General features: G+C 65.2%; 98 protein-coding genes and 1 pseudogene (1 of these 99 running past the window's edge). 37 read left to right on the top strand and 62 right to left on the bottom strand.

Features of this window, described 5'->3' with window-relative positions:
- The 5 genes and pseudogenes from M3330_RS23365 (at window position 1) to M3330_RS23385 (ending at window position 4,377) form a co-directional block, all read left to right on the top strand.
- Window positions 1-954: a Fic family protein gene (locus M3330_RS23365; protein ID WP_255029199.1), complete on the top strand. Its 954-nt coding sequence runs from the start codon at window positions 1-3 to the stop codon at window positions 952-954.
- Between the two features lie 234 nt (window positions 955-1,188).
- On the top strand, window positions 1,189-2,001 hold the full coding sequence (erm(46), locus tag M3330_RS23370) for a 23S rRNA (adenine(2058)-N(6))-methyltransferase Erm(46) (RefSeq protein WP_255029201.1): 813 nt from the start codon (window positions 1,189-1,191) through the stop codon (window positions 1,999-2,001).
- Window positions 1,998-3,001, top strand: a pseudogene (locus M3330_RS23375) (IS481 family transposase). Before erm(46) ends, M3330_RS23375 begins: the two are co-directional and overlap by 4 nt.
- A gap of 240 nt (window positions 3,002-3,241) precedes the next feature.
- The gene (locus M3330_RS23380) at window positions 3,242-3,592 is read left to right on the top strand and encodes a hypothetical protein (protein ID WP_064061714.1); all 351 of its coding nucleotides are present in this window, start codon (window positions 3,242-3,244) and stop codon (window positions 3,590-3,592) included.
- Window positions 3,589-4,377: a hypothetical protein gene (locus tag M3330_RS23385; RefSeq protein WP_064061713.1), complete on the top strand. Its 789-nt coding sequence runs from the start codon at window positions 3,589-3,591 to the stop codon at window positions 4,375-4,377. The genes M3330_RS23380 and M3330_RS23385 overlap by 4 nt, the downstream gene beginning before the upstream one ends.
- Window positions 4,378-4,465: 88 nt before the next feature.
- On the opposite strand, the gene M3330_RS23390 is transcribed toward M3330_RS23385, so the two are convergent.
- Together M3330_RS23390 and M3330_RS23395 are read right to left on the bottom strand one after the other, a co-directional pair.
- Entirely contained in the window at window positions 4,466-4,654 is a 189-nt protein-coding gene (locus M3330_RS23390) for a hypothetical protein (protein WP_064061711.1), read from the bottom strand.
- Between the two features lie 220 nt (window positions 4,655-4,874).
- On the bottom strand, window positions 4,875-5,066 hold the full coding sequence (locus M3330_RS23395) for a hypothetical protein (RefSeq protein ID WP_255029202.1): 192 nt from the start codon (window positions 5,064-5,066) through the stop codon (window positions 4,875-4,877).
- A gap of 773 nt (window positions 5,067-5,839) precedes the next feature.
- Here M3330_RS23395 and M3330_RS23400 point away from each other — a divergent pair.
- From M3330_RS23400 to M3330_RS23410, 3 genes are all read left to right on the top strand, one after another.
- Window positions 5,840-6,661, top strand: a complete 822-nt coding sequence (locus tag M3330_RS23400) for a hypothetical protein (RefSeq protein ID WP_255029204.1) — start codon at window positions 5,840-5,842, stop codon at window positions 6,659-6,661.
- 2,235 nt (window positions 6,662-8,896) lie between these two features.
- The gene (locus M3330_RS23405; protein WP_255029336.1) at window positions 8,897-9,196 is read left to right on the top strand and encodes a hypothetical protein; all 300 of its coding nucleotides are present in this window, start codon (window positions 8,897-8,899) and stop codon (window positions 9,194-9,196) included.
- Between the two features lie 238 nt (window positions 9,197-9,434).
- Window positions 9,435-10,706 (top strand): hypothetical protein, encoded by a 1,272-nt coding sequence (locus M3330_RS23410; protein WP_255029205.1) that lies wholly within the window; start codon window positions 9,435-9,437, stop codon window positions 10,704-10,706.
- A 141-nt stretch (window positions 10,707-10,847) separates the two neighbouring features.
- Here M3330_RS23410 and M3330_RS23415 read toward each other — a convergent pair whose 3' ends face one another.
- Window positions 10,848-11,126 (bottom strand): hypothetical protein, encoded by a 279-nt coding sequence (locus M3330_RS23415; RefSeq protein ID WP_255029207.1) that lies wholly within the window; start codon window positions 11,124-11,126, stop codon window positions 10,848-10,850.
- Between the two features lie 512 nt (window positions 11,127-11,638).
- On the opposite strand from M3330_RS23415, the gene M3330_RS23420 reads away from it, so the two are divergent.
- A complete protein-coding gene (locus M3330_RS23420; protein ID WP_255029208.1) occupies window positions 11,639-11,785 on the top strand; it encodes a hypothetical protein in 147 nt (48 codons plus the stop codon).
- Window positions 11,786-11,940: 155 nt separating this feature from the next.
- On the opposite strand, the gene M3330_RS23425 is transcribed toward M3330_RS23420, so the two are convergent.
- Both M3330_RS23425 and M3330_RS23430 read right to left on the bottom strand, forming a co-directional pair.
- On the bottom strand, window positions 11,941-13,833 hold the full coding sequence (locus M3330_RS23425; protein WP_255029209.1) for a hypothetical protein: 1,893 nt from the start codon (window positions 13,831-13,833) through the stop codon (window positions 11,941-11,943).
- Between the two features lie 987 nt (window positions 13,834-14,820).
- A complete protein-coding gene (locus M3330_RS23430; RefSeq protein WP_255029210.1) occupies window positions 14,821-15,003 on the bottom strand; it encodes a hypothetical protein in 183 nt (60 codons plus the stop codon).
- 631 nt (window positions 15,004-15,634) lie between these two features.
- Here M3330_RS23430 and M3330_RS23435 point away from each other — a divergent pair.
- Complete coding sequence (locus M3330_RS23435) at window positions 15,635-18,151, top strand: LuxR family transcriptional regulator (RefSeq protein WP_255029212.1); 2,517 nt, start codon at window positions 15,635-15,637, stop codon at window positions 18,149-18,151.
- An 88-nt stretch (window positions 18,152-18,239) separates the two neighbouring features.
- Here the strand turns inward: M3330_RS23435 and M3330_RS23440 are convergent, their stop codons facing one another.
- The 6 genes from M3330_RS23440 to M3330_RS23465 all read right to left on the bottom strand — a co-directional run bounded on the left by M3330_RS23440 (window position 18,240) and on the right by M3330_RS23465 (window position 29,020).
- Window positions 18,240-18,428: a hypothetical protein gene (locus tag M3330_RS23440; RefSeq protein WP_255029214.1), complete on the bottom strand. Its 189-nt coding sequence runs from the start codon at window positions 18,426-18,428 to the stop codon at window positions 18,240-18,242.
- 1,032 nt (window positions 18,429-19,460) lie between these two features.
- Window positions 19,461-21,134 carry a UvrD-helicase domain-containing protein gene (locus M3330_RS23445; protein WP_255029215.1) on the bottom strand — a complete coding sequence of 558 codons (1,674 nt, stop codon included), beginning with the start codon at window positions 21,132-21,134 and terminating at the stop codon, window positions 19,461-19,463.
- The gene (locus M3330_RS23450; protein ID WP_255029218.1) at window positions 21,131-22,750 is read right to left on the bottom strand and encodes an ATP-dependent endonuclease; all 1,620 of its coding nucleotides are present in this window, start codon (window positions 22,748-22,750) and stop codon (window positions 21,131-21,133) included. The genes M3330_RS23445 and M3330_RS23450 overlap by 4 nt, the downstream gene beginning before the upstream one ends.
- Window positions 22,751-22,845: 95 nt before the next feature.
- Window positions 22,846-25,983 carry a type I restriction endonuclease subunit R gene (locus M3330_RS23455; RefSeq protein WP_255029219.1) on the bottom strand — a complete coding sequence of 1,046 codons (3,138 nt, stop codon included), beginning with the start codon at window positions 25,981-25,983 and terminating at the stop codon, window positions 22,846-22,848.
- Complete coding sequence (locus M3330_RS23460) at window positions 25,983-27,194, bottom strand: restriction endonuclease subunit S (protein WP_255029235.1); 1,212 nt, start codon at window positions 27,192-27,194, stop codon at window positions 25,983-25,985. The genes M3330_RS23455 and M3330_RS23460 overlap by 1 nt, the downstream gene beginning before the upstream one ends.
- A gap of 80 nt (window positions 27,195-27,274) precedes the next feature.
- Window positions 27,275-29,020, bottom strand: coding sequence for a class I SAM-dependent DNA methyltransferase (locus M3330_RS23465; protein WP_255029236.1), 1,746 nt, complete (start codon window positions 29,018-29,020; stop codon window positions 27,275-27,277).
- A 279-nt stretch (window positions 29,021-29,299) separates the two neighbouring features.
- On the opposite strand from M3330_RS23465, the gene M3330_RS23470 reads away from it, so the two are divergent.
- Window positions 29,300-30,043 carry a hypothetical protein gene (locus M3330_RS23470; RefSeq protein WP_255029238.1) on the top strand — a complete coding sequence of 248 codons (744 nt, stop codon included), beginning with the start codon at window positions 29,300-29,302 and terminating at the stop codon, window positions 30,041-30,043.
- Window positions 30,044-30,239: 196 nt separating this feature from the next.
- On the opposite strand, the gene M3330_RS23475 is transcribed toward M3330_RS23470, so the two are convergent.
- Both M3330_RS23475 and M3330_RS23480 read right to left on the bottom strand, forming a co-directional pair.
- Complete coding sequence (locus M3330_RS23475; RefSeq protein WP_255029240.1) at window positions 30,240-30,791, bottom strand: PIN domain-containing protein; 552 nt, start codon at window positions 30,789-30,791, stop codon at window positions 30,240-30,242.
- Window position 30,792: 1 nt separating this feature from the next.
- Window positions 30,793-31,227, bottom strand: coding sequence for a helix-turn-helix domain-containing protein (locus M3330_RS23480; RefSeq protein ID WP_255029242.1), 435 nt, complete (start codon window positions 31,225-31,227; stop codon window positions 30,793-30,795).
- Window positions 31,228-31,518: 291 nt separating this feature from the next.
- On the opposite strand from M3330_RS23480, the gene M3330_RS23485 reads away from it, so the two are divergent.
- Both M3330_RS23485 and M3330_RS23490 read left to right on the top strand, forming a co-directional pair.
- The gene (locus M3330_RS23485; protein WP_255029243.1) at window positions 31,519-31,659 is read left to right on the top strand and encodes a hypothetical protein; all 141 of its coding nucleotides are present in this window, start codon (window positions 31,519-31,521) and stop codon (window positions 31,657-31,659) included.
- 875 nt (window positions 31,660-32,534) lie between these two features.
- A complete protein-coding gene (locus tag M3330_RS23490) occupies window positions 32,535-33,539 on the top strand; it encodes a DUF4192 domain-containing protein (protein WP_255029244.1) in 1,005 nt (334 codons plus the stop codon).
- 137 nt (window positions 33,540-33,676) lie between these two features.
- Here M3330_RS23490 and M3330_RS23495 read toward each other — a convergent pair whose 3' ends face one another.
- Together M3330_RS23495 and M3330_RS23500 are read right to left on the bottom strand one after the other, a co-directional pair.
- On the bottom strand, window positions 33,677-33,847 hold the full coding sequence (locus M3330_RS23495; protein WP_255029246.1) for a hypothetical protein: 171 nt from the start codon (window positions 33,845-33,847) through the stop codon (window positions 33,677-33,679).
- A gap of 36 nt (window positions 33,848-33,883) precedes the next feature.
- The gene (locus tag M3330_RS23500; protein ID WP_255029248.1) at window positions 33,884-34,936 is read right to left on the bottom strand and encodes a hypothetical protein; all 1,053 of its coding nucleotides are present in this window, start codon (window positions 34,934-34,936) and stop codon (window positions 33,884-33,886) included.
- Window positions 34,937-35,470: 534 nt separating this feature from the next.
- Here M3330_RS23500 and M3330_RS23505 point away from each other — a divergent pair.
- Window positions 35,471-36,067 carry a hypothetical protein gene (locus tag M3330_RS23505; RefSeq protein ID WP_255029250.1) on the top strand — a complete coding sequence of 199 codons (597 nt, stop codon included), beginning with the start codon at window positions 35,471-35,473 and terminating at the stop codon, window positions 36,065-36,067.
- A 98-nt stretch (window positions 36,068-36,165) separates the two neighbouring features.
- Here the strand turns inward: M3330_RS23505 and M3330_RS23510 are convergent, their stop codons facing one another.
- The 4 genes from M3330_RS23510 to M3330_RS23525 all read right to left on the bottom strand — a co-directional run bounded on the left by M3330_RS23510 (window position 36,166) and on the right by M3330_RS23525 (window position 38,975).
- On the bottom strand, window positions 36,166-36,798 hold the full coding sequence (locus M3330_RS23510) for an HNH endonuclease (RefSeq protein WP_255029337.1): 633 nt from the start codon (window positions 36,796-36,798) through the stop codon (window positions 36,166-36,168).
- 194 nt (window positions 36,799-36,992) lie between these two features.
- On the bottom strand, window positions 36,993-37,919 hold the full coding sequence (locus M3330_RS23515) for a restriction endonuclease (RefSeq protein WP_255029252.1): 927 nt from the start codon (window positions 37,917-37,919) through the stop codon (window positions 36,993-36,995).
- A 35-nt stretch (window positions 37,920-37,954) separates the two neighbouring features.
- Entirely contained in the window at window positions 37,955-38,524 is a 570-nt protein-coding gene (locus M3330_RS23520) for an HNH endonuclease (protein ID WP_255029254.1), read from the bottom strand.
- Window positions 38,525-38,534: 10 nt separating this feature from the next.
- Complete coding sequence (locus M3330_RS23525) at window positions 38,535-38,975, bottom strand: hypothetical protein (protein ID WP_255029256.1); 441 nt, start codon at window positions 38,973-38,975, stop codon at window positions 38,535-38,537.
- A 373-nt stretch (window positions 38,976-39,348) separates the two neighbouring features.
- Between M3330_RS23525 and mobF the strand changes: the two genes are divergently transcribed.
- Together mobF and M3330_RS23535 are read left to right on the top strand one after the other, a co-directional pair.
- A complete protein-coding gene (mobF, locus tag M3330_RS23530; protein ID WP_119699148.1) occupies window positions 39,349-43,635 on the top strand; it encodes a MobF family relaxase in 4,287 nt (1,428 codons plus the stop codon).
- Between the two features lie 48 nt (window positions 43,636-43,683).
- Complete coding sequence (locus M3330_RS23535; RefSeq protein ID WP_119699147.1) at window positions 43,684-44,835, top strand: hypothetical protein; 1,152 nt, start codon at window positions 43,684-43,686, stop codon at window positions 44,833-44,835.
- Window positions 44,836-45,291: 456 nt separating this feature from the next.
- Here M3330_RS23535 and M3330_RS23540 read toward each other — a convergent pair whose 3' ends face one another.
- From M3330_RS23540 to M3330_RS23570, 7 genes are read right to left on the bottom strand one after another with little or no spacing between them, the layout of a single operon-like run.
- Window positions 45,292-45,732: a MaoC/PaaZ C-terminal domain-containing protein gene (locus M3330_RS23540; RefSeq protein ID WP_341869821.1), complete on the bottom strand. Its 441-nt coding sequence runs from the start codon at window positions 45,730-45,732 to the stop codon at window positions 45,292-45,294.
- A gap of 32 nt (window positions 45,733-45,764) precedes the next feature.
- On the bottom strand, window positions 45,765-46,028 hold the full coding sequence (locus M3330_RS23545; protein ID WP_244213135.1) for an AMP-binding protein: 264 nt from the start codon (window positions 46,026-46,028) through the stop codon (window positions 45,765-45,767).
- Between the two features lie 36 nt (window positions 46,029-46,064).
- Entirely contained in the window at window positions 46,065-47,225 is a 1,161-nt protein-coding gene (locus tag M3330_RS23550; protein ID WP_119699145.1) for an acyl-CoA dehydrogenase family protein, read from the bottom strand.
- An 8-nt stretch (window positions 47,226-47,233) separates the two neighbouring features.
- Window positions 47,234-48,016: an enoyl-CoA hydratase/isomerase family protein gene (locus M3330_RS23555; protein WP_119699144.1), complete on the bottom strand. Its 783-nt coding sequence runs from the start codon at window positions 48,014-48,016 to the stop codon at window positions 47,234-47,236.
- Window positions 48,013-49,689, bottom strand: a complete 1,677-nt coding sequence (locus M3330_RS23560) for a long-chain-fatty-acid--CoA ligase (protein WP_119699143.1) — start codon at window positions 49,687-49,689, stop codon at window positions 48,013-48,015. The genes M3330_RS23555 and M3330_RS23560 overlap by 4 nt, the downstream gene beginning before the upstream one ends.
- An 11-nt stretch (window positions 49,690-49,700) precedes the next feature.
- Window positions 49,701-50,876, bottom strand: coding sequence for a thiolase family protein (locus tag M3330_RS23565; protein ID WP_119699142.1), 1,176 nt, complete (start codon window positions 50,874-50,876; stop codon window positions 49,701-49,703).
- A gap of 24 nt (window positions 50,877-50,900) precedes the next feature.
- Complete coding sequence (locus tag M3330_RS23570) at window positions 50,901-51,725, bottom strand: CoA transferase (RefSeq protein WP_119699141.1); 825 nt, start codon at window positions 51,723-51,725, stop codon at window positions 50,901-50,903.
- 84 nt (window positions 51,726-51,809) lie between these two features.
- On the opposite strand from M3330_RS23570, the gene M3330_RS23575 reads away from it, so the two are divergent.
- On the top strand, window positions 51,810-52,433 hold the full coding sequence (locus M3330_RS23575; RefSeq protein ID WP_119699168.1) for a TetR/AcrR family transcriptional regulator: 624 nt from the start codon (window positions 51,810-51,812) through the stop codon (window positions 52,431-52,433).
- 412 nt (window positions 52,434-52,845) lie between these two features.
- On the opposite strand, the gene M3330_RS23580 is transcribed toward M3330_RS23575, so the two are convergent.
- The 24 genes from M3330_RS23580 to M3330_RS23695 form a co-directional block, all read right to left on the bottom strand.
- Window positions 52,846-53,775, bottom strand: a complete 930-nt coding sequence (locus M3330_RS23580; RefSeq protein ID WP_369683131.1) for an IS110 family transposase — start codon at window positions 53,773-53,775, stop codon at window positions 52,846-52,848.
- Window positions 53,776-54,477: 702 nt separating this feature from the next.
- Entirely contained in the window at window positions 54,478-56,190 is a 1,713-nt protein-coding gene (locus tag M3330_RS23585; protein ID WP_119699137.1) for an IS1634 family transposase, read from the bottom strand.
- A gap of 311 nt (window positions 56,191-56,501) precedes the next feature.
- Window positions 56,502-57,314: an SDR family NAD(P)-dependent oxidoreductase gene (locus tag M3330_RS23590; protein ID WP_119699136.1), complete on the bottom strand. Its 813-nt coding sequence runs from the start codon at window positions 57,312-57,314 to the stop codon at window positions 56,502-56,504.
- A 22-nt stretch (window positions 57,315-57,336) separates the two neighbouring features.
- Complete coding sequence (locus M3330_RS23595) at window positions 57,337-58,896, bottom strand: class I adenylate-forming enzyme family protein (protein ID WP_119699135.1); 1,560 nt, start codon at window positions 58,894-58,896, stop codon at window positions 57,337-57,339.
- Between the two features lie 2 nt (window positions 58,897-58,898).
- Entirely contained in the window at window positions 58,899-60,128 is a 1,230-nt protein-coding gene (locus M3330_RS23600) for a thiolase family protein (RefSeq protein ID WP_119699134.1), read from the bottom strand.
- 60 nt (window positions 60,129-60,188) lie between these two features.
- Window positions 60,189-61,523: an MFS transporter gene (locus tag M3330_RS23605; protein ID WP_119699167.1), complete on the bottom strand. Its 1,335-nt coding sequence runs from the start codon at window positions 61,521-61,523 to the stop codon at window positions 60,189-60,191.
- A 152-nt stretch (window positions 61,524-61,675) separates the two neighbouring features.
- Window positions 61,676-62,809 (bottom strand): CdaR family transcriptional regulator, encoded by a 1,134-nt coding sequence (locus tag M3330_RS23610; protein ID WP_255029301.1) that lies wholly within the window; start codon window positions 62,807-62,809, stop codon window positions 61,676-61,678.
- A 487-nt stretch (window positions 62,810-63,296) separates the two neighbouring features.
- Window positions 63,297-63,803, bottom strand: coding sequence for a DUF4913 domain-containing protein (locus tag M3330_RS23615; protein WP_119699132.1), 507 nt, complete (start codon window positions 63,801-63,803; stop codon window positions 63,297-63,299).
- A 2-nt stretch (window positions 63,804-63,805) separates the two neighbouring features.
- A complete protein-coding gene (locus tag M3330_RS23620) occupies window positions 63,806-65,797 on the bottom strand; it encodes a type IV secretory system conjugative DNA transfer family protein (protein ID WP_255029304.1) in 1,992 nt (663 codons plus the stop codon).
- A 16-nt stretch (window positions 65,798-65,813) separates the two neighbouring features.
- Window positions 65,814-66,365 (bottom strand): hypothetical protein, encoded by a 552-nt coding sequence (locus M3330_RS23625; RefSeq protein ID WP_255029306.1) that lies wholly within the window; start codon window positions 66,363-66,365, stop codon window positions 65,814-65,816.
- Window positions 66,366-66,379: 14 nt separating this feature from the next.
- Entirely contained in the window at window positions 66,380-68,011 is a 1,632-nt protein-coding gene (locus M3330_RS23630; RefSeq protein ID WP_255029308.1) for a peptidoglycan DD-metalloendopeptidase family protein, read from the bottom strand.
- A complete protein-coding gene (locus M3330_RS23635) occupies window positions 68,008-68,322 on the bottom strand; it encodes a hypothetical protein (protein ID WP_255029309.1) in 315 nt (104 codons plus the stop codon). Before M3330_RS23635 ends, M3330_RS23630 begins: the two co-directional genes overlap by 4 nt.
- The gene (locus M3330_RS23640; RefSeq protein ID WP_255029311.1) at window positions 68,319-70,073 is read right to left on the bottom strand and encodes an ATP-binding protein; all 1,755 of its coding nucleotides are present in this window, start codon (window positions 70,071-70,073) and stop codon (window positions 68,319-68,321) included. The genes M3330_RS23635 and M3330_RS23640 overlap by 4 nt, the downstream gene beginning before the upstream one ends.
- A gap of 18 nt (window positions 70,074-70,091) precedes the next feature.
- Window positions 70,092-71,597, bottom strand: a complete 1,506-nt coding sequence (locus M3330_RS23645) for an SCO6880 family protein (protein WP_255029313.1) — start codon at window positions 71,595-71,597, stop codon at window positions 70,092-70,094.
- Window positions 71,594-73,165 carry a hypothetical protein gene (locus M3330_RS23650; protein WP_255029338.1) on the bottom strand — a complete coding sequence of 524 codons (1,572 nt, stop codon included), beginning with the start codon at window positions 73,163-73,165 and terminating at the stop codon, window positions 71,594-71,596. The genes M3330_RS23645 and M3330_RS23650 overlap by 4 nt, the downstream gene beginning before the upstream one ends.
- A complete protein-coding gene (locus tag M3330_RS23655; protein ID WP_220667235.1) occupies window positions 73,156-73,995 on the bottom strand; it encodes a hypothetical protein in 840 nt (279 codons plus the stop codon). Before M3330_RS23655 ends, M3330_RS23650 begins: the two co-directional genes overlap by 10 nt.
- Window positions 73,992-74,597, bottom strand: a complete 606-nt coding sequence (locus M3330_RS23660; protein WP_255029315.1) for a hypothetical protein — start codon at window positions 74,595-74,597, stop codon at window positions 73,992-73,994. The genes M3330_RS23655 and M3330_RS23660 overlap by 4 nt, the downstream gene beginning before the upstream one ends.
- Complete coding sequence (locus M3330_RS23665) at window positions 74,594-74,968, bottom strand: hypothetical protein (RefSeq protein WP_006553222.1); 375 nt, start codon at window positions 74,966-74,968, stop codon at window positions 74,594-74,596. The genes M3330_RS23660 and M3330_RS23665 overlap by 4 nt, the downstream gene beginning before the upstream one ends.
- 16 nt (window positions 74,969-74,984) lie before the next feature.
- The gene (locus M3330_RS23670; RefSeq protein ID WP_064257214.1) at window positions 74,985-75,278 is read right to left on the bottom strand and encodes a hypothetical protein; all 294 of its coding nucleotides are present in this window, start codon (window positions 75,276-75,278) and stop codon (window positions 74,985-74,987) included.
- An 18-nt stretch (window positions 75,279-75,296) separates the two neighbouring features.
- The gene (locus M3330_RS23675; RefSeq protein ID WP_255029323.1) at window positions 75,297-75,869 is read right to left on the bottom strand and encodes a hypothetical protein; all 573 of its coding nucleotides are present in this window, start codon (window positions 75,867-75,869) and stop codon (window positions 75,297-75,299) included.
- The gene (locus tag M3330_RS23680) at window positions 75,866-76,639 is read right to left on the bottom strand and encodes a hypothetical protein (RefSeq protein ID WP_255029326.1); all 774 of its coding nucleotides are present in this window, start codon (window positions 76,637-76,639) and stop codon (window positions 75,866-75,868) included. The genes M3330_RS23675 and M3330_RS23680 overlap by 4 nt, the downstream gene beginning before the upstream one ends.
- On the bottom strand, window positions 76,636-77,709 hold the full coding sequence (locus M3330_RS23685) for a hypothetical protein (protein WP_255029328.1): 1,074 nt from the start codon (window positions 77,707-77,709) through the stop codon (window positions 76,636-76,638). The genes M3330_RS23680 and M3330_RS23685 overlap by 4 nt, the downstream gene beginning before the upstream one ends.
- 67 nt (window positions 77,710-77,776) lie before the next feature.
- Window positions 77,777-78,889: an insoluble domain protein gene (locus tag M3330_RS23690; RefSeq protein WP_255029329.1), complete on the bottom strand. Its 1,113-nt coding sequence runs from the start codon at window positions 78,887-78,889 to the stop codon at window positions 77,777-77,779.
- Window positions 78,890-78,919: 30 nt separating this feature from the next.
- Window positions 78,920-80,560: a cutinase family protein gene (locus tag M3330_RS23695; RefSeq protein ID WP_255029330.1), complete on the bottom strand. Its 1,641-nt coding sequence runs from the start codon at window positions 80,558-80,560 to the stop codon at window positions 78,920-78,922.
- Between the two features lie 148 nt (window positions 80,561-80,708).
- Between M3330_RS23695 and M3330_RS23700 the strand changes: the two genes are divergently transcribed.
- Window positions 80,709-81,161: a helix-turn-helix transcriptional regulator gene (locus M3330_RS23700; protein ID WP_252174434.1), complete on the top strand. Its 453-nt coding sequence runs from the start codon at window positions 80,709-80,711 to the stop codon at window positions 81,159-81,161.
- 217 nt (window positions 81,162-81,378) lie between these two features.
- On the top strand, window positions 81,379-81,726 hold the full coding sequence (locus M3330_RS23705) for a helix-turn-helix transcriptional regulator (RefSeq protein WP_255029331.1): 348 nt from the start codon (window positions 81,379-81,381) through the stop codon (window positions 81,724-81,726).
- Here M3330_RS23705 and M3330_RS23710 read toward each other — a convergent pair.
- Together M3330_RS23710 and M3330_RS23715 are read right to left on the bottom strand one after the other, a co-directional pair.
- Entirely contained in the window at window positions 81,723-82,304 is a 582-nt protein-coding gene (locus M3330_RS23710; RefSeq protein WP_255029333.1) for a hypothetical protein, read from the bottom strand. The genes M3330_RS23705 and M3330_RS23710 overlap by 4 nt on opposite strands.
- The gene (locus M3330_RS23715) at window positions 82,301-83,383 is read right to left on the bottom strand and encodes a hypothetical protein (protein WP_255029335.1); all 1,083 of its coding nucleotides are present in this window, start codon (window positions 83,381-83,383) and stop codon (window positions 82,301-82,303) included. The genes M3330_RS23710 and M3330_RS23715 overlap by 4 nt, the downstream gene beginning before the upstream one ends.
- A 1,683-nt stretch (window positions 83,384-85,066) precedes the next feature.
- Here M3330_RS23715 and M3330_RS23720 point away from each other — a divergent pair.
- From M3330_RS23720 to M3330_RS23735, 4 genes are all read left to right on the top strand, one after another.
- Window positions 85,067-85,849: a ParA family protein gene (locus tag M3330_RS23720; protein ID WP_255029339.1), complete on the top strand. Its 783-nt coding sequence runs from the start codon at window positions 85,067-85,069 to the stop codon at window positions 85,847-85,849.
- Complete coding sequence (locus M3330_RS23725) at window positions 85,846-86,166, top strand: hypothetical protein (protein ID WP_006553234.1); 321 nt, start codon at window positions 85,846-85,848, stop codon at window positions 86,164-86,166. Before M3330_RS23720 ends, M3330_RS23725 begins: the two co-directional genes overlap by 4 nt.
- Window positions 86,167-86,300: 134 nt before the next feature.
- Entirely contained in the window at window positions 86,301-87,350 is a 1,050-nt protein-coding gene (locus M3330_RS23730) for a DUF2637 domain-containing protein (RefSeq protein WP_255029130.1), read from the top strand.
- A 119-nt stretch (window positions 87,351-87,469) separates the two neighbouring features.
- The gene (locus tag M3330_RS23735) at window positions 87,470-87,862 is read left to right on the top strand and encodes a barstar family protein (RefSeq protein WP_255029132.1); all 393 of its coding nucleotides are present in this window, start codon (window positions 87,470-87,472) and stop codon (window positions 87,860-87,862) included.
- Window positions 87,863-88,150: 288 nt separating this feature from the next.
- Here the strand turns inward: M3330_RS23735 and M3330_RS23740 are convergent, their stop codons facing one another.
- Together M3330_RS23740 and M3330_RS23745 are read right to left on the bottom strand one after the other, a co-directional pair.
- Window positions 88,151-88,405, bottom strand: coding sequence for a hypothetical protein (locus tag M3330_RS23740; protein WP_064257224.1), 255 nt, complete (start codon window positions 88,403-88,405; stop codon window positions 88,151-88,153).
- 29 nt (window positions 88,406-88,434) lie between these two features.
- Window positions 88,435-88,998 (bottom strand): hypothetical protein, encoded by a 564-nt coding sequence (locus M3330_RS23745; protein WP_255029134.1) that lies wholly within the window; start codon window positions 88,996-88,998, stop codon window positions 88,435-88,437.
- Between the two features lie 619 nt (window positions 88,999-89,617).
- Here M3330_RS23745 and M3330_RS23750 point away from each other — a divergent pair.
- From M3330_RS23750 to M3330_RS23810, 13 genes are all read left to right on the top strand, one after another.
- Window positions 89,618-90,781 (top strand): tyrosine-type recombinase/integrase, encoded by a 1,164-nt coding sequence (locus tag M3330_RS23750; protein ID WP_255029340.1) that lies wholly within the window; start codon window positions 89,618-89,620, stop codon window positions 90,779-90,781.
- 5 nt (window positions 90,782-90,786) lie between these two features.
- Window positions 90,787-91,800: a hypothetical protein gene (locus tag M3330_RS23755; RefSeq protein WP_121209507.1), complete on the top strand. Its 1,014-nt coding sequence runs from the start codon at window positions 90,787-90,789 to the stop codon at window positions 91,798-91,800.
- A gap of 177 nt (window positions 91,801-91,977) precedes the next feature.
- Window positions 91,978-94,410 (top strand): type I restriction-modification system subunit M, encoded by a 2,433-nt coding sequence (locus M3330_RS23760; protein ID WP_220700370.1) that lies wholly within the window; start codon window positions 91,978-91,980, stop codon window positions 94,408-94,410.
- Window positions 94,407-94,877, top strand: coding sequence for a restriction endonuclease subunit S (locus M3330_RS23765; protein ID WP_255029140.1), 471 nt, complete (start codon window positions 94,407-94,409; stop codon window positions 94,875-94,877). The genes M3330_RS23760 and M3330_RS23765 overlap by 4 nt, the downstream gene beginning before the upstream one ends.
- Window positions 94,878-94,946: 69 nt before the next feature.
- Window positions 94,947-95,750 carry an IS5 family transposase gene (locus M3330_RS23770; RefSeq protein ID WP_255029142.1) on the top strand — a complete coding sequence of 268 codons (804 nt, stop codon included), beginning with the start codon at window positions 94,947-94,949 and terminating at the stop codon, window positions 95,748-95,750.
- Between the two features lie 138 nt (window positions 95,751-95,888).
- Entirely contained in the window at window positions 95,889-96,587 is a 699-nt protein-coding gene (locus tag M3330_RS23775) for a hypothetical protein (RefSeq protein ID WP_255029143.1), read from the top strand.
- Between the two features lie 34 nt (window positions 96,588-96,621).
- A complete protein-coding gene (locus tag M3330_RS23780) occupies window positions 96,622-96,915 on the top strand; it encodes a transposase (RefSeq protein ID WP_006898371.1) in 294 nt (97 codons plus the stop codon).
- Entirely contained in the window at window positions 96,912-97,796 is an 885-nt protein-coding gene (locus M3330_RS23785) for an IS3 family transposase (protein WP_204650704.1), read from the top strand. Before M3330_RS23780 ends, M3330_RS23785 begins: the two co-directional genes overlap by 4 nt.
- Window positions 97,797-97,865: 69 nt before the next feature.
- The gene (locus M3330_RS23790) at window positions 97,866-98,783 is read left to right on the top strand and encodes a GIY-YIG nuclease family protein (protein WP_369683128.1); all 918 of its coding nucleotides are present in this window, start codon (window positions 97,866-97,868) and stop codon (window positions 98,781-98,783) included.
- Between the two features lie 3 nt (window positions 98,784-98,786).
- Window positions 98,787-101,882, top strand: a complete 3,096-nt coding sequence (locus M3330_RS23795) for a type I restriction endonuclease subunit R (RefSeq protein ID WP_255029147.1) — start codon at window positions 98,787-98,789, stop codon at window positions 101,880-101,882.
- Complete coding sequence (locus M3330_RS23800; RefSeq protein ID WP_121209503.1) at window positions 101,869-102,588, top strand: M48 family metallopeptidase; 720 nt, start codon at window positions 101,869-101,871, stop codon at window positions 102,586-102,588. Before M3330_RS23795 ends, M3330_RS23800 begins: the two co-directional genes overlap by 14 nt.
- A 421-nt stretch (window positions 102,589-103,009) precedes the next feature.
- The gene (locus tag M3330_RS23805) at window positions 103,010-103,303 is read left to right on the top strand and encodes a transposase (RefSeq protein ID WP_006898371.1); all 294 of its coding nucleotides are present in this window, start codon (window positions 103,010-103,012) and stop codon (window positions 103,301-103,303) included.
- Window positions 103,300-104,184, top strand: coding sequence for an IS3 family transposase (locus M3330_RS23810; protein WP_204650704.1), 885 nt, complete (start codon window positions 103,300-103,302; stop codon window positions 104,182-104,184). The genes M3330_RS23805 and M3330_RS23810 overlap by 4 nt, the downstream gene beginning before the upstream one ends.
- 561 nt (window positions 104,185-104,745) lie before the next feature.
- On the opposite strand, the gene M3330_RS23815 is transcribed toward M3330_RS23810, so the two are convergent.
- The 4 genes from M3330_RS23815 to M3330_RS23835 form a co-directional block, all read right to left on the bottom strand.
- Entirely contained in the window at window positions 104,746-105,903 is a 1,158-nt protein-coding gene (locus tag M3330_RS23815; RefSeq protein WP_255029150.1) for a DUF3089 domain-containing protein, read from the bottom strand.
- A 130-nt stretch (window positions 105,904-106,033) separates the two neighbouring features.
- Window positions 106,034-107,041, bottom strand: coding sequence for a TetR/AcrR family transcriptional regulator (locus M3330_RS24610; RefSeq protein WP_369683129.1), 1,008 nt, complete (start codon window positions 107,039-107,041; stop codon window positions 106,034-106,036).
- Window positions 107,042-107,427: 386 nt separating this feature from the next.
- Window positions 107,428-108,312: an IS3 family transposase gene (locus M3330_RS23830; RefSeq protein WP_204650704.1), complete on the bottom strand. Its 885-nt coding sequence runs from the start codon at window positions 108,310-108,312 to the stop codon at window positions 107,428-107,430.
- Entirely contained in the window at window positions 108,309-108,602 is a 294-nt protein-coding gene (locus M3330_RS23835) for a transposase (protein ID WP_006898371.1), read from the bottom strand. The genes M3330_RS23830 and M3330_RS23835 overlap by 4 nt, the downstream gene beginning before the upstream one ends.
- A 117-nt stretch (window positions 108,603-108,719) precedes the next feature.
- On the opposite strand from M3330_RS23835, the gene M3330_RS23840 reads away from it, so the two are divergent.
- Window positions 108,720-111,899 (top strand): type ISP restriction/modification enzyme, encoded by a 3,180-nt coding sequence (locus M3330_RS23840; RefSeq protein ID WP_255029151.1) that lies wholly within the window; start codon window positions 108,720-108,722, stop codon window positions 111,897-111,899.
- Between the two features lie 263 nt (window positions 111,900-112,162).
- On the opposite strand, the gene M3330_RS23845 is transcribed toward M3330_RS23840, so the two are convergent.
- From M3330_RS23845 to istA, 4 genes are all read right to left on the bottom strand, one after another.
- Window positions 112,163-113,047 (bottom strand): IS3 family transposase, encoded by an 885-nt coding sequence (locus M3330_RS23845; protein ID WP_204650704.1) that lies wholly within the window; start codon window positions 113,045-113,047, stop codon window positions 112,163-112,165.
- The gene (locus M3330_RS23850; RefSeq protein ID WP_006898371.1) at window positions 113,044-113,337 is read right to left on the bottom strand and encodes a transposase; all 294 of its coding nucleotides are present in this window, start codon (window positions 113,335-113,337) and stop codon (window positions 113,044-113,046) included. Before M3330_RS23850 ends, M3330_RS23845 begins: the two co-directional genes overlap by 4 nt.
- 277 nt (window positions 113,338-113,614) lie before the next feature.
- Window positions 113,615-114,373, bottom strand: coding sequence for an ATP-binding protein (locus M3330_RS23855; RefSeq protein WP_007633699.1), 759 nt, complete (start codon window positions 114,371-114,373; stop codon window positions 113,615-113,617).
- Window positions 114,370-115,343, bottom strand: partial view of an IS21 family transposase gene (istA, locus tag M3330_RS23860; RefSeq protein ID WP_247848311.1) — the 3' portion only. 682 nt of this gene lie beyond the right edge of the window; only the last 974 of its 1,656 coding nucleotides appear in the window; its start codon lies off the right edge, out of view; it ends in the stop codon at window positions 114,370-114,372. The genes M3330_RS23855 and istA overlap by 4 nt, the downstream gene beginning before the upstream one ends.

Here is a 115,343-nt window from a genome sequence, read left to right on the forward strand (position 1 = left end):
ATGACCCCGCGATATTCACCAGAGTGGCTGGACTACTTCATTCCCGAGACGATCGAATGGAACGCGGACGACATGCCCGACCCCAGCCGCGCCGTCCTGAAAAATTTGCTGCTGCGATCGGAAAAGTGGCCCCACGGCATCCCGGACGCCGAGGTCGTGCATCGCGTCGAAGGTGCCGTCAGCTACTCGCGGATGCAAGAACTCGCCGACCGTCCCCTTCCGGGCCGCTACGACCTGGCTCACTTCCAGCGCACCCACTACCAGCTGTTTCAGGACATCTACCCCTGGGCCGGGCAACTACGCACCGCCCCGCAGGACTGGCCGATGGTCAAGTGGGGGCCGGACGTCGCCGCCATCCGCAACGGGCAAAACCACGTCACCGAAATACCACACAAGTATTTCAAGGCCCGCGAAGTCCCCCAAGCCGCTAAAGTCGTTCTCGACCGCATCGCCGCCAAAGACAATCTGCGCGGACTCGACCGCAACGACTTCATCGGCGAACTGACCACAGTGTGGCTGCGGATAAACTTCGTCCATCCATTTCGTGAGGGCAACACCCGCACCCAATTCTCCTTTTTCCGGCAACTGTCCGCCGAGGCCGGCTACAGGCTCGACACCGATCGCTTCCAAGCAGTCAGCAAGACCGAACTGAAGCAGAACCCCCTGGTCGGGGACCTGCGTGAGCAGTTCGTCTGGGGACGCTTCGAGTACATGCAGACCGGCGACACCGGCCTGATGCGCGACGTGCTGGACATGGCGATCACCGACGCGGCCGATCCTGTTCCCATCGGCCCGATCATCGACCACGGCGTCGATCTGCGCGCCATCACCGCCGCCATGTCCGCGCACCCACGCTCTGTCCACGACTTCACCGCCAACACCTCCACACCGGACCCCGTGACTCCACCCGTGGACCCACCCCGCAGCCGACCCACCCTCGACCTCGACTTCTAAACGGATACGCAGTTGGCGGTTAGCTGTTGCTGGTCATGACGTTGTGCGCGGGATGGCACCGATGTTGTAGGGTGCGGCCGTGGGAAATACGAACATCGCAGTGACCGAGTTCCGCCGCTTCTAGCGGCGGAGAGCGAACTTTCAAACACGCTCCGTCGCTTTCAGCACGTCAGTTGCTGGGCGGCGTCTTTGTGCTGCCCGGGCCACCCCACTATTGCCCGGAGTGAATACTCTATGCCTACCTACGGTGCCGGCCGTCACGAGCTCGGCCAGAACTTCCTCACCGACCGCAAAGCAGTCGACACGATCGTCGACCTCGTTTCTCGAACAGACGGTCCGATCATCGAAATCGGCTCCGGTGGTGGGGCGTTGACGTTGCCCCTGCAGGCGCTGCGTCGGCCGATCACAGCTATCGAGATCGATCCGCGACATGCGCAACAGCTCCGACATCGCGTCGATCCGAGTACGACGGTCGTGCATGGTGACTTCCTGCGTTACCGACTGCCCCGAACACCGCACACCATCGTGGGGAACTTGCCGTTCCACCACACCACGGCGATGTTGCGGCGGATCCTCCACGCGGAACACTGGACAGCGTCGGTCCTGCTCGTGCAGTGGGAGGTTGCACGTCGTCGTGCGGCGGTCGGTGGTGCGACCATGATGACCGCGCAATGGTGGCCCTGGTACGACTTCGGCCTGGCCGGCCGTGTTCCCGCATCGGCGTTCACACCACGGCCGGGAGTCGATGCAGGGCTGATGACCATCACTCGGCGGATCGATCCACTCGTCGACCCCGCCCTACGAACCCGTTATAGCGCCTTCGTCCACACCGTCTTCACCAGCAAGGGCCACGGCCTGCATCAGATCTTGCCGCGGGTGGCTGGCGATCCTGCGAAGGCGGCGGTCAAGAAGTGGCTCGCCGAACAACGATTTCGGGGCACACCGCTGCCGCGCGACCTCTCACCCGGACAATGGTCCGAACTCTTCGCGATCATCGATCGACGCTCTCCGTCTACCGATCGGAAGCGGATCGAGTACCGGCGATGACGCACCCCAACGCCCCGTTGTCTGTGGAAGGCCGTCGACGGCTCGTCGAGAGATGTGTCAGACTCGTCCGATCTCCCACGTCGCTGCCGAGATGGGGATCTCCCGCGCCTGCGCCAGCAAATGGGTGCACCGGTACCGCGAGTTCGGTGAGAGCGGTCTGCTCGACCGCCCTAGCATCCCGCACCGCCAGCCCACTGCCACCGCAGCAGAGGTCGTCACCCGGATCGAGCATCTGCGCCACGAGAGGAAGTGGTCGGCCCGGCGCATCACCCTCGAACTCGCCAATGACGGCGTCGTCATCTCGGTGCGGACCGTCGGCCGGCACCTAGCACGCCTCGGGTTGAACCGGCGCAGCTTCCTCGACCCGTCCGGTGAGAGCAACCGCGCACCACGACGGATCGTTGCCCGCTGGCCCGGCCACATGGTCCACGTCGACGTCAAGAAGGTCGGCCGTATACCCGACGGCGGCGGTTGGCGCGCCCACGGCCGAGGCTCCGTCCAGGCCAAGGCGGTCAACCTAGCAAAGACCGCCGGCGCTCGCGCCGGTTATGTCTACCTGCACTCGGCGATCGATGGATACTCCCGACTTGCTTACACCGAAGCCCTGACCGACGAGAGATCCGTCACCGCGATCGCGTTCATGCACCGCGCCCGGGCGTTCTTCGCCGCGCACGGCATCGCCTACATTCACCGCGTAGTCACCGACAACGGCGCCTGCTACCGCGCGAAGGACTTCGTCAAGGCTCTCCACGGTGCCCGCCATCAGCGGATCACCCCGTACACCCCACGCCACAACGGCAAGGTCGAGCGCTACAACCGAATCCTGGCCGAGGAGTTTCTCTACGCGCGCACCTGGACCAGCGAACACCAGCGCTCCGAGGCCCTACAGGTGTGGAATATCCACTACAACTACCACCGGCCCCACACTGCCGTCAGCGATCGACCGCCTGCGGACAAGCTTCAGTCCGGTGTCACCAACGTCATGGCCTCGTACAGTTAGCGGTGCCGCAGCATCGCCACCGACGCTCGCACCTGCGCCGGGGCGCATCTACCCCGCGCGTCCGCCGGTCAGGGTCCTGCAGAGGAAAGCGGACCGCCACCCCTGGCCGCCGTGCATCACCGAGCACCACCCGAAAGTGTTGCAGCGAGCAACAACAGGGTGAAACTGCTGCATACACGCACTATCATGAGAGCGATCCGTGCAGAGGGCGCAGATGGTTCGAGCCGAGGAGGTGGACAGATGAGCGTGGTCACACCGAAGACTGTGCGTCAGCAGCTCGTGCAGTCCGCCGTGCTCGACAAGATCATCACCACCGGTCTGTCGGTCGACACCGAACCGGTGCGCCGCAGCCTGCAAACGATCCGCCGTCAGGTGAACCGGAGCCCACTGATGGAGCGCTACCTGGACCGATGGGACATGATCGTCCGCACCAACGACATCGACGACATCCGCCGGATCGTCGAGACGGACGACGACACCAGCCGGGAAATGCGCAACCTGTCCCCCCTGTCGGTTCTGCTCAGCGATGACGAACGTCGCCGCGTCCTCACCGAATTCAGAACCAGACTCAAAGCTACTGCGCAGCGGTGAACCGGGACGAACTCGGACGGGCGATCAAGGCCGCGTGCGCCAACCTCGACGAACCTCGCGTGATCGTGCTCGGTTCCCAATCGATCCTCGGCAGCTTCGACATCACCGCCCTGCCTCCGGCCGCCTTCCTCTCGCGAGAAGTCGACATCCTGCCCCTGAGTGGGATCACCGATCCACCTGCCGTCGAAGACAAGCTGCTGCTCCTCGATGCCCGACTCGGCGAGGGCTCGCCTTTCCACATGTCCTTCGGTTTCTACGTCGAAGGCATCCACAAAGACGTCGTAGTCCTGCCCCGACACTGGGAACACCGCCTCGTCCACTTCATCGTCGACGACGACACCTCCACCCTCTACGGCCGAACCGGATTGTGCCTGGACCCAGTGGATCTGTGCGTGTCGAAAACGATCGCCGGACGCGAGAAAGACTACGAATTCGTCGCCGCCCTGGTCGCAGAACAACTCGTGCGAGCCGCCGACATCCGCGCCCGCATCGACAGCGGAATCGAGTGGCCACCGACCTACACCGAGAACAAGGATCTCTGCCTCGATCGAGCGCGGAACTGGCTGAGCAGTCTTGCCGACCCCACCGCGACCTCGGCCAAGGAAGATCCTGCCTCTAATGCTCCGGCGTCGGTGGCCGCCGACATCGCCACCGCTCTCCTCGGCCATCCCCGCTCGGTCGAGCAGATGCTCAACAGCAAGAACCGAGGTGAGAACCCCTCGACGTCCGCTGCTCCTCCTGACACCGGACCGACTCGAGAAGCCGGACCCGACCTCTCTCAATGAGTGCTGTACGAATCTACCTCCACAGACCGGCGTGCGAATACCGAACCAGACGGAAATAATGGAAAAACAGAACTTGTGCGCCAGTCGGCTACCGCCGCCGACCTTCCAGCGTGGACAACAACACGAACTTCGTGCCCATCAGATCGAACGCTGCTTCGCTGTCTGCGGCGACGAGGAGTTCCCGCTCACGGGCGTGTAGCGCCGCAATCGCGGTCTCGAGTTCCTCGTCGGTCATCGCATCGGCGGCATCGCCGATGGCTCGCGTCCCCTCTTCCACGCGCCGAGGGTAGCCACCGTGTCGTCCGCTGCACGTACAACCCATCAGCGGAAAAGGCGATGGTCCCCGGCGGGGGCGCCGGGGACCATCCTTCGACCCGTCAGGGAATCACTCACCTGTCGGGGAACTCGGGTGATTGCAGCGGTCACCGTAGCGGAAGCACGGATCGGTACCAAACAGGTGAAGCGGAAGCGAACGTCAGGAGGAAGGACTCTCGGAGTCAGTCCTCGACGGGCACGAGATCGGTGATGCGCGCCGGCCACGGATACGTGAGCGGGCTGTCGGCGTTGACCTCGATCACGGCCATGCCGGCGTCCTCATCGATGTCTTCGACGGTGAACACGCACGTGTCGCGTGCGCTGGCCGTCATCTGATTGCCGGGCTTGATGGTGGTGTTGTCTCCGATCGACACGGGCAGAAGGGGGACGTGTCGTTGTCCCAGTTCACACCATAATTTCAGCGATGCTGATGTTCTGGATTCTGGCGGGTCGCCGCGTCTGCGATCCGGCCGGCTTACTCCTCTGCCGAGCCGGGCCGCGGCTGCTCGTGCGTCTGTCTCGGCGGCCACTGCACCCCGGAGAACGGTGGCCCGGTGTGCGGGGGAATGAGGATCTGCGCATCGCAGACGATGCACAGATAGGTGCGATGTCCGGTGGCTCCCGAGGAGCGCAGCGCTGTTGCGCAGGTACACGGTGTCCAGCCCACGACCACCCGGCGTGGTCCCAGCCGGTGCCCGTTCGGGCAGAACTTCGGAGGGCGCTCGTAGGACACCACACCACCGAGTTTCGCACACGTGTTCGACTCGGACGTTTATAGTCGGTGGGCGGCAGGTCGATGGAGGGACGCGAGGGCGGACTTCGGGAAGCATCGGCCTGCCGCCTCGTTTCCGCAGGAAACCAGGCACCGAGAGCGCAAGAACCTCCGAGACCGGGCATTGCCGCACCGGCCCGTACGTCCGCCTCGGTGCGGTCACTACCTCCACGGCCGGCGCGAACCGGGGGATGTGGGTTCCGCCGGCCCCCTGTCATGCCCCCTCGAACGATCCTGGGACCCGTCGCCGCGCCTCTCGCATCGATGGCAGGGCGTCGATCCCTACCATTCGTAACGTACGTATCACGATACGTACGTTACGAATGCTGTTACGATGCCGGATACGGAACGTCATCGGGTCGGGAGGGTGAGGTCATGGCCGAGGAAGCCAGAGGGGGACGGCGCCGCGAATACGCCACCGACGCCGACCGGGTGCGGGCCTGGCGGCAACGCCAGAAAGACAAGGCCCGCGCCCAGCAACACCAGGATGCGCTGCCGACCGATCCGACCTCGGCGATCGGCACCCTCGCCGAGGCGGTACCACTGCTGCGCCGCGAAACCCAGGCGATGCTCGAGACACTGACGACGATCTCGTCGTCGATCACCACCGCGACCGATCTGCTCGCCGATCCGGCGGCGATCGATGCACAGCTGCGGCGCGTGCAGGCCGAGGCCGACAAGGTCCGGGCCGACGCCGCCGCCGAGATCGCGGCCCTGCGGGACGAACTCGACACCGCGCGCACCGAACGCGCCGACGCCGATGCCGCCGCCACGGCCGCCGACGCCGAGGCCACCGAGGCCCTCGCCCAGCTCACCGCAGCCCGGGCTGAGCACGCCGCGGCACAGGACCGCTGGCAGCAGCAGCTCGATCAGGCCGCCTCGACCCATCGCGAGCAGATCGCCGGCCTCGAGCACCGGATCGAGCTGCTCACCGGGCAGCTCGACGAGCACCGCGAGCGGCTGACCCGAGCGATCGCCGAGAAAGACGCCGCGGCGGCCACCGCAGCCGAACACACCCGGCGACTCGACGCCGAACTCACCGCCGCCCGCACCGCGGCGGCAGCCGAACGTGACCGCGCCGAGGCCGCCCGCGCCGACGCCGCCGCCGCACACGCGCAAGCCGAAGCCGCCCGCGAACGTATCGCCGAACTGCGCGCCGAACTCCAGGACCTGCGCACGCCCCCGGCCCGCCCCTGAACCCCCAGCCGGGGACCCTGTGCTGCCGGGCTGCGAGAGCTGGTCGACCTCGAGGTGCGAAGGGGTCGACCTGGCATACTTCGATCCAGCCATCCCCGCCGTACCCCTTGCGGCGGGGATGCTTTCTGTAGTCAGGCACTCACTCCTCGCCGACCAGGGCCGCGACGTCGTAGACGACCTCGGTTTCGTCTACCCACCTGCGCCCCGGGGCCTGCGTGATCGCATCCGTCCAAAGTCCGGTGCGTGGTCGAGTCGTCTCGGGTGGCGTGCATGATCAGAGGCCACCGCAACGCCACTGAGGGGGCGATGTACACCGCATTACGCGGGGCGATTCCGCACACGTTCGACCACAGCCCACGCGCCGACCCCCGAATCGCACCGGAGCGGCACACCCGCGCAGACGACGGCCGATACGGCAGCGCACACCCGCGCCCAGGCGCGGATCGAGACATTGGAGAAGTACCTCGGCTCGCTCACCGAACAGGACCGCGCCGAGTACATCGCCGGCCACTCGCTCGCACCATCCGCACCTCGAGCCGGCCGGACCCGACAGAAATCCGTACTGCGACGAACGCAGGCACGTCCGCCGCGACTCCCCGCACCGATCCGGAAAGCAGCAACGACACCGACCCGGACCCGGCCGGGCAGCAGAAGCCATGAACCGAACCGGCGGCGAATCCGGGTCCACCAGGTTGGTGATCGCCAGCCGCCAGCATCGACATCGACGCCGCGGTCGCCACGGCCCCACGGCTATCCGGCAGTGACCGTCGCCCCGCTACGACCTGCCCGGACCCGGACCTCTCGAGTCGATCACCGCCGACGAGATCGCCCGCACCCGCAAGGTGCGCTCCCGGATCAGCCACGCCCAACGCGACTGGTTCATCCGTACAGCGTTTGCGATCACCTGTGAGGTCGTGCGTGGGGGCCAGGCTCGTCGCGGTCACCGGCCGCGTTCGGGTTCACCGCTGGCCACCGCACCAGCGTCCGCCCACTGCTGCAGCCGTTGTCGGCTGCGACGTAGAAGCGGTTTTCCGGGCTGGGTGCGTTGGTCTATTGCCCGGTGAAGGCGCGTGTGGTCCCGGTCCACGATCGAAGCAGTGTCCACTCTCATTACGAGTGAGCGGCGGCGATTGCGGTGGCCGGATCATGCTGTCCAACTCGCGATTATTGAGGGTAATGTGCATTTCGCTCGTATTGGGGTCGGGGATGGCACTTTCGGGAGATAATTTGAGAAAGCGTGCACTACGTCGCGTGGCTGCGGCCCTCGTCGGACTTGGGGTCACTGTGGGCATCGGAACGCTGTCGGCCCCCGTTGCCGTTGCGGACAGCGTTAGTCGGCCAATTGCTGCAGGATCAACCCCCACCGGAATTGGATCGGTTGACATTCAGACTGAACCAGACGGCTACATCAATGTATCAATTACAGGGCGTACCAACGGTATTCGTCAGGATGGTGCGCGGTTTTGTCGTGTCCATGTTGACAATAAGCAGCATACCAACGTACGCCTCGATGACGGAGGTAACGGAACAGCTCGATTCGGCCCTTTCCCCCACGGTGAGTATCAAGTAGGGGGCACATGTACAGATTGGGCACAGGGTGAGATACGGCTGCTGAGCAGTGGCGGGCGCGTCGTCATTGACGGCAACGGTCCGGCGGGCGAGCTTGGGGTGTGGATGCCTCCGCCTCCGGTCAAGGGGCCGGGGCCTAAGGCGCTTACGCTTAGCGAGCAGTGCGACGCATGGGCGTTCGATTTGGGCTTGGCGAGTACAGCAGCCACGGCGATCGCCGGGCCCGGGATCCTTCCCGTTGTCCTTTCTGCGACTGCGGGGCTGCGTGCCGGGTGTCTCGCGGTCGCAGCGCAGGTTGGCGAGGGAGCAGCGGCTGCGCAGCAGTTCTGCGATGGGGTGCAAGACGTGATCCTCGGTCTCATTCCTGGAGTCGAGGCTGGCATCGGGACGCTCTTCTTGCCTTCTGTGTGCAGCTTTGCCGATTAGCTCCCCCGGCCTCTTGAGCAATCGCGCCTGAGAAGACTTGTGGGTACAAGACACTGAATATTGCAACTACGGAGCCGACAACCTCTTGGTCGGTTCCGTAGTTGCGAGCGGGCACGCCGAACAATCAGCGTTTGATGAGCGCCTACGAGAAACGCTGAACAGAGCGTCACTGGCGATACGAACTGTCCGGCCTTGGCAGATCCGCACGGGGCTATCTCTGGCAGGATGCGCCCGGTGACGATGGACGAGCTTTTCGACGAGCCGCCGGCGCAGTGGGGACTGCGCGGCGACCCGTACGTATGGGAGGCCATCCGGGAGAAGTTGGCCGGTCGGCCCCTCCCCGACGACGCCGCAGCGTTGGAAGAGGCGCTTGTCACCGCCTTCACCTCGGTTATGGGTGTGGACGTGCGAACCGAGTCGGCGGATCGGGTGTATCGGGAAGAGTTCGCACACGGCGGCATGTCCAGCGGCCACGTCAGTCTCCCGACCTGGCGGGATCATCTGATTCCGCTGCTGGTGAGCCGAGGGCGAACGGCCTGACGCGGCCCTGCGCCGGATGGACAGAACACCGGACCACGAGCGTCCGCCGCACCGCTTCGCCCGTCCGGAGGCGCGGGCGTGGAAGGCTGCCCGCGCAGATGCTGTGGGTGCATCACCGGCCCACGAGGGCTGCACTCGCCGGGCGGGGGCGCCGGTGTGAGGTCGGCGCCATGCGGCACGATGCCCGTCGAGGGAAGTGCCCGCAGTGACCGGGCGCCGCGACGAAAGGTGTAGGTACGTGAGCACGGAGCAGCAGTGCGCCCCGGACGGGCCGGGGCATGACGAGGTGCCGGCCCTGTCGCCGGAGACGTATCTGATGGTCGTTGCCGACGAGTTCGGGACCGCTGTCGTCGGCAGCGACGACGCGATCGAGCAGTTCTGTCGGCAGTGGGACACCCCGCTCGCATCCGTGACGACCGCCCCGAACGACACCCTGGCCCGGATGAGCGCGGAACTGTTCTCGGCCAAGACCGTCTCGGTGGGGTATGCCATCGGCACACAGATGCAGCGCCATTTCGCCGCGCGGTCCACCGCGGGGACCACCGTCACCTTCCACCGGATGGTGCGCGATACCGCCACCGGCAAGATCGTCTCCCATGCCCGGATCGCTCCGCCGCCGGCCGCGGCGGCGTTGGGCCCGGCAACGGCAGCCTTGGCGGGCCTCGAGATGGCGATCTCGGCGCAGTTCGACCGGATCGACGAACACCTCGATCGCATCGAGGACTCGGTCGACGAAATCCTGTGGCTGGCGTCCGCGCAGCGACTCGGCGACGTCTACGGCCACCACCGCGTGCTTGCCCGCCGGGTCCAAGCACTGACCGACGGCGATGCGCTGACCGCCACCGACTGGTCGTCGATCGCCGCGCTCGGAGCGGACCTCGAGGTCGGCGTCGAACGCCTACGGTTCCACGCCCAGAAGCTGCTCGACTCGCTCGACGCCGACGCCTCCCCGGGCACGCGGGCCGATCAGCTCGCCGACGTACTGCGCAAGGGCCGGCTGCTTGAGACGTTGCAGCTGCTCATCGTGGCCCAGCAATCGCTGTTCCTGTGGCAGCGCCTGCGCCTGGTCCAGGTGCAGACCATCGAACCGCACCACCTGGAACAGACCGTCACCAGCGCCCGGGCGACCCTGGCCGACCAGCACACCGCCGACACCGACCTCGCCGCCCGGCTGCGGCAGGTCCTCGACGACCATGCGGTCCTGTCACCGAGCGAAGCGCATCACAAACTGGCCGGGCGCGCCTTGACCAAACACCGCGACGCGCTGGCGGCGATGGTTGAGGCGTTCATCGCCGCCCGCAACCTGCAGGTCGAACAGTGGACCGGGGCCCGCCACGCCACCCTGGGCGAGGCCTGGTCGGCAGCCCGCGTGCGCACCGGCGCCGCGGTCATCGCCGGTCGACGCCGCCTCGCCCGCGGTGCGACCACCGTGGCCACCTGGGTGGAACCGAAGCAACCCTCCGGCAGCGACGACGCCGACCCGGCCCCGGCCGAGCAGCACGAGTCGTGAACCGCGCCGGCGATGAGCCGGCGGCTGCTGTGTTGGTGCTCGCTGGCCGCAGCATCGGGTGTGGGCATCTGAATAGGCCCCAGTTCGGTCCGATCTCCTCGCGGGGCCTGCCTCATCACATCCGAGCCGTGTTCCGGGGCATCAGTCCCACATCACCCCTTCGTAGCGGTGCTCGATATGCCGTGGACGTTGCGGGTCGGGAAGTGCGGCGACCGGGCGCGGGATCCGCACTCGCCCGGTGCAGTTGCTGACAGCGAAGGTGCGTTCCCAGTGTTCGAGTGCCTGCTGGTCCACCTCGCATGCCGGGGTGTCCTCGTGGGCTGTGATCGAGAACATCACCGCGTATCGCCCATTGGGAACCATGACCAGATAGTAGGCACCGCCCGTCGCCGCGAACCGGCCGGGGGCGAGATCACCCACCTCACTGCCGGCATCCACATCACTGGTGGCGCCGAATACACCAGCGCATCGCTGCGGCGCAGGAAAGCAGTGATGCCTGGGCGAGAAACACCCGGCCGCGCCGGCGCCGCACCGACGACTCCAGCCGGCGCTGATGTCAGCGGCGAGGTGTGCCGTGCCCCGGGATACGGCGAGGTGATGAGTCGGTCTTGGTCGGTCGAGGATCGTCGACGTCGACGGTGCAGATCCGCACCGACCCGAGCTGGCCGAACCCTTCAACCTGGACAATTGCATGACCGCTGACAGCCGATGTGCGGGATCCCCGACGTGCTCTATGCCGATCATGGCAGCGACTTCATCAGCGATCACCTCCGGCAGGTCGACGCCGACCCGAGATCACCCTCATTCATTCGACCGTTGCCCGGCCCTAAGGCCGCGGCAAGATCGAACACTTCTTCGGCACCGTCACCAGCGAACTGCCGCCCGAGCTACCCGGCCACCTCGATCACGGCCGGCCGGTCCCCGAGCCGGTCTTGTCACTGACCGATCTCGACCACCGGCTGCGCGGTTTCATCGTCGAGCAGTATCACCAGCGACCCCACCGCGAGATCGGCCAGAGCCCGCACCCGCGCCGGCTCGCCGGTGGTTGGCTACCGCGGTTGTCGGAGAGCTCGACATGACGAATGCTCCCACAAGCGAGGGCATTGGTCATGTAATCGATTCGGTGCCCCCCAAAGGATGTCGAGCACAGATACCGACCGCCGCCGAGCTCCGAAACCTTGCCGACCTGCCGGCCGGCGACCGTCGCCGGGATCAGGTGACGACTCAGGCGGGGCTACCAGCGCAGGAACGACGGTAAGAGGCTTATAGCGACCTTGGCAACTGCTTTGGCGGTCTCTTCGGCCACCACGCGAGGATTCCTCAGCGCATACGAAACGGTAGAAGCCCCGTCCCTGGACCAATCGATTTGCTGGAATTGCCGAGCGTTGTAGCTCCACACGTCGAGTGCGGCAGAGCCGAGGTAAGCGGTAGGTCCGGGGATGAAGGAGATCGCGCCGGAGGTGACATCAGCTATCGCGTCCATGCGATCTCGCCAATTGGTGGCGTTCACCAGGTTCCCGATCCCCAGTCCCATACCGACCCCCTGGGAGAACCAGCCGGCTTGCCCGGGAATCGTTCCGGCGTAGTCCCAGAAATTCGGCTCCAATCCGCCCTCGCCGGGGCGTTGCCACCAGGGCTTGTCACCGGTACCGGTCCCTGGGGTCGGGGTGCCCGGGTTCGTCGGTGAAGGAGAAACCGGAGTGGTCGGTTCGGTGGGATCGGTCGGATTCCCTTCGTCCACGTGGGCCGATCCGTGTACCACCCTGATGCTGTGCAAGGTGGTGTGTGTTGCTGTCTCAGGGTCGACGGCCTGGATCTGATAGTGGCAGGTGTTGTCCGTACCGGCGCAGGTCGGGAAGACGACCGATTCGCCGGGACGCAGTGTCACCGCTTTGGCGGAGTTGTGGTGGGGATCCCAATACGAGGCGATGACCTCGCGGTCTTCGACGTTGGTGTAGGTCACGGTGTCGTTCTCACCGAGGGTGAAGCCCGGCCCGTAACCGCCGTCGAGTGTCCGGTAGGTCGTCTGTCCGGGGCTGATACCCAACTCCGCCACCAGAGCAGTCTGCGGTTGTCCGGTCCCGTCCCATGTTCCCTCGATGACGCTGTAGTGGCATCCGGCCGAGTTATCGCACTCGGGTACGGTGACGGTTTCCCCGGGCTGCACCTGTCGGGTTTCCCAGCCTCCGACCCCATCGGTGTAGGCGACCGTGCGCACACCGGCCGAACGATTGGTGTATTCGATGCCCTCGTCACTCGGGACGAACTCGGCGCCGTACCCATACCCCACGGACGTCACAGTGCGTGAATCGGGGACCGCGGATCTGTCGATCTCACCGACATTGATGAGCAGAGAACTTTCGGTAAAGCGCAAATCGCCGTTGTTCTCGTAGTGGTGTGCGGCGTCGTACCGGCAGCTTTCGAGCGCGTTCTCGCAGGTGGGTAGCGTCACTGTTTCCCCGGGCGCAACGATCTGCTCCGCCGAAGTACTGGCGTCGATCGAATATGTGACCACGATCGGCCGACCGGTGCGGTTGGTGTAGACCACTCCATCGTCGGTGGGAACGAAGCCGGGTGTTTGCTCCGACGCCGCGAGGGTGACCGCCTGCGGTTCAGCGTCGAAGGCCGCCCGCATCACGGTCTCGTCAGCGGCAGGTGCAGGGGACTGCGCCGGGTCTGCCGTGTCGATATTTGCATCGGTGTCGGCGTCCGTTTCGGCGAGGTCCGTCGCCGGCAGGGCGTCCTCGGCGCCGTCGGACGTTTCCTCAGGGGTAGCCCCCGCGGTGGCTGTCTGCGCAGGATCCGGTGTGATGTTCTCGCCCGCGTCAGGATCCGGATCGGTGTCTGCGCCTGCCCCGGCGCCGTCCTCGCTTACAGGTGCAGTGTCCTCGACCGCAGGCACGGCAGGCTCGTCGGTGGGGTTGTCGGCACCGTCGGCGCTATCGGTTTCGGTGTCGCTGTAATTCGTAGGGGTCTCGGTCCCCTCCGCGGTGGTGTCCGGGTCATGTTCGCCGCTGTCGTCCAGCGAGGTGGTGAGGGGGACCGAATTGGCCGGCTCCTCCTCCAAGGGCTGCGCCCCGGCCACTGCGGGCCCCATCAGAATCGTCGAGGCCACGGCCGCTGCCATCAGTGCCTTGGATCTCCGGGAACGTGCCCTTCGGGACATAGTCTTCTCCCCTGATGCCTTTGTTTCTATCCCCGACGATCATCCATTTACCGTTCGAACCGAATGTGGTGTTACACAGGTTTTTCTGCGTTGTTCACAAGTGGCCTCGACCCAACTCCTGACGTCGATCTTTCGTGCGGTCCGCGTGCCGGCCCAGCGGTTTCGGATTGGTCGTGGCGACCGTGGATCCGGTGTGCGTCCCCGCTCGACTGCCCGCCACGGTCGGGTGAGGCCGGGGTCCGCGGCCCCGAAGATCGTTCCTTTCGTCTCGATCGGACAGATACGTGCAGGTCTCGCAGGCGCAGGCAGCGCCTCGAGTCGGTTCAGGCCGGCGACGAGAAGGTCGACATCGGGAGCTGTGACGGCCAGACGCAGCCGAACACCGACGAGGACGCGGCGACATTGCGGGACGTCGCCGAGGTACTTGTGCACGACTATCCGCGCATCCGTCACCGCCTCGACGCCACCGGCGGACCACCGCCCGCCGAATATCACCGGGACAGGACCTCTGGGTCGTCCGGACTCCGGACGGGTCACGGTACCGACCTTGCTCCGCCGGCGGAGCAGATCCGTGGTACGGCGGTGACGATGACCCCTGACGGTGAGGGTGCCGGAGGTCATCGCTCGACCCGCGCAGGGAAACCGCGACCTGCCCGGGGAGCCGCGGGTGATTGTGTAGTGACACTATCGAACGGTGCTCCTGTCCGGGCAGGGGAGCGCTCCGGCAGCGACCGGCGTGTCCCGGCCGCTCGTCCGGGGTGGACCGCCGGACGCCGGGTGTGCGGCGGGCGACGAATGTCGGTGATCGCGCTGTGCCCGATCTCGGTCACGACGTGGCTGCGGGTGCGCCGCACCGGATCCGAACAGCCGCTCGAGTCCCGAACTGCCGTGTCGAGTCTTGGGGTGGCCGGGTGCCGCCGGCGGTGGTGGTGTTCGCGCCCCGTGCTGCTACAGCTCGAACAGCGGGAACTGCGCCGCGTGCGCGTCGCTGTCGAGATGCTGGCGGTAGCGGTCGGCCATCGCACGGGCGACGGTCGCGTCGCATCCGAGTTCCCGGCCGATATCGCTCCAACTGTGGCCGTCGTGGTGCATCTGCCATGCCGTGTGGTGGAACTGCTCGTCGAAATCCATCTGGTGTTCCCTTGCGCACGAAGCCGATCGGGACGCCCATGATCGGGACCGGGACGGGGGTAGATCGTGCCCGGCAGGCTACCGCCGTCCGGCGGGGATGCGGCGCAGGCGCGCCGACGACCCCGGGGGTAGAGGCGGGTGGCCGGTTGCGGAACAGGGGGGCGTTCGTGGCAGGTCGAATACGGTGGCGCTACTGCAGTACGCGTGCACCGCGATCGCCCCGGCATCTGTGCGGGTAGGTGGTGTCTTGGGGTAGAGGTGGCGGGCCGTGGTGCGCACCGCTTCCTCGATGCGCCAGGCGCACCGGGCTGCACCGTCTCGGGTACCGCCACCGCCGGGCGGGAGGCGCCGGTCGTGGTGTCGGATCAGCGCGCCGGGGTGACGGTGGGAGCCCTTCCGGCCCGTTCCTGGGTTCTCGCATCGTGCGTGTGCGGACACCTTCCTGGCAGATCGGCCGGCGCTGGGAGGCATTCGTCCGGGCTGGGAGAGTTGCGCCACTTTCCGGTCGTTGCCCCGGCCGGGTCCTGTACCGACGATAAAATATGTATCTGATTTTGTATTAGAACGATTGGTCTGTGCGGGTTGTCGGGGCCTGTGCTCAACCACCGAAAGAAAGCCGAGGTTCCCGACCGTGCCGGACGCTGGCCTGCCTCCTCGTGCCCGGTTGTTCGCATCCTTGTCGGGCCCGACGCCGCTGGTGGTCGTCCACGGTAACCGGTTCTCGGGCAAGACGTCCCTGACCCGATCGTGGCTGCTCAGCCGCACGGTGCCGGAGGCGAGCGTCGTGCCGGTCAGTGCCCCTGCCGGGCCGATCACCGCCGAGGCGTACTGGACCGATGTCCTGTCGGCGGTATACGCGCGAACCGGCACCCCACGATCGGACGACGGAGGTGCCTCGTTCGACGCACTGTCCGCCGTGCTTTCGGCGCTGCCGCAGCAGATCGTGCTGATCCTCGACGCGGTCGACCGCGTCGAGCGGATCGACGCGCAGATCGCCGCGCTGCTCGCTTTGTGCCCGCAGCTGCGGATCGTCGTCACCACCCGCACGCCCGGACCGTGGCAGCAGGGGGCCGCCGACCCCACGATCGTCTCCGCAGCCGAGCTGGCCTGCACCGAGCAGGACATCGCCGCGATCCTGGGCGCGGTGGCGGTGCCGCAGACGCCGCGCATCGTGCGGTGGATCGGCCGCCGCACCACAGGACTGCCGGCCCTGGTCGACGCCGTGCGCGAGCATCTGCAGCGCCGCACCGCAGGCTCGCTCGAGATGACCGTCGAGGGTCTCGACGACCTCATCGACCACGCGATCGACCATGCGGTGCTGGACGCGCTCGCCGATCCCGACCTCGCGCCGCTGCGCCGAGCGATCCTGGCATCCTCGGCCCTGGCCGCGCTTCCGGCAGAGCCGTCGAGCACCGTCCGCTCGGGCATCGTGCTGCCGGGGGTCGCCGACCTCGGCGCATTCACCCGCACCCTGATCGCCGCCGGATTCCTCGACCCCGGCCCGGGCCGAGCCGAGGACGCCGGTCCGCGGCGGTGGTGTTATCCCGAGCCGGTCCGGGCGTCCCTGCGCCGCCTCGCCCACCACCACCGCGCCGATCTGCACGCCACCGAGATCGCCACGATCGAGGCCCTGCTCGTCGCCGGAGATCCGCACACCGCGCTGGCCCACGCCATCGACGGCCGCCACTGGCAGCGGGCGCTCGACATCGTCGACGAGCACTGGACCACGCTGTACACCGGCGGATTCCTCGACAGCCTCGGCGCCGCACTGGTCGAACGCATCCCCGCCGAGATCGCCGGCACCCACCCGGCGGCCACCGCCCTGCGCCGACTGCACCGCCAGTTCGGTGCGCCCCGCGATGTCCCCGTGGTCACCGCCGCACCCGAACTCGCGACCGGGATCGGCCCCGAACCCGCCGAAGTCGTCACGCGTGCGGTGATGCTGCGGCTCGACGGCCAGTTCGTCGAGGCCGCCAAGGTCTGCGATACCGCCGCCGGCCACCCGCTGCCGGTCTTCGACGACCTCGACGCGCCCCTCCGCCAGGCCTACGCCTTCTACTACCTCCACGTCGGCATCACCTACCTGCTCGCCGACCGCACCGACGACGCGGTCCCGATGTTCCGCCGCGCACACGTCGCCGGAACCGGAACGTTCGTCGAACGCGACGCCGCCGGAAAACTCGCGCTGAGCTGCGCACTGGAAGGCACCCTGGTCGACGCCCGATCGTGGATCGACCAGGAACAACGCCACCCACCCCTGGCGGGCGAGAGCGAAACCATCGTTCGTACCGCCGGCTGTGTGGCCGCCGCACTCGTCGCACTCGATCACCTCGAACCCGACACCGCCCTCGACATCCTCACCGAACTCGGCACCCCCACCGACACCGAAGAATTCTGGGCTCACGTCCTCTACACCCACGGACAGCATGCCCTGCTGACCGGCATGCCCGCCGACGGTCTGCGGTTCATCGAATCCCACCTACAGCGCTACCCGACCTTGCGCACCGGCGGCTGCTGCGCCGTCCTGATCGACGCGGTGCTGGCGGATCTGCATCTCGCGTGCGGCCACGTCGAGCAGGCCGACGACCTGATCGCCGCGTCCACCCACCCCACGGCCGCGGCGGTGCGGGCGCGGGCGCGGTTGCTCGACGCCGACCCGGCCGAAGCCCGGCAGATCATCGACCGGTACCGCGCCGACGGGGCCGGTCCGGTCCGCACCTCGATGGAACTGGCCGTGCTCGGTGCCGCCGCCGCCGCGGCCCTCGACGACCCCGACGACGCCCGCAGACACCTCGAACGGGCCGTGGCCTTCTCCCGGCACACCGGCCTGCTGCGCCCGTTCGTGCTGCTGCCACCGCCGCTGCAGAGCGCCCTGGCCGGCCTCGGTGTCGAGCTGCCCCTCGACCTGGACCGGACCGCCACCCGCTTTCCCGCCTTCCCGCTCTACCGGCCCCTGCTGACACTGACCGCCCGGGAGCGCGCCGTGCTCGCCGCGCTGCTCTCCGGACGCACCATCGCGGCCATCGCCGCATCACAGTTCGTCAGCGTCAACACCGTCAAAACCCAACTGCGGTCGCTCTACCGCAAACTCGGCGTGCACAACCGCACCGACGCCGTCGCCGCGGCCCGCCGGCTACACCTCGACTGACAACCCGAGCGCCAAGACCGAGCGCCGCCGCGCTGACTTTCGGGGAGTTTCCCGACGTGGATGTGCCCGTGATCGGCGACCGGTGGTCTCAACCGTGGGACTCGGTGGGCCCAGGACCCGCCCCGGCTGCGGGCGCACCGAGCAGATCCCGCACCGCGACGAGATCGGCCTCCTCGGGGGCGTGCCCGGTCAACGACCACACCACTGCCGCGACATCACGTGCGGTCAGGGCAGCAGCCGGACGCCCGAGGACTGGGCGGCGCGACGAGGAAGTCATGGCGACACCTGGCACACATCCCCTACGACCGGCAGGCCGCAGGACGAGAAAACGGGGAGCGCGTCCGCCCCCGGGAACAGGGACGGACGCGACAGGCGGTCGGTCACGATCGGCTCACAGGACGATGCCCAATGCTGCGAGCAGGCCGCCGAGGGTCAGGGCGAGAGATCCGAGAAGCATGAACATTCCTCCTACAACTGGTCGACAACAGCCGGTGCGTCCCGGTGTCGGACGCTGATCCAGACATACCCGCCGAACGGCCGTCGACACCTGACCGAGACCGACCACCGCTGTTCGTTATCGACTCGTATCCTCGGCTCGGCTGGCAAAGGGGCAAAGGCCGACACACCTGCGCACCCGCGCTTCCCGCCCGGGACGGCGGCACCGGGAACCCTCGACAGCGACACCCTCATCACCGCCGGCCCACCCCGTGACCGCGAGGACGCCGAGCACCCCGAGGTGTGCATGATCTGCGCACCGTGCGGGTAGCCGAGGGGCGCGCCCGGCGTCGGATGTGCCGCCGGGTAGTGGATGGTGATCGAACCCGGATGCCCCTGCCCCGGGCGGTCACCCGGCAGGCCCCGCCCGGCCCACCTCCTCGTGGGGCCTGCCCATCCGCCCGGCCGCAACCGCAAGCCGGGCCGGCAGATGCCCCGACGATCTCCCGCTCCCCCGGGCTTTCGCCGTCGACGGCGATGCCTCGGATGCTCGCGGTCGACCACCGTCCCGACCCACCCGGCCACGTCTCGCACGTGCCGATAGCCGGCTCTTACGTCAAGCCAACCCCGGCATATTGCATCCGATACATCACGGGCCACGCAGGTGCGTTTCCTTCCACTGAATACTGAAGGAGGACTCCCTCCCACCAGAACGCAGTAGCGGCACCGGGCTGGACGCTTCGGGCGGTTGAAGGCAATCAGGTCAAGGAGTTTCTCGCGAGCTCCAGGAAATATTGGGAAGAGTTCGATCGGGTTACCCGGCAGGCGATCCGCAGCCACTCCAAGATTGATGGGCTGCCGATAGTGCGAAGTTCTACGACGGACTCGGCGGAGAGACCGGAAGATCCGCTTCGAGATGTGCTTCGATCTCCTCCGCCGTGGACCACTGGGCCTGGATTCCGGGGCACCATCGGCTCCGCGTGGCCGGGTACGGCCCGTACATGCCGTCCGTCATCCGTGTCCTCGTCACGACCAAGCCGTGACGAGCCCTGGAGAGCATGACAAGCAGGACGCGCTGCTCCTCGGCCAAAGCATCTCCCTGGCTGTTCCGCTTACCCGGCAGGTGCCCTTCCTCCAGTCCGATGACGAACACCCAGTCGAACTGCTGACCTTTGCCAGAATGCGCGTTGAGCAGATGGACGCCGGGCCCAATCGCCTGCATAGGGTCGGAGGTCCTGATCGACCTCACCGCCGCCTTCGCCGTAACGGCGGCGCTCTGCTCCAGGGTGTCGAACGCATCGTCGACCAGCTCTCGGGCGTCGACGTCGGCGGGGTCGACGGCATCGAGCACCGCCAGCCGCGAGTCCGCGATGCTCGCTCCATGCGGCAAGGCCGCGACGGTCGACTGGATGAGGGCGACGATCCCGGGGTCGTCGATCGCGAGGTCCCATCGGCGGACCAGGAAGGACTTCTCCTCCGCGAACGCCGCGTCGATGCGTTCCCTGCGCCACCCCGCACGAGCGATGATTCCGATGGATGCTTCGGGCAGCCGGTCCAGGATCGATCCCGCCAGACGCCTCAGCAATTCCGCCTCAGCCGCGCGGTCCTGGAGCACAAGCGCCGCGGAACAGCCCCCACCTGGCCACCGTTCCGGTTGCGCGGACACCAGGCCAGAGCCCGGATCGACCTGTTCGCTCACCGAGTTGACCGTCTCCAAAACCTTCGGCGAGGAGCGGTAGGACTCGTGCAGCCTGATTGGCTCGCCGCAGGTCTTCTTAATCTCCGCCTCGACCTCGACGGGTGCTGCCCCTGCCCACGAGTAGATGCCCTGGAGCGGATCGCCGGCGAACGTTCGCCTGGACGTGCAGCTCAGCAGGGCGAGGTCGAGCTGTTGCATCGAGAGGTCTTGGAACTCGTCGACCAGGACCGCGCCGAAATGCGCCTGGTAGAGACGCGCGACCGCGGGGATGCGGAGCAGTCGCTGTGCGTGCCGGAGGAGGTCTTCGTAGTGCAGCTGGTTCGCCCCCTGTCGCGACCGCTCCACCTTCTCCGCGAGCACGACCGCCTGCGCGGGACCTCGCTGCTGGATAGCCGTCAACACCTCGGCGTCCGAGAGCGGTCCCCGCTTGATCTCGCTCAGGATCTGCTCGGCGTCGTACATGGCGGGCCCGCCACCCGCTGTCTCCATCGCCCGCCGCATGGTGCTGGTCTTCGGTAGCTCCAGTCCTTCCATGTCGAGGCCGATGGTCCTGCCATGGGCAAGGACCACCTGGGTCGCGAAGCCGTGGAGATTGCGGACGACGATCTGCCGGCGCGCTCGTGCGTGGCCCAGCACGGAGCGGAGGCGCTGTTCGAGGTTCGAGCGCGCCCGCTTGGTGAAGGTCAAAGCGAGCACGCGCTGGTTCTGCTCGAGAAAACCGATCTGATGGGCGGCGCGGTGCGCCAGGACCTCGGTCTTGCCGCATCCCGGAGGCGCGATGATCAGGAGGTGCGCCTTTGTGGAGGTCGCTGCAGTGCGCTGCTCTTCGCTGAGCGAGAACCCGCTCACTGCTTGCTCAGCTCGTCAAGCGCGCGCACGAGACGCGACACGCTGCCGATCTTCTCCGCCAAATCCGGCGTCAGGACTTCAGCGATGCATGTCGCCGCCTCGACTTTACCCTTGTCCCTGCAGAACTTCGCTACCGCTTCCGGGCCGATCTTCGCGATCGACTCGACGCCTGTCGATTGCAACAGTCCCTGTTCCTTGCAGAACTTTCCATCTATGAGGGCTTTTGCCGCGACCGGGCCGCCGAGGGCGCGGGTGTACTCGTCCTCAAGGTCAATGTCGGAGATGAAGACCTTCTTGTCTACGACGGTGCGCCGCTTGCCTTTGAAGGCGTTGACCCACTTTCCGCTCTCCTGCTCGTCCACCAGGCCGAGTAGGGTCGGGCCGAAGCCGTCGGGTCCGAGGAGCGGGAAGACGTTACTGAACTTGTCCGCTCCGTCCAATTCGACGACCACAGCGCCGAGCCGGTCGAGGTCGATGCCCAGCTTCTGTGCCACCGCCTCGACGATCACCCGATCGGCGTCGCCCTCGACGAGAACGACGAAGCGCGCTGTCAGGGCCTCCAGGAGCCGCGGTGACCACCAGTGCGCGCGCACCTTCTCGACCTTCGACAGCTTCGCATCTCCGATCTGGTGACACTTGCCGTGTCGGTCCACCGCGATGACCTCCGAGGGTTCAAATCGGTGAAGGATGTACGGCGAATGGGTGACGATGATCTTCTGATTCCCGTCTCCGCTCAGGAGGTCCGCTGCCGTCCGCTGGCTGGTCGGGTGCAGATGGATCTCCGGCTCGTCGATCGCGAGGATGCTCGCCGTCCCCTCGGCCAGGTCGAAGAGTGTCATGGACATGAGCTGGCGGACCCCGTCCGATTGCTCCATCAGTGAGACCTGGTCGTCGCCACGGTTGAGGAAGATCGTCACGTCCTGGAGCACGTCGCTGGACGGATCGGTTACGCTCCGGACCGAGAAGTCATCCTTGGTGACGCTCCGCGGCATCGAACGACTGAGATGGCCAGCCACGCGGCCGAGAAGATCGCCGACCGACTCGTTGCCCGCAATCTCCTCGTTGAATTGTTTGAGGAGGGCCTTCAAACCGTCCTCGTTTGTACCGAGATCGGCGGCGTCCAGGAGCGTGCGGACCGGGCTGTGCGGGCCCTCCATCATCGCCGCGCCGCGGGTCGCCTTCAGATAGCGCCAGCCGAACGCCTCCAGCTGCTCGCGGCTGGGCGCTCGTTCATGACCGCTCTCCGGGAACCACCGGCGGATCGTCACGGCCTCGTCGTCCTCGGGGTTCAGTTCGACGATCATCTGGACCCAGAGGTACTCGCCGACCTGGTCGTGGTCGATGCTGATTTCCGAGGGGAAGGGCCGGCGGTTCTCGTCTGTGAATTCCGACCACCAGGCGTTGATCACGAGAGGCTGCTCCGGGTCGCGCAGGTCGCTGAGCTTGAGCGCCTGGTAGAGGCCGGCGGTGCTCGTCCCCAGGAGCAGGTTCAACATACGCAGAATCGACGACTTACCCACGTCGTTCGCGCCGACGATCACCGCGTGCCGCCGCACTTCGAGATCCAGGTCTTGGATCCGACTGTGGTTTGTGATCTCCACTCTGGACAGACGCATGTCCGCTTCGCCCTCTCATTGTCTGGAGCGAAGACCCTGCTCCGAATGTCCCTTTTTCCTGAGCTCAGTGAACCATCAGACTCCTCAGTGGAGGCTCAGAGGTCCGTTTGCTGATCGATCGCTGACTCGTAGAAGGCGTCCGCGAGTGCGATGATGACAGCGCCGATGGCGGGTCCGTCGCTGAAGAAGTAGTCGGCCATGGTGTTGTGGGCTTCCTGGTTGTCGACGACCGCCTCGGCGACCGCCGATTGGAAGTCCTGCGATTCCATGAACTGCTTCTTCGAGTTCACCTTGGTCTGGTTGACCAGGTCCGGATAGTCGAGCAGTCGCTGCACCAGTCCTTGCACGAACTCCCGGATTTGTGACTGGGTGAACGCGTCGGCGCCGAAGAGGTCGTTCATCTTGTCGATGACGACCTGTAGTGCAACGTACTTCGGATCCTTCCGGGTGCCGGTGCCCGCGGCGCTGATGCCCTTGAGCTGACCGTCACCGGTCAGCGAGATGTCGACCGCCGTCGCCTTGGTGTGCTTGACCCCGACCAGGACCACGTCGGACAGGTCGACCTCCGCCGCCCAGGAGGACTCGGCGATGACCCTGTCCAGCAGCCGCAGGAAGATCGACAGCATCTCCATGTACGGATCGCCGTAGTCGACGATCTGGCTCATGAAGTCGTAGAGCCGGACGTAGGTGGCCACGTCCTTGCGGAACAGGTCGAGGGTGTTGAGGGTGACCTTGTCGTCGGCCTCGAGCGCGGCGGCGTAGCGGCGGGCGAATTCGTGCTTGGGCTTGCTCATCGCCGATGACAGGGCGTTGTTGCCCTTGCGGGTGACCCACAGTTCTGCGACCTCACGCACCTGCTCGGGTGTGTAGATCCCGGCCTGGGCGAGCTTGGTGGCCAGGTGCACCACGACGTACGGGTCGGTCTCGGTCTCGAGGGTGGCGTTGGTGAAGTACGGCTCGAACGCGGCCCGGATGTCGTCGGGTTTGTTCACGAAGTCGATGACGAAGGTCTTGCGCTTCTGTTCCCCGGACGCGGTGCGGTGGGTGCGGTTGAGCCGGGACAGCGTCTGCACGGCGGTGACCCCGGAGAGCTTCTTGTCGACGTACATCGCCGAGAGCAGCGGCTGGTCGAAGCCGGTCTGGAACTTGTTGGCGACCAACATGATCTTGTACGTAGCGCCCTTGAAGGCGGCGGCCAGGTCCGTGCCAGCGCCGGGGTTAAGGTTGGCCTCGGTGAATTCGTCGCCGCGGCTCGGCGCCGGCCCCCAGTCCGAGGTCCACTGCTCGTCCTCGGCCATCGTCACCGAGCCGGAGAAGGCCACCAGGGTGCGGTAGTTGTACGAGGCGTCCTCGGCGGCCCGCTTGGCGATGTAGGCGTCGATCGCCTTCTTGTACTTCACCGCGGCCTTGCGCGAGTCGGTCACCACCATCGCCTTCGCCTTGCCGTCGAGCAGGTGGGCGACGTTGGTGTGGAAGTGCTCGACGATGATCTGCACCTTCTGGCTGATGTTGGTCGGGTGCAGCTTCACCCACCGCATCAAACCTTTGCGTGCCGCGGACTCCTCCACCTCGCCGCCGTCGCCGCTCTCGGCCTTGCCGGCGATCTTCAGCGCGGTGTCGTAGGTTTGGTAGCCCTTGAGCACGTCGAGGATGTAGCCCTCCTCGATCGCCTGGCGCATCGAGTAGAGGTGGAACTCGACCGGTTTCCCGTCGGGGCCTTTGCGGCCGAACAGCTCGAGGGTCTTGTTCTTCGGGGTCGCGGTGAACGCGAGGTAGGAGATGTTCTGAGACTCGGCACGTTCAGTCATCTCCGCGGCCAGGATCGCCTCGACGTCGATCTCACCGCTCTCCTCGACCTCCTTGATCTCCTCCGCGGTGAGCACGGCCTTGAGCTTGGAGGAGATCTGGCCGGACTGCGAGGAGTGCGCCTCGTCGGCGATCACCGCGAACCGCCGGCCCTTGAGCGAGGAGTCCTTGCGGATCTCGTCGAGGGCGTGGGGGAAGGTCTGCACCGTCACCGCGATGATCAGCTCCCCGTTTTTCAGCGCGGTCGCCAGCAGCCCGGATTTCGACTTCGCGCCGGCCTTGCGGACGTCCTCCGGGCTGATCGTGGCCACGATCTTCCCCGAGCCGTCGATCTGCCGGATCGCCTCTTGCAGTTGCCCGTCGAGCACGGTGCGGTCCACGACCACGATCACCGAGTCGAAGACCTTCTCGTCGTTCACGTGCAGCCGGGCGAGCCGGTGCGCGGTCCAGGCGATGGTGTTCGTCTTTCCTGACCCGGCCGAGTGCTCGATCAGGTAGCGGCGGCCCACCCCCTCCTCACGCACCGCGGCCACGATGTTCGTCACGGCCTCCCACTGGTGGAACCGCGGGAAGAGCATGCTCGTGCGCCGCACCGACGTGCCGGTCGCGACGTCCCACTCCTCCTTGGTCTCCACGATCATCAGCCGGCCGATGATCTGCAGCCAGGCGTCCTTGTCCCAGACCCGTTCCCACAGGTACGCCGTCGCCGACCGCCCGGCCTCACCCGGCGGGTTCCCCGCGCCGCCCTTGTGCCCCATGTTGAACGGCAGGAAGTGGGTTTTCTCGCCCTCGAGCCGGGTGGTCATCGCGGCCAGGTCGTTGGAGACCGCGAAGTGCACCAGCGCCCGGTGCCCGAACGACAGCAGCGGCTCGGGCCGGCCGTTGGTCAGCGGATTCCGGGCCTTGCGGTACTGGTTGATCGCCTCGTCGAGGGACTGGGTGAAATCGGTCTTGAGCTCCACGGTGGCGACCGGGAGCCCGTTGACGAAGAACACCAGGTCGATGCTGCGCTGGTCGGCGGTGGAGAAGTGCACCTGCCGCATCACGCGTACCCGCATCGCCGCGTACTGCTCGACGGTGGTGGCGTTCAGGCTGGTTTCGGGGCGGAACTGCGCCATCTTCAACCGGCCCCCGCCGATGTACTGCACCCCGTTGCGCAGGATGTTCAGCGTCCCGCCACCGTGTTCGAGCGGCTTGTCGAGCGCCGCCGTCAGCACGTCGAGGAACTTCGCCTGCGACCCCGCAGCCTTCGACGCCTTCTCGTACGCCGCCTGCTGGGTCTCCTGCAGCCAGGCGAACAGGTCCTCGGGGAACAGCGCCCGCTCCCGGTCGTAGCCGGCGTCGTTCGCCGAGTGCAGCCACCCGTGGTGGTCCTCCAGGTACGCGCAGATCTCGGACTCGAAAACGACCTCGTTATGATCGGCCATCACGCCGTCTCCCGTACGTCGATCTGCCCCGTCACCGCCGCCGTGATCAGCGCCGAACGACGCTCCTTCGAGAGCTCGATGAACCGCTCCGCCTCGGCGATCAGCGTGTCGATCTTCGCGGTCTGTTCATCGAGGTACGCCGCAATCTGGCGCTGCTCATCGATCGGCGGCAGTGCGACACGCATCTGAGCAAGATGCGTCGGGCCGAAGTGCTGGATCGTCGAGCCAGTCTTTAGCGAATCAACTTGGTCGATGAACTCTCCGGACACAACGAACCAGCGGATGAAGTCTTTGTGCATGCGACCAGGCTTGATCCGGATGATCCCTGTATACGGCACCGCTCCGGCCGTCTCCTCAGTCACCTCGGAGACGGTCCCCATGCTTGCGCTCGCACTAATGAGCAGATCCCCGAGATCAACCCGGAAGTGTGACCATCGACGGGCAACGTCGTCGGGATCGAGATAGTTGCATCCTTCAAGCGTCGATCGAGCCGCTCGCACGCAACTCACCCGCAGAAGCGGAACGCCTTCGTCACGGAAGTCCGCAGCCATAATGCCCGGGCCCTCTTGGAACGAGATAGTGTAACGGAGGGGCATGACTTCCCAGTGCGCCGGAACTGGCCCAGCACCGGGGAGGCCTGAATCCTTGAGGACAACGGTCTCGTCGAGGCCCCGCGCCACAGCACTTGAGATCGCCGCGCCTCTCCGCTCACGAAGCATCTCGATCAGGCGCTGCTGTTCCTCGATGAGCATGTCGATGCGGGCGGTCTCGCGGTCAAGGTAGTCGGAGATGGCGCGTTGTTGCTCCAGAGGTGGCAGCGGCATCGGAATTCTCGCGAGCTTCTCCGCGGTGAGGTGCGGCATCGACACAACGTTGGAATATGCGCGAATGAAGCCGCTAGCGCGCAGCGCAATTAGATAGAACGCAATGAACCGGCCGTCGAAGTCGCTAATCGGTCGAAGTCGGTTGATCGAGTTCTGGAATCCCCAGCCTGGGAGGTCCTCGTCGACATAGGCGGCACGTCCGAACCCCCCTTGGCCGCCTTCGACGACGACAACGTCGCCCGTTCGGATGCTCAACTGCTCCAGTTCGGCATCGCGGAACCACATCTCGTTCACGTCGTCGAGGGCCAGTACGCCGTCGGGCTGTACATTTGCAGCGCGTAGGTACGGGGCACGCACGTCACTGCCGGAATCCTTGCTCTGCAGCATCTTGCCGAGCGTGACGGTCGCAGCGTTCTTAACTTGGCCTGCCCTCCATCCATCGGGCAAGGCGACCCAAAGAGGGCCCGTCACTGTTCCACCTCCCGCAGCAAGTCGAGGATCTTTGCGACCTGCTTCTCCAAGTCGGCGTCGATCTCGGCGAGGGGACGGGGCGGGGCGTACGTGTAGAAATGGCGGGTGAAGGGGATCTCGAAGCCCATCTTTACCTTGGTCCAGTCGATCCAGGCGTCGGGGACGTGGGGCTTTACCTCGGCGTCGAAGTATGCCTGGATGACCTCGACCTTGCCGGCCGCGCCGGTGGTCGAGCTTCCATAGGTGAACGGGACGTTCTCCGTGTCGCGCTTCTTCGAGTCCGGCTTGGGCTTGCCCTTGCGATCTACGACCGGCTTCCCGTCCTCGTCCAACAGCGGACGCTCGACGGTGATGGTCCAGTAGCCGAACTCGTCATTGCGCAGCACCTTCGAGTAGTCCGGGTCGGCGTCGGTGAAGTCGGCATACAACTTCACGATCTTGGTGCGGTCCTCGTCGCTGAGCTCCCGGTTCTTGGCTCCGAGGTTCTTACGCATCTTGGTCCAGAAAGACGAACCGTCGATGAGCTGCACCAGGCCCTTGCGGTCGGGGTGCTTGGTGTTGTCGAGGATCCAGATGTAGGTGGCGATGCCGGTGTTGAAGAACATGTTGGTCGGCAGCGCGACGATCGCCTCGACCAGGTCGTTCTCCAGCAGCCACTTGCGGATGTTGGAGGGGCCGGACTCGGCGGCACCGTTGAATAGGGGCGAGCCGTTCATGACGATGCCGACTCGGCCGCCGCCGTCCTCGGGGGCGCGCATCTTGTGGGCCAGGTGGAGCAGGAAGAGCATTTGCCCGTCCGAGGTCGCCGGGAGGCCGGGGGCGAACCGACCGTAGGGGCCGGCTTCGTCGCGCTCTTTCGTGACCGCCTTGGCGTACTGCTTCCAGTCGACGCCGTACGGCGGGTTGGACATGCAGAAGTCGAAGTGGCGGCCCGTGAACGCATCATCGGTGAGGGTGTTACCGAAGGCAATGTTGGTCGCGTCGTGACCCTTGGCGAGCAGGTCGGACTTGCAGATCGCGTACGACTGCGGGTTGTACTCCTGGCCGTACAGGCTCAGCTTCGCGTCGGGGTTCTGTGCGAGCAGGTGCTCCTCGGCCAGAGCCAGCATGCCGCCGGTGCCCGCGGTCGGGTCGTACAGCGTGCGGACGATACCGGCCTCGGTCAGGTCGACGTCCTTCCCGGCGAAGAGCAGGTCGACCAGCAGCCGGATCGCGTCCCGCGGGGTGTAGTGGTCACCGGAGGTCTCGTTCGCGGCCTCGTTGAACTTGCGGATGATGTACTCGAACGCATCGCCCATGTCGGCATTGGAGACGACGTCCGGGTGCAGGTCGACGGACTTGAAGGACGTGATGACCTCGCGCAGGAGCTCCGCCTTCTCCAGGGCGAGGATCTCCTTCTTGAAGTCGAAGTACTCGAACACGTCGACATCGGGCGAGAACCGGTCGATGTAGTCGGCCAGGTTGTCCGCCAGCCCGTCCGCGTCTTGGAGGAGGTTGGCGAAGGAGTAGTTCGAGGTGTTGTAGAACGGCCGCCCGGTGGCCTTCTTGACCTCGACCTTGAGCCGGTTGGGGTTGTCGTACTTCGCCGCCAGCTCGCGCACCGTCTCCCGGTCGGGTTCGAGGATGCAGTCGAGGCGGCGCAGGATCGTCAGGGGGAGGATCACGTTGCCGTACTGGTTGGGGCGGTAGGGACCCCGAAGTTGGTCGGCGATCGACCAGATGAAGCTACCGAGGGTGCTCAAAACGCTCCTTCATGAGGCTCACTCGACGATGAATACCGAACGCCCAGCGCGAGCCCGTGCGCGCCGTCCGAACATGCGGCACACCGTCTGCAGCAGCCGGTACGTCGCACGAACATCATTCCGCATCACGACACACGCGTGCCACGCGGTAAGCAGCGACGACCGGATCAGCGAATCTGCCGCGGTCGACTTCCGCGCGTAGGGAGTTGCCGCGGCGCGCTCTCTCGGCCTGCAACCGCCACCTGGAAATGTCGGTGGGCGAATGTAATCTGCCCAACCGTGAGTGCCATATCTGACCTTCTCACTACGCCTGGCGTCTGGATCGCGACCCCGATCGGTGCCGTGCTCGGTGGGCTCGGCGGCGCGTTCATCAACTCGCGGACGAGCAAAGCTAGCGACGAACGCAAGTCCGCACAAGAAGACAAGACCAACAGAGACAAGCGTGAGTTCGAGGCGGCTCAGGCGGAAGCGAAGCGCAGGCACGAGGAGAAGGTTGAACGTGAGAAGGCGATCTTAGATGCCGCCAGCGACTTCGCTGGCGCATGCAACAGCATCCTCGTATCGGCGATCGACGTGAAGGGTGCCTTCAACTTCATGCGCGACGCCTTGAACAACTCGACCGGCCTCCCTGACCCGAAGGCCATCGAGAAGATGCTATTCGCCGAGAGTCAGGTCGATGAGTTCAAGAACCTGACGGGTCCGTACCAGCGACTCCAGTTGGTTGCGTCACCGGCACTCTTGTCTGCTGCAACGAAGCTCAATGCTGCAATCGGCGCGCTCAATCAGACGATCACCCAGCCATTGGCTCGACCGGTCGCGATGAAGGCAGCTGCCGACGAGCTGAACTGTTTCATTGCGACCTTCCGTGCGGAGACCGGTCGCGAAGCCTTCACGCCCTCGGACGCACACCGCGCTGCGCTGAGTTTCATGGACACGCTCAAGGAGCAGGTCGACGCCTTCGTTGAAGAAGCCAAGAGCGAAATGCGCGCCTCCGGATTCGCCACCACACCCTGGGACATGTAGCGCCAGGAACAAGGCAGCACCCGGGTGCTGGACCAACGTCTCATTTCCTTGGCAGTGAGACAGCCATCTGCGTGCACGCGGGATCTAATCGCCCAGCTCGCGACGTCTCATAAGTTGATTCCGAAACAAGTTCTCGAACCATCGGTACGAGTACAACTTTCGGAACATCAGGCCGTGTGCAGCACATCGTGGAATCTCAACGACGCAACGCAGCCGCAGAGATCGGTAGGCCCGCCGCGGCGAGGCGGTCGCAGACGTCGGCCGGAGTGCCGGGCGGGTTGCGCCACGCCGCGGCGGTCGCGCTGATCGCCTGGTGCACCCGCGCCCCGTCGAGCGTGAACAGGTCCATGACGAACTCATCCGGGTGCAGGGCCTCGATGCCGAACTGGGCGAGTTCGTTATCGGGGAAGTCGCGTAGGTTCGCGGTGACGATCACCTGCGCTGAGCAGCGGATCGCCGCGGCGAGCACGTGCCGGTCGTCCTCGTCGGGCAGCGTGAGCGCTGGGATGAGTGCCTCGTATCCGGTCACCAGGCAGTCCGGGACCGCTCGGTTCATCAGCTCCCGCAGCTTGGCCAGGGTGTCGGTCGGGATATCCGGTCGGTCGGCGGCGAGATTGCGGAATGTCTCGTCGAGAATCTTCTCGGTCCACCGGGCGTGCACCAGCCCGGTCTGCGCCAGGCGAATCAGGACGTCGCGCAGCACGTTCGGGTACAGCACGTTCGCGTCGTAGAGGACTGTGAAGGTCACGTCAGTAGAGTCCGAGGTCCTCGGACAGGGCGGCGAGATCGTCCGCAGCACGACGCGCATCGCGTTGCTGGGTGCGTCGGTACTCGAGGAGCGAGGCCGCGAGGATCCGGCGATGTCGGCCCACCATCCGGTACCGGATGAGGCCCTGGTCGAGAAGTTTGATCACGTGTGGGCGTGAGACGTTGAGCAGTTCGGCGGCCTGCTGGGTGGTCAGCTCCGCGTGCGCGGGGACCACGGTCACGCCCTGGCCGGCGGCCATGTTCGCCAAGACGTCTTTGATCAACTCCAGGGCCGCACTCGGCAGGTGAACGGACTCCGACGTCTCGTCGACGGTGACGTCGAACGTGTCGGTGCCCGGTTTGACGTCCCGCAGAGCGTTCAGCGCCTGTCGTGCCTGTTCCTGCTCCACGGCACTGGGATGTTCGATCGCGGACATGACCCACCTCCTCTGAATGAAATATACGCAGCAAACGAAACAAACGCAAAAGGCGGCAATTCTGCGACCCGCGAGACCGTCGCGGCGGAAGTCGGCCCGGCTCGCTGTGGCGGATTCGTGGGTGTGCTGTTTGACGATCCCCAAACAGCACACTCCGATACGGCCTGGCACTCGATCGCATCCTGTCGAATCAAGTCGCCGGACCGTCCTGTTTAACCGTCCTGCATGTGGGTCTCGTATCGCTGACCCAAACAGTGCGGTGGTCGCCTCAGGGTTGAATCCTGATCGGATATGCCCGATGCAGCACCGCGAGCCAAGATCTGCGAGCCCAACGCACGGGCCCTCAAACGCCTCGGAGGCCGCGACGACCGGATCTACACCGATAAGGGCTACACCGTCGCCCACGCCCACACCTGCGCAGTCCGCAGCTAGAGTCACGGCTTCGAAGGGGGCCGCGACTCCTCGAACCCGGTGATCCCCCAGGTCACCGAGTTCGGGCCGAGGCCCCGCGAGGGATCCTCGACCGAGAGTTGGGCAGTAGCGGCCCCCCGGACTCGCTGGACGGGACTGTAGCGCATCCACCAGACACCACCAACCATGATCACGAAGGGTGGACTTCGGTGTTGTTGGCCCACCTCCGCCGCGCTGCCTCCACGGACCACCGAGCGGGCTCCGATCCCATCCCCGATCCGGTCATTCGAGGGCAAGCCAGCGCGCAGCGGTGGCGCGGCAGCACCAGATTCAGAGGCCGGCCGATCCGAGTCCGCGCACAAGGACGTGCGTGCCGCTCGCGGACGTCGCAGAACCGCGGCCAGGACGAACAGTGATGCGATCGCCGCAAACCGAGACCTGGGCCGGGTGAGCCGGTCGCAAGAAACCACGCCGCCACAATGCGTCGAGCACCGCCAAGACCAGACAGGTACCGAATCCCGCACGACCGAGCAGCATCTTCTGTACACCCCCCATCACTCCCCCTCCCGTGGCCCGTGCCCGGCACCTCGATGCCGGACACGGACCACCTTCGGTGTCCACCAAAACGAGCGTCGCTGACGCGCCGCCCTGCACAACAACCCCGAGAAGGTGCCCTTCTGGCCATCCGATTTTGACCTGCGGTCCGCTTCGCACAACCCCCGGCGCTGCGCGGCCTGACGGCCCGGAAAATTCTTTCCCCCGCTTCGCTCCTCGAAAGATTTTTCCGTCCGGAGGTTGCACTCCCGCGGCCCTGTGCAGGTCGTCATCTCCTTGCCAGAAGGGCACCAAGAACAGGCGGGCCGAGCAGGTCCGCCCCGACACTGAGGAGGCGGCTCATGACCGAGCCCATCAAGATTGACAACACCGGCGAGATGATCGCTGCCATCCCCGCCATGCTGGGCTTCGTGCCGTCGCAGTCGGTCGTGCTGGTCTTCCTCGCGGGCAACCGGCTGTCCCACATCGCCCGAATGGACTTCGGCGATGTGGACCACCCGCTTGTTACCGCCGCGATCAACCGCTCGGCCGACACCGAGGGCGTGTACGTCATCGTGGTCGCCGACAACCGTACCTTCCACGAGGTGCTCGACGAGTCCGAGCGCGTGATCGCCATGCTGCTCGGCGCCGGAGCCGATGTGTGGGGCAGCTTCTACACCCCGAGCATCCGCGGCGGCGAGACCTGGACCGACATGCGCGGGCTGTTCGAGACCGGCACGGTCCCCGACCCCGCCACCACTCAGGTGGGCGCCGCGACCGTCCTCAACGGCCGTACCATCGCCCGCGACCGCTCCGAGCTCACCGCCCGCTACCGCCGCAAGGACTCGGTGACCGTCACCGATCGTCGACGAGCCCGCGCTGCGAAAGAGACTATGGGAGAGGAGTTCGCGAGCAGCATCATCCGCGAGCTGGCCGAACTGGTGAGCACCCGCACCACCCCCGACTCCGCTCTCGCCGCACGAGTCGGACTGCTGCTCACCACCGACATCCACGCCCGCGACGCCATCCTGGGACTGGCGGTGATCGACCCGAATGTCGCCTCCGAGACGATGGAAACGATCGCCAGCAAGCTGCGCACCCGCGAGCGCGTGGCAGCGTTGACCGTCGCCGGGTTCTTCGCCTACGTGAACTTCCAGGGACCGGCCGCCGGAAGCGCGTTCACCGCCGCCCGACAGGAAGCGACCCAACATCCGCTGTGCGACACCCGGATGCTCGGACTGCTCGAGCAAGCCCTCACCGCAGGGCTGCACCCGACGATGATCCGCAAGCTCGCAGGCACCGGAGTCCGTATCGCCCGCGAGAAGTTCCGCGTCGAGCTCCCCGCCCCCAGCGGCGACTGGATCTGACACCACAACACAGGCGAGGCCCCCGGAATCCCTAGTTCCGGGGGCCTCGCCCGTTGCGCAGGAGCGTCGATCAGGCATCGAGCCTGACCGACGCTGGCGCACGTCCTACAGCGCACAGCATAACCACGCGCACGCCGTCAGAGACCGTCGCGCTCCGCATCGTCAGGGAACACGAAATCGACCGCCGACGACTGCGACCGGGACACACTCTCACCGCTCACGATCGCTTCGAGCTCGCTCTCACTCGGACGGATGCCGTGCTTGATCGCGTCGTACAACTGCTTCTCTACCTGTGAGCGATCCACCATGCCGATCCTTTCGTCTGGCCTGCAGCCCTACGGCCATCAGCTGCGTGCAGGTGACGGCAGGAGAGAGCGTTCGTGCAGCCGGTCCGCCGCCTCGGCCCACCGCAGGAAATCCGCCCGGTTCGGATGCTCGGGATCGTCCTGGACCTGGTGTCGAAGATCATCGGCCCACTCCCGCAGCGCCGCGGTCAGCACGAAATGCAGATCCGGCTCGTCCGGATCGTCGAGGTCGACGACCACGCGACGAGACGACTTCCCACCCATGGTGGCCAGGACCGTATCCAAGCGGTCGCGGATACCGGCGAGCTCGGCCATCGCATCCACCCCTCGAGTATCCGAGCCTATCGACGGACCCTCGGACCGGGGCTCGTCCTGGTCGGTGTGCAGTTCGGTGCGCACCGACCGCGCCGATGTCCAGATGGCATGGTCGATCTCCCAGGCGGTGACGCGTCGGCCGAGCACCCTGGTGACCTCGGTGGCGAGTTCGGAGAGCAAGGTACGGGCGGTGGCAGCGTCGACGTCAGCGCCGTTGCGGGCCAACCACCGCAGCACCATGCGGTCGGGTTTGATGATGTCCTCGTCGCCGACGAGCATCCACAGATAGCCGCGACGCACCCCGAAGCCGCCTTCACCGGGCACGGTCCGCAACACAGTCTCCACCATGTCGAGGCGCTGCGGGTCGTCGAGCAGGACGCGAGCATCGTCGAGTGTCCGGATCCCGTGCTCATGGAGGATCGTCGCGTACTGCAGCACGGCTTCGGCCTTGAGGATGCCCCCGCGCGGTGAGGTGCGCTGCCGGTTGTTCGTCACTGCCAGCAGCGCGTCGACGGTGTCGTAGCGATCCAGGAATGCCTCGAGCGGTAAAGGATCGGCCAGGCCGGTGACCGGCGGTGGCACAGACGGTGTCTCGAGGCCGGCATCGGCGGCGACCCGGTGCACCACCGGCAGCACATGCCGGTCGTAGTGGGCGCCGATGCTGTAGACCGTATCGACGACGCACAAACTCAGACTCACCCACTGCCACCGGCGCGGACGCAGGTCGAGACCAAGCACGGCCTCGATCACCGGCGACAGATCAGCGGCGGCGGACATGAGTGCACCGTAATCGATCCGGGCGACACACAAGGCGGGCATCGCCCCTTCGCGCCGGCACCGAGATCAGCGGCAGCGAACTGACCGGAACTCGCTCAGCACCACACCGACGTGACCTGTCTGAGCGTCGACGTCGAATCCGGCTCCCGGTGCCGGCGACACGCTTGAGCTGGTGGCGGCTGGTGACGTCGGGATGGGCGACGACCAGGCGCCCGAACTCGGCGACCTCGCCGTCGCGTACCGCTGTCCGAACTCGCCTCCAGGTCGCTTCGGACGGACAGGGAGCGTGGTCGATTAGCCTTGTGCTTCGTGTTGAGAACCGGTCAAGGAGTAACTCGGCGTTGGGCACCGACGGTGTCTGTGGTCGGCGCGGTCGTGCTGGGATTGTCCGGGTGCTCATCCGGAGGTGACTCCGACACGGCGACGCAGGAACCACTCTCGACTACCTCGGCGTCAGTGGCCTCCCCCACGAGCAGTGCGGTGCCGCCGTCGGCTGTTCCGACCTCTGCAACATCGACGACGTCTACGGCAACGATGACCTCGACCCCTCTCGCCGCGGACCAGCTGGTCCTCTCCACGGACCAGCTGCCCGGAGCGGGATGGAAGCCGGATGACGATGGCGATCCCGAGTCGACGCAGCGGCAGGACGCATCACAACCGGAGTGCAGCAACCAATCCTGGATGTTGCGCACCGACGAGATGATTGATCAGGCTGGCGCCGGCTGGTATTTCGACCAGGCCGCCGAAGTTGAAGCGATCACCAGCCAGGCGTTCGTCTATCGGGACGAGCAGGCCGCTGCGACCGCGTTGGCGGCGTATCGAGACGTCGTCGAGCAGTGTGTGTTCTGGCAGATGGGTGCTGGGACTGCCGGCTACACCTTCGGTATGAGCCAGGAACCCTTCGACGCTGTGGTCGGCGACGAGGCTGTTGCTCGTATGCAGACCACGGCCATGGTCCGGTATCCGGATGTGCCTGCCAGCTCGAGCTACTGGGTCAGCGCCCGGGTCGGATCCTTGATCGTGCAGATCACCTATCGTCCGGGATCCCTGCTCGGCAGCGGGCAAGGAAAAACTCAGGCGGTCGAACTGGCAGCGACCGCCGCGCAGCAGGCGCAGACTCGCACCGGATAGGGAACGTCCACAACGTCTGTGCCCGTCGGACCACGCGATCACCGGAGCCTCGCGAGCACCCGTGGGACTATCCGCAGCTCGTGATCACCGCATACGGGTTAGCTCAGGGTAGAGCGCACATCTATCGTCGCGCGGAACCAACGGGTCAGGTACTTATCGGCCATCAACTCCGGGTGGGCCTCGACGTAGCCGACGAACCAGCCGGACAGGCCGTCCCAGATTCTGTGGTCCCCGGGCGCGGTGAGGTTCCACCCGAGTTCCGCGAGTGTCCAGTGCGCTTTGGCGGAGTTGCGCAGCATCGAGGTGCTCACCCAGTTCGGTTCCGCGTCGACGCCGCCGCGGGCGACCGGAACCAGATGGTCGATGGTTGGAAACAGTTCCCAGAATGCGAAGTGCGACTGCGACATCTGCCAGTTCGGATGCGCCGGGAACTCGTCCGGCAGGATCAGCGACAGCGTGCGCAGGGCAGCTGGGTGCACGAGCTTGGTGCCGCTGTAGCGATCGAGGAAGCCGTCCCGGTAGAACACGCGCAGGCATTGGCGTTCGGTGTACTGACGCGAGTTCTTCACCACTGGGCTGAAGGGATACTCGCTGCGCAGGATTTGCCGGCCCTGTTCGAGATCACCGGCATCGATCGCGGCCACGGTGCGAGCGAGGATATCGGCCTTGTCGCCCTCGACAAGAGCAGGATCCGGAACCGTTTCCGCAGATGTGGATTCAGGAGTCGACACATTTGCGATAGTAGAGTCCCCTTTGGAGAACAGCGTCAACGAATCCTCGAACTGCTGAAGCAGGTGGTATTACCAGCCTCGCGCAGAGCCAGTGTGAGTATCCGCTCGACCTCCCAGAGACAGCGCATCCTTCGACTCCCTGTCGTCGACATAGGGACGGAGACAAGGTGCGTGACGGTTCGGCACAAAAGGGACTAATTCTGGCGCTTGAGGAAGAAGGGGTTCTGATAGAGGCTCGAGACAGGCCGGGTAGACGGAGTGTTCTTCGTAGCCAGATGCTCCCGCGCTAGCTTATTCGCTGGGTTACCACCGTGGAACAGCGCGATGCTCGCTTCGTCGGCATACGACAGAGCGGTGTCGGTATAGGTGGAGTCGGAAAAGAAGAACATCTTCTTTTTGTGCGCTCCAGGCACATCGTGCAAGTTCTCCAAGACCTTCTTCGTCACGCGACGGCCTCCCGTTCGGACTCTCGCGACGGCGCTGACTGAGCGGACTTCTGCGTCCTCGTCGAGAGAATCAGTCCGGTAGGTATCGAGGCGCGTTCCGAATCCAAGCTGCTGCAACAACTCAATAGCGGAGTGGACTGCAGTTCGATGGGCTTCGAGGGCCTGCAACTCTTCTCGTTCCGCTTGAACTTCGCGTGCTCTCTGCGCGGCTTGTGCCGCGCGAGCCGCGATGGCCTCCTTCGAGTTGTAGTCACGTGAGGCCTGGGCGTAGCGGGCGGCGGTGGCCATATCTTCGGCGAGGCTATAGCCGGACGAGAGGTTTTTCATCGACTGCGCACTGTCGTTGATGGCAGTGATGGAGCCCGCGTGGTCAAAGATGAAAAGCGCGATGGCGTGGGAATCGGCATACGTGCGTGCAGTTGCCGTGTAGCCAGAGCGCGCGAAGAACAGCATCTTCTGATTCGATCGGTTACCGCGAGCACCGAAAAGCTGCTGAAGTTCCGGTCGGCCAACGGGCTTGAACCAGTTCTTTACCTGAGCGATTGCATCGAGGGAGGACACATCAATGCCTCCATCCGCACCGTTGGCCGTCACAGCTGCATCACGGAAGCCGAGCCCGCGCATGAAGTATGCGGCGTTCTGCTCAGCTTCGCGCGCTGTCCCGATCTGATCCAATCAACTGTCCTATCTAGGGCGGGTACGTCAGTGTCTCAGAAGAGGGTTTGTTGAGAGGTCCCTGGATCAGTCTTCGCACGGAGCAGTGCTTCTGCGTCGTATCCGTATTGGAGCGCCTCTCGAACTGCCAGAGACCGTTCGTATCGGGTACGCCCCTGTCCGTCGAGAAGCGCGTGTCCTGATAGACGACCGAGAGCGATCGCGTAGCGCACGTTCTCGCTGTGCGTGGACTCCACCAGATGCTCCGACCCCACACGCACGCACAACGGCTCGTTGCACTTGTGCTCGCATACCACATCCGGTGCCAGAGGCCCGTGCACCAACTCCACCGAGAAGCGATGCGCAAGCATCGTGCGTTGCCGGTTCTCACGCTGGAAGTTGAACCGCCCGTACCCGTCGGGCGCACTGATCGCGCCGACCCAATACCAACACGTCGGGGACTTGACGACCTTCGACCAGAACGCCGCGATGTTCGCCTTCGACGGCCGCAGCGAGTTGTCCACCACCCGGACCCGCCGCGGCCGCTCCTCGGACTCCTCAGTGACGAACTCGACGTCGAGATCTGGAAACCCGATGTCGAGCGCGGGCTCCACATCGTCACTCATGACCGCAGCATCACGACGCCGCAGGCACCGTCTGCTGGTCGTCCTGCTTGTCCTCGGACGAGGATGCAGCCGACTCGGCCGCATCGGTGACACCGAGATCTGCCTTGGCTTGCAGGATGAGCGTCTTCGCCTCGCGGGTGCTCACGCCGAGCAACGGTGCCAGCTCCGACGCCGAGGCACTGCGACTGAACGTCACGATCGCTTCCGCGTACTCGCGCAGCAGCGACGATTCCTGCTCGCGCTCCTGCGGCGTCAACGTCTGCGTGCCGGCTTCCATCTCCCGCTGGATCTCGGCGATCTTCGCCGCGTACTCCTCTTGGATCTTCTTGATTCGACGATCCCGGGTCTGCTCGAGCCGCTCGATCTTCTTCAGCGGAGCCTGTGCCCGCGAAGCGACCGTTGCTTCGAGCTTGGACAGCTTGTCCGTCGCGTCGTGAATGGGGCCGGCCAACGCTTCGAGTTCCGTCTGACGAGCGAGCAGTCGCTCCCGTTGACGGCGGGCGTTTTCCCGAACGTTCGGCGCCGTGTGCGGACGAAGTGAGCGGCGAGATGCCGAGTGGGACGTCGAGGCCATAGGTCGGAAGTGTAGCGGCTCGCGTCGGTCGCGGGGAGGTCGACGACCGGAACTGAAGCCACTCCGATGTCGTCCGGACCAGATCATCCCACCGACAAACCGTGACGCCCACGTGCCTAACACACGCAGCTCCGCTGCTCTGACAGGACCATCGAGGTCCTGTCAGACCTTGGACCGAACTTCATTCGCCCCAAGGATCTTTACACACCTCATGCACTGAAGTGCCGACGTGGCATGATCAACTTCCGTGATGACCGTCCACAAGCTCAATGCCGGGGACGGTTACGTCTATCTGACCAAGCATGTGGCGGCCGGCGACGCCACCGAGTCCCGCAAGGCCGATGCGGTCGACTACTACCTCGCCAAGGGCACCCCGCCCGGGATCTGGTGCGGCACGCTGGCCGAGAAGGTCGGGGTGCGGGTCGGCACGCAGGTCACCGAATCGGCCATGCGGTCGGTATTCGGCGCCGCCCGCACCCCGGGCGCGTTCGACACCCGGCCGGGGAAGAACGCGACCCTCGCGGAGCGCCTCGACTGGTCCACGCGCACCGCGCTCGGGCGGGCGTTCTCGTGGTTCCAGGGCAGCCAGGAGTACGTCCACGACGTCGAGGAACTGTGCACCGCGCACAAGGGCCAGCACGGCGAATACCCCGACACGGACACGAAGAAGGCGATCCAGTTCGCCACCGCCCGCAAGCATCTGCGCCGCACCCACGGCGAGAAGGCGGACCTGCTCGGCGACAACGATGTGCTCGCGTTCATTGCCGAGCAGTACGGCAAGGCCCGCTTCCCCGTCGCCGGCTACGACCTGGTGTTCACCCCCGCCAAGTCCATCTCCCTGTTGTGGGGACTCGGGGACGAGCGCGTCAAGGCCGCCGTCGAAGCCGCGCACGCGCAGGCCGTCACGGAGACGCTGGAGTGGCTCGAGACCGAGGTGATCTACACCCGCCGCGGGGCCGGCGGCGTGCGCAGGGTCAAGGCCGAGGGGCTGCTGGTGGCCCGGTTCGATCACTACGACAACCGCGCGGCGGACCCGAACCTGCACACCCACTGCGCCGTGCTGAACCGGGTACTCGCCGAGGGCAAATGGACCACCATCGACGGCACCATCCTGTACAAGGCGAACGTCGCCGCCTCCGAGAAGTACAACACCCGGGTGGCCGATCTGGTGGCCCGCACCCTCGGGGTCACCTTCGCCCCCCGCCCCGACAGCCCGGTCGGCAAGCAACCGGTCCACGAGGTCGCCGGCATCCCCCTGACGCTGCTCGAGGAGTTCTCCCGCCGCTCGGCAATCGAGGCACGCCAGGAGGAACTGGCGCGCGAGTACAAGAGCAAGTACGGCAAGAACCCGCCGAAGAAGGTGCAGTACGCCCACGCGCAACAGGCCACCCTCGACACCCGCCAGGCCAAGAACCCACCCCGGTCGCTGGCGCAGTTGCGGGCCGAATGGCGCCGGCGGGCCGAGGCGATCCTCGCCGGTGGGGATCCCGGCGAGCTGGTGTCGGCGGTACGCGGTGACCGTGATCGTCGCCCGCCATTCACCCCCGATCAGGTTCCCACTCTGGTGGAGAAGGTGGTCGAGACGCTCTCGCGGAAGGTGGGCACGTGGACGGTGTTCTCCCTGTCCGCGGAGGTCGATCGGCAGCTGCGCGAGTTCAGTTTCGTGCACGAGGAGGAGCTGCGGGCGATGTACGACAACGCCCTCGAACTCGCCCTGCGGGACTACTGCCTGCCGACCTTCACCGAGGAATACACCGGGCCGGAGCGGATCACCGACCGCATCGAACGGGGCCTTCGGCGCAGTCATGTGGTGGACCGCGCCGCGATGCGCTACACCGCGCAGGCGGTGCTCGACGCCGAGGACTTCATGCGCCGGCAGGCCGAGAGCGGCGATGAGCGCACCGTCTCCGACTTCGTGATCGGGCGCCAGATCCGCCGCGCCGAGCGCAAGGCCGGCCACAGCCTCTCAGGCGATCAGATCGCCCTGATCGAGCACTTCCTCACCGCGAAGAAGAAGGTGGCGGTGGCGGTCGGTGCGGCCGGTGCCGGCAAGACCACCGCGGCCACGGTCATCGCCCGCGCCTGGGAACAGGTCCACGGGACAGTCGTCGCGTTGGGTCCGTCGGCCCGGGCCGCCGACGTGCTCGGGGAAGAGATTGCGGTGCAGGGCCGCACCATCGCCGAGGTGCTCACCCGCCACCGGGCCGGGATCCCGACCGGCATCGCAAAGGGCAGCCTGCTGCTGGTGGACGAGGCCGGCATGGCCTCGGCCCGCGATCTGGCGGACCTCACCCGCATCGCTTTCGAGGCCGGGGCGGTGGTGCGGCTGCTGGGGGATCCGCAGCAGCTCGCCTCCGTCGAAGCCGGCGGTGTGTTGCGCGATCTCGCCGACCTGACCGGCGCCCCGTTCCTCGAGAAGGTGCACCGGTTCGCCACCGAGGGTGAGGCCGAGGCGAGCCTGCGTTTGCGGTCCGGAGATGTGTCGGCGCTGGACTGGTACGAGCGCCAGGGCCGCATCCGCGAGGGTATGGCGCACGAGCTGGCCGATGCGGTGTTCGACGCCTACGTCGCCGACGTCGAAGCCGGCCACGTGACGTTGATGCTCGCCCCGACCAACGATCTGGTGCGCCAGCTCAACGAGAAGGCTGCCGCCTACTACCGCAGCAATGGCACCGTCACCGGCCCCGGCGTCGTGCTCGCCGACGGTCTCGAGGCCGCGGTCGGGGACGTGGTGGTCACCCGCAAGAACAACTCCAAGTACGTCGTCCAGCACGCCGACGGCACCAAATCGGGCCGGGTGAAGAACGGCGATCTGTGGACCGTGGCCGCGATCGGCACCGACGGATCGCTGCGGCTGCGCAACACCCTCAGCTCCGGGGAGGTCACCGTCGCCGCCGACTACCTCACCGAGAACGTGCAGCTCGGCTACGCCACCACGGTGCACCGTAGCCAGGGCATGACCGTCGGCCACTGCCACGTGCTTGCGGCGGCCAGCATGGATCGCCAGTCGCTGTATGTGGCGATGACCCGCGGCAGGCACGCCAACATCGTCTACGCCGCGCACGACGAGCTGCCCGACTGGGACGGCGAACACCCCCACGACGAGCACCCCGGTGCGCTCGGGCTGCTGGCGAAGATCCTCGGCCGCGACGGCTCGCAGCGCACCGCCCACCAGATGATCGAACACGCCCAGCGTGAGGCGGCGTCGTGGTCACAGATCACCGAGGTCTACGGGCTGGCGGTCGGCGCGCTGTACGGGGACTACACCGAGACGCTGCTCGGGCAGATGCTCACCGAACGGCAACTCGCGTGGGTGCACGACCTCGGCGGCTGGGACGCCATCGTCAAGCATGTCGCGCAGGCGGAAACCTTCGGCTGGGACACCGAGGGTCTGCTGCGCGAGGCGGTCGCGGTGATGCGGGAGCACGGCACGACCGGACGCCTCGACGACGGCACGAACGCCCCCGGCCGGGTCCTGGCCGCCGCACTGAAAGACCGCATCTCCCCCGCCGACGGACCCGCTCTGCCACGCACCCGAGGCGACGATCTGGCGCGTTACAAGGTGCCCGCCTTGACGGACGCGGCGGCGCAGAGGGATCCGATCCTCGCCGCCTACGCCCGCGCCCAGCAACAGCAGATGCACGCGTTCATCGACTCCTATCTCACCGCCGCGGTCGAGCAGAACGCCCTGTGGATCGCCACCGTCGGTACCCCCGGGGACGACCCGCGTCGGGTGCAACTGTGGCACACGACGGTGCGCGAGATCGCCGTCTCACGAGTGGTGTCAGGGGCACCCGACGACGAACACGATCCCCTCGCCTACCTGCGCGGTGCCCGCCGCGAAAAGGTCGCCGACCGCATCGAACGGCTGACCTCCCCGACCACGACGCGACGGGAAGCGGCGACGCCGGCCTCGCCGTATGCCCGCTACAGCGATGCCGAACTGGCTGCTGCGCGCCGATCCAGCATTCGGCGTCTCGGGGAGGATCGCCGGTTGCTGGCCCTGGCCGAGCAGGAGCTCGCCCGTGTCAGTGGCACCGATTCGGCGGTCTCGGCGGTCGATCAGCGGGTCGCCGAGGTCGAACGCCAGGATCGGCAGATCCAGGCGGTGCGAGCGTCCCGCGCTGCACTCGAGCGGCTCCAGACCGACCCGGCCGCGACCGTAGAGCAGATCGCGGCAGCGAGAACCGCGGTGTCGGTGGCCGAACAGGCCGCACCGCCGGAGCGGGACTGGCCGATCATCGAACGCTCCGCACAGTTCAACCGGGCCTCGACCTCGCGCTACGACCGCGCCCGCATCATCGACGACCAGGTCATCAGCCGGGTCCGCGACCGCATCACCAGACTGGGCGACGGACTGCGCACCGAAGAAGCCATCCTCCGCCAGATCGACGCCGAAATTGCCCGACGCGACCGGCGGGGAACACCGACCGATGCACGCCGGCCCCGCCCCGAGCCGACACCACCTTCGTCGGCGAATCCGGACCCCGAGCTGGACCCGACGCAGCGTGAGTCCGGCCCCGAGGTGGATATGTGACACCAATACCCGCTGACCCCGAGTCGAGGAAAGTAAGGACATCCGCCGATGGCTGACACCGAACGCATCCGCCGTTTCCGTCGAAACCGTTCCCCATCGACGGGGAACGCTGCCGCACAGATCGACCCGCCCACCGATCGAGGCGGTACCCCACCGAAGCCCGCAGCGGCGTCGCAACCCCGACCCGCCCCGGTGCAGGCACGGCAGGATGTGGTCGATGTCGCCGCGTTCATTGTCAAGGTCGACACCGAACGCAGTCAGGGCCGGCCCGCTCCTCGGCCGCAGCCGATGCATAACATCCTTGGGGCTTTCCGTGGAGCACCGGAGACCCAGACCACCGTGCAGATCCTCGCTGCCGCCGCCACGGCACGGCACTTCGGCGGCGAGAACTCCGCCGCCGCCCGCACGTGGGAGAAGCTCGCGCAGGACAACGCGGCCCGACTCGACGCGATGCGCGCCCAGCAGTACCGGCAGGACCAAACCCGCTACGTGCAGGCGCAGCTGCCCCCGGACGAGATCGACCGGCACATCAACGAACGGATCGCCGCCGACCGTGACACCGACAAGCGTGCCTTCGCCGCAGCCGGTGCCCTGGCACTGAGCTATGTTGCGGTCAAGAGCCTGCCGTCGTTCGACAAGCTCGCCGACCTGTCCCGCGAACACCTCACCGTCGACGAGCCGACCGCGGTCCCCCGCGACGTTGCTTCCCGCCTCGCGGGACAGACCCATGGAGCGCAGACGAGGGAAGCCACACCGGATACCGGGAGCGACCTCGACAAGTCCCCCTCCGCCGGGGACACCTCCGACGAGACCGAACGGGACGTTCAGGCAGACACCGCAGCCGAGGCAGATCCGGATGCGGATGTCTCCGACCAGCTCGGGCAGGTAGCTCAGCCCGCGCCGTTGACCGGGCCTGAGCTGGGCAAGCCCGGGGCTGTACTCGAGAGAGCCGGCCGTGGCATCGCCACCGCGATCGGCCCGGTCAACGGTGATGAGGAGGTGGCGCCGCCGCTCTCGCCTGTCGATCTGAGCCAGCTCAGCCATGAACTGCTGTCAGCCATTGGCGCTGCGATGAGTGGACACCCCCGATCGGTGACCGAAATGCTCAACTTCGAATGCCGACCCGACCACACCGACGAGATGGTGTTCGCCCCGGATATGGGACTCGAACGCAGTCATGAAGCAACATTCAACTTCTGATGGTTCCTCCGATGGGCGGCATCAAAGATGCCGTGCCGGATACACCTAGCTGCCTCCGCCATCGACGCCTCCGTCGTGAACGCCCGGCGGACGCCGACTGCGCCGCCGTCCGCCGGGCCTTCTCGACCTTCTTCTTGGTCGGATCCTGCTGTGGATCGGTGATGCTTCCTTCCAGGAGAAAAGGGCTGGGGAGCAGCGGCGTTATCGAGCGCCTGCAGCCCCGCATCGGTCCGCTCCTAGCCGTTCTTCGGAGCATCCGGGCGAATCAACCGATACGTGAGATCCGATGCAATCGCCGCGGCGGGCTCGGGGAACGGTGGGGATCGGGTGGCAGCACGGTGTTCACTCTGCCGTGGACGGCGGCGAAACCACCGCCCGCTTCCTATCGAGGCGTGCGTGGTGTCGACGATAAACGCCTCGAGACTCGAAGATGCCCTCGCCCCACACAGTAGTGGATCAATATGTGCGCGATCGAGTGTGGACGTAGGCGTCGACGGTCGCATTCAACACCGGTTTGCGGTGCTGATTGGTCAGTTCGGCCCACGTGGTGACGAGCGTACGGTTGTGATCGCCATCGACAACCTCCTTGACCGTGAGCGTTCCGCTGAGCGTGTCACCGGGACGTACCGGCCGAAGAAAACGGACCTCCCGCAGGGTACGTCCGGCGATCACACTCCAGTCGGCGAACACGCTGGACACAGCCAGCCGTTGGTAGACGGCGAGAGTGTGCAGCCCGCTGGCAATCAGTCCGCCGTAGGTACCGTCCTCGGCGACCGCCTTGTCGATATGGAATCCCTGAGGGTCCCACGCGGTGGCGAACTCGATGAGTTCCTGTTCGGTTATCGGGTGGGTGCCCAACCGGTACCACCGACCGGCCTCGATGTTCTGTCCGTACACGAGGTTCTTGCGTGCGGCGACAGGGTCTGAGCTCATATGGCGCGTACCTCGTCTCGCAACACGTGCTTGAGGATCTTCCCCGACGGACTCCGCGCGATGAGGAACCGATCGGAGTTCGGCGAGATCACCGCGACGCGATCGCCCTTCGTGATGCCGATCGCCAGCAATGCGTTCGCATAGCTGTCGATTTCGGAACCGAATTCCCGGTAGGTGCGTTCCCGGTCGCCGAAGATCAACGCGATGCGGTCGGGGTGCCGCCGTGCGTTGAGTGCGAGCTGCCCTGCAAGTGTTGCCATGGTCTTCTCCTTCGAAGCAAATGGGGAACCGCGGGATTACAGGGAGCGGCTGATGAGGACCTTCATGATCTCGTTGGTGCCGCCGTAGATCTTCTGCACGCGCGCCGCCGCATACATCTGGGCGATCGGGTATTCCATCATGTAGCCGTAGCCACCGAAGATCTGCAGGCAGCGGTCGACGATCTCGACCTGTTTGTCGGTGCCCCACAGTTTCGCCATCGACGCTGTCGTCGCGTCGAGCGTGCCGGCGAGATACCGAGTGATGCAGTGGTCCATCAGCGCCTTGCCGGCCAGCACGTCGGTCTTGCATTCGGCCAGGACGAACTGGGTGTTCTGGAAGTCCAGGATCGGCTGGCCGAATGCCTTGCGCTGCTTGGCATACTTGATCGTTTCGATCACAGCGGCCTCGGCCATCGCGACGCCGGCGATCCCGAGGATGAGACGTTCGCGGGGAAGCTGCTCCATCAGCTGGTAGAAGCCTCGCCCTTCGACCCCGCCGAGAAGGTTCTCGGCCGGGACCCGCATGTCCGTGAACGACAACTCGCGGGTGTCCTGACCGTGCTGGCCGATCTTGTCCAGTACCCGTCCGCGTTCGAAACCGTCGAGGCCCCGGGTTTCGGCGACGAACAGGGAGATGCCCTTCGCGCCGGCGGCCGGGTCGGTCTTGGCGACGATCACCAGCAGGTCGCAGTGGGTGGCGTTGGAGATGAACGTCTTCGAGCCGTTGATGACGTAGTGGTCCCCGTCGCGGATCGCGGTGGTGCGCACGGCCTGCAGGTCCGAGCCGGTGCCGGGTTCGGTCATGGCAACACCGATGACCATCTCGCCGCTGGCCATCCTCGGGATCCACCGCTTCTTCTGGTCCTCGGTCGCGTAGGCGGCGATGTAGTGCGCGACGATCGTCGAGTGCACGTTGAAACCGAAGGCGGTGTCGTGCGCGAGGGCGAGTTCCTGCTGGACGACGGCTTCGTGACCGAAGTTGCCGCCACCACCGCCGTACTCTGCGGGCAGACCGAGACACAGCAGACCGGCGTCGCCCGCCTTGGTCCAGAACTCCCGGTCCACGTGGTGCTGCTTCGCCCACCGCTCCTGATTCGGAGTGGCTTCTTTGCGGAAGAATTCGGCGGCGTGCTTGCGGAGCAACGCTTGGTCGTCGCTCTCCCAGGGGGCCCGGTAGTCGGGGAACAGTTCGCTCATGATCGTCTCTACTTTCCGGTGAATTCGGGCGCGCGCTTGTCCAGGAACGCGGTCTGGCCTTCGTGACAGTCCGAGGAGCGCAGCGCGACGTCGAAGTTGCGCTTTTCGTGCTCGAGTCCCTGCGACAGCGACGTCTCGTAGACGCGCACGGCAGCGTCCTTGGCCAGCGCCACCGCCAGCGGCGAGTTCCGGGCGATGCGCTGCGCCATCGTCAGTGCATGGTCGAGGACCTGCCCGTCGGCGACGACTTCGGCGACGATCCCGTCGGCGCAGGCCTTCTGCGCGGAGACGAAGTCGCCGGTCAGCAGCATCGCCATCGCCTTGGACTTGCCGACGGCGTGGACAAGTCGCTGGGTGCCGCCGCCGCCGGGGATGACCCCCAGCTTGACCTCGGGAACACCGAATTTCGCGGACTCGCCGGCGATGACGATGTCGCAGGCGAGCGCGAGTTCGCATCCGCCGCCGAGGGCAAGCCCTTCGACGGCGGCGATCACGGGCTTGCGGTAGGTGCCGAGAGCGGCCCAGATGTCGCCGCCCGAGGCGGGACGAGCGCCGAGCAGCGACTGCTCTCGCAGTGCGTCGAACGCGGTGATGTCGGCTCCGGCGCAGAAGACGCCGTCGGCGCCGGTGAGCACGACCGCGCGCACCGCATCGTCGTTCTTCAATGCGGCGAGCTGTCTCTGGATCGCGGCGAGCAGCTCAGCGGTGAGGCTGTTCTTCGCCGACGGCCGGTTCAGTTCGAGGACCGCGACCGCGCCGTCGCGGGTGCTGCGCAGAACATCCGATGTCATGCCTTCTCCGTTTCGGATGCGTCGTAGAGACCGTCGTGCTCGCTGCGCATCGTCTTCTTGTCGAGCTTGCCGACACTGGTGCGGGGTAGTGCGGCGAGGTGGATCACGGTGTCGGGTAGCTGCCACTTGGCGAACTTGCCGTCGAGCACGCTGTGGACGTCGGCGAGATCGAGTTCGGCGCCGTCGACGGTGACCACCAGCGCGACAGGGCGTTCCTGCCACCTCGGATGCGGCACCCCGATGACGGCGGCCTCCTTGATCTTCGGATGGCCCACGAGTGCGTTCTCCATGTCGATCGAGGAGATCCATTCGCCGCCGCTCTTGATGACGTCCTTGAGCCGGTCCGTCAGCTTGAGGTAGCCGTTGGTGTCGATGCGGCCGACGTCGCCGCTGCGCCAGTAGCCGTCGAGGAAGCGGTCGCCGTCGTCGTCGAGCTGGTGGTAGCGCTCGATGATCCACGGCCCCCGCAGCAGCACCTCACCCTGGCTCGTGCCGTCGTGCGGCAGATCGTTGCCTGCGGAGTCGACGATGCGGATGTCGATGCCGTTGATCGGAAGACCCTGGGATCGTTTGAGATCCCACTTGTCCTCGTCGGAGATCGTTCCGCGCAGCGACGGCTTGAGCGCCCCGTTGATCGTCACCAGCGGGGTGGTCTCGGTGGCGCCGTAGGCGTGGATGACGTCGGCGCCGGTGAGGTCGAAGAAGTCGCGCATCAACGACAGGGCGGGTTCTGTCGCGCCGGACAGTAGGCGGGCGCGGTGGAAGTCGGGTGCCGGGTCGAGGGTCTTGATGTAGTCGAGCATGGGCTGGAAGATCGCCGGCGCGCCGTTGGCGACGGTGACCGCTTCGGCGATCATCGCATCGACCAGCACCGAGGTGTCCTCGGCGACGTAGCGGCCGGGCAGCACGATCTTCGCGGCGCTGTAGGCCGCGGACTGGGGCAGCCCCCAACTCTGTCCGTGGAACATCGGCGTGATGAGCATGACGGTGTCGTCGCTGCGCATCCCGAGGTTCGCGGCCTGCGACAGAGTGTGCAGATAGATGCCGCGGTGCGAGTAGTAGATGCCCTTCGGGCGTCCCGTGGTCCCGGTGGTGTAGCACGCACTGTAGGTGGAGTGTTCGTCGATGATCGGCCAGTCGATCCGCGGCTCGGCCGCCTCGACGAGATCTTCCCAGTGCACGGCACCGGGCAGGCTGGTATCGATCTCCGACATGGGCTTGTCGGTCATCACCACCCAGGTCTTCACGTTCGTGATCGGGGCGAGCGCTTCGGCAACAGGGAGCAACGACTCGTCGACCAGCACCACCGACGCGCCGCTGTGGTCGGTGACGTATCCCAGGTCCTCCGGTGCGAGACGGAGGTTCATCTGCAGCATCACCGCCGCAAGACCGGGAACGGCCCAATACAGCTCGAAATGGCGCTTGCTGTTCCAGTCGAGGATGCCGACGACATCGGCCGGTCCCACTCCGAGTGAACGCAATGCGTTGGCGCTGCGCATGATCCGCGAGTATGCGTCGGCATAGGTGTATCGGTCCCAGCCGCCGTCCGCGGTGCGGTAGACGATCTCCTGCTCCGGATACGTGCGGGCGGAGTGCCGGATCAGGGTGGTGGTGTTGAGCTGATAGGTGTCGCCGTGCGTGGACGGCAGTCCCTGAACGATCTCGGGTCCCATGTCTGCCTCTTTCAGATGCGTTCGATGATGGTGGTGTTGGCGGTGCCGTGCGCTTCGCAGATGGTCTGCAGCCCCAGCCGGGTCCGGGAGCGTTCGAGCTCGTGCAGCAGGTCGGTGAGCATGCGGGCGCCGGTGGATCCGAGCGGGTGCCCGATCGCGACCGATCCGCCGTTGACGTTGAGCTTGTCGTCGGGCACTCCGAATTCCTGCGCGAACATCAGCGGCACACCGGCGAACGCTTCGTTCACCTCGAACCTGTCGATGTCGTCGACGGTCAGACCGGAGCGCTTCAGTGCCTTGTGCGTCGCGTCGAGCACAGCGGTGAACTGGATGATCGGGTCGGCCGCGGCGACGGTCAGCGAGCGGAAACGGGCGCGGGGAGTCAAGCCGTGCGCTTCGGCGAACGCGCGGTCGGCGATCAGCAGAGCCGCGGCACCGTCGCTGATCTGGGAGGAGTTCGCCGCCGTGGTGCGACCGTCGGCGGCGAACACCGTCTTCAGCGACGCGATCTTCCCCGGATCGAGGCTGGCGCGGATGCCTTCGTCGGAATCGATCGTCGGAGCCGACGGATCGTGCGGGTCGGAGGTGATGGGGACGAGTTGATCGGCGAAGCGTCCCTCGCGGGTCGCGGCGAGAGCGCGTTCGTGGCTGCGGATGCTGAACTCGTCGAGGGCCGCCCGGGTGAGCCCGAATCGCTCGTTCATCAGTTCCGACGACGGGCCCTGCGCCATCAGGCCGCCGTCGTAGCGGGCGAGTTCGAGCGGGCCGTACTGCGGTCCGAGGGGAGCTCCCGGCCGGAACGCGGACGGCATGGCCACCTGCGACATCGATTCGACACCGCACGCGATCGCCAGATCGTAGGTGCCGGCCATGATGGCCTGCGCTGCGAAGTTCACGGCCTGCTGTCCCGATCCGCACTGACGATCGACCGTCACCGCGGGCACCGATTCCGGCAGACCCGCCGACAGGACGGCGTGGCGGGCGATGTTCGACGACTGCCGGTCGTGCTGCAGCACGCAACCGGCGATGACGTCGTCGACGAGGACCGGATCGATGCCGGTGCGCTCGACGAGATGGCGCAGCGTGTGTCCGAGCAGGTCGGCGGGGTGCCATGCACTGAGGGCGCCGCCTCGTTTGCCGACCGGGGTGCGCACCGCGCCGACGATCACTGCTTCACGCATGCTCATGGTGTCCTCCTGCAGGTGGGGCTGTCACGCGGCGATACGCGTGAGGGGGATGTCGGCCTTCGCGGCCATGTGTTCGCAGTCGTCGACGGTCTGCGTGCCGAAGAACTCCTCGAGGCCCTCGTGGGTGAGTTCCCGTCCGAGGAGGTCGGCGACCCGGGCGGCGAAGTGGGATTCGAGTGCGCCGAGCGCCACGTAGCCGTCGGCCACGCGGTAGATCCGATAGGAGGGCAGGGCCCCCCCGAGGGGCGCATCCGCGCCCATCAGGCCGTGCCGGACGGCTGCGCCTGCATCCTGCGCCGCGTGGTCGAGCACCACCCGACGACGCCCACCGCGTCCGGTGGCGGCGCGTTCGAGAAGCAGAAGCACGGCAGCGGTCACGGCGCGTTCGGCGCCGAGCATGTCGGCGACCGGGACGGTGGGCATCGACGGAGGTGTGAGGGTTCCGTAGGCGGCCTGGTAGTTCAGGTCGTGTCCGGCGACCTCTTCCGACTCACCGTCGTAGCCGACGATCTCGATGTGGCCGAGGCGAGGCAAGGTTGCGCCCAGCTCGTCGAGGCCGAGGCGCTTGACGGCGGAGGGGCGCATCGCGGTGATGAGCAAATCGGCGGATTCGAGCAGGACGTCCAGGCGTGTGCGCGAGTCGGCGTCCTTGAGGTCGAGAACGGTGACGTCCTGACCGGCGGTCAGCTCGGCGTACCAGCTCGGAGCGGCGGTCGCGAGGGGATCGCCTGCCGGCGACTCGATCTTGGTTACTCGCGCACCCAGCTTCCGGAGCCGGTCCGCAGCGAGAGGGCCGGGCAGGTTCGGGGCGAGCGTGACGACATGGATGCCGTCGAGGAGGTGGGTCATCAGGTCCCTTCCATCGTGCTATACAAATGTATAGCAGACGGTATGTGCGTATAGGAAGGACTCGGGGATATGCTTCCGAACGCGATGACAAAGCAGACACGAACCGGCCCGAGAGTGGGCCCCGACGACCTCACCGCCAAGGCGAAGATCCGGAACGCGGCTCTGGAACTGTTCGGCGCCGAGGGCGAGGACGGCACGTCGATGCGGGCAATCGCCACTGCCGCCGGCGTGACGGTGGGCCTGCTCGTCCACCATTTCGGCACCAAGGACGGCATCCGCGACGCCGTCGAAGACCTCGTCGTCGACCACTTCGTGGAAGCCATCGCGCACGCCGAACAGCAGGGTTCACCCAGAGACGTCGCCGCGGCCCGCAACCACGCTGTCGCGGAAATGCTCGACAGTCACCCCGAGGTGGTGAACTACATGCGCCGCGCCCTGCTCGAACCGAGCGGGACCAGAGGCGATCTCCTCGTCAAGCTCACCGAGTTGACGCGCCGCGAGGTCACCACCATGCGCAGGGCAGGTGTCGCATCGACCAGCCGAGAGGAATCGAGTCAGATCATCGAAACGATGATTCAGCAAGTCGGCCGACTGTTCCTGCAGCCGATGGTCGACGCGATGTGGGAACATCTGACGCCACCGGACTCGTCGGAGAGCGACAAGCCCGACCTCGTAGTGGCAGTGCGGAAGGCCTCGTCGCCGAACTGAACGCTCACAGTGGGCGCCCCACGCCCAACGGCAATGAATCCCGAAGCCGTCGCCGTCTCGCCGAGGTTGCAGGCCACCCGCTTCGGTGTTCGCGCCGTAGCAGTCCAGATCGCGGGTGACACGGAGGCCGGCCCGAGATCGTGGTGGTACATCGCGTCGTACAACGACACGGAACAAGGCAGTGTGCTCGAACAAGAACGTGTTCGACAACGTCACGCACTCATAGTGTCCGGATGCGTGGTCTACGAACTCATCGCGTGATTTTCGGCAACGGATCAGGCAGTCAAGGCCGATATCACCGCCTCGGTGGACTCAGCGTGTTTCAAGTCCGCTGCCTCATAGCCACTGACTGAACACAGCGACCTGGACGGTGGCTAGGTACCGCACCGCGCGCTTGATGCCCCTATGGATGTCAAACAGCGGAACTGGCTGGTGGCGAAGCTCTTCTGGCTGTGGTGAAGTCGCGGTAGATCTCTCGGGCTAAGTAGCGCTTGAGGCAGCGGATTGCCTCGCGGCGGGTCTTGCCTTCGGCGACGCGGCGCTGAACGGAGTCCTGTGTGCGTTTGTCCCAGCGGAGCCGAGCAATGGTGATCATGTAGAGCGCAGAGTTGGCTTGTCGATCGCCGCCTCGGTTGAGTCGGCGTCGATGGGTCTTGCCCGACGCTGCTTCTACGGGGTTGACACTGCAGAGCGCTGCGAAGGAGGCTTCACTGGCCAGCCGCTCGGGGTTGTCGTCGGCGGCCAGTAGTAACGCGGCGGCAGTGTCCGGTCTGACGCCATAGCGTGTCAACAATCCAGGAACGTGGGCATCGATGGCCGCGGTGATCTGGCCGGTGAGCTCGTCTATCTCCATGGTCAATTCGATGATGCGGCGTGCAAGCAGACGTAGGGTGAATGCGGCTGCGGTCGCCGGATCGCTGGGGTTTGCGATCTCCAGGTCGGCGCAGCGGCGAAACAGTGCCGGGTTGCTCAAGCCGGTCATCGCCTCGCGCAAGGCCGGATCGGCGCGGACCAGGATGGCCTTGAGTTGGTTGATCGCCTGACTGCGGGACTTGATGGCCGAACCTTTGGCCTGTTTGAACATCCGCAGCATCTCAACGTGCCCGTCACCAGATTTCGGGACGGCGGTAGCGCGGCCTGACAGCACCTCCCGAGCTGCTGTTTCGGCATCGAAAGTGTCGGTCTTGCCGCGCCGGCGCCGGTCGCTGCGATCGCCACGGTTGACCTCGATCACGCGGACCGATTCGCTACGCAGGTAGCGTGTCAGCGCAGCTCCGTAGGAGCCTGTGCACTCCACTCCGGCCCGGTGCACCGGCCCGAATTCGCGTGCCCAAGCCAGCAGTTGTCGGTAACCGGTGGCGGTGGTCGCAAACGTTTTGGGGCGAGGAGGACACCCAAGGCAGTGAGCGCAGCCGCCACGTGTATGTCCTTGTGCGTGTCGACTCCGAGCACGATCTCGTCAGGGTCGACGGTGTCATCGGGGGCGTCGGGTAGGGCATGCTGGACAAGGTCGTTCGTCTCCTGACGGCTCGGGAACGGATGGCCGTCGTCGGGTCGGCACAGGCGGTCAGGACTGTGATGGTGCCTTGATAGCGGCAAGGCCCCTCTGGAGACACGCCTGGTCGATCCGACGGCAGCAAGCACCGCCCCGGACACGCGGTCGACAGATCAAACTCAAGGCAGCGAGGCCAGTCGTAACGCGGGTCAGGCCACGGTCCGGGGCGGCACGTCTTCATCCTCACAGTCGTACCGCCTTGCCAATCCACGCCACTGCTTCAAGTGGCAGATCCGGCGTTCGACGACGTTGCGGCCGCGATAATCGACCGAATCGAATGCCGGCGGTCTACCACCGCGTGAACCGCGTCGATGGCGATGTCCGGCCTGATCGGAGGGTTCGGCGATGACCGCACCGATGCCCCGGCGCCGTAGTACCTGGGTTCGACGTAATTCCGTGACCTGGAGGGCCGAATCTGGGGCCCGAGCTGCACGGACATGGGTCTGGCCGCCTGCACGACGTTTCTCTAGGCGGTGGTATTCCTGCTGGTCAGCGGGCTGTTGGTTGGAGGCCCTGGACCTGCTTCGGGCGGGGGATGCCGAGCTTGGTGAGCAGGTCACGCTGAGGCTTGGTGAGGCCGGTGACCTGCTCGAACGTGCCGGTGGGGCCGGTGAAGGTCCCGACGTGGAGGCGTTGGAGCTCGCGGCGGGCCCGGGCCCAGGTCGTGTCGGCCTGGGTCTCGACGATGCGGATCAGCAGGAGGGCAAGCCAGCACAGAGTGACGTGGGCGCGGATGCGTTCTTCGAGCCGGTGGTAGACCGGCCGCAGGTCGATGATCTGCTTCATGTCGCGCCAACCGCGCTCGACTTCCATGAGCTGCTTGTAGCCCAGGGCGATGTCCTCGGCGCTGAGCTTGGGGTCCGAGCAGCGCAGGAGGTACTTGCCGTCGAGGTTCTCCTCCGTCTTGATCTTGGCGTGGTCGATGCGGAGCTTGCCCGCGCCGGTGGTGCGCAGGTAACGGTTCAGGCCGGGCTTGTCGGCAATCCTCCCGCGCACCTCGCCGCGCTTGAAGTCGCTGAGCGTGTCGGTGTCGGCGATCAACTCCTGCAGGTGGGTGACGAGTTGGGTGCGCATGTGCTGGTCGCGTATCGCTGCTTCGGGGTTGTGGCAGATCACGAACCGGTCGGTGTCGCTGATCCGCACTTCCTTGACACGCATGTTCTCGGCGACGTCCTGGTAGCGGCCCGGGCGGGACAGGGCGGACTTCACCTCCGGTGATCCGGAGCGGAGCTTCTCGCCGATGATGTAGGCGTGGTCACCTTGCCGCAGGTAGCGGCGGTTCTCCTCGCTGGAGAAGCCCCGGTCGGTCACCCACACGATCTTGGCCAGGGCCGGGTCCCGCATCTCGTCCTTGACCTGCCGGATCACCGTCTGGTCGGAGGCGTTGCCCGGCCAGCACCAGCAGCGCACCGGGATGCCGTCCCGGGTGACGGCCATGCCGATGACGATCTGCGGCAGGTCGTCGCGGGAGTCCTTGGACTTGCCGTAGGTGCGGAACCCGGTCTGCTTCGCGTCGCCGTGGTCCGGGCCGTCGCCCAGACGGCGGCCGGCGTCGTTGCGGGCGACGGGTTCGTCGGGTTCTTCCAGCTCGAAGTAGGTGCTGGTGGTGTCGAAGAACAGCAGGTCCACTTCGAGGTTGAGCAGGGTGGCGACCTCGTCGAAGACCTGCTTCTCCAGGTCGTCGGTCACTTCGTGCAGCCAGTCCATCGCCCGGTAGCAGGGCTGCTCGCCGGTCTCGGCCAGTCCGTCGATGTGCGCGTCGTGGGTGATCCAGTCGGCGGCGGCGAGTTTGGACGACGGTGCCAGCGCCCGGTTGGCGACCAGGGCGAACAGCACCCGTTCGGTGGCGGTCATGTCCCGGCGGCGGCCGCGCTTGGGCTGTCCGACCCGGCCCACGATCTGGTCGATCTTCAACCGGTGCCACAGGTGGTCGAGGACGTAGGTGCCGCCGAACGGCACCGAGGAGACGAACGCGAGGTCGGACGCGGCGGTCGCGGTCAACGCGTCGCCGGGCCCGAGCAGCTTCGATAGAGACACGACCAGGCGCTTGACAGCGTCGCGGTCGAGCTGGTCCTCGCGGCCGAAGGTGAACAGCACCTTGGGCACCGCCCGCCCCTTGGCCGGGTCCCACTCGTTGTGGGCCAGGTGCAGGTACCGCACCGTGCCGGACTTGTTCTCCCGCTTCGTCGTCTTCACGTACACAGCTCTAGACCATACGAGCTGTGTCCAGGCCAACGTAGGTGAATTGAGATAATCGCGTCTCTAGGTACCTCCTGGGTTTCTTCGTCCCTGGCAGCCCGGTGACCTGCGCCTTCAGCTCCGCAGAACCTCTAGAACCCGCGAATTACGTCGAACCCAGGTAGTAGCTCACGGTTCGCTCGCGACGAGTACGCCTTGTCGCCGCGGACCCGGCCTGGGCTGTGCAGGTACAGGTCTCCCGGCCACACCCACCTCGGTGTGCGGTGTCGAATCGCATGAGGGCGGTCGAGGTGACCTTCCGACCGTCGCCGTTGTCAGTTCGGCGAGACGAAGCTGGCCGTGAGCGCACCGTCTACCGGCAGTACTGCACCAGAGATGTATTTCGCTCGCTCGCTGGCGAGAAAGAGTGAGGCATGGGCTACGTCCCAGGCCTCACCCATGTGCCCCATCGGGGTCTGGGCGTCGCGCTTGGACCACATCGCCTCGATGTCCCCGTCGGCGTAGGCGTCGGCGATCCCGGCCGAGCGGGCGACCATGGGCGTCTTAATGAGGCCGGGTTGTACAACGTTGACACGCACACCCCGTGAGGCGAATTCCACGGCGGTCGTGCGGGAAAGATGTTCCAGGCCCGCCTTGCCTGCGTAGTAGGCCGCGTACGGTACGCCGCTCCAGCCGGCCGCGGCAGCGGACGAGATGTTGACGATCGACCCGCCGCCAGCTGCCACCATGTGTGGGATCGCGTGCCGCATCGAGAAGAAGGCGCCGGTCAGGTTGAGAGCAAGGCCCTTCTCCCAGTCGTCGACGGCGAGGTCGATGACACCGCCCGCGGCGGCGATCCCCACGTTGTTGTGCAGTACGTCGAGCCGACCGTGGGTCTGCACCACTGTGTCGATAACCGCCTTGACCTGCTGCTCGTCGGTTACATCGACGTGGCACGAGTCAGCACGATGTCCTTCGGCTCGGATCATCTCGGCGGTTCGTTCGGCTGACTCGGCCGACACGTCGGCGCACACCACGTGTGCTCCTTCGCGGGCGAAGGTGATGGCGGTGGCACGACCGAGCCCCACCCCGTCGCCGTCGGTGCCCGCACCCACGACAAGGGCGATCTTGTTTTCCAGCTCTCGCATGGCTTCTCTCCTCTTCCGGTCCCTAGATTTTCTGCGTGGAGTCAGCCCAGAACGTCTCGCGGAGGTCCTTCTTGAGAACCTTGCCGTTGACGCTGCGGGGCAACTCGTCCACAAACATGAAGTCCTTGGGCGTGCGGACAGGGCCCAGCACTTGCTTACACAGTTCGCGCAACTCCCCAGCGGTCACGTTCTGGCCCGGCTTGAGTTCCACGACCGCAGTCACGCGCTCGCCCCAGTCCGGGTCAGGAGCGCCGACTACGGCGCAGTCCTCAACGGCGGGGTGTCCCCAGACGACCTGCTCGACCTCGCCGGGGTACACGTTGAAACCGCCGCTGATGATCAAGTCCTTCTTGCGGTCGGTCAGGTGGAGGTAGCCCTGCTCGTCAACGTGCCCCAGGTCTCCGGTGTGCAGCCAACCGTCGACGATCGTCTCGGCGGTCTTGGCCGGATCCTTGTAATAGCCCTTCATCAACAGGTCCCCGGCCACGCAGATTTCGCCGGTTTCCCCCGGCCCGAGCGGTGCACCGCTCTCGGGATCCTTGATCTGCACCTCGACCAGCGGGTACGGGCGCCCACAGGAGGCGAGCCGGTCATCGGCGGCCGGCTGGTCTCCGTCCATGTGCTCGACTGGGCGCAGGAACGAAATGGCAGCGGGTGCCTCCATCTGCCCGTAGCACTCGATGAACACCGGACCCAGCCGGCGGAGTCCCTCCTTGAGCTTCTCCAGCGACATCGGTGCGGCTGCGTACATGAGGTAGCGCAGGGAGGAGGTGTCGTAGTCCTCGCGGGCAAGCACCTCGAGCAACCGGTACACCACGGTGGGCGGTAGGAACAGCTCGGTGATCCGGTGCTCGTGGATCGCCGGGAGGATGAGCTCGGGCGCGGCCCGCTCCACCACCACCACGGTGCCGCCGCGGGCGGTGGTCTGCAGGCTGAACATGCCGGCGGTGTGCGTCATGGGCGCGGCCGCGAGGTTGACGGCCTCGCCGTCGCGGTCGTACTGCAGGGCCAGCATGTGGTGGGCGACCATGACACCGATGTTGCGGTTGGTGTTCATCACGCCCTTGGGCTTGCCGGTCGTGCCGCCGGTGGGTGAGAGCATCACAACGGCCTCGGGGTCATGATTCACCACCGGCACGGTGTCAGATACGGCCGCCGTCCACTCGTCCAGATCGGGGTCCGACGTACCGGGTCCGATCGCAATCATGCGTGGAGCGGCGGCCCCGTTGATCTTCTTGATCTCCTCTACCATCTGTGCGAGGTCCGGGTGGTACATGACCAGGTCCACGTCGAAGCGCACGAGCAGTTCCGCGTTCTCTGCCACGGGATTGTGGGGATTCAGGGGCACCCATGTGCAGTCCGCCCGCCACGCTCCCAACACGCAGATCCACGCTTTGGGCGAGTTGGGGGACAGGACCGCCACCGTAGCCTTGCCGTCACCGGCTTCAGCGAGCAACCTGTTTGCGATTCGGCACGAGAGCCGGCCCGCCTGCTCGTAGGTCCACACCTCGCCGACGCCACGGTAGGCGACTTTGGACGGGTCCATCGACCATCCGCGGTCGAAGAAGTCGATTGCCGCCATCGTCACTCAACTCCCTTGAGGATCGTGATGGCCGTGACCGCTTCCTCGCCACGGTGAAAGCCCCCGCCGTTCTCGGCCAGGGCGATGCGAGCGCCCACTACCTGGCGGGGACCGCAATCTCCGCGCAGCTGCTGGGTGAGTTCGAAGATCTGCGCCAGGCCGCTCGCACCGATCGGGTGGCCCTTGGACTCCAGGCCACCGGACGGGTTGACCGGAATCCGGCCGCCGAGCGAGGTCTCCCCGCTGGCAGCCGCCGCCCCGCCGCCACCCGGTGGAACCAGACCGAGCATCTCGGTCTGGAGGATCTCCGCGAAGGCGGTCGCGTCGTGCACCTCCGCCACGTCGACCTGGTCGGCTGTGATGCCGGCGCGGTCGTAGGCGCGGGCGGCGATGCCCTGGCTCAGGTGGCCGTCGAAGGAGGTGATGTCACGATCAGAACCGGTGCCCACGACCGAGGCCAGCACCTGCACGGGGTGGGCTGCGGAGAGCCGGGCCAGGCCGGCGTCGCTGCACACGAGGACGGCCGCACCTCCATCGGTGACAGGGGCGCACATGGGCACGGTGAGCGGAAAGGACAGCGGGCGGGCGTCGAGCACCTCGTCTACCGTCATGGCATTTCGGTAGTGGGCGCGCTCGTTCTCCACCGCGTGTGCGTGGTTCTTGGCGGCCACCGCGGCGATCTGCTCCTGGGTGGTCCCATACTGCCGCATGTGGCTGCGGGCCATCGCGGCGTATATATCCATGAAGATCGATCGCTTGCCCAGATCGGGCTCGTCGATCTCACCGCCGAGGGCGCCCAAAGTCGCTTGCAGATCCTCGGGCCGGGCCACGTCGTAGCCCGCGTCGAAAACGGACATAGTGAGCTCGGGATTGCCGACGTTCATCTTCTCGGCGCCGGCGGCCAGCACTACGTCGGCCTCTCCAGCTCTGATGTGGGCGCACGCGAGGCTGAACGCGGAGGCGCCGGTGGCGCAGGCATTCTCCACGTTGAACACGGGGATCCGCTGGATGCCCAACTCGCGCAGGGCGATCTCGCCGGAGATCATGGCCTGCCCCTCGAGAGGGCCGTGGGTGGCGGTGCCGTAGAACGCGGCTTCGACGGCGTCCGGGCCGAGCCCGGCATCTGCGAGAGCGTGGGTAATGGCGCTGCCGGCCAGGTCATGCACGCTCTTGCCGACGTGTTTGCCGAAGGTGGTCATTCCGATGCCGACGATCCAGATGTTGTTACTCATGCGGCCCTCCCGGGCGTGTCAGTACGCGGTAGCGTGGCGATTTGTGGCTTGTCCGCCTGGTCACGGGAGCGGCTTGTGCGCGGTTTCCGGCAGCCGGACGAACACGAGGGTGCTGACGACAGCGACGATCGTGACGTACCAGCCGAAGAGTCCGATGTTGCCGCTGTCGACCATCCAGGTGGCCACATACGGGCCGGTGCCGCCGAAGAGCGCCACGGCCAGCGCGTACGGGAACCCGATGCCGGAGCCGCGCAACCGGGCAGGAAAGAGTTCGGATGCGATGGCCGAGGAGATGCTGGACCACAGGGCGATGAACACGAGTCCGGTGAGCTGGACGATCAACAGGCTGGTGAAGCTTCCCGTGAGGTTGTTGAGAAGCGGGACGGTGCCGAAGACAAAGAACAGGCCGAACACGATCAGCAGCGGTTTGCGGCCGATCTTGTCGGACAGCAGCCCGAACACGGGCTGGAGTGCCAGGAACACGACCAGGGAAATGGAGCCGGTGACCAATCCGACCTTGACGTCGAGGCCCACTGTGATGCTGGCGTACGTGGGCAGGAACGAGCTCCAGATGTAGAAGACCAGTGCGGGGGCGGCGGTCAGACCGAAGATCTGGAGGGCCTGCTTGGGGTGCTCGCGGAAGAAATCGAACATTCCGACTTTCCTGCGGACTTCTCCGGCGGGGGCTTCCTCCAGGGTCTCGACGGCGCGACGGCGAATCCAGTAGCCGCCCACCGTGGCAAGGGCGCCCGCGATGAACGGAAGACGCCAGCCCCAGGACTCCATGTTCTCGGTCGAGAGGGTGTTGGCCAGGACAGCAGAGACCACGATCGCGGTGAGGTTGGCGAGGGTCGCGCCGACGTAGAAGAAGCTGGAGAAGAACCCGCGGCGCCCCTCCGGCGCGGATTCGATGAGAAATGCCGACCCGGCAGCGTATTCACCGCCGGCCGAGGCGCCCTGCAGCAACCGGGCGAGAACCAGGATTGCCGGGGCGAGAATTCCGACCTGGGCGTATGTGGGCGCGACGCCAATCATCAGGCTGCCCACACCCATGCCGATGATGGTGGCGCTGAGCGTGGCCTTGCGGCCGAACTTGTCCGCCAGCATGCCGATCACCAGGCCGCCCATGGGTCGCGCGAAGAATCCCACCGCGAAGATCGCCATCGCACCCAACAGCGGGACCAGACTGTTGTCGGTCTCGGGGAAGAACTGCGGCGAAAAGTACACCACGAGCATCGCGTAGACGTACCAGTCGAACCACTCCAAAGTGTGGCCAACCAACGCGGCGAGCAGCTGCCTGAGGTGGAACTTCTTCGCGGTCGTCTCCTGCGCGGGGGGTGTCGGGGGCGAGTTGGTGGGCTCCACCGACTCGTCGGAATGTGCAGTTGCCACCATTGCTCCGATCTCGGTGGGCTCGACGACCGCGGCGGGAGTCGGCCCGGGAATGTGCGATGCCACAAGTCTGAGATGTGGCTCACGCTTAATCCACGTGCACGGAGCCAACGGAGCATCGGGTATTTCGTAGCTAGCTACGAACGTCTCGCCGTTCAGTAGAGGACAAGTGCGAGTTCGACAATGGTGTCCGTAGACTCCAACGAACGCCCTGTCAGCTCCTCGAACCGGGCGAGCCGATATCGCAGTGTGTTCACGTGCAGATACAGCGTCTCGGCCGCTCTGGGAATGTTGCGCCCGTTGGCCAGGTAGGCGCGGAGTGCCTCGGGGATCAGATCCCTCAGCGCTCCGGAGGACTCGAGGGGGGCGAGATATCGTTCTCGAAGTGCGTCCAGGGTCGCGGGCATGCGCGAGACCGCCATGCGCCACCCGAGTGATTCGACGGTTACCACGCCGTTCTCGACATGCCCTTCTGCCGCCCCTTGGACGTCGCCTGCAATGCTGAACGACTCCGGGACTGCTTCCAGTGTCCGCACGGGACCCAGCGCCACGACGCCGTCAGCGACATCACGCAGCGGATCCTGTAGCGGATCCTTCAGTATGCCGATGAGCCGTCCCTCCGACGGCAGGACCATCGCTTCGCCCTCGCCGTGCCCGCGAACTATCTGGATGCGCAGGGACTCGAGTTCTTCCGCAGAATGCGCGGAGGTGCGAAACGCCCGATAGTCGCCGTCACGGGACAGTCGATACATGATCGCCCCTTGGTCCACCTGCGCGGCCGAGAGACTTCCCGACAGCAAATCCAGCAGCCACGCGTCCCGCCGCCGACGCTCCGCGAGCGCGATCTCAAGCCCATGGTGGCGGTAGGCGGACGCCGCGCGCGCCGAGAACGCATCGCTGAGTTTCCACAGCAGAGCGGTCATTTCCACGATCTCCCGCTCTGGGAGCCCAAACTCCTCGGCGAGCGCAACGGTACGGTCCAAGATCGATGAGATTGACACACGGAAACCCGCGAGGATGTCTTCGATAGGCAGGCCAGCGCGGAGCCTCTGGAGTGTTGCTGTCTCGGCTTCCCAAATGTCCGAGGGTGAAGGCACCTCACGCTGACGCAAAGTCACTACAGACAGTCGGAGGTTACGGCGGACGCTACCCTCGAGATCTGCATCCGTAGCGGCCCGATAAGAGTCAATCTCCTGCCGCACCCGCTCGATGGTGGGGCGGACCACATCTTCATCGATCTCGAGCGCACGGATGAGCGAATCTATGCGCTCCGAATCTTGCCCTTCCACCCAATCGAGATTACCGAGCGGTCTACTCGGGGTCGCGCCAGGAACTTCAAGCATGATCGCGGATGGCATCGCAGTAGATGGTTGGGCGCCGCCTGATCCCACTCAGGTTCTTCACGACCTAGCAGCTGAGCATGGTGTCGATCCTGAACTGCTATTCGACGAGTAGGCAGCGCAAGGAAACTACCGCCACGCCTCGTCGCAGGCACACTGCACCACTGGATGGAGGATGGCTGCGTCCTCCGCTCGCATGGGACCCGAATATCTATACTTTGCACGCGGAAAGACTGAGATGCAGCGCTTGTCTTCAGAACTCTGGGCAAGTGAAAAGCCAGGCGCAGCTGTGAGGTGAGGTCATAGCCCATGCCGCTCCTCATGAGCAAGCAATATCAGCTGAATATGCCGATATTGCTTGCTCAGGCTTCAGTTTGAAGGACTTGAGCATTTGAGAAGTACCCCACTCTATGGCCGCTCGAGTTTGGCAACGTGTTCACTGCTCTTGGCTCAGAATCCTACTGAGGACGGGGGCAGGCACAGGATCTGATGGCATGGCCGGCCAGCCCAGGAAGCTGCGGTCGGATTTGGCGTTGGCCATCGGTCCGGTGTCGCCGTCGAGAATGACGCGTAGGTGCGGTTCGAGGTGCTGGATCCACCAGGAAGACATCGCAGCCATCGAATCCGACACCCGCGCTTCCTCCCACGCCTGGTACAGCGCGGTCAGGCGGGCGACGACCTCCGGGTAGGCCCACCATCTCGGGTCCCACGACCGGCCCCCGTCGTTGTCGCTGATCCGACGGCGGATCACCGGCAGGAAGTAGCCGTTGACCCACTCGATGACGTTGGCGAACTTCGGTTCCTTCGTCGGAGGTGCGTCCGCCTCGTCGTCGTACTCGTCGGTGTCCTCGTCCGGCTCGTACTCGTCTTCGTACTCATCACCGTCGGGTGCTTCGTTGCTGGTGTCCCACTCGTCGGACGCTGCGGTGTTGACCTCGACCATGGTCAGTCCTTTGCCAGAAACTCGGAGTGGAAGAGCCGGTCGGCACGAGAAGTCTCGGGCGTGGGCTCGAGGGGAACAGGTGCGGTGTCGCTCTGGTCGTCGGCCGGCATGACCATGTCGGCGACGACGACGGGCCGATCGGATTCACCGACAGGCAGAGCCTTCTGGTGGGCGGGGCCGAGCTGTTTGCTGTCCTTCTTCGACTGGCGGATCGCGTCAGCGAAGGACGAGTCGCCCCAGAAGGCCTTGCGGACCAGGATCGGGGTGGCGCCACCGATGGTCACCAGGGCACGGGTTTTCGGCAGGGCCCGCAGGTCCCGCTTCTCGAAGATGGTTTCCTTCTGCCAGTTGTTCGACACGCTCGCCTGGCCGCCGGCGAAGAAGCCGGCGGGGCGACTGCGGGATTCGGTGTCGACGTAGTGGGTGCCGACGGCATCGACCAGGCCGGACAGAAAGGCGTCGTCGTCGACGTTGCCGCCGTACCAGGTCACGCTGGCCGCATCGACCATGGCCTGGAAGGCTCCGCGGCCCCAGACCTTCTCGCCCTGGAAGGGGGATTGGAAGAACGTGATGAGGATGATCCCGCGGCCGCCGAAGTGCGAGTACCAGCGCGGCAGGTCTTCGAGCTTGCAGATGTTGGCCGCTTCGTCGAGCACCGCGGTCAGCGGGAGCGGCATCCGCCCCGAGTCCTGCCGCTCGGAGTACTCCTCCGCGCAGGAAAGGATCTGACCCACCAGGGCACTCGAGAGCGCCGAGGACGAGCCGGGGCCGTCCTTGGACAGCGCGTACATCGTGTCGGTGCCCGTGACGAATTCCGCGGCGATGAACTCCGGCAGATCGTGCACGTGCCGGCCGGGGGTGACGGTGACCCGGCCGTGGGTGTCGGTGCCGATGACCACCTGCCGGTTCGGTAGGACCGCCTCGGCGTAGCGAGGCTCGTCCAGCGGGGCGAGGAAGCGGCGGGCCATGTCGTAGAAGCCGTCGCGCTGCTTGGCGTTGACGGCCTGCTTGCCGCGCATCGTGCGCGCCAGCTCCGGGTAGCCGTGCTGGTCGAGCACGGCCGGGGGGATCTGCGATTGGGTGTGGGTCAGCCACTCGACCACGTGCCGGATGTCCCCGCCGGCCAGGGCGGCGGCGAGCAGGTAGGAGGCGAACAGGTCGCGGGCGTTGCCGTCGAAGTAGGCATCGACCCGGGCACCAGGGTCGGTGGCGGCGGAGATGAAGTACCCGCACACCGCCGCCGCGGACGGCAGGTCGGTGACGGTGCGCAGCGGATCGAACCAGAACGTCGCGCGTTCTTGTCGGTTGCCGGTGGTCACGCCCTGCAGGTCGAAGATCCACACCCGCCCCGCGGTGCGGCGGAGACCGACGGTGTGCGAGTAGACGTCGCCCCGGTTGGACGCCACCAGCGCCGCCCCCGGGGCGTGGCAGATCGCCGGGATAGCGAACGATGCGGACTTGCCCATCCGGGCGCCGGCGAAGGCGATCGCCACGAATTCCCAGGTCATGCGCAGGGTGCGACCCCCGACCACGGTATGACCGAGGGGGATGCCGAGATAGCCGGGATGGTCTGTCGGTATCGCGGGGGCGAGCCGGTCGGCGCTGGCGGCGAGGTACGTCGGGTCGGCCTCGTCGACCTCCCTTGGATCGACCATCGTGCGGGCGAGGCGGTCGATGCGTTTCTCGAACCGCGTGCCCGCGAGCGTCTCGAGCACCCCGAACCGGCGCAGCGCCCACCAGCCGGCCCCGGCGAGAGCTGCGACCAGGACCAGTTCGAGGATCAGGACGATGGTTGCCCCAGCGGGCCAGCTCGTCGATCCCAGCGCCAGGGCGAACAGCAGGCCGATCGGATTCCAGGTGGGGTGCTCTCCCCCACCGGTGTTATAGGCGATCGTCGGCAGATACGCCGCCACAGCGAGGGCGGGGAACGTCTTGAGGATCACCTCGTCGGCGCTGGAGGAGGTGCGGGGCCGATCGCGTCGCGTCTGTGCCATGTCTCGTGCGCCCCTTCTACTGCTGGTATCGGTAGTCGGTCAGCCGCCACCCGTCGTCGGTGCGGGTGACGGTGGTGCGCCAGGTCTGCGGTGTCAGGCGGGTGCTGCGCCCGCTCGCGTGCAGCACCGTCTGGGTGCAGGTCACATCGAGGACCACGGTGCGCATCCCTTTCGGGGCGGCCGGAGTCGAGTCGGCCCGCACACAGGTCGCGGCCACCGCGTCCTTCGCCGCGGCCCACTGCTGCCAGTCCGCATCCGGGCGCACCGAAGCGCGGGTGCCGGATTCGGCGACGGCGAGCAGGTCCCCGCCGAGATACGCCGTGGCCCGGATCAGGGCGTCGGTCTTGCTCTCGTCGATCGCGGGCTGCCAGGACAGGACCATCCCCATGGCCGTGCTCGCGGTCTGTTCGGCGTCGATCTGCCGGGGCGAGAGCGGCTCGAGCACGTGGTGGTCGTCGCTGCCCTCGTGTGTGTGCTGCTGACCGTCGGTGGTGTCGCTGCCGCAGCCCGCCAGCACGACGGCGGCCGCGGTGCCCACCGCCGCGACGGTCACTCGTGTGATCCTCACCGGCTTACCTCCTTTCACTGGTTGCTCATCGCCCGGTACTGCGGTTCGGCGGCGAGGATCGTGTCGGCGTAGGGGCGGGTCTGGACCACGTAGTCGGTGTGCCCGGTGGGGAACCCGCCGGAGTTCAGGACTGCGCCTTCGCCTGCGTTGTAGCCGGCCAGATACAGCTCGGTGCGCCCGTTCGGGGCGCTGACCGTGCCGTCGTCGATCCAGCCGTCGATGGTGTCGGCGATGGTGCACATGTAGTGACCCTGGGCCATGACGGCATCGCCGATGCTGTTCACATCGACCCGGCCGTCGCCGTCGTAGTCGCGGCCGTAGCTCGCCCAGGTGCCCGGCATGAACTGCGCCGGTCCCATCGCGCCGGTGACCGACACCGGTGCGGAGTCTCCGTGGCGGAAACCGTTCTCAGCGGCGAGCTGAGCGGCGAGCAGCGAGGGTTTGATCTGCGGGCAGATCGACCCGGCCCGCTCGATCCACGGAACGAACTCCGGTGGCACGGTGCCGTCGGCGAGGTAGTCGCCCACCCCTTCCCCGGAGATGAGGCAGTCCGCCGCCATCGTGGTGGCGTTGCCGCTGCCCCCGGGCAGCGATCCCCACGACACCAACCTCTCGTCGGTGCCCTGACCGTGGACGCTGATGTGCACGTGGTCGTAGTGGTTCTCGGTCTCGCTGCCGCGGTCTTCCATCAGACTCGGGGCACCGCCGACGGGGTAGTAGGTCTGCCGCCAGATCACGTACTCGACATTGAAGAACTCCGCATTGGCCAGCACGTAATCGGTGATCTCGTCCCCGAGAGCCACCCCGTCACCGGAGCGATAGTTCGCGATCATCAGATCCACAGCCCGACCTTCGGTGTGATCGCTGGCGTAGCCACCATCGGCACGCCACCCCCCGATGCTCGCGATCCGGTCCCCGAACTTCAGGTGGGCAGCGCGAGCGAGTTTCTTCGCATCGACCTGCAGGCCCTGCTCGGAACCGGCCGACGGCGGCAACGGCTGCGCCAAGTTCCCCTCCGGCGGGGCGGACGGCACCGCGGTGGGTGGCCCGGCCGGGGTCTGTCCCGGTGCGGGAGCGGAGTCGTAGTAGGGCAACGGGTCCACCGCCGCGGTGCCCCAGCCGCCGGGCCAGACTTCCCAGTGCAGATGCGGGCCGGTCGATTCCCCGCGATTGCCCACGGTGGCGATCTGCTGACCGGCGCGGACCTGCTCGCCGACGGCGACGGTGTAGGTCTCGATGTGCCCGTACACGGTGGACACGAGCTGACCGCCGATCACATGATCGAGCACCACCCACTGCCCGAACCCGCTGGCGGGGCCGGCCTGGCGCACCACCCCGTCGGCCGAGGCGTAGATCGGGGTGCCGATGGCCCCGGCCAGGTCGATGCCCTGATGCTCGGTGCCCCAGCGCGGGCCGAACCCGGAGGTGAAGGTGACGGTGGAGGGATCGACCGGCTTGATGAACGAACCCGTCGGTGCGAGCCGGTCCCCCGATCCGAGACCGGTGCCGGGTCCGAGGCAGCTCGTGCCGTTCTCGCGATCTTCCTCGTCCGCAATTCCCATCACCAGGATGAGGAGCAGGAAAAACGGAATCAGTGTGAGCGCCAGAATCAGCGCGATCAGGCCGGTGCCCCCCTTGCCGTTCACCGCAGGCTCAGATCCTCGGCGGCGATGCCGTGCTTGCGTGCCAGCGCCCGGTTCAGCTCCTGTGCCAGTGCCAGCTCCGCTTCCAACGCGGCGACTTCCTGCGGGGTGCGGCGAGGGCGCCGGCCGGAGCGGTTGACCCAGCCCCGCACCGTCGTCTCGGCCACATCCAGCTGCGCAGCGGCCGCTCGCGTAGCGGCGGTGAAGCTGTCCCCGGCCTTCATGCGCCCCAGGACCGTCTCGATCGCGGCCTCACGGGTGAGGTCATCGACCAGGGTGTACCGGCGACGGCCGCGACGCTCCCGCCGGCTCATGCGGCGACCTCCTTGACTCGGTCCTCGTCGGCGGCCCGCAGACGGGCATCGGTGTCGTGAATCCCGGAATCCTTTTCTGCCTGGGGCACCCACACCTTGAACGGGGTGCCCGGTGTTGCGCCTTCGCCGAGCTTGAGCAGGAAATGCCCGACACCGGCGGCGGTGCGCGTGCTCTCGACTGCGCCGGTGCCGTCGTCGCCGGCGCTGCTGCGGCGTGCCTGGCGCAGCGCCTTCTTCTCCTCCACCGAGGAGGTGCTGTCGTTGGCCCAGCCGGTCACCATCGCCCGCTCAGCGCGGGAGAACTTCATGAACCGGCCGAGCCGGTCGAGTTCGGCCTCGGGAACCGGGCCGACGATCCGGGCGCGGGAGCGTTCGATCATGCCCAACGCCCCGACCTTCTCGAAATCCGCAAGCGAGTGCGTGACCATCGTCATCGCCACACCCATCGACCGCTGCAACCGCTGCACCGCATCCAGACGCGCCACCGCCGAGCTGCCGGTCTGGATCACCTGCCAGACCTCGTCCAAGATGATGTGCGCCGCCAGGGCCTTGGCACCGGGCACCTTGTTGTCGGCCAGGATGTGCGCCGCCTCCACCGCCGCGAACGCTTCGTTCCACCCGGCCAGCAGCACCGCAGCGCGCATCAACTCATCGCCGGGCGGTACCGAGGACATGTCCAGGTCCACCATCGGCTTGGTGATGTCGATCCGAACGGTGCTGTGCCGGTTGAAGGTCTCCCCGAACCGGCCCTTGACCAGCGCGCGCAGCGAGCGCAGCAGCGGCTTGATCTGACCGCGGTATTCGTCCTCGGTGTCGGCCACCGCATCGTCCATCAGCTCCTCGGGGCCGGTCGAGATCAGCTTCAGCAGGTCCTCGAGGCGGGCTGCGTGGTCGTTGTCGAATCGCGAGCCCGGGGCGTAGAGCAATCGGATTGCCGAGGCGAGCAGGGTTTCCTCGAAGTCCTTCAGGGGGCCGCGGCGGACGATCTCGAGCAGGGCACAGATCATGTTGAGCTGGCGAGCGTGCAGCGCGAACTCGGCCTTTTCCCGTTCGAGGGAACCGGCGGGCAGTTGCTCGATCGCATCCCCGATCGGGCCGCGGTCGAGCGGGTTGATCGCGCCGGTGCCGTAGCCGACCTCGCTGACCTGCCCGCCGACCTGCTCGGTGAGCACCCGCAGGTCCGGCTTGACGTCACCGGGCACGAGCACCAACGTGCCACGGGCGATGTCGCCGAGGGCGATCCGGCGCAGCAGCGTCGACTTGCCGAAGCCGTTGAGCGCGCAGATGAAACAGGATGGCGCGGTGATCGCCTTCATCTTCCAGGCGTAGAGCGGATCGAACCCGACGGCCGCGCCGGTGGTCAGATGCCGACCCAGCGGAGTGCCCAGCAGCGGAGCCTTCGCCCCGACGATCCACGGGTAGATCCCGGCGACCTGCACCGAGGTGCCCCGGTATTCGACCGGCGGCATCACCGTCGACATCCGGCCACCACCGACCCCGTCGAATCCGCGGTCGTCGAGCTCGGCGAGCGGGCGGTCGAAGCCGTCGGAATTGATCCGGGTCAACCGCTCGACCGTCGCCCGGCGACTGTACTGGCGGTTGACCAGGCTTTTCTTCCATGCCTTCGTGATGCCGGTGGCCGAGGCCGCCTGCTCCTCGAGACGGGACAGCTCGTCGTCCGACAGCAGAGTCTTGGCGATCTTTTCCGCTGTGAGTAGCCGCGATGATCTCGTGGCGTTGCGTTCACTCATGGATGTGCCCTTTGTGTGTCAGTTGCTGAGGAAGCTGGGAATGGTGGTGTGGTCGGGGGCGATGACTCCCACGCCGAGGGAGGCCGCGAACGCTGCGCCCTGCCAGCACCACGAGCGGCGGATCGTCAGCCGGCTCTGCCGCGAGAGGTCCTCGACCAGGGCGTCGATCTTCGGCACATCGGAGCTGCCGGCCGGTTCGGTCACGGTCACCAGCACCCCGAAGCGCACCATCCCGGCACCGCGGGCCTGTTCCATGCGGGCCTGGGCCGTGGCCGCCAGCTCGATCTGCGACTTCGCCGAACCGATCGATCCGTTCTTGAGCGACCCACCGTGCGCTTCGGCCATCGCGTTGCGGTAGTCGCTATCAGCGATGTCGGTGGCTTCCCCGGCCGAATGCGGCCGGTAGATCACCGAGACCCGCTTGAGCGGCACCGCCTCGTTCGGGGCCAACAGACGCGCGAGCACCCGTTCGGTCACCGCTCCCTTGGGGGCTTCACGCATCTCCCAGGTCACCGACACCGCACCGTCGTGGACGTACTTGCCGCCGTCGGCACTTTCCAGGGCAGTGCGGGGACCGCAGTCCTCCCAGGTCAAGCCGGTGCCCTCCCCGGAGTACACGCCGGCTTCGACATCGACGAGCGAGGCCGGGTCGTAGGAGCGGCGCACGAACGCCATGATGTCGTCGGCATCCATCGGCGAGCACGGCACACCGGCCCGTGCCGCGGCCGCGGTCAGACCGGGCAGACGCCGGCCGAGTTCGACGGCCTGTTCGGAAGGGTCCTGCTTGCGTTCGGTGGTCTTGGCCTCGAAGGTGATCGCGATCCTCGCTGCGAGGCGGATACCGCCGGAGGTCAAGCCGGTGGCGAGCTGGTAGGCCGCATCGCGGGCCAGCTGCGGGGCATCGGCGCGGGTGTTCTGGTGCACCGTCTCGTACAGCTCGATGCCGGTCTCGGGCAGCGTCTCGACGGTGGTGACCACCGCGAGGATGTCCGAGGTCTCACCGGCCCCGGACAAAAACTGTGCCCAGTTGCCGACATAGTGGTCGATCACGTCCTGATCGACGGCTTCGGCGCCTTGGGGGTAGGCGTCGAAGACGACGGTGTAGGCGCCCCGGCTGGGCATGTGGATCATGCCGAAGGTGCGCCCGTCGGAGTCGATGCCTTCGTAGAGCTCGGTGTCGCCGAGCACGCCGGGAAGACGGTAGGCCCGCCCCGGAACGCGGGAGAACGTGCCCGAGGCGTAGGCGTGCTCACCGCGGCGACGGCCGCGCCAGAACTGGAATCGCATCAGTGCCCTTTCGTAGCCGGAGCGGCCGTCACGGGAGATGACCAAGGGGATGAAGCACACGATCACCGGGATGGCAAGCAGCAATGCGACCGTCATGCCGAGGAACAGGCCCGCGATGATGACGACAGCTGCGGCGGCGATCCCTGCGATCGAGGTGCCGAAGGTGGCTCCGAGCAGGCCGGTGCTGCGGGGCCGGCGCCAGTTGCCGTAGGTGTTGAATGTCGGCTCGTTGCTCACTGTTCGAAGCCCCCTCGGTTGAACTGGTGGCCGGCCCCCGTCGCCACAGGCGCATCGGAGCCGGAGTGACCGGAACCGCCCGCGCCGGAGCTGCCGGATGCAGCGGCGCCGGGGCTGCCCGAGTCGTTGCCCTGCGGGCCACTACTGCCGACGGCGGCGCTGCCGCCGGCGGACGGAGTTCCGTTCTGATTGCCGCCTGCCTGTCCGCTCCCGGCGCCACCTGCGGCACCGAAACCGGACGGGGTAGCCCCACTCGGAGAATTCGAGGCGGTCGTCGAGGTGGTGCTGGTGGTCGCCGCGCCGGATGCTGCGCCGCTGGCACCTCCGGTGGCGATCATTCCGCCGACCTTCGCGCCGACTGCGGCCGCGCCGGTGGCTGCGGCCAGGCCGCTGCCGCCGCCTCCGAGTGCGCCGACGTTCGGGACGATCAGCCGCATCAGCGCGGGCAGCACCAGCGCCGCGGCGGACAAGGTGATGACCCCGGACAGGGCCATGAACCCGTCGCCGTTCTCGGGGTCGGTGATGGTCGGGGTGGCTTCGAGGAACAGGATCGCCGAGACCCCGATCACGAACGCTCCGACCGGTTTGACCAGCAGGAATGCGATCGTCCAGGCCAGCATCTTCTCGTATGCCTGGCTGCCGACCTTGGTGCCTCCGGCGGCGCCGGCGATCGGCAGCGCCGCTGCCATGAGCACGAGGATGCCGGTGCGCAGCAGCATCAAGAACGCCATCATCAACCCGCCGAGCATGCCGATGATGCCGATCAGGAACAGCAGGCCCACACCGGCCGGACCGGAGTACAGAGTGATCGAGACCATCGCTTCGGCCAGGCGGGACGGGTCGGAGCCGACCGCACTGTCCATGAACCACGCCGAAATCTGGTCCGACAGTTCGGTGCCGAGCACGATCAGCGTCGATGCTCCCCCGGCGAGCACCGCCGCACGGGCCATCTGTTTGAGGCCCTCTTCCGAGGTGTCGCGGATCGCGCCGGATCGGGCCAGTGCCAGCCGGCCACCGAGCAGGATCAGCGACAACGACAGAGCCGCGACCTGGATGTAGAAGGTGTAGTCGTTGACCGTCGCCACGGTCGTCTGGAAGGTGTCCCCGTCCATCTCGGTGCCGGTGATCCACCATCCGAGCGCGAACTCGAGCACCGCGACACCCGCGTTGCCGATCCACAGCGCCGTCTTCTCGACCGCACCCTCAGCAACGCCCCCGGCGACATCTTCGATCGTGCCGATACCTGCATCGACCGCGGTGCCGACCGCGTCCCCGCAGCTGGGCAGGTCCACGTCGCCGATCTGTTCGGCGATCCAGCCACCTACGGTGCCGGCCAGCATTCCACCTGGTGTGCAGGTCAACGTGCCGAGGGTGGTCTCCAGCTGCTCGAAGCCTGTAGCTTCCTCGTCGTCGACCTGGGACGAGTCGTCAGTAGCCGTAGTGGGTGAGGAATCGGTGTCCTGCGCTGCTGCGATGTGCGCTCCCGTGAGGGCGAGGACACCGGCAACGCACGTCACGGCGACAACCCGGATCAGTGCCGCCCCCAGGCTGCTGCGGGTCACCACCATTGTTGCCACCCGTCCGCCGACAGGGATTCGTACTCGACACCGAGGGCGGTGGAATCGGCCTGGAGCACCCAACCGGTGCCCTCACGCCAGACCATCGGGATCTTCGAGACAGCGATCTGGGTCGAGCCGTTGGGGCGTTCGACGGTGTAGCCGAACTTCACCAGAGTCAGATCCGGGTTGAACAGCACGTTGACCATCGGCATCACCGACGCCGGCGTGTCATCGGCAATCCCCAGCGTGGAGAACTCACCTTTCGGGTCCGACACCAATCCCGCCTCGGTCGCCATCTCCAGCCGGTTCCCGCCCGCGTACGCATATCCGAAGTAGTGAGCTGCTGCGAGTGCCGCTCCTTGCGCGGTGCGGGAGAACCCGGTGGCGACACCGTTGTCGGTGAACCCGGTGGGACCGTCGGAAGTCGAGAACGGAAGGTCCATGTTCCCGTGGATGCGCTGGAGCATCACCCCGCTGGGGGCCTGGTCCGCCGGACGGTTCGAGCTGGCCAGGGTGTCGGACAAGATCACCCCGGCGGGCTCGAGCGGAACGTAGATGACCCGGTTGGTCCTGTCGAAGACCGGGTCCGGCTCGAACAGTCCGTCCTTGTCCTGAACGGTGGCGCTACTGCCGGTGGTCGGATCGAGAGAGACCAACGGCTCTGAGTCCTCGCCTCGGAAGACCATCACCAGGCTGACCACGACACCGACGACAACGATGAGGGCCACCGCCGCCAAGCCGATGGTGAGTTTGGTGGCCGACGAGGCACGTTCGTTCTCGGCGTCGAGTGAGCCAGTGTTCTTCTCGTGGGTCGAGTCGGTGGTGTTCTGCTCGGTCACTTGCGGGTCTCCTCGAGATCGACCAGCTCCGACGGCAATGCGTCGAGAGCGGTGATGGTGGCGGCGGTCTCGCTGGGCAGGTGCAGTCGCCAGTCGTCGTCGATCCACACCACTTGGGTGGTCGAGGATGCGAGCGAGTCATCGGAGAAGCGCTGCACGACATCGACGGTGGCGGCGGTGTCGCTGTAGTCGGCGATGGTGTAGCCGACGATGGTCGGCACCATCTCGGGGTCGGTTCCCGAAATCTCCACCAGCCCCCGGTGGGCGGCGTACAGGTCGCGGCCTTCGCCGGGTGCGGCTACACCGGCCAGGATTTGGGGCCAAGCGCGATCGGAAGCGGTGGACAGCTGTACCGACTGGGTGATCGCCGCCAGCGCCGCTCCCTGTGGGGTGTGGCTGAATCCGGCGAAGGGTTCCCATTCACCATTGCTGGGGCCGTCGGTGGTGCCGATCGGCACCTCGATCCCGCCGACGGTGATCCACCGGTTGATCTGCGGTGGATCGGTGATCGACAGCTCGGACTCGGGGGTGTGCGATCCTCCGCAGCTGGTGGCAACCAGCGCCACCGCAACCACCGCTGCTCGCGCCCACCGACGCATCATCGTTCGTTCTCCTCGTTGCCGGATTGCTGTTGCTGTTGCATCTGTTCGAGCTGGTCGATGACCGTCGGGGAATGGCCGCTTCCGATCTGCTGGGCTTGGGGCCCTTGGGCGGTGGCCAGCAGGATCGTGGCGATGGTCGCGGCCACGCCGCCGGCGAGGATCGCACCGATGTTCGCCGCGACGAACTCTGCGGCGGTGGGGGATTCGATGCCGGCACCGTGCTTGTGATCCCAGGCCAGCCGTCCGCCGACGAAGATCACTTTGGCCACGCACAGGATGAAGACGATTCCGGCCGCGTACCCGAGCAGCGTTTGGAAGCCGTCGACGACCTCGCCGGGAAGGGGAACAACCCCTTGGGCGGATACCTGCATCGCTTGACCCCCGCCCCTATGCCGCAGAGGTGACGGCGCCGAGGATCTGGTTCGCCGAGATCGCCACGATCGCGCCGACGAGCGAGCCGACGAGCATCTTTGGCGAGTCCCCCGAGCCGTGCTGCCACTTCTCCCAGGCGAACTTGCCGCCCGAGAAGATCAGGGCCGCAACACACGCGAGCGTGACGCCCCACAACAGCCAGTTCAGCAGCTTGAGCAGGCCGTTCGCGCCCGGAGGCACTTCCGGGTTGATGTCGAAATTGACGGCACCCTGCGCGAGATACGCGGTATCTACAACCGTCTGGAGCATGAGTTGTCCTCCGTGTGATTACTGCACCGACCACAAGGTCGGCAGACTCGATTGGATTGCCGTGACGACGCCGACCCCGGCAGCGATCACGTCCTCGGGAACGTCGATGACCGCTCCCTTGGTCTGGATGGGCACGCCGTCGAGGGCGCGCCAGGTGGGAAGGCTCGATCGGGCAGCCGAGGCCAGGAAGCGGTGCCAGCCGATCGACCAGTGCGCCTGCACTGCGCCGGTGACGATCGAACGCAGTTGGCGCACGTCCTTCGGCGGCGCTCCGGCCGCGTTCGCCACGGTCACCAGGCCGAGCAACTCGCAGGCCAGATCGCGGTTGCGGTGTTCGAGGATCAGATCGTGGGCGCTGGACAGACCCTGGATGGTTTCGCGGCAGACCACCACGACATACGGTGATTCGACCTCACGGTCGGTGCCGCACGGCCACTGGTGTTGCGCGTCGTCGGCGAAACTCCAGTATTGGGCCAGGGTGGACACGCCGGATCCGCCGTGCGCGCCGAGCAGCCACACCGCCGGTCCGGGGACGGCTACCGGGTACGGCTCGACCCGAGCCTCGAAACTGATGCGCTCTCTGCTGCTCATGCCAGCTCCTCCGTCCCGGCCCCGTGCTCGGTGTCGTGATGGCCGGCCTCGATGCGGCCGAGGGCGTCGAGCACGTCGGTCCAGGCATCGATCGAGGCCACCGACAGATGCCGGTGATCGACGGTGCCGGGGCGCGCCAGGCTCGCATCGAAGGGAACTTCGACGAACCCGGCGGTCAACGGGGTCAACGCCTCCCGGATCGGGGTCAGATCAACCAGGCGCTGCGGAAGCTGATGCGAAATCGACACCACCGTGCGGGAAAGCACGTCCGGTCCGTAGGTGCGCATCAGCCATTCGAGACCGTCGCGCATCCGGCTCAGCGGTTCGGATCGAGCCGGGGCGACGACGACGATCGCGGCACCGGCGTCGATCAGCGGAGCCAGACGGCGCGAGCGCAACGCCGTTCCGACATCGTGGATACGGGCGAGATGACGATCGGCGAGCAGACTGTCCACCAGCACCGAATCGGAGGATTCGCCGTGACCGACGACCACGGCACCGGCCGTGCTCAGAGCCATGCGTGAACTAAGCTGACGGATCGCCCGGGATGGGTCGATCGGTTCGACACCGACACGATCGAGCAGGTTCCCGCCGCCGAAGGTGCCGTCGATCGCCGCGACCTGCACATCGGTTCCCAGGCGCAGGGCAGTGGCCAGGCCGAAACAGGTCGTGGTCGCGGCCGCTCCCCCGGATCCGGCCACCACGATGGCCGAGAGGTGTTCGGGCTGCTCGATTTTCGGGCTACGGCGAAATGCAACAACGTTGTTCATCGGTTCTCCACGTTCGCGATCTTCACGCCGCCGTCGGCAGGCATGGTGGTGATCCACTGCTTGTGGATGCCTTCGTCTCCCACGGGCGGGAACTTCAACAGCACATCGACCGACCAGCGGTTGGGGTCCTCGGTCGGCAGCACGGTCACGCAGTGCTCGGTCCCGGCCGGAACAGCATCGATGAAGCTCTGAATATCGTTGCCGGGCAGAACCATCAGCTCTGCGACTGCCTTGCCGTCCCGCTGGACGTAGTAGGCGTGCTCGAACGCCTGGATCACCGCCGGACCGGAATCGCGTCCGCCGGGGCCATTGCCGACGATCCGGCCGGGCTCGGTGACCGGGGCGCACCACGGCGGGGCTGCCACCGCCTCGGTCGTGGTGGGGGTCGCCGACGACGAGGCCACTGCGGTGACCGGCGGCAGCGGCGCCTCCGGTTCGTCGGTGCCCGTGCTCATCACGTTCACTACCACCGCGGACATCGCTGCCAGGGCAGCGATACCGCCACCGACGAGCATCCAGCTCCGGGACCGATCGCCACCGGGCTTCGCGGGAGCAGCGACAGCGGTGTCGGTGACCGGCGCAGCGGCGGTCGGCTCGACGAGTTCGGGCGCGGCCGGGGCGCGACGGGGAGCACGGCTGCGACCGATCGCGGACTTGAGTCCCCCACGGCTGCGCTGCGAGATCACCAGCGGTCCTCGCGGAATGTGGGCGCGCACCCAGTCCGGGGCGGTGGCATACGGGTCGTCGCCGGCCTGCGTGTCAGGGTGCGCGGCAGCGCCGGCGCCGTCCGGGTCCTGCGGGATCGGGGCCGGTGCAGTGTCGACGACGGGGGTCTCAGCAGCGCCGATCGGCTCCAGGTCGGTCTGGATGACCGCATCGTCGTCGGATTCCCAGGTGGTCTCGGCAGCGACCGGCTCGAGGTCCGAGTCGGCCACCGCCGCGTCGGCGATCGTCTCGTCCGGGATCGGGAAGTGCACCGATCCGGTGTCGGTGTCTTCGGTGGGAGTCGGTTGCGGCCCGTAGTGCTCGGTTACGTCCGGGAAGAGTGTGCCTCGATTGTCGGTCGACAAAGTGTTTCCCCTCGTCGGGTGGTGGGAGCGGGGCTACCCGCCCCCACCGGAAAACTGTTCGGGCAGGTCAGGCAGGCACGATGCCGTCACCGATCGCGGTGGAGATCATCTCGGCGGCAGTGCCGGCCGAACCGCCGAAGAAGGTGTCCAGAGCGTTGTCCACACCGGCGATCACGCCTTCACCACCGGGCTGGACCTTGACCCACTCACGGACCTGCGAATCGACCTGCGGAGCGGTGTGCACGACGTTGCGGACGGCGTCGGCGGCGGCCTGTCCGACCGGGCCGGAGGACTGCCACTGCTCGACCGTGGAACCGGCCTGCTCGGTGAGCACGTCCTCGCCCACGTCGGGCAGCTGAACCTCGATGGGCTGGCCTTCGTCGTCGCCGGCACCGAAGGCGGTTCCGGCAGCCAGGCCGGCCGCGCCACCGAGTGCTGCGCCGGGGACCGCACCGACCGCAGCGCCGATCGCTGCTCCGGCTGCGGTCCCGGCGACCCCGGTGGTGACCTCGGGCAGCACCGGGATCGGCAGCGGCACCACACCACCGGCGGTGGCACCGGCGATACCGCCGATGGTGCCGCCGATCAGGGCACCGGGAACGGCACCGGCCGCAGCGCCGGCTGCCGCACCGGCCACCGTCGCGCCGATCTGAGCAGCAGCGACACGATCGGCACGGCTGGCTTCGATACCGATCGACTTGTAGAACGTCGCCACGTCCGATCGGATCAGACCGGCGGTGTTGTTGGTGCGCTCCCGGTCGTCGTCGGTGACCCAGTTCGGCTGGTTGAAGTGGAAATCGCCGATCATGATCTTCTCGGGCGGAGCGATGTAGATCGGTTCGGGGGTGACCGGCTGCGGGGCACGCAGCTGAAGCGGGTTGATCGGCGCCGGGGTGGACTGCCGCTCATAGCGGTTGGTGTCGTAGTTGTAGTCCGGCAGCGGCGCGTACTCGCGCTGCTGCGTCGGCGGCGGGGTCCAGTAGATCTGCTTGGCCGGCGGTTTCGGCGCGCTGGTGGTGCCGCCCTGGGTGGACGGTGCCGGGGTGGTCACCCCGCCCTGAGAGGGCAGCTCGACCGGAGCTGCCCAGGCCACACCGGTGCCCGCTGCCACGATCGCGGCGGCCGTGGCGGGCACGACGCTCGCCTTGGCGATCCGTGACGGCCTGTGATGCTTGCTCATCAGTGGTTCTCTCTTCTGTCGAGGCGTGAATCAGTTGAGTTCGGCGGCCGAGATGCCGCCTTGATCGAGCACCGTCGGTCCCGCGTCGACCACAGTCGTGGTGGTCACGGCCGGTTCCGGGGTGGTGGACGTCGCCGTCTGTGACGACGGGGTGGTCGAGGTGGTCGCCGACGGCCGGACCGTCGTGGTGGTCGGCGTCGTCGACGTGGAGGTCACCGTCGTAGAGGTGGTGGAGTCGGCCGCAGCGCTGAGGTCGGATGCCACCGCAGCGAGCCAGGACGCAGCGAACCGGGTCGGGGCCTGCCCGCTGGCGGTGGCCGGGACCGACCCGTAGGAGCCGTGTTCGGCGGCGACATTGCGCACCGTCGTCATCGCCACCAGGTCGAACGCGTCCCGGTTGGCCTTGACCTCGTTCTGCACGACCTGGAACGCCTGCCGCACCAACCGCTGCGAGGTCGCCGGCGGGACCAGCTCGGGCAGCACACTGACCGTCTTGGCCGCGAGCACACCGAAGGCCGCAGCCGGATTGGCCAGCCCAGCCGCCGCGACCGCCGCGATCGTCTCCGGGGTCAGCACCTTCTTGACGACCGTGACCGCCGCGTTGATGCCGATCAGCCCGACCTTCATCAACGCTGCCGTGACTTCCTGCCCCGTCGGCGGCGTCGCCCGAGGATCGGATGCCTCGGCCAGACGCTGCGAAATGGTCTTCTTCGGCTGGACCGAGATCGCCGACAACGCGCTCTTCGGCGCCTGAATGTCCTGGTTGACCACATCGACGGCGGTCTTGAACGCCGTCGACGCCAGCGCCCGTCCGACCGTGGAGATCGCGACGAACGGATCCCCGCCGACCTCGACCTGACCGGCGACATTGACCACCGCCCGCACGACCGGCGCGTTCGCCGGCGCATCACAGGCCAGATCCCCGCCCTGGCACCAGGACAACACCCGCCCCGACAGGCTGCCGTAGCTGCTGGTCAGATCGGCGACCGGCCCGATGCCACCCCCCTCGGGGGCGGTGAACGACACCGACGACAGCGCCTTGACCGCCTCCCCCCTGGTACCGGGAACCGGTGACGGGGCCGTCTGCGGCGTCCCGGGGAACAATCCCGATCCGGGGCTGCGGGTCGGCGCGCCGAACAAGGCACCGGCTGCGACCGAGCGGGCCGGAACAACCCCGGTGCCCTTGCCGACCGACCGCAGGAAGTTCGATGCGGCATGGGCGCCCTGGGAGAAGCCGACCACGGCGAGCTTGGCCGAGGGGCACTGCGAGAGCACCTTCTGCGCCGCCAGGGACAGGTTCTCCTCCCCCGCGGTCACCGACTCCACATACGACTCGGTGCCGCCGGGCGTCAGACCACCGAACGAACCGGGATACGGCACATACGCCCGGTCCACGCTCGCGCCCAGCTGGCGGGCCTGATCGAGCAGCGGCCCCATGATGTTCGCCAGCATTCCGGTATCGACCTTCACCGGCGCATCGGGCGAGGTCTCGGTGGTGCCCTGCATTCCGAGCACGTACAGATCCGGGCAGTCCGAGACCAGCTCTCCAAGCCAGTGCGGTTCATCGCCCGTACTCGACTGGGCATAGGCCGGGGCGGTACCCAGGCCGGCAGTAGCCAGCACAGCTGCCGAAAATGATACGGCTGCAAAGCGTTTGGGCCACGCGCTCATATTCCCCTCCTTCGCGGCTACGACCTTACTCCAGATCGAAGGTATTTCCCACAGTTATTTCCTACAGAATGTCGGCGGTGATTTCCACCTAGCTGCGCATATGCGGCAAAGTTGGTGCGAGAGTTACCGGAGTGGACCCGAGACGGAGGTGAGTGTGCCGCGCCGCGCCCTGTACGGGTTCGATCCCACCCGGCTCACCGAGGTGCGCCGCGAACGGGGCCTGTCCCGCTCCGACCTCGGACGCTTGTCCGGGGTCACGTACAACACCATCCGAAGCTGGGAGACCGGCGAGGGAGCACCGAGCCCGAGTGCGCTCGAACGCGTGGCCTCAGTCCTCGACGTCGCAGTGAGTGAACTTGCCGTCGTGCCGGACGGGGTACAAACCCTGGCGAGCTGGCGGACCCGACAGGGCATGGCGCAGGCCGACATTGCTCACGAACTGGGGTTGTCGAAGTCCACCTACTCCCGTCTCGAACGGGGCGAGCGCCCGTTGACCGATGCCGAATGCCTGAAGCTGGCACGCATCTTCGAGACAACCGAGGAACAGGTGAGAGCGCTGTGGATGCGCGCTCACCGACGGTCGAGCAGACCGACACGGTGACCCCGCCGGCACATTCACCCGCACTCCTGCGTTTCGCCGACCATCCGATCGGAAACCCCCCGAAGGTCAAAATCACGATCGTAATATTACCGTGGTGATAGACGATGGACGTAGAGGAGCCCCCACAGCGGCGAGTCGATTCACGCAGTGGGGGTGGTTGTAGATTTGACAAGCCCGGTTCACCTGGCCGTTGTCGAGATTCACGAGGAGGTCCACCGTGGCGACGTTCGCCGAAAAGCTCCGCTACCTGATCGACAACGTCCACCCCAAGGACCGAGGCCCGTTCACCATGAACGAGATCGTCGATGGCATCCGCAGCAACGGCGGATCCATCACCCAGGGCTACATCTCCATGCTGCTCAACGGTCAACGCCCCAATCCGGGCCTGAAAGTCGCCCAGGACCTCGCCGACTTCTTCCGCGTCCCGCTGCAGTACTTCGCAGACGACGACTCGTTCGAAAAAGCTGTGCGGTACATCTCGTGGGTGCAATCCCTGCGAACCAAGGACGTCGAAGCAGCTGCTCGCACCTACAACCCCTACGACGACGAACCCACCCGGCCCTAATAGGGGAAGTTCACGATCGCGAGATACGTCAACGGCGCAATGACCAGGCCAGTGACGGCACCGACCGCAATTTCTTTCCTCGTGTGATGCTTCAACCTCATCCGGGACCATGCGATCGCCGGCGCGAGAACCAATCCGGTCCACCACCAGGGGGACAGTGCGACCGCGAGGACAGCGACAACGCCGCACCACACCCCCAAGTGCACCGACGCCTTGACGCCGACCCCACTGGTCCAGACTCCGATCCCCACCAGGGTCACCAAGCCCGCGCACGTCAGGGCGATCATCTCTTTCGGCCCCTGGGCTACGAGCTGCACAACGAGCGCCACAAGCACCAGGACGAGGATCGCCCCGATCAACCCATGACGTTCCGAATGCTCCGTCACGTGATGGTTCCCGATCCGATCACGCACCATCCCCCACACGATCAACGCCATCGGCAGCACCCCGGCGAAGAGCGCAACGAAGGCGCCCCAGCCCGGATGACCGATCGCGAAACCGAGAATCAAGCACGACGCGATATTCACCGTCCACGGCGCAGCGATCTCGGTCAACACCCTGGCCACCAGGTCTTTCACTTCCGCATCTCCGCCTTATCGCAGAGGTGAATATCCTGGAACGCCCTACCGACGGCGCGCACCCACTTGACCGCATCGAACCCCACCGGGGGCCGCAACCCATCGACCCCGATGCCCCCGGACTCGCCGGTGTCCACCCACCGCGCGATCGACTCCGGAGTCGCAGGCACCCCATGTTCGGGCAACTTGTCCACATCGGCCTGCATCGACAGCGCATCGAGCACCTCATTCGCCCGGTCCGCGGTACGCCGGGACGGATCGAACGAAGCCCACGAGCCCCGGATCACCCCCGGCCAGCGTTCCTTCACCACCACCGTGTACAGCTCCGCGAAGTCCCGACGCTGCTTCTGACTCCGGAACACGCCCTCGATAGAGGACCACAGCAGCCCGAACGTGGTCAGAACCGCTCCGATCAGAGCCAGCTGGGTCGTCAGATCCAGCGCATACGTCGAGGTCTCGACCCACCCGAGGCGCGCAGCGACGATGTATCCGCCCCGAATCCACGCATACGATGCCAGCACAGCAACCCCACAGGCCAGGATCGCCAGCCCCCGCCCTGAGGGCGTGCCCAGATCCCAACCTAGCAACACGACCACAGTGATGACGGTGCACAGCACGGCTGCCACCCCCATCACGAAGGCCGCGGAGTCGGCATAGCCCGGCAGATGCACGTAGAGCTCGTCGAACTGGTAACCATCGGTCGCCTGAGGAGCGTCCTCCGCCGAGAAGAACAACGCGACCGCCACCGCGGTTGCAGCCGCCGCTCCTGCCGACAGAGGTGCGATCCACCGCCGCTGACGATCCACGTCGGGCACCCGAAGCGCCACGATGATGATCGACGCGCCGAGACAGATCCCGAAGAAGATCCCGTGCTTGACCGCCGACGTTGCGTTCGCAACCCCCACGGCCTCGCTGATGAGCCGATCGACCGCACCGACATTCACCGTCGTGTGCAGCGCCATGAAGATGAACACCACAGCGGTACCGAGCGTCAGAACCGAGCGCGAAGTGCGCCAACGCCACAACCGAGTGAGAGCCACCCACCACAACAAGACCGACACGACGATCGAAGCCAACACCGCTACAACGCCTCGTTCAGCAACGATCGAATCCGAGCCGACCGAGCCCCACCTGCCCCGGCAATCCGCCGACACAACTCCGACGCGAACGCCTCCGCCTCCACCTCGAGGCGCCGCCGAGGCTCGTCGAGACCGTCGAGCTGGCCACACTCGCGCAGCATCAAACTGGCCATGTCATGCCACTCCGGGGGAAGCGTCCGTTTTGCAGTCTCCAACGCGGGCACCCCCCTGTGGCCCAGCAGCATGTGCCCGAATTCATGAGCAACGGTCCGATCGGGAGTCGCGACCCACGGGGCGTAGTGAATCTCGTCCCGTTCCGGGTAACTGCGCCAGACCCCAAAGACGCCAGGGGCGAGATCGTCACTACGGAGCACTTGCAAGGGACGGTCACGGAGCCGCTCGATCGTCGGAATCAGCCCGAAGACGGACGCTGCTTCATGCCCCCGCGCATGTGCAAGTAGTTCGCTCACTACACCCACTACCGGGTCCATAGACGCCCTCCCATTCCTCGGCGCCTCACATCGCTCTATAGAGAACTCGGCACACAACAAGTCGAGGGGTCGCAGCAATCGCGTCGACAACCGACATCCCCCCGACGGAACATCGGCGAATCCGGAGATTCGACCGTGGGCATCGTACCGAGTTCTACGGGCTCGAAATGTGATCTGTGGCACCACGTCTGCAGATGTGCGCACGACACGATCGCCCCTCCCCCGCCACCCCGTCGTGGTAGGCGGCCCTACCCATCCATCCCGGAGAAGGTCAGCAATGCTGGCATACCTTTTCGTTTCTTCTGTTGGCCGGCCTTGTCAGCAATGCCATCGACCCCTCTCCCATAAAGGATCGGGAGGAGCCGGGTGATCAGGCCCTTTCAAATAGGCGTTCCGCGTCTCGTGCATGCACTGCGTGCAATGCGTGTGCGTCACGCAAGTGAGCTACGCGTGCAGAGCAATCAGTGGATGCATCGCATGCGTCGCGTGTATTGCGTGCATGGCATGCACTGCGTGCACGCAATGCACATGTTGCGTATGGTGCACGGCGTGTCTGCAACGCAAGCCACGCGAGATACGCAAGGATTGCACCGTAGGCACGCCACGCACGGCACGCCTGCAACGCAAGCCACGCGAGATACGCAAGGATTGCACCGTAGGCACGCCACGCACGGCACGCCTGCAACGCAAGCCACGCGAGATACGCAAGGATTGCACCGTAGGCACGCCACGCACGGCACGCCTGCAACGCAAGCCACGCGAGGAACGCAAGGATTGCACCGTAGGCACGCCACGCACGGCACGCCTGCAACGCAAGCCACGCGAGGAACGCAAGGATTGCACCGTCGGCACGCCACGCACGGCACGCCTGCAACGCAAGCCACGCGAGGAACGCAAGGATTGCACCGTGGGCACGCCACGCACGGCACGCCTGCAACGCAAGCCACGCGAGGAACGCAAGGATTGCACTGTCGGCACGCCACGCACGGCACGCCTGCAACGCAAGCCACGCGAGGAACGCAAGGATTGCACCGTGGGCACGCCACGCACGGCACGCCTGCAACGCAAGCCACGCGAGGAACGCAAGGATTGCACTGTCGGCACGCCACGCACGGCACGCCTGCAACGCAAGCCACGCGAGGAACGCGCCGTGATGCAACACGGACTCGGATCATCGACTGAAAGGTGCGCAATGCAACCACGCAAGATCGCCATTGCCAATCAGAAGGGCGGCGTGGGCAAGACTGCAACAGCACTCGGCCTGGCCAGTGCTGTGTCAGCGAAAGGGGGCAAGGTCCTTGTCGTCGATGCCGACTCTCAGGGCAATGCCACCAACGGCCTCGGTGTGACCCTCGAAGGCGACATGCTCACCACCTACCACCTGATGAACCAGACCGTCGAAGGTGGCGCAGCAAATGCCGTCATAGCGACCGACTGGGGCGGAGTCGACCTGATTCCCGCAGACGAGGAGCTCGGCAAAATCGAGTCCGATGGCTCAAACGACCTGGTCTTCCGCCTCGATGTCGCCTTCGAAGGCCTGGATCTGAGTCCCTACGACGTCGTGCTGTTCGACTGTCCACCAAGCTTGGGCAAGGTCCTGTTCGCCGTCCTCATCGCTTGTGACGGGGTGGTAGCTGTCACCGAACCGACGATCGACAGTGTGCATGGTGTCGAACGCCTCGACGAAACCATCCGTACGGTGCGCAAACGTGCCAACCCTCGCCTCAACTTCGACAAGATCGTCCTCAGCCGCCGCCGCGGCACCGCCGAGCACAACTTCCGGGAGACCGAGCTGCGGGAGGTCTATGGCGATCTCGTAGCCCGCACGATCATTCCGGAACTGGCGACTCGTCAGGACGCACACAGCGCACGGACACCCATCCACCAATTCCGAGGTGGTCGCGCGATTTCTCTCCAAACCGCCTACAGCGATCTTCTTGCCGAACTGTCTCTCACCACTGGAGGTGCATCGTGACCGCACAACGTCAGCCGGCGATCCGCAAGACCCACCCCGCCGAAGAACTGCCCGAACGCCCCACGCGCATCGAGCAATCAACGCCCGCGCCGACCCCAGTACCTGCACGTTCGGTCACGCCGTCAGTGACGGGAAGCGACACCGATCCGGCAGAGGGCCTGTCGGCGACGCACAACACGCGAATCCGTCCGAGCATCAAGGCGCGGCTGCGTAGGGGAGTGGACAAACTTCGCTACGAGACGGGAGACCGAACCATCAGCGAGGCGTCGATTACCGACAAAGCGCTGCAGGAGTACCTCGACAAGCACGGACTCTGACGTAGCACTACGACCCCCAGCACTGCGTGCGTTGCAGGCCCGCGACGCACGCAGTGCAGGTCCCCTACGCGGCTGCAACCGCAAGGGGACCGTTGACCAGGACTACCACCCGTCAGGAAGGACACCATCCCGTCATGCCCGACGATACAACCCCGCCCGCAACCGCGTTGCGAACCGAGTTGCCCGTGAGCCGACAGATGACACTGGCGTTGGTGACCGTGGCCGCCATGACCCTGTTCATCGCAGCGCTGTCCTTCATCCTGTCGTTCGATGCACTTCGAGCCCTGGCGATCGAGGTCGGTGTGCAACCGGGACGAGCATGGATGGCGCCGGTTGCCATCGACGTTGCCCAAGCTGCTGCAACCGCCGGCTATGTCATCTTCCGCATCTCCGGCCGCGGCCGATACACCCTTGCGTACTGCGCCACGTTGGCCGTGGTGACGGTGTTGTTGAGTGTGGTCGGCAACGCCTTCCATGCCTGGCAGACAGCTGAGCGCAACCTTGCCCGAGTTGCAGCAGGGGAGGACCTCGGGTTCGTTCCGCAGGTCCCCTGGATCGGAGCGCTGTTTGCCGCGATTTTCCCGCTGCTGTGGCTTGCGTTGTTCCACTTGTTCGTGATGATGATCCAGCGCAACCAACCCTCTCCCGGTACTCCGGCGCTTACCAACACCGTGGCGCCCGCTTCGACTGTCTTTGCCACCGCGCCTCGGATCGCGGTGCGTCCCGAGCCTCGTGCTCCCGGAGACGGCGCAACCGCTGACGGCGGTCTGGCAACCCCTCACAGCGCCGCGCACGCACCGTTGCAGGGCGGGCCCGTGACCGAACAGAGCGATGCAACTGCTTCGGGAACCACCTTCGCCTGCAACTCGGTTGTCGAGCCGACAACAATGGAACAACCTGCGGTGTCCGTCACGCGCAACGGATATGCGCAGACCCAGGAGGGATTGCTTCGATTCCTCGCTGACTCCGAGTTCCACGAGACCGTGCAAGTCGTGGCATCGATGATGATCAAGTCCCCGCAACTGCGGCAGATCGATGTTGCTCACCGATTGCAGATCGACAAGTCCACCGTCAGCCGGCGGTGGCGGCAGTTCTGTCAGGCGGCCGAAACCGAGGGGTTCCTGGTCCCGCCATTGCCTGCAATCGAGACCGCTGATCCGGTGAAAGAGCCCTCCCTCGTCTAGACCTCCGTCTCGGAACCTTGCCCAAGCGGCGGCGGAGAACGCTGTCCGCCGCCGCCTATGCGCTGCGACCGGCAGATTGTGCGGAAGGTCGGGGCGGTGACGATGAGGATGGAGCTGGAATGCCGAAGAGAGATGCCGTGTACTTCATCGACGGCCGTCGCATTCGGTCGCTTGAGGATTTTCTCTCTGTTGTGGGCGAAGCAGTATCGGGGCCCGGTGGGTATTTTGGTCGCAATCTGGATGCCTTCGCTGACTGTCTGACCGGCGGATATGGCACACCCGAAGACGGGACGTTTCGTTTCGTCTGGCAGTACAGTCGCGAGTCACGCTCAGCTCTCGGGTACGCAGAGACTGTTCGCCAGCTTGAGATCCGGTTCGAGCAATGCCATCCCGACAACAAGGCGAGGGTTCACCGAGAGTTGGACCGCGCGATCGCTGCCGAGGGGCCGACAGTGTTCGATTGGCTTGTGGATATTTTCGAGTTCCGCAACGTCGAACTCGAACTTCAGTAGGAGAACGCCTTTGCTAAGGCATCCGTCCTTCAAGTCGGTCGCGCCGGAGTAAGGGTCGTCGCGAGAGGATCTCCGCTGTCCTGTACGGATCTGACCTCAACCTCGCTGGTCCGGACACTTTTCAGGTCCCGCTACTGACATGAAATCGAGAAACCGACACCGGAAAAGAAGCCCGTTGTCGAGATGCAGCGAAGACTGACCGGAAACGCTGCTGCAGATCGACAGCTAACGGGCGTGGTGACAGCGCTCGTCCATGTTGGTGCAGTCCGACGCTTACACGATGCGCCCCTACCGAGGTGTACGCCGCGTAAGGCTCCACCCGGTCCGGTGAACGAGCGTCCCGACCAGTGCTCCCAGCACGCCACTGCCGAAAACCAGTGCGGCCATGTACCCGAAGGGCGAGGGGGAGTCGATGCGGACGGACGCGAAGTCGAGCGACTGGTAGCCGGCGGTGTAGAAGTCGAACGGTTGCGAGGCGAAGCCCCACAACACGGCAGCGCCAGCGATCCCGCACATCACACCGAACCCGGTGAACACCAGCACAGTCAGGATTGTCGACCTCGGCCGCGGCTTCATGATCCGTCCGTCGCCGAGCCGCCGGCTCCGTCCGTCGAGGGCGGGATGTTCTCCGGGATACCGTAGCCCGGCATCTCCCACAGTGGTGCGGGTTCGAGGACGCTGTCGTCGTCGGGCCACAGCCGCAGACGCCACACATCCCCCGGGGTGGTCGAACCGGGCCAGCCGTAGTTGACGAAACCACGGCCGGACACCTGCACCCCATACTGCCCGGGCGGCACCGCAACGGTGACCGGCTCGGTGGTCGGGGACGACAGGCTCAGCATCCCGGACCCGTCGACTTCGAGGCGGTCTTCGCTGACCTGCTGCCACTCCGAACGATCGGCTGCGGGGCGGCGGCCAAAGACCTGCACGTCCACGCGCATCTCGAAGTTGTTCTGATGCGGGCACAGCACCACAACCATGGTGCCGTCGCCGGCGCTGGGCTGCTTCGCCTGGGCGTGTTCGAGCAGCTCGAGCTCGTTGTCGATGTCCCCGAGTCCTCCGTCGAGACAGAACTGCCCATAATCCATCGCCAGTACCACCGTCGATTCCGCGACCGGGCTCGTCTGTGCGTTCATGGCGGTGATCTTGACACGCCTACCCGACAACCTTGCGGTTCCGCGCCGATGATCGCAGCCGCCGCCCATCGAAACAGCGATCTCGATCGGTGCACCCCGAAGCAGCGGGCGGATTGACAGGCTACTTTCACAGAAAGTAGGTGACGCTGACTGCTCTTCGTGCGAATAAGTGCAGGCACAAGCGGTTTCGACCCAAGTGATCGTGGTCGATCCAGGCGGTCGGGCTTGTCCATTTTCCCTGCATCTCAACACCTACTGTCGAGATGCAGTGAAGATTGACAGGACACGCCGCTACAGATTGACAGAGGCTCGGTGAGACGAGAGCGCCGGTCAAGGTGTCATTCCAGGAAACCGCAGCTCAGAAGCCTTATAAAGCTGTAGTCGGCCCAGTTAATCTGCCCCGCCCATCTCGCTCATCTTCGCTGCATCTCGACAAAGCTAAAACGTATGAATGGTATAAATCGGGCGAGCTTGGGTGTGTCACTCATGGTTTGTACGGCGTTGGTGCTGCTAATTGCCATTAGCGCACCATCACCGTCAAAACCCCTGCTGAGCGCGTTTTCCGGTGGAAACCTGTCCGAACGGGGCGGTAGGCTCCCGTTCCGTGCCCGACGACCTGATCCACCGCCGCCCGGACGACGTTTCCGCGCCTGTCCCGACCTCGTCGGACCCAGCCGCGCCGTCCGTGCCGGTGTTACCGACTGAGACCCTCACGCAGGTGGCCGGGGCGGCGTCGCGGTCGCGCGCAGAGTCGACGCGCCGCAACTACACCGCCGACTGGGCCCGGTTCACCGCCTGGTGCCAGCGCGAAGGACATGGCGCGTTGCCGGCGCATCCGCTCACCGTCGCCGCCTACCTCCTCGACGCGGCGTCGACCGTGACTGAGGCGGGGGAGCGGGCCTACTCCCCGGCGACCCTGGCGCGGTGGGTGGCCGGGATCGGCTACCACCATCGCCGCGCCGGTCATCCCGCCCCCGGGGCGGACGAGCTGGTCACTGCGACCCTGTCCGGGATCCGCCGGGACTACGCGGCGGCGGGGGAGCGGCCCCGGAATCCGCGGGCGCCGCTGCTCACCGCCGACGTCGTCACCATCGTCGAGAAGATGCGGGCGGACTGCGGCGGCTGGGCCGCGGAGGTCCTCGAACGCCGCGACTCCGCCATCTTCTTGTTGGGGTTCGCCGGGGCGTTCCGCCGCGGCGAACTCGTCGCACTGACCTGCAACGACGTGTCCTTGCATCGGCTCGACGGCCTGCACATCCGCCTCCGCAAATCGAAGACCGATCAGGAAGGCCGCGGCACCGTCCGGGCCTTGCCGTTCACCCACTCGCATGCGAGTTGCCCGCCGTGTGCGTGGCTGCGGTGGGCGCAGGTCGTCGCCGCCTTCGACTCCGGGGGCCGTCCCGCCGTGATCCGCCTGCTCCGGAACGCGGAGCCGTTCGAGGCGCACGTGTGCCGGGGACTCCGGCCGCGCATGGTCCCGGCGTCGCCGTGGTTGCGGGCGATCCGGAAGAACGGCAATCTGTCCGAGACCGCGTTGTCGGGGGCGGCGGTGCACCAGGTGATCCGTCGTCGCGCCGAGCAGGCCGGTTACGACCCCGAGATCGTCCAACAGCTCGGTGGGCATTCGTTGCGAGCGGGGTTCGTCACTCAGGCCTTCCGCAACGGCGCGTCCGCGCACGCGATCATGCGCCAGACCGGGCACAGCACCCCCGCCATGCTCGAAACCTACGCTCGCGAACACGCCCCGCTCATCGGGAACGCTGTGACGAATCTCGGGTTGTGACTGCGATGACCAGCATCGGACGAGACGACATCCGCCGCAACGATGTTCACGATGCCGCCCTGGGCCTACGCATCCCGAGTCGCTACCGGCACGACTGGGCATTGTTCGCCGACTGGTGCGCGGCCGCCGACCACCATCCGATCCCCGCCGCACCCGACACCCTGGCACTGTTCCTGCACGAACACCCCGCCGCGGACGCGACCCAGCGGCGCCGTCTGTCGGCGATCAACGCCGTCCACACCGATCACGGCTACCCCGCCACCGGGCGAACCGAGACGGTGCGGCGGCACCTCGATGCCACCCGCGCTTCGCGTCTCGACCGGCTCGGGCGCCTTCTGATGCAGAAAGCGGTCGAGCTGCCCAGCGCCGGGTGGCCCAGCGGACTGTTCGGCCGCCGCGACGCCCTGCTGTTGGTTCTCGCCGCGACCGGTATGAGCTTTGTCGACATCACCCGGCTGCGCCGCCGTGACCTCCGCCTCGACAGTGGCACCCTGGTGGCCACCATCCGGACCGGTGAACGGTTCCGTCTCCCACCGGATCCCGAGACCGGGGACAACCCTGCGGTGGGGATCTACCGGCGATGGGCGGAGATCCAGACGTTCCTCGACCAATATCCCGGCACGCATCTGCTGCGCCATCACCTCACCGATCCCATCGAGATCATCGCGGACCCGTTGGATGCAGAGCAGGGCCGGCAACCACTGTTGTGTCCGATCGACCGCTGGGGACACCTCCCGCACGCACACCCGATGACCCCGCAGTCGGTGTCGATGCTGGTACGGGCACACCTATCCGGCCGCGCTCCGACGCGGAAGGTGTTGCCCGTTCCCCCACAGGACGAGGTCGACGCCCGGATCGAACCCGACCTCGTCCTCGATTCCGGTTACTACGAGCGCGGCATCGCCGCTCGTCGCCGCGACCACGAGAGCCTCGACAACCTCACCGATGTTTTCGATGACATCGAAGCGCGTACCGATGCGCTCCTCGGGGACCTGATAGCGGTGCTGGAGGGATGCTGAACCAGTACTCACCTCGGCTGAGCTGGTGCACGTCGGCACGCAGGCTGGGAGGGCCGAGATGGGACGGGCGCCGACTGAGCGGCGTCCTGGAGGCGACTCCCGTCCCCGATCGGTTTGTCGAGGTGGCACGATTCAATGCAGGTTCGAACGATCCGCAGGCACGACAGGAAGGCGACCGTGGCGCTCAAGAAGTCCGATCTGTACTCGTCGTTGTGGGCAAGCTGCGACCAGCTCCGCGGCGGGATGGACGCCAGCCAGTACAAGGACTACATCCTGACGCTGCTGTTCGTGAAGTACGTGTCCGACAAGGCCAAGACCGATCCGAACAGCCTGATCGACGTACCGGAGGGTGGCTCGTTCGACGACATGCTCGCCGCCAAGGGTGACAAGGAGATCGGCGACCGCTTCAACAAGATCATCGCCTCGCTGGCCGAGGCCAACGGTCTGCGCAACGTCATCGACCAGGCCGACTTCAACGACGAGGAAAAACTCGGCAAGGGCAAGGAGATGCAGGACCGGCTCTCCAAGCTGGTCACCATCTTCAACGACCTGGACTTCCGCGGTTCCCGCGCCGAGGGCGACGACCTGCTCGGCGACGCCTACGAGTATCTGATGCGCCACTTCGCCACCGACTCCGGCAAGTCCAAGGGCCAGTTCTATACCCCCGCCGAGGTTTCTCGCATCCTCGCCAAGGTTGTCGGCATCGGACCGCACACCCGCCAGGATCACACCGTCTACGACCCGGCCTGCGGGTCCGGCTCGCTGCTGCTCAAAGCCGCCGCCGAGGCCCCGCGCGGCATGACGATCTACGGCCAGGAAAAAGACAACGCCACCTGGGCGCTGTCGAAGATGAACATGATCCTGCACGGCAACGAGATCGCCGAGATCGAGAAGGGCGACACTATCACCAGCCCGCAGTTCACCCGCAACGACCAACTGCGGACCTTCGACTTCGTCGTCATGAACCCGCCGTTCTCGGTCAAATCCTGGAGCAACGGACTCGAGCACGACTACGGCCGCTTCGAATACGGCCGCCCCCCGGAGAAGAACGGCGACTACGCCTTCCTGCTGCACGCGCTCAAGTCCCTCAACAGCACCGGCAAGGCCGCGATCATCCTGCCGCACGGGGTGCTGTTCCGCGGCCACGCCGAGGCGACGATCCGCCGCAACCTGCTCCAACACGGCTTCGTCAAAGGGGTCATCGGGTTGCCGGCGAACCTGTTCTACGGCACCGGCATCCCGGCCTGCATCGTCGTCCTCGACAAGGAGAACGCCCCGGCCCGCACCGGGGTGTTCATGATCGACGCCTCCAAAGGCTTTATGAAGGACGGCAACAAGAACCGCCTGCGCAGCCAGGACATCCACAAGATCGTCGACACCTTCACCAAGCAGATCGAGATCGACCGCTACTCCCGAATGGTGCCGCTCAGCCAGATCGCCGATCCGAAAAACGACTACAACCTCAACATCCCCCGCTACATCGACTCCTCCGAACCCGAAGACCTCCAGGACCTGCACGCCCACCTCCACGGCGGCATCCCCGACCGCGACCTCGACGCCCTGAGCGACTACTGGGACGCCTTCCCCCAGCTACGCGGTCACCTCTTCACCCCGAACCGTCCCGGCTACAGCGACCTGGCCATCGACGTGAGCCAGGTCCAGCAGGCCATCCTCGACTCCACCGAGTTCCGCAAGTTCACCGATGAAGCCCGCACGCTGACCACCGACTGGTTCGCCGCGCACCGCAACACACTTGCAGCCATCGACACAGACACCACACCGAACGACCTGATCGCCACCCTGGGCGATGACTTGCTGGCCCGCTTCAAACCCATCCCACTGCTCGACGAATACGACATCTACGAACAGCTCATGACCTACTGGCACGAGGTCATGCACGACGACGTCTACCTGATCATGGCCGACGGCTGGCTCGCCGCCGCCCAACCCCGCCAAACGATCGAGGACAAGGACCGCAAGCTCTCCGAAACCCCCGACCTGGTCGTCGGATCCGGGCGCAGCGCCATCAAATACAAGACGGACCTCATTCCCCCGGGACTGATCGTCGCCCGCTACTTCGCCGACGCAAAGGCCAGAATCGACGACCTTACCGCCTCTGCCGACGAGGCCACCCGCGCCGTCGAGGAATACCTTGAAGAACACGCCGTCGAGGACGGACTGCTCACCGACGCCATGGACGACGACAAAATCTCCAAAGCCCTCGTCACCGCCCGCCTGAAGGCAACCAAGAAGAATGGTGATCCCGACGAGATCGAAGCACTGCAGCAGGCGATCGAGCTGTACAACACCGAAGCCGCCACCAAGAAAACCCTCAAGGACGCCCAGAACGACCTCGACCTCGCCACTCTCAAAAAGTACGGCGACCTGACCGAGAACGACATCAGGACACTCGTGCTCGACGACAAATGGCAGTCAACCATCAAGCGCCGTATCACCGGTGAAGTGGAAGCACTCACGCTTGACTTGGTGGCCCGCATTCAACAACTTGGCGAACGCTACGCCGAGACCGCTGACGATCTCGATGCTGAACTCCAGAAGCTCGATGGCAAGGTCACACGCCATCTCGTCGATATGGGGGTCGAATCGTGACTGCATCAGCGAGGTGGGAACCGCGGCGTATAGGCGAACTCGTCGCGCTCACGAGCGGGCAGAGTCCGTCTGCTTTCAAGTTCGGCACAGGAGGCACTCCGTACTACAAGGTCGATCAGCTGGGACGGTCTCAGAAGTACCTCACGCGAACCTCAACCCCGTACTTTTCGGCAACCCTGCCCACCGTTCCTGCGGGAAGCGTCTTGATCGCGAAACGGGGCGGAGCGATCGCGCTCAATCGCGTCCGATTGCTCACCGAGCCAAGCTTCATGGATACGAATGTCATGGCTCTCACGCCCGGCACCGAGATTGACTCGGAGTTCCTCTATTACTGGCTTGGTCATCGCGGGCTGTGGGATATTGCGGATGTAACGTCCGTTCCTCAGATCAACAACAAGCACATCATTGAGGTTTTCTCACCAGAGAGTCACCGACGACAGCAAAGACATCCGAACGGTGTGGCGTGAAAAGAGGACGTGGGGTCCTGCCTGGTAGGGATTGTTTCGAGCAAGAAGCAACCCGGAGCAGGACCCCACGTGATTACCTATCGTGCCACGCTCGACGTACCCGAGCACACCCTGACCTTCGTCGCCCGTATCCTCGCTGCCCACCGCCGCAGGACCGATCGCCGACCGTGGCAGCGGGCCGCGACCGTCTACGTCCAGGCTCTGATGGTGCTGCGCTGGTTCCGCGACGGCACCGACGTCGCCACCCTGGCCCGCGATGCCCGCATCTCGCAGGCCACCGCCTACCGGTATCTCCACGAAGGTATCGACGTGATCGCCGCGCACGCCCCGAACCTGCACGACGTGCTCGAACGTGGGATCGAGTCCGGCTGGGAGCATGTCTGTCTCGACGGCACCCTCATCGCCTCGACTCGCTGCCGGGAGCGTTCCGAGTCCGGGCACGACGTGTGGTACTCGGGTAAACATCGCCGCCATGGCGGCAACGTCCAGGTCCTGACCGATCCGACCGGCTACCCGATCTGGGTGTCCGAGGTTGCCCCCGGTTCGGTGCACGACCTCACCGCTGCTCGTCGGGGCGGGATCCTCGGCGCCCTCTACCACGCTGCCGCCGGCGGGATGCCCACCCTCGCCGACAAGGGGTACACCGGTGCCGGGATCGGCGTCCACGTCCCGACGAAAGGCCACGGTCTCGATGCCGGCGCCCGCTGCCGCAACACGCTGCTGTCTGCGATGCGCGCTCCGGCCGAACGCGCGAACGCGCTGCTGAAGACCCGGTGGAAGGCGCTGCAGCGAATCAGTCTATGTCCGTGGAGGATCGGCTCGATCGCTGCTGCCGCCCTCGTTCTTCTTCACCTACAAGCGCCGGCCTGGTGAGAAAACCTCATTCCGTTAGAGATCGAGCTGCCGACGATCGTCGAGCAGCTCAGAATTGTCTCTGCCTTACGTGATGCTGACGATCTGATCTCGACCCTCGAACGTCTCATATCCAAGAAGGAGGCGATCAAGCAGGGCATGATGCAGCAGCTCCTGACCGGCCGCACACGCCTACCAGGATTCGAAGACGAATGGTCGGAAATCCGGCTCGGTGATCACGTGAACTATGTAAAGACAGTGGCCCTCTCGCGGGCGCAACTTGATGCGAAGTCATCATTAAAGTACCTCCACTACGGAGACATCCACACTCGATCTTCTGTGCTGCTCGACGCGGCATCAGAAGACATGCCGCGCGCGAATGCGAAGCTCGCCGCGCGGGCAGGGCTGCTACAGCGCGGCGACGTTGTGTTTGCAGACGCCTCTGAAGACCCGGCAGGAGTTGGTAAGTCGGTTGAGATCACGGGTACTCCAAATACTGGAGTTGTTCCCGGGCTTCATACGATCGCCGCACGCTTCGATAAGTCTGTGCTTGCCGACGGGTTCAAGGCATACCTCCAGTTTATTCCATCGTTTCGCGATCAGTTGTTGCGCCTAGCAGCTGGAACGAAGGTGTTGGCTACGACCCGTTCCTACATTTCGAGTATCACGCTGACGCTTCCCGACATTGCCGAGCAGGGGGTAATAGCTGAGGTTCTGCGGGACGCCGATCGAGAAGTCGAAGTTCTCCGCGTTCGCCTGGCCAAGGCGCAGGACATCAAGGCTGGCATGATGCAGCAGCTTTTGACCGGTCGTACGCGTTTGTGGACCGTTCCCGCTCTGGTGGACACCCGGAGATGAGCGGTGAGTTCCCCCAAGATAGAGGGAGCGGATTATGGGATCTACTCGTCGGAGCTTCACTGCCGAGTACAAGGCCAACGCGGTAAGTTTGGTCATCGATGATGGCCGTGCGATCGCCGAAGTTGCACGCAGTATCGGCGTTCACGAGATGACGTTGGGGAAATGGGTGAAGAAGACTCGAGACGAGGGAAACGGTGAGTCTGACCGCCCGTTGAATGAGGACGAGCGGGCGGAACTCGAGCGCCTTCGCGAAGAAGTGAAGCACGCCCGGATGGAGGTGGAGTTCGCAAAAAAAGTAGCGACCTGGTTCGCGAAAGACCCGCGGTGAAATTCGCGGCTATCGCGGACTGGGCTGAATCCGATTCATATCCGGTCACGTTCATGTGTGCTCAACTCGGCGTATCGACTTCTGGCTACTACAAGTGGCGCGGCAAGTCGCGCTCAGCTCGAGACCTCCGAGACGACGAGTTAACAGCGCTGATCGAGTACCACTACGAGCACCTCAACGGCCGTCCCGGCGTTCGGCGCATGCGTGCGGAACTCGCCGCCGGCGGCCACCGGGTCTCGCACAAGCGGGTGTGGCGGCTCATGAAGGTCGCAGGTCTGGAAGGCCGCCACCCGAAGGCGTGGAAACGCACCACCGTCGCCGGAGACAGCCCCGTTGGGGCACCTGACCTCATCGGCCGCGACTTCACGGCGGCCGAGGCGAACACCAAATGGTGCGGCGATATTACTTACGTACGGACCTGGAACGGCTGGGCGTACCTGGCCACCGTCATCGATCTGCACTCCCGGATGGTCGTCGGATGGGCCGTGGCCGACCACATGCGAACCGAGCTGGTCACCGACGCACTGGACATGGCCATCGCTCGTCGTCGACCACCCGGAAAAGTCATATTCCACAGCGATCGCGGAACTCAATACACGTCCACCGACTTCGATAAGTACTGCACGAAAAACAATATCCGACGATCATTGGGGCGCACTGGCATTTGTTTCGACAACGCGGTCGCAGAATCATTCTTCGCGAGCTACAAGAAGGAACTCATTCACACGCGCCCGTGGCCCACTCTAAAAGCACTCAAAAAGAGCACATTCACCTGGATTGAGGAGTACTACAATAGGGCCCGACGACATTCCACACTGGGCTATTTGACACCAGCCGAGTTTGAACTAGGATTCAGAGACATATACGAACTCGCCGCTTAATTGCAGTGGCCACTTTAGCGGGAACACTCCATTGCCTGCGGGGTCCGACGGGTGAGTGTTGGTAAGTCAGTGCGTTTGTTTCTGGCTGATGGCACGCCGGGGGGGTTGTTGACGGCGGAGATCATGAATTGGACCGGTCATGTGGTGGCGGCGCCGCGGTCGGATCTGGCGGCCTTGTTGAAGCGTCCAGAAACTAGTCGCACCGGTATCTACATCCTGCTCGGAGACGATCCGGACAGCTTGGGTGGGCAGCTGGCGTATATCGGTGAGGGCGATGACGTCAGTGCACGGCTGTATCAGCACGCCCGCTCGGAGGATCAGCGGGGGAAGGATTTCTGGGACCGGGCGATCGTGTTGACCAGCAAGGACACCAACCTGACCAAGGCGCACGCCCGCTATCTGGAGAGCCGGTTTCTCACCCTCGCGGTGCAGGCCGGCCGGGCCCGGTTGACCAATGGCACAAATCCGCCGCCGATCGCGTTGCCCGAGGCGGATGTGTCGGACATGGAGTACTTCGTCGAGCAGGCCAAGATCGTGCTGCCGGTGCTCGGGGTGAACATCTTCCGAGCGCCAATCACAGCTCCCGCCGTTGCGAATCCGGAGACCGTGGCCCGTCGGAGCGAGTCGCCGGTGTTCGAGATGACGCTGCGCAAGTTCGGTATCACCGCCCGGGCCCGGGAGGTCGACGGAGAGTTCACCGTGCTGGAAGGCTCCGGTGCGCGGCTGACGTGGACCGGAGCGGAGAGCCACAGCTACGTGAGTTTGCGGGCGAAATTGGAGCAGGATGGCACCCTCGTCCCAGCTCCGGACGGTTCCTTGATGCGGTTTGTCCGCAATCATGTGTTCGCTAGTCCGAGCGCGGCCGCGGCGATCGTCGCCGGTCGCAGCGCCAACGGCCGCAAGGAGTGGGTGATCGAGGGACGCCGCACCACCTACGGTGAGTGGGAAACCGAAGGCATCGATGCGGCCATGACACAAGGGGCGTAAGGGATGAGTGACGTCGGGCAGATCGAGCGCAAGACCCAGGACCGGGTGGTGGCGCTGTTCCGCGACCAGCTGGGCTATGAGTATCTCGGGAACTGGGCCACGCGTGCCGGTAACGCAAACATCGAAACCGCGTTGCTGACCGCCAGCCTGAAGGCCCGCGGGTACGACGCCCCGCTCATCAACCGGGCCCTTGATCAGCTCGGCAAGGCCGCGGCGGTCGGGGCCGGGCATGGTCTGTACGAGGCGAACCGGGAGGTGTATGGGTTGCTGCGCTACGGGGTGAAGGTGCGCCCCGGGTTCGGTGAGCAGACCGAGACGGTGTGGCTGATCGACTGGAAGAACCCGCACGCAAACCATTTCGCGATCGCCGAGGAAGTCACCGTCGCCGGGCAGCACACCAAACGCCCCGACCTCGTGCTGTACGTCAACGGGCTGGCCCTGGCCACCCTGGAACTCAAACGCTCGAAGGTGGCGGTGTCGGAGGGGATCCGGCAGACCATCGGTAATCAGCGCCCGGAGTTCATCGGCTCGTTCTTCTCCACGGTGCAGTTCGTGTTCGCCGGCAACGACGTCGAAGGCCTGCGCTACGGGGTGCTCGACACCCCGGAAAAATACTGGCTGGAGTGGAAAGAACCCTCCGAGATCCCCGATCCCCTCGACCGCGGACTGGTGCAGCTGTGCCGCAGAGAGCGGCTGCTCGAGCTGATCCACGACTTCATCGTCTTCGACACCGGGGTGAAGAAGGCACCCCGACACAACCAGTACTTCGGGGTCAAGGCCGCCCAGGCACGGATCGCCCAGCGTGAGGGCGGCATCATCTGGCACACCCAGGGCTCGGGCAAGTCCTTGACGATGGTGTGGCTGGCGAAGTGGATCCGGGAGAACCAGCCCGATGCGCGAGTGCTGCTGATCACCGACCGCACCGAACTCGACGAACAGATCGAACGAGTCTTCCAGGGCGTCGACGAGCAGGTCTACCGCACCACCAGCGGCGCGGATCTGATCGGCACCCTCAACACCAGCGAGCACTGGCTGATCTGTTCGCTGATCCACAAGTTCCGCGGCACCGACACCGGCAAGGACGCCGACGAGGAGGCCACGGCGAAGTTCATCCAAGAACTGCGCGCCACCGTCCCGACAGATTTCACGGCCAAGGGCAACATCTTCGTGTTCGTCGACGAGGCACACCGAACCCAATCGGGGGCGATGCACGAGGCGATGAAACAGCTGTTGCCGGGTGCGATGTTCATCGGCTTCACCGGCACCCCGCTGCTCAAGGCGGACAAGGCCACCAGCATCGAAACGTTCGGTACGTTCATCCACACCTACAAGTTCGACGAGGCCGTCACCGACGGCGTGGTGCTGGATCTGCGATACGAGGCCCGCCACATCGACCAACAGCTCACCGCCCCAGCCCAGGTCGACGCGTGGTTCGACGCGAAAACCAAGGGCATGACCGACCTGTCGAAGGCGGAGCTGAAGAAACGGTGGGGCACCATGCAGAAGGTCCTCACCAGCAAGTCGAGGGCCGAGAAGATCGTCTCCGACATCCTGCTCGACATGGAAACCAAACCCCGCCTGATGGACGGTCGCGGCAACGCCATGCTGGTGGGCTCGAGCATCTACCAGGCCTGCAAGTTCTACGACATGTTCGTCGCCGCGGGCTTCAAAGGCAAATGCGCCATCGTCACCAGCTACACCCCCAACGCGAGCGATGTGGCGAAGGAAGACGCCGGGGTAGGGGACACTGAAAAACGCTTCCAGTACGACACCTACCGGCGGATGCTCGCCGATTTCTTCGGCGAACCCGTCGACACGGTGGCCACCCCGGCCAAGGTCGAGGCGTTCGAGCAGGCCGTCAAGCGCCAGTTCCGCGAAAATCCCGGGCAGATGCGGCTGCTGATCGTCGTCGACAAACTCTTGACCGGCTTCGATGCCCCGTCGGCGACATATCTGTACATCGACAAGAAGATGCGCGATCACGGCCTGTTCCAGGCGATCTGCCGCGTCAACCGGCTTGACGGGGACGACAAGGACTACGGCTACATCGTCGACTACCAGGACCTGTTCAACTCCCTCGAATCGGCCATCACCGACTACACCTCCGGCGCCCTGGACGGCTACGAGAAACAAGACATCGACGGGCTGCTGTCGGACCGCATCGACAAAGCCCGCGACAATCTCGACGACGCCCTCGAACGGGTCCGGGCCCTCATCGAGCCCGTCGCCCCGCCCAAGGGCACACTCCAGTACCAGCAGTACTTCTGTGCGCTCGAACCCGGAAACAGCGACCAGCTCAAGGCGAATGAACCCAAACGCGTCGAGCTGTACAAGTCGATCGCCGCCGCGGTGCGGGCGTACGGCAACCTCGCCAACGAGATGACCGATGCCGGCTACACCCCGGTCGAAGCCGACACGATCCGCCAAGAGGTCGCCCACTACGTCGATGTGCGGGCCGAGGTGAAACTCGGTGCCGGCGAGAACATCGACTTCAAGCAGTACGAGGCCGGGATGCGGTACCTGCTCGACACCTACATCCAAGCCGATGCCTCCCAGATCGTGGCGAACTTCGCCGACACCGGGCTGATCGAGCTCATCGTCCAGCACGGCGCCGGGGCCATCGACACCCTCCCACCGGGGATCAAGAAGGACCCGGAAGCGGTGGCGGAGACGATCGTCAACAACATCCGGCAGGTGATCGTCGACGAGCACGCCTTGAATCCGAAGTACTACGACTCCATGAGCACCCTGCTCGACGCGATCCTCGACGAACGCCGCCGCCAAGCCCTCGACTACCAGCAGTACCTGACCCAGCTGATCGACACCGCCAAGAAGGTCGGCACCCAGGACTCCGGCACCACCTACCCCGAGTGGGCCGACAACGGCGCCCGCCGCGCCCTGATCGACTTCGGATTCGACGATCCGGCCACACCGATCCAGATCGACACCGCGATCCTGACCAGCAAACCCCACGACTGGGTCGGCCACCCCATGAAAGAAAAAGTCGTCAAACGCGCCCTCCATAAGGTTCTGCCCCCGGACTTCGACCGGATGGACGAGCTGTTCGACCTGATCAAGGCCCGCGATGAGTACCACTAACGCCTACCTGAGCGTGCGCGGCATCGACGTCGACGTGATCTACAAGGACATCAAACACCTCCACATCGGCGTCTACCCACCGTTGGGTCGGGTGCGGATCGCCGCCCCCATGAGGCTCGACGACGACCAGGTGCGCCTGGCGGTGATCCAACGCCTGGCGTGGATCAAACGCCAACGCGACAAACTCCGTGCCGCCGAGCGACAGTCCGAACGCGAGATGGTCACCGGCGAATCCCACTACATCTGGGGGATACGGCGCCGCCTCACCGTCATCGAACGCCCCGGACGGGAGCACGTCGAGATCGACGGCGCCCGCCTGCTGCTCTACACACCCCTCGGCACCTCGGCGGACAAACGCCGCGAGTGCCTCGACCACTGGTACCGCGAACAGCTACGTCAGGTGATCCCCGACCTGATCTCCAAGTGGGAGCGTGAGCTCGGCGTGAGTGTTCCGCAGTGGACGATTCGGCGAATGAAGACCAAATGGGGCTCGTGCAACCGCGAAACCCGGCACCTGTGGTTCAACGTCGAACTCGCCAAGAAGCACCCCGACTGCCTGGAGTACATCATCGTGCACGAGATGATGCATTACTTCGAACGCCACCACGACGAACGCTTCACCGCCTTGATGGACCGGCACCTACCAGACTGGCGACAACGTCGCGATCGACTTAATGAAGCGCCTCTCGGCCACGAGCAATGGTAAGGGCTACCTCCACGGCATAGTTCGCAAGATCGAAGCTGGGTATGCCGGATATGCAGTGCCACACGGGATGAGCGTCGAGTGTCCTGACGGGCTTCACCATTAGACTCATTGCCTGATACAGCATGGGCCGAGAATTCTCGCGCCCGATGACTTGAGGGCGAGGGGGCATCCAATCAATCCCGAATTCGATGAGCGGGAGCGCTCCGCAGTCAACAATCGTCGCGCCCTGACGCTCGGTCCGGAGCCCGTACATGGGTGAAGGCTGGGTCGAAGCGAGCCTGCCGGATGCCCGGGACAAACTCGACAAAGAAGTCTATGCCGTAGTCGAGAAGTTGGTGAAGAAGCAAGGGTTGGACCGTTCCCGCTCTGGTGGACACCCGGAGATGAGCGGTGAGTTCCCCCAAGATAGAGGGAGCGGATTATGGGATCTACTCGTCGGAGCTTCACTGCCGAGTACAAGGCCAACGCGGTAAGTTTGGTCATCGATGATGGCCGTGCGATCGCCGAAGTTGCACGCAGTATCGGCGTTCACGAGATGACGTTGGGGAAATGGGTGAAGAAGACTCGAGACGAGGGAAACGGTGAGTCTGACCGCCCGTTGAATGAGGACGAGCGGGCGGAACTCGAGCGCCTTCGCGAAGAAGTGAAGCACGCCCGGATGGAGGTGGAGTTCGCAAAAAAAGTAGCGACCTGGTTCGCGAAAGACCCGCGGTGAAATTCGCGGCTATCGCGGACTGGGCTGAATCCGATTCATATCCGGTCACGTTCATGTGTGCTCAACTCGGCGTATCGACTTCTGGCTACTACAAGTGGCGCGGCAAGTCGCGCTCAGCTCGAGACCTCCGAGACGACGAGTTAACAGCGCTGATCGAGTACCACTACGAGCACCTCAACGGCCGTCCCGGCGTTCGGCGCATGCGTGCGGAACTCGCCGCCGGCGGCCACCGGGTCTCGCACAAGCGGGTGTGGCGGCTCATGAAGGTCGCAGGTCTGGAAGGCCGCCACCCGAAGGCGTGGAAACGCACCACCGTCGCCGGAGACAGCCCCGTTGGGGCACCTGACCTCATCGGCCGCGACTTCACGGCGGCCGAGGCGAACACCAAATGGTGCGGCGATATTACTTACGTACGGACCTGGAACGGCTGGGCGTACCTGGCCACCGTCATCGATCTGCACTCCCGGATGGTCGTCGGATGGGCCGTGGCCGACCACATGCGAACCGAGCTGGTCACCGACGCACTGGACATGGCCATCGCTCGTCGTCGACCACCCGGAAAAGTCATATTCCACAGCGATCGCGGAACTCAATACACGTCCACCGACTTCGATAAGTACTGCACGAAAAACAATATCCGACGATCATTGGGGCGCACTGGCATTTGTTTCGACAACGCGGTCGCAGAATCATTCTTCGCGAGCTACAAGAAGGAACTCATTCACACGCGCCCGTGGCCCACTCTAAAAGCACTCAAAAAGAGCACATTCACCTGGATTGAGGAGTACTACAATAGGGCCCGACGACATTCCACACTGGGCTATTTGACACCAGCCGAGTTTGAACTAGGATTCAGAGACATATACGAACTCGCCGCTTAATTGCAGTGGCCACTTTAGCGGGAACACTCCACTACACGAAAATCTGCTGACTACCCATCGCATCGCCGGTTGCCTTCTGGCGCTCTACGGTCAGTCCATCGGCCGCATTGTCACCCTCACCACCGACGATCTTGAAGTGACCGATGAGACGGTGTCCATCTAGCTCTCCGGCTCCTGGATCGAACTACCCGAGCCACTAGCGGCAATCGTCAAGCTGCACATCGACAATCGGCCCAACACCAACACCGCAACCAACACCGGCTCGCGATGGCTGTTCCCTGGCTTCGTCCCCGGAGACCACCTACACCGGCAGAGCTTCATCGACACTCTGCGACGTGCCGGCATTCCAGTCCGCGCCACCCGAAACACCACATGGCAGCAACTCGTACGTCACGCACCACCGCAAGTGCTCGCCGAAACACTCGGCGTCAGCGCGACCACCGCTATGGATCACGCGCGACGCGCCGGGTCGGATTGGGCTTTTTACGCAGCTCTGAACTGCACCACAGAGTCGAGCGCAGACCCGCAAGATCCACAGCGGCCTGGTATGACGCGGATGGACTAGTTGCCAGCGAGGTAGGTCTGGATCTGTTGGTCCGCGATCGAGACTAGTCGGTCGTAACCGAGGTTCATGTCGACCAAATGACTGCTGAACAGGGGAAGCTCGTTGACCTGTTGTCCAGGGGTTGTCAAGTGGAACTGGTACATGCGGTACCCGTTGACTTCGGTACATGCTCCGACTGCGCGTTCGGCGCTGGTCGTCCACGTCGTGGCAGAGGTGGGCGCACCATCCGGAAACGAGGTGTATCCCAACAGTATCGAGATGATTCCGAACGCGAACGGTGAACTGGGGATGGTGATCCCGACGGGCCCGGCGTCACCACTGAGCGGACCGGGATCAGTGCAGGCTACTTCGTAGGCCGGTCCCGTTCGCAGCCCGAGCGGAGCGGAGAGTAGATCGATGGAGGAGTTGCCGAACAGAGACAGCAGAGGGTCGGCGACGGCAGTCGAATACGCTACAACGCAGCCTGTTTCGCCTCGTCCGGTGCACAGTGGCACGTTCTCGAAGTCACCGCCCACCGTGCTGCCGCGGGCGGTAAGAACGTTTCCGCCCATCAAGAACGCCCCGACGAGCTGGCTGCGAAGTTGCGGGTTCGGGTCGATCTCGTCGTGAATGAGCTTGCGCAGCATCATCGTTCCCTGTGAATGCCCGACGAGGATCACCCCGCGGCCGTTGTTGTCGTGTGCCAGATAGTCGTTCCATGCCGCCAGAACGTCGGAGTACGCCAACGGCGCGAGAGGAGCGCCGAGCACTCCTCCCGCGATCCCGGGTGTGAGAGTCATCTGGCGATAGATGGGCGCAAAGACTCGGCACTGGGTCGAGAAGCGGGCGGCTTGATAGCTGGCGATCGACTGGATCTCCGGTTGCGCGGTCAGGTCCGCGTTGAGCGCAATTTGATCGCTCACCGTGGGATAGACGTAGAAGCAGTCGACAGGCTTGTCGCTTTCGTTCACCGACTGCGCCGGTGTAACTTTGCCGGTGCCCAGGTCCGTTGTGTCCGAGGGGAGATCGCATGGATCGGAAGCCAGATCGGGGCTGCAGAGCCATTGCGGCGCTATGGCAGGTGCGGGCTGCGCTGCAGCCACCGTGGAATTCAAGAAACCCCCGCAGATCAGCAATACCGTCACCGAAGCGGCCATACGCAAGCTCAGCGTCATCCGATCAATCCTCCGAGCGGCGTCGCCGCCGCGATCACAAAGTTAAACGCCAGTGTTTAACTTTGATCCGAGGCTAGTTTATTGTGACCTGGATTACAACAGTGAATCTGCGGGTGAAGGTTCGACGCCGTCAGTTTCCGATCAGGGCTGTCAGCAGCACCGTCATCAATTCGACCAAGTTTTCTACCGGCGGCCGCGGGTCTGACGTACTCCACGTCTGTACGAGCGCAACCAGAGCCCCGATGATCGCAGTCGATGCGAGCGCGAATCCGCCGGGCGGCTCGTAGTCGGTGCCGAGCGCACCGGTCATCGTCTTCTCGATGAACGAAGCCCACTCCCGCCGTCCCTTCAGGCGATGCTCTTCGACAGCTGGGCTCACGCCCACGATCTCGACATACGAAATCTTGGTCTTCCGTGGGTCCTGGCCAATCGCCTCGACGTAGGCTCTCATCGCTGCTGCGGCGAGAATTCCAGGATCGGCGGTGTTCTGCCTGGACAACGCTGTAACGATGGCCTGCATAGCTTGATCTTGCACCTGGTCGTAGAGCACCAGCAGTAGATCTTCGCGGCCTGAGAACTCCTCGTAGAACTGCCGGCGCGACAGGTTGGCGGCTCGACACACATCAGCTACGGAACTCTGAGCGAAGGTTCTGTCCGCGAACACCTCGAGGGCTGCGTCGACGAACTGGCGCCGGCGTTCCGCTTTTCGTTCACTCACCGGCCGGCCGCCATAATTTCGGGCAGCTGGGCTCACGCCCACGATCTCGACATACGAAATCTTGGTCTTCCGTGGGTCCTGGCCAATCGCCTCGACGTAGGCTCTCATCGCTGCTGCGGCGAGAATTCCAGGATCGGCGGTGTTCTGCCTGGACAACGCTGTAACGATGGCCTGCATAGCTTGATCTTGCACCTGGTCGTAGAGCACCAGCAGTAGATCTTCGCGGCCTGAGAACTCCTCGTAGAACTGCCGGCGCGACAGGTTGGCGGCTCGACACACATCAGCTACGGAACTCTGAGCGAAGGTTCTGTCCGCGAACACCTCGAGGGCTGCGTCGACGAACTGGCGCCGGCGTTCCGCTTTTCGTTCACTCACCGGCCGGCCGCCATAATTTCGGGCGCCCGGGCCCACAGTCGTCACCGCCTCAGGCTACGACACCAACCAAACGTCGATATCGACCGCAGGTCTACGCACCTGGAACACCCACACACACAGACATCGCAGCGTCAGGAACTCGTCGCAGTCGAATACGTCGCGTTGCCGGTACTTGCCGGAGAACTGGCAGTCAGGATTCTGAGTACCTTCGAGATAGCGTCGAACGCCTCACGCCTGCAAATGTCTATCGTGATCAGAGAGTCCCGTGGAACCTTCACTCTGCGGTCTCAGCTGGAGGTGGGAACCGTGGGAGGATGCGCTGTGACGTTTGCTGACATAGTTTCGGACTTCGGCAAGGCCGCGAAGGCGCGCCTCGCCGGCCCTGGGGAGCGTGAGGCACTGGAGTGTTCCCGCTAAAGTGGCCACTGCAATTAAGCGGCGAGTTCGTATATGTCTCTGAATCCTAGTTCAAACTCGGCTGGTGTCAAATAGCCCAGTGTGGAATGTCGTCGGGCCCTATTGTAGTACTCCTCAATCCAGGTGAATGTGCTCTTTTTGAGTGCTTTTAGAGTGGGCCACGGGCGCGTGTGAATGAGTTCCTTCTTGTAGCTCGCGAAGAATGATTCTGCGACCGCGTTGTCGAAACAAATGCCAGTGCGCCCCAATGATCGTCGGATATTGTTTTTCGTGCAGTACTTATCGAAGTCGGTGGACGTGTATTGAGTTCCGCGATCGCTGTGGAATATGACTTTTCCGGGTGGTCGACGACGAGCGATGGCCATGTCCAGTGCGTCGGTGACCAGCTCGGTTCGCATGTGGTCGGCCACGGCCCATCCGACGACCATCCGGGAGTGCAGATCGATGACGGTGGCCAGGTACGCCCAGCCGTTCCAGGTCCGTACGTAAGTAATATCGCCGCACCATTTGGTGTTCGCCTCGGCCGCCGTGAAGTCGCGGCCGATGAGGTCAGGTGCCCCAACGGGGCTGTCTCCGGCGACGGTGGTGCGTTTCCACGCCTTCGGGTGGCGGCCTTCCAGACCTGCGACCTTCATGAGCCGCCACACCCGCTTGTGCGAGACCCGGTGGCCGCCGGCGGCGAGTTCCGCACGCATGCGCCGAACGCCGGGACGGCCGTTGAGGTGCTCGTAGTGGTACTCGATCAGCGCTGTTAACTCGTCGTCTCGGAGGTCTCGAGCTGAGCGCGACTTGCCGCGCCACTTGTAGTAGCCAGAAGTCGATACGCCGAGTTGAGCACACATGAACGTGACCGGATATGAATCGGATTCAGCCCAGTCCGCGATAGCCGCGAATTTCACCGCGGGTCTTTCGCGAACCAGGTCGCTACTTTTTTTGCGAACTCCACCTCCATCCGGGCGTGCTTCACTTCTTCGCGAAGGCGCTCGAGTTCCGCCCGCTCGTCCTCATTCAACGGGCGGTCAGACTCACCGTTTCCCTCGTCTCGAGTCTTCTTCACCCATTTCCCCAACGTCATCTCGTGAACGCCGATACTGCGTGCAACTTCGGCGATCGCACGGCCATCATCGATGACCAAACTTACCGCGTTGGCCTTGTACTCGGCAGTGAAGCTCCGACGAGTAGATCCCATAATCCGCTCCCTCTATCTTGGGGGAACTCACCGCTCATCTCCGGGTGTCCACCAGAGCGGGAACGGTCCACACTTCTTGTCACGCCCATTGCGCAGCTCGTCGAGCACGCAGGGGAGTTGTTCGGCCTCAAGGTGGTTCCTCACGACGAGGTCACTGAGCTCGATGGTTCAGTTCGGCCGGATTTCGGTGTCCGGGTCAATGGTGGCGTCATCGGCCACATTGAGCTGAAGGCTCCGGGCACTAGCCTCGATCCCTCTACGTATGGGCCGAGCACTCACAATTACAGGCAATGGCAGCGCCTTAAGGAACTGCCAAATCTGCTTCATACGAACGGCATCGAATTCCGACTGTGGCGATTTGGCGAGCTGATCGACGAGCCCGTTAGTGTCCACGCCGCGGACTTGGAGCACTTCAAAGGAGTGCTGAAGGCTCCCGGGCGGCTAGAACTCCTGCTGGGATCCTTCCTTCGGTGGAACCCTGTCCCTATCGTCTCGGTGCCGAAACTTGTCGACACGCTTGCTCCACTTGCGCGCCTTCTTCGCGAGGAAGTCCACGACGCCCTTCGGGCAGAGCGCCGGGCTATCAAGGGTGGTGCCGATCCCACAACGATGCCATTCACTGGGATCGCCAAGGACTGGAGACGCCTACTCTTCCCGCAAGCCCGAGATGCTGAGTTCGCAGACGGATTCGCGCAGACGGTCGTCTTTGCGCTGTTGTTGGCGCTCAGCGAGGGAATTGATCTTGGCAACTCTCCGATCCGCGACGTGGCCAAACAGCTCGAAAGCCATCACACTCTCATGGGCAAGGCGCTCAATCTGCTCACTGAGCACGTTGAGGGAACCCCGACGTGGACCGCGATCGAAATCATCGTACGGGTTCTTGATGCTACAGACTGGGACCGGCTCCAAGCAAATGGAGACCTTCTCTACCTGCACTTGTACGAGGATTTTCTTGCCAGATATGACCCGGAAAAACGCCGAAAGTCTGGCTCGTACTACACCCCTGTGCCTGTGGTCGAAGCGATGGTTCGGCTTACTGATACGGTCCTCAAGACGTACCTCGGTAAGCCTGAAGGGCTTCGCAACCCAAACGTGTCTATTGTTGACCCGGCAATGGGGACTGGTACATATCCCCTCGCGGTACTACGCCACGTGTCCGATGCAGCTAAGGCGCAGTACGGAAAAGGTGCGGGCCCCGAGGCGGTAAGTAGTGCAGTGGCCCGGTTATTTGGTATCGAGCTCCAATCGGGGCCGTTCTCTGTCGGTGAACTACGAATTACTGCCGCCATTCAAGAGCTCGAGGCCAATATGCCCAGTACCGGCCTCAATCTGTACGTCGCAGACACCTTAGAAGACCCACAAATCGCGAGCGACGAGCAGCTCTCATACACGGCGCAACTTATCGCTCGTCAGCGACAATTGGCTAACAAGATGAAGCGGGAGCGGAACATTCAAGTCTGTATCGGAAACCCGCCATATAAGGATCATGCGGGAGGTATGGGTGGCTGGATCGAGAACGGCATCGACCCAGCAACGAGCGAGCCGCCGCTCAGCGCATTCAAGCTAGCCGGCAATGGAAAGCACGAGCGTCACCTCAGCAATCTTTATGTCTACTTCTGGCGTTGGGCGACCTGGAAAGTCTTTGAGTCAACCAACTTCCCGGATGTGCGTGACGGCGGCAGCGGTGTGGTTTGCTTCATTACGGCTACCGGTTACCTCGCCGGTCCGGGATTCAAGGGCATGCGCGAGTATCTGCGCCGGACCGCAACTCACGGGTGGATCATCAACGTGACTCCCGAAGGGAAGCAACCACCCGCCCCCAATGCCGTCTTCAATATCGAAACTCCGGTAGCCATAGCCTTATTTCTTCGCGGGGAAAACTCTGACGAGGATAGTCCCGCTGATATTCGGTATATCGACATCCAAGGCACGCGAAAGCAGAAGTTTGAAGCGCTTTCCAGATTGTCTTTTAATGATCCGGCGTGGCGCAATGTTCGAACCGAATGGACGGCACCGTTCACGCCATCAGCCGCCACTGCATGGGACGATTATCCGGCCGTCGACGATCTACTTCCTTGGCGTAACAACGGAATCATGGCGGGCCGTGGCTGGGTTTATGCTCCTAGTGTCGACATTCTGGAAGCTCGATTACGTGACGTGATCAATGAGGATGACGCACAAGTCAAAGCAGCGAAGTTTTTGAATGGGAGCGACACGTCTCTGACTAAGACCAAGAAGCCTCTCCCGGGAGGAGACACCGAACAAGACACGAGACGCATGTTTCAGAACATCGCTATGCTCACCGAATTCAAGATAGTTCGTTGTGGTTTCCGAGTGCTTGACCGCCAGTTCTTGATTGCTGACAGTCGGCTTTTAAATCGGCCCTCTCCTAACTTGTGGCAGGGAAGGGTTCCCGGTCAGGTTTTCGCCTATGAACTTCATTCCGAATATCCGCGTACTGGTCCTGGTCTCGTCTACACCGACCTTATTCCGGACGTTCATCACTTCCGGGGCAGTGGTGGTGGCCGGGCTCTTCCGAAGGTTCATCCGGACGGAACTCCTAATTTAGCCTCGGGTCTGATTGATGCACTTAGGAAGCATCTCGGTCAGCAGGTCAATGCTGAGGAAGTCTTCGACTACGTCGCTGGAATTGCTGGGCACTCCGGTTTCGTCTCCCAGTTCGACGATGAACTCCGTACCCCCGGAGTTCGCATTCCCATTACCGCAGATTCCACCCTCTGGGTGAGGGCCGTCGTTCACGGACGCCACCTCCAGTGGCTTCTTACTTATGGTGCGGCAGGTGCTCACCCGGACGGTTACACCGACGTTCGTGACGACAGGATCGCAATCGTCCACCCCACCTATGAGGTATCGGTTGGCGCTGAGATGCCTAAGGGCTGGAGTTACGACCCAGATACACAAACCCTCAACGTTGGGGCGGGACGCTGGAAAAACGTCATTCCTGAAGCGACGGAGTACGTCGTTGGAGGTACCAAGGTCCTCGCGTCCTGGCTCGACTACCGAATGGCTAAACCGAAGAAACGGTACACCTCGCCCCTTGACAAAATTAACCCCACGCAGTGGGATCGTTCATGGTCGACCGAGCTGACCGAACTCCTATCTATCCTCAGCCAACTGGTGGCCCTTGAGGAACAAATGGCCGATCTGCTTGTTGACGTGATCGCCGCCCCGCTGCTGGCCAAATCTGACCTGTCGGACGCCGGTGCGAAGTGGCCCACATCTGATGCGGATCGAAAGCCCCGCATAGTCGAAGACGGCACATTCGACCTTCTCTAAAGGAGTGACTCGGACACATGACACCTGGGTGCCTGCCCGTGCGAAGTGTCTCGGGCATCCTACGTAGTGTGCACAGTCCTTGCCCGCGAGCGGAGAGCATGTTGCGCGTGGGTGAGCGGACAACGCGGCCTCAAGGTGTGCGCCGACCAGATGGCGGAATACCGCCGGTCGGGGCTGGCCGAAGCGGCGACCAATTTCGGCGGCGTGTGGTCGCCGGAGTTATGAATCTGTCTGGAGTGTTCCCGCTAAAGTGGCCACTGCAATTAAGCGGCGAGTTCGTATATGTCTCTGAATCCTAGTTCAAACTCGGCTGGTGTCAAATAGCCCAGTGTGGAATGTCGTCGGGCCCTATTGTAGTACTCCTCAATCCAGGTGAATGTGCTCTTTTTGAGTGCTTTTAGAGTGGGCCACGGGCGCGTGTGAATGAGTTCCTTCTTGTAGCTCGCGAAGAATGATTCTGCGACCGCGTTGTCGAAACAAATGCCAGTGCGCCCCAATGATCGTCGGATATTGTTTTTCGTGCAGTACTTATCGAAGTCGGTGGACGTGTATTGAGTTCCGCGATCGCTGTGGAATATGACTTTTCCGGGTGGTCGACGACGAGCGATGGCCATGTCCAGTGCGTCGGTGACCAGCTCGGTTCGCATGTGGTCGGCCACGGCCCATCCGACGACCATCCGGGAGTGCAGATCGATGACGGTGGCCAGGTACGCCCAGCCGTTCCAGGTCCGTACGTAAGTAATATCGCCGCACCATTTGGTGTTCGCCTCGGCCGCCGTGAAGTCGCGGCCGATGAGGTCAGGTGCCCCAACGGGGCTGTCTCCGGCGACGGTGGTGCGTTTCCACGCCTTCGGGTGGCGGCCTTCCAGACCTGCGACCTTCATGAGCCGCCACACCCGCTTGTGCGAGACCCGGTGGCCGCCGGCGGCGAGTTCCGCACGCATGCGCCGAACGCCGGGACGGCCGTTGAGGTGCTCGTAGTGGTACTCGATCAGCGCTGTTAACTCGTCGTCTCGGAGGTCTCGAGCTGAGCGCGACTTGCCGCGCCACTTGTAGTAGCCAGAAGTCGATACGCCGAGTTGAGCACACATGAACGTGACCGGATATGAATCGGATTCAGCCCAGTCCGCGATAGCCGCGAATTTCACCGCGGGTCTTTCGCGAACCAGGTCGCTACTTTTTTTGCGAACTCCACCTCCATCCGGGCGTGCTTCACTTCTTCGCGAAGGCGCTCGAGTTCCGCCCGCTCGTCCTCATTCAACGGGCGGTCAGACTCACCGTTTCCCTCGTCTCGAGTCTTCTTCACCCATTTCCCCAACGTCATCTCGTGAACGCCGATACTGCGTGCAACTTCGGCGATCGCACGGCCATCATCGATGACCAAACTTACCGCGTTGGCCTTGTACTCGGCAGTGAAGCTCCGACGAGTAGATCCCATAATCCGCTCCCTCTATCTTGGGGGAACTCACCGCTCATCTCCGGGTGTCCACCAGAGCGGGAACGGTCCAGTCGAAGTCTCGGCGACAGCGGGGGTGAGCTGTGGTTGCCGACCCCCGTACTTGTTTGTTTTGTCCGGGTGGGTGAATCGTAGTGCTAGGTGGCGGTGATCTCGCAGTGCTTGTTTGGGACGCCTTTCGGAAAGCGCGGTTCTGATGATCGGGTAGCGGTCGGACGGGTATCGGATAGCGGAGTTCACCCGTCCGACCGCTGGGCCGCTATGGCGTTGCCGTGGCGAGGTGTCGTCTCATGTTCGGGCCGTCGAGGGCGATGATCTCGGCGCCGGCGACGATCCGGTTGAGGATCGATTCGGCGATGACCGCGTCTTGGAGCGACTTGTACCAATCTGGCGGATCGAACTGCGAGGTCACCAGCGTCGAGCCCCGCCCCTCCCGAGCGGCAAGGATGTTGAGCAGCTCCGCCGCGGTGTGCGGGGCCACCGGCGTGGTCAGGAAATCGTCCAGCACTAGCAGGTCGCAGTTGTGCAGATCAGTGAGGAAGTCCAGCCTGCGCTGCGAGGTCGGCTCCAGCACGGCGAGCCGGTTGGCCAGGTCGTCGAGCCGGAAGAACCTCGCGGTGTAGTACTTTCGGCACGCGGCATTGAGAAGCGCCTGGGCGAGGTAGGTCTTGCCCACGCTGGATTGGCCGAGCACGACGAGATTGCGAGTGGCGTCGATCCATTGACAGCTGGAAAGTCGTGCGATTAGCTCGCGGTTGACGTTGCGGTCAGGCAGGTAGCGGATCTCTTCTACGCAGGCGTCAGGGTTTGGCGATCTGGAGGCCTTGAGTAGTTTCTGGGTCCGGCGTTCCTGCCTGGCCGTGATCTCTTTGTCCAGGGCGTGGAAGATCTTCTCCGAGAAGGTCCACTCGTCGCAGGCGGGATCGTTGGCCAGGTCAATGACGGTCTGGCCGAACGCGGTCATCCGCAGCTGCGTGAACAGCGGCATGTCGGCGTCGGTGAGATGACGATCAGTCACTGCAGCTCCTCCTGCCCCGCAGTGCCGCTGCTCGGGCCTCCGGTGAGGGCGGCGAGGCTGAACTGCTCGGGCCCGGCCAGATGCGCCCCGGTGGTATCTCGCCGACCCGGCGGCGGCTCCAGCCGGTCCGTCGTAGCCGCCACCGCCGGCTGCGTGGTGGTGGGCCGGGCGGCGGCCTGGGTCCTCAGGGCCGCCAGCTGCTGCTTGACGGCGGTGTAGCTGATCGCCCGGCGTGAGGTCTCGGAGACGAGTTGGCCACAGGCCCGCTCGAGCAGCATCTTGTTGTCCCCGCGGGCCAGGGCGAGGATGTTCTGGCACGAACGGTAGCCCTGAGCCTCGATCCGCTGGCGATCCAGGACCTCACTGATCGCAGCCACGGTGTGCGGTCCGATCTTGTGGGCCTGGCGCACGAAATACGCCCGCGACCACAGGTCCGATGACTGCAGATGCTGCGCGGGAACATGGTCGGGATCGGTGACGAAGGCGTGCCGCCTACCGGAGACGGTGTGGGAGGCGATGATCTCGCCGCCAGCCATGACCACCAGTGTGGGGCCGGTGATCTTCACGTCGACGTGCTGGCCGGTGAAGGTGTAGGGCACCGAGTACTTCACCGTGGCGATCTCCACGTGATAGTCCCGGTTGACCTTGGACTTCTTCCAGATGACCGGCTGCCAGCGGACCTCGGGCAGAGCGATCAGCTCCGACTGCTCGTGCTCGGTGAACAGCTCGCGGCGGCTGGTCTTCTGGCCGCGGAACGGGATCCGGTCGTTGATCGCCTCCACCTCGGCGGCGATCGCCTCGTTCAGATCGTCCAGGCTGGCGAAGCGCCGATCGGCCAGCCGTCCGATCACCCAGTTCGTCACCACCTTCACCCCGGCCTCGACGTTGCCCTTGTCCGTCGGGCGCACCGGCCGAGTGGGCACGGCGGCGGTGTGGTGGTACTCGAGGAAGTCACGGTATTCACGGTTGA

It is taken from the genome of Rhodococcus sp. GA1, from assembly GCF_024321955.1.
Lineage (GTDB): Bacteria > Actinomycetota > Actinomycetes > Mycobacteriales > Mycobacteriaceae > Rhodococcus > Rhodococcus pyridinivorans.

What these genes read in the sequence shown, in the direction of transcription:
- M3330_RS23505 (WP_255029250.1), top strand. Translation starts at nt 35,471, where the DNA reads ATGACCTCGACCCCTCTCGCCGCGGACCAGCTGGTCCTCTCCACGGAC.
- M3330_RS23495 (WP_255029246.1), bottom strand. Translation starts at nt 33,847, where the DNA reads ATGGTGGATCGCTCACAGGTAGAGAAGCAGTTGTACGACGCGATCAAG.
- M3330_RS23640 (WP_255029311.1), bottom strand. Translation starts at nt 70,073, where the DNA reads ATGAGTGAACGCAACGCCACGAGATCATCGCGGCTACTCACAGCGGAA.
- M3330_RS23800 (WP_121209503.1), top strand. Translation starts at nt 101,869, where the DNA reads ATGAGTACCACTAACGCCTACCTGAGCGTGCGCGGCATCGACGTCGAC.
- M3330_RS23850 (WP_006898371.1), bottom strand. Translation starts at nt 113,337, where the DNA reads ATGGGATCTACTCGTCGGAGCTTCACTGCCGAGTACAAGGCCAACGCG.
- M3330_RS23615 (WP_119699132.1), bottom strand. Translation starts at nt 63,803, where the DNA reads ATGGTCGAGGTCAACACCGCAGCGTCCGACGAGTGGGACACCAGCAAC.
- M3330_RS23600 (WP_119699134.1), bottom strand. Translation starts at nt 60,128, where the DNA reads ATGAGTAACAACATCTGGATCGTCGGCATCGGAATGACCACCTTCGGC.
- M3330_RS23380 (WP_064061714.1), top strand. Translation starts at nt 3,242, where the DNA reads ATGAGCGTGGTCACACCGAAGACTGTGCGTCAGCAGCTCGTGCAGTCC.
- M3330_RS23745 (WP_255029134.1), bottom strand. Translation starts at nt 88,998, where the DNA reads ATGAACGCACAGACGAGCCCGGTCGCGGAATCGACGGTGGTACTGGCG.
- M3330_RS23670 (WP_064257214.1), bottom strand. Translation starts at nt 75,278, where the DNA reads ATGCTCCAGACGGTTGTAGATACCGCGTATCTCGCGCAGGGTGCCGTC.
- M3330_RS23720 (WP_255029339.1), top strand. Translation starts at nt 85,067, where the DNA reads ATGCAACCACGCAAGATCGCCATTGCCAATCAGAAGGGCGGCGTGGGC.
- M3330_RS23485 (WP_255029243.1), top strand. Translation starts at nt 31,519, where the DNA reads ATGCCCGATGCAGCACCGCGAGCCAAGATCTGCGAGCCCAACGCACGG.
- M3330_RS23565 (WP_119699142.1), bottom strand. Translation starts at nt 50,876, where the DNA reads ATGAGCATGCGTGAAGCAGTGATCGTCGGCGCGGTGCGCACCCCGGTC.
- M3330_RS23695 (WP_255029330.1), bottom strand. Translation starts at nt 80,560, where the DNA reads ATGAGCGCGTGGCCCAAACGCTTTGCAGCCGTATCATTTTCGGCAGCT.
- M3330_RS23545 (WP_244213135.1), bottom strand. Translation starts at nt 46,028, where the DNA reads ATGGCAACACTTGCAGGGCAGCTCGCACTCAACGCACGGCGGCACCCC.
- mobF (WP_119699148.1), top strand. Translation starts at nt 39,349, where the DNA reads ATGACCGTCCACAAGCTCAATGCCGGGGACGGTTACGTCTATCTGACC.
- M3330_RS23550 (WP_119699145.1), bottom strand. Translation starts at nt 47,225, where the DNA reads ATGAGCGAACTGTTCCCCGACTACCGGGCCCCCTGGGAGAGCGACGAC.
- M3330_RS23775 (WP_255029143.1), top strand. Translation starts at nt 95,889, where the DNA reads ATGATGCAGCAGCTCCTGACCGGCCGCACACGCCTACCAGGATTCGAA.
- M3330_RS23460 (WP_255029235.1), bottom strand. Translation starts at nt 27,194, where the DNA reads ATGCTGCAGAGCAAGGATTCCGGCAGTGACGTGCGTGCCCCGTACCTA.
- M3330_RS23635 (WP_255029309.1), bottom strand. Translation starts at nt 68,322, where the DNA reads ATGAGCCGGCGGGAGCGTCGCGGCCGTCGCCGGTACACCCTGGTCGAT.
- M3330_RS23430 (WP_255029210.1), bottom strand. Translation starts at nt 15,003, where the DNA reads ATGGATTTCGACGAGCAGTTCCACCACACGGCATGGCAGATGCACCAC.
- M3330_RS23665 (WP_006553222.1), bottom strand. Translation starts at nt 74,968, where the DNA reads ATGCAGGTATCCGCCCAAGGGGTTGTTCCCCTTCCCGGCGAGGTCGTC.
- M3330_RS23755 (WP_121209507.1), top strand. Translation starts at nt 90,787, where the DNA reads ATGACCAGCATCGGACGAGACGACATCCGCCGCAACGATGTTCACGAT.
- M3330_RS23795 (WP_255029147.1), top strand. Translation starts at nt 98,787, where the DNA reads ATGAGTGACGTCGGGCAGATCGAGCGCAAGACCCAGGACCGGGTGGTG.
- M3330_RS23405 (WP_255029336.1), top strand. Translation starts at nt 8,897, where the DNA reads ATGGACGAGCTTTTCGACGAGCCGCCGGCGCAGTGGGGACTGCGCGGC.
- M3330_RS23835 (WP_006898371.1), bottom strand. Translation starts at nt 108,602, where the DNA reads ATGGGATCTACTCGTCGGAGCTTCACTGCCGAGTACAAGGCCAACGCG.
- M3330_RS23560 (WP_119699143.1), bottom strand. Translation starts at nt 49,689, where the DNA reads ATGGGACCCGAGATCGTTCAGGGACTGCCGTCCACGCACGGCGACACC.
- M3330_RS23400 (WP_255029204.1), top strand. Translation starts at nt 5,840, where the DNA reads ATGGCCGAGGAAGCCAGAGGGGGACGGCGCCGCGAATACGCCACCGAC.
- M3330_RS23425 (WP_255029209.1), bottom strand. Translation starts at nt 13,833, where the DNA reads ATGGCAGCGGCCGTGGCCTCGACGATTCTGATGGGGCCCGCAGTGGCC.
- M3330_RS23500 (WP_255029248.1), bottom strand. Translation starts at nt 34,936, where the DNA reads ATGTCCGCCGCCGCTGATCTGTCGCCGGTGATCGAGGCCGTGCTTGGT.
- M3330_RS23440 (WP_255029214.1), bottom strand. Translation starts at nt 18,428, where the DNA reads ATGACTTCCTCGTCGCGCCGCCCAGTCCTCGGGCGTCCGGCTGCTGCC.
- M3330_RS23650 (WP_255029338.1), bottom strand. Translation starts at nt 73,165, where the DNA reads ATGGTGGTGACCCGCAGCAGCCTGGGGGCGGCACTGATCCGGGTTGTC.
- M3330_RS23570 (WP_119699141.1), bottom strand. Translation starts at nt 51,725, where the DNA reads ATGACCCACCTCCTCGACGGCATCCATGTCGTCACGCTCGCCCCGAAC.
- M3330_RS23690 (WP_255029329.1), bottom strand. Translation starts at nt 78,889, where the DNA reads ATGAGCAAGCATCACAGGCCGTCACGGATCGCCAAGGCGAGCGTCGTG.
- M3330_RS23730 (WP_255029130.1), top strand. Translation starts at nt 86,301, where the DNA reads ATGCCCGACGATACAACCCCGCCCGCAACCGCGTTGCGAACCGAGTTG.
- M3330_RS23575 (WP_119699168.1), top strand. Translation starts at nt 51,810, where the DNA reads ATGACAAAGCAGACACGAACCGGCCCGAGAGTGGGCCCCGACGACCTC.
- M3330_RS23620 (WP_255029304.1), bottom strand. Translation starts at nt 65,797, where the DNA reads ATGGCACAGACGCGACGCGATCGGCCCCGCACCTCCTCCAGCGCCGAC.
- M3330_RS23680 (WP_255029326.1), bottom strand. Translation starts at nt 76,639, where the DNA reads ATGAACAACGTTGTTGCATTTCGCCGTAGCCCGAAAATCGAGCAGCCC.
- M3330_RS23595 (WP_119699135.1), bottom strand. Translation starts at nt 58,896, where the DNA reads ATGGCGGCAATCGACTTCTTCGACCGCGGATGGTCGATGGACCCGTCC.
- M3330_RS23490 (WP_255029244.1), top strand. Translation starts at nt 32,535, where the DNA reads ATGACCGAGCCCATCAAGATTGACAACACCGGCGAGATGATCGCTGCC.
- M3330_RS23520 (WP_255029254.1), bottom strand. Translation starts at nt 38,524, where the DNA reads ATGAGTGACGATGTGGAGCCCGCGCTCGACATCGGGTTTCCAGATCTC.
- M3330_RS23805 (WP_006898371.1), top strand. Translation starts at nt 103,010, where the DNA reads ATGGGATCTACTCGTCGGAGCTTCACTGCCGAGTACAAGGCCAACGCG.
- M3330_RS23480 (WP_255029242.1), bottom strand. Translation starts at nt 31,227, where the DNA reads ATGTCCGCGATCGAACATCCCAGTGCCGTGGAGCAGGAACAGGCACGA.
- M3330_RS23660 (WP_255029315.1), bottom strand. Translation starts at nt 74,597, where the DNA reads ATGATGCGTCGGTGGGCGCGAGCAGCGGTGGTTGCGGTGGCGCTGGTT.
- M3330_RS23535 (WP_119699147.1), top strand. Translation starts at nt 43,684, where the DNA reads ATGGCTGACACCGAACGCATCCGCCGTTTCCGTCGAAACCGTTCCCCA.
- M3330_RS23780 (WP_006898371.1), top strand. Translation starts at nt 96,622, where the DNA reads ATGGGATCTACTCGTCGGAGCTTCACTGCCGAGTACAAGGCCAACGCG.
- M3330_RS23815 (WP_255029150.1), bottom strand. Translation starts at nt 105,903, where the DNA reads ATGACGCTGAGCTTGCGTATGGCCGCTTCGGTGACGGTATTGCTGATC.
- M3330_RS23365 (WP_255029199.1), top strand. Translation starts at nt 1, where the DNA reads ATGACCCCGCGATATTCACCAGAGTGGCTGGACTACTTCATTCCCGAG.
- M3330_RS23455 (WP_255029219.1), bottom strand. Translation starts at nt 25,983, where the DNA reads ATGGCCGATCATAACGAGGTCGTTTTCGAGTCCGAGATCTGCGCGTAC.
- M3330_RS23605 (WP_119699167.1), bottom strand. Translation starts at nt 61,523, where the DNA reads ATGGTGGCAACTGCACATTCCGACGAGTCGGTGGAGCCCACCAACTCG.
- M3330_RS23555 (WP_119699144.1), bottom strand. Translation starts at nt 48,016, where the DNA reads ATGACATCGGATGTTCTGCGCAGCACCCGCGACGGCGCGGTCGCGGTC.
- M3330_RS23675 (WP_255029323.1), bottom strand. Translation starts at nt 75,869, where the DNA reads ATGAGCAGCAGAGAGCGCATCAGTTTCGAGGCTCGGGTCGAGCCGTAC.
- M3330_RS23590 (WP_119699136.1), bottom strand. Translation starts at nt 57,314, where the DNA reads ATGCGAGAGCTGGAAAACAAGATCGCCCTTGTCGTGGGTGCGGGCACC.
- M3330_RS23735 (WP_255029132.1), top strand. Translation starts at nt 87,470, where the DNA reads ATGCCGAAGAGAGATGCCGTGTACTTCATCGACGGCCGTCGCATTCGG.
- M3330_RS23450 (WP_255029218.1), bottom strand. Translation starts at nt 22,750, where the DNA reads ATGCGTCTGTCCAGAGTGGAGATCACAAACCACAGTCGGATCCAAGAC.